Genomic DNA, 81,063 nt, shown 5'->3' on the forward strand with positions numbered 1-81,063 from the left:
AACTGCTTCATAGGTCTCGGTAATTCCATGTCCAACGGCAGATACAGCTGTTCCATGCTCTCCTGATGCCTCTCCCGCCACAAGATCAGAAGCAGCGGAGTCATCTCCCCGAGAACCATCTGCGTACGCTCCACAATCGCATGGCATCCCCTGCAGAGCGTAATCATCAAATCCAGCTTGGAAACACCTGGCACCCTGTGATGGACGCATAGTTTGCGCCTTTCCAGATTCGGACAGGCACGGCATCGGCGCCCATCCCGATCCAGAACCACTTCGCGCAGGCCGCCGTAATACTCCTCGTCCTGGCGTTTCATCGAGTAGCACGACGAGCACAGTCCGAGCGCGAGGATCTCCGAACGCCCGCATGGACAGAAGATTCCGCGCTGTTTCATCGGCCGCTTATCCTTCATGCTTTCCTGCCCCGACTCAAGTACATATAGACTGTGTTTCTTGACACTCCCAGCTCTTTCGCGAGCATCGCCTTCGACTCGCCCGCTGAGATTCGTTGGAGAAGCACGGCGGCCTGCGCTGCGGGACGAACCGATATGCGGCTAAACGGATAATTGATAAACCAATATACTCGAAGCCGTGTCCGTAAGACGATCCCTCAACGGACGTTCTGCGGAAGATCACCGGTTCGCTGAAACACAGTAAAGCTTGTCTCATTAACCTGGTACGGTGATATTCTCACACAAGGCCCGCCAAACGTTACACATTATGCCAAAAACTCTCATAGGTTACGCACGATGCTCCACGGACAAGCAGGACCTCACCGCCCAGCGGGAAGCACTCACCGATTTAGGAGTTGCGGCGGACCGAATTTATGTAGATCACGGGTTGACCGGAACGAACCGAGCGAGGCCAGGGTTGAACCAGGCGCTTGCCGCTGTTCGCAAGGGAGACACGTTGGTCGTGCCGAAGTTGGATCGACTCGCCCGTTCGGTGCCCGATGCGCGGTCCATTGCAGATGAGCTGGCAGACCGTGGTGTCACCTTGGCTCTTGGACAAAACCGCTATGACCCTTCTAATCCCATGGGCAAGATGTTCTTCAACATCCTGGCCACCTTCGCCGAGTTTGAGTCCGATCTAATTCGACTGCGAACCCGAGAAGGTATGAAGATTGCTCGCGCAAAAGGCAGACTCCGCGGCAAACAGCCGAAGCTCTCAGACAAACAGCAGAAGGAGTTGGGCCGTATGCATGGAACCGGCCAATACACGATCAGCGACTTGGCGGAGTTGTTTTCTATCTCTAGGCCGACGGTGTACCGGACGCTCCTTCGTTCTGCTCAACCGTAATGTGTTTCTCGATCAGTCGGAAGCACAGTGGCCTGTTCGCTTGAGTGCTCGGTGAGTGGTTTGGCGATAATGCGCAAGCTGAGACCTCCGCAACTTCACATGTTCGAGAGCTGGTCTAGGTTGTGACATACGATAGGAACATATCCACTATTAGTGGTGGCGTTGTCCCTACTCGTCTCGCAACGTCTTTGCGGGTTCAATGCGCGCAATGCGCAAAGTGGGCACAGTGGTGGCCAGCAGGGTGACGGCGGCGAGCGTGAGAACTACGGCCGCGATGGTCGGCGCGTCGTAGACGCCGACGCCGTAGAGCACGCTGCGCATGGCGCGTAGAGCGCCGGTACAGAGGATGAGTCCTACGACCAAGCCGGCGACTGAGGCGCGTACGCCCGGTGAGCTTACGTGAATCATGGCGCGGCGGACACTTGATCCGAGCGCAATGCGAATGCCAATCTCGCGAGTCTTCTGCACTACCATGTTGGAGACGAGAGCGAAGATGCCGACCGCACTGAGGAGCAACGCCAGGCCGGCCATGGCGCTGAGCAAGGCTACCTCAATGCGCTGCGTGGCGAGGGTCGCCGCCATCAGATCGCTCATGCTGTAGAAGCCCGAAAAAGGCAGGCTCGGATCGGCACTCGAAAGCGCGCGCTGCATCTGGCCGGTCAGGCCGTCAATGGGCGCAGCGGTGCGGACGATCCAACTTGGCTGGAACCAGGTGTGGACGAGGGGGAGAAGCCGCGCATTTATCTGTGTGGCGGGAATGTACACGGTGCGCTCGCTGGTGATAGGGCCGGAGTCGTCAATGCCGGGCGCAGTGGCTACGTCGGCCACCATTCCGACAATCGTGACGCCCTTGTTGAAGGAGCGGCCGACGGGATCGGCTCCGTTGAAGAAACGGCGCGCGAAGGCCTTGTTCACGATAGCTACCGGCTTGGTGTGGGTGCCGTCAGAGCCGGTGAATGCGCGGCCGCGCAGCAGGGAGATTTGTAGAGCGTCGAAGTAGCCCGGCGTAACGTAGACTACGTCGGTTTCGGCCTCGAGTCCAGCTTCAGGTCCGTCGCCGATCTTCACCGAGTCGTTCAGGGCGCGCTCGTAAGGAAGCGTCAGTCCAACCGCTGCGATCTGCACTCCGGGAATCTGCTGCATTGCCGCGATGGATGTGTCGAGCAGGTGGGCGAAAGCGGCCGGGTCACGATAGCGCGCGTCGTCGAGCGAGGCCTTGGCGGTCATCACGCCGTTTGGAATAAAACCCGGTGGCAGTGTTTCCAGGTGAATGAGCGTGCGGATGAGCAGGCCGGAAGCAGCAAGCAGCACGACGGTCAGAGCTACTTCACCGGCAATAAGAGCCTGCCTCAGGCGCAAGCGATCGCCACCGAATCCTACGCGCATGGCCATGGAGGAACGCAGATCAACCTTGCGCGAGGCGAGGGCGGGTAGCATTCCGAACAGCAGGCAGGTGAATACGGCGACAGCCAGCGTAAACGCAAGCACGCGACCATCGAGAGGCACGCTGGCGACGGGCAGAAAACCCTCAGGAAGCATTGAAAGCAGACCGCGCAGTGCCACAAATCCTGCTCCGATGCCGGCCAATCCGCCCATGAGGGCCAGCAGCAGATTTTCAACCCAAAGCTGCATTTGAATCTGGCCGTGGGACGCGCCAAGGGCCAGGCGGATTGCGATTTCCGGCGTGCGGCGCAGCATGCGTACCAGGGTGAGGCCGGCCAGGTTGGCGCAGGCGATGAGCAGGATGATGCCGGCGGCCAGCATGAGGGTGAGCGCCTTGGGGCGAAGATCTTCTGTCTTGCCTTTTTGCAGGGGCACGGAATACCAGGTGAGTTGCCCCCCGGCAACGTGTCCCGCGAAACGCGCGGCCTGCCCAGCCCAGGCGCGGTTGATCTCCGCGTCTGCCTGCTGCCAGGTGGCTCCGTCGCGCAGGCGTGTAATCACATCGAAGTTGGCTCCGCCGCCTTCCCCCTCGCGGCTTGGCTGGAGAGCGGTGTAAATGTCGGCGTGGGAAGGCGTGACAGCGCCCTGGGGCAGAACGCCGACTACGGTGTAGGGCTCGCCTTTCAGATGAATGGTCTGTCCAAGAAGATTGCGATCGCCGCCAAAGGTGGTGCGCCAGAGGTTGTAGCTCAGGATCGCGGATTTTGGGCCGTGCGGCTGATCTTCTGTGGCAGTGAAGTTGCGCCCGAGGAGCGGCTGAATATCGAGCACATCAAGGTAGTGCGCCGAGATGCGCGCTGCGTGAAGATACTGGACCTGTCCGCCAGCCTGTGAGTAGCGTGGCTGGACCGAGCCCGATTGGACCGGGTCGACCTGAAGATTAACTCCGCTGGCCATGCCGCTTGAAATCGCCGAGATTAACGAGGGGACATTGTCGCGCAGAGCTTCCCACTCCTCCCCGTCGAGGGCGATCATGTCCTGTGAGGGATGGGGGCCAGTGGCGTGTTCGTAGATCACGCCCAGGCGCTCGGGATGCGCGTAAGGCAGGCTCTTGAGCATCAGCGCATTCACGATGGAAAAGATTGCGGTGTTCGCGCCGATCGAGAGCGCAAGCGTAAGGACGACCGTGAGTGTGAAGCCGTGATTTCGACGAAGTTGGCGCAGGCCAAAGCGCGCATCCTGCCATAAAAGCTCCACATCCGTGCCGGCGCGCTGATCACGTACCGCCTGCTTTAGCTGTTCGATACCGCCGAACTCTGCCTGCGCGGTCCGTCGAGCTTCGGACGCAGGCATGCCCGCAGCGATCCTTTCGTCGGTAAGCATATTCACGTAGGCATGCACTTCATCGTCAAGTTGGTTCTCCACCCGGCTCTTTTGGAAGAGATTGCGCATCATGCTGGTAGTACGCGACCAGAGTTTCATCGTTCACTCCTTAACTTGCCCTCAAAGCGTTCGTCATGGCGACGGCAACCCGCGTCCATTGTTCTGTTTCTACTTCAAGCTGGCCCCTTCCGGCTTTAGTGAGGCGGTAAAACTTCGCACGACGATTATTCTCCGACTCGCCCCAGAAGGAACTCAGCCAGCCCGCTTCCTCCAGGCGGTGAAGGGCAGGAAATAACGAGCCAGGCTTGACGAGAAATGTCCCTTGCGTGATCTGCTCGATGCGGCGCGAAACACCCAGACCGTGGAGTTCTCCCGCCCCGAGCGCCTTCAGGATGAGGAGATCGAGAGTGCCTTGCAGAAGACTTGTCTTTTTAGAACTCATTTGCCCCGTCCTATCGAATAACTACATGAGCTTAACCTTCTTCGTACAGATTGTCAATAGGAGATGGAGTTTGGACGGCATCGTCAACTTAATGGGTGTGAGAAGCTGAGGTGGTGAGTAGCGCCGAGCGGTATTATCGTCATCGTTTTCCGATCGAAGTGGTGGAGCACTGCGTCTGGCTGTATTTTCGCTTCTGCCTAAGCTACCGCAATATCGAAGAGATGATGGCTGTGCGCGGTGTCCGAGTGACGTATGAAACGGTTCGGGAATGGTGCCGGAAGTTTGGCGCCCTCTATACGACACAGCTTCGAAAGAGTCGCCCTCGCATCGGTTCGAAGTGGCATCTGGATGAAGTCTTCCTTTAAATGAACGGCGTTCAACACTATCTATGGCGGGCTGTGGATCAGAATGGCGTCACTATCGACATCCTGGTCCAGCCGAAGCGGGATCGCTGGGCGGCACTGCGCTTCTTTCGCAAGCTACTCCACTCCGCAGGAGTTGCCCCTCGCGTCATCGTCACGGACAAACTCCGAAGCTATGCTGCAGCGAAAAGGCTAATCCTGCCTGAGATAGAACACCGGCAGAGCCGTTATCTGAACAATCGATGCGAGAACTCCCATCAGCCCACACGCACACGAGAAAGACAGATGAAACGCTTCCAGAACCCGGAACAGGCACAACGTTTTCTTTCCAGCCTCTAGTCGATCAACACCCTAACGCAATTGTGCCCGCCAAGTGAAGGCGATTTAAGAGCGACGCGTGGACGAAAACATAAAAGGGGGACGCAGGGCGCATCCCCAGATTCCTGCTATGTGAGGCGAGTCTCGGAAGATTGGGCTCGCACGTAAATATAAGTATACCCACCTGAGGGTCGGAGTTCCCTGCGGCGAACCCACCGCCTATCATGAAGCAGGAGTTCGCCCCCGAGGAGACTATGACTTTAGGACGACGATGGTGGGGCCTGATGCTCATTGGAGTTGGCCTGATGCTATTCGGAACAACCCGGCGGCTCTGGCAGGAGTGGTCGTGTTTTGCGATCATCGCTACTGGAATCGTCGTAGCGCTGCCTGCTCGCTTTACAGGCAGGCCTCCGCGATAGGTCTGCCCTACACGAAAGGTTGAAATGGCTGAATCTGATCTACAAGCAGAAATAGCACGGCTCCGAGCGGAAAACGATCGGCTCAAAGGAAGAAGCGAGCGAGGCGTGACCATGAAGGTCAGCGAGAAAGGAGCTCTCTCCGTCTATGGTCTTGGCCGATTTCCGATCACGCTCTACAAAGAACAATGGCGCAAAGTTCTCAGCATGGCGGCTGAGATCGAGGAGTACATCCAGGAGAACGACTCCAAGCTGAAGGCGAAAGAGTAGCGACAATCCGCCAGGCTCCCCTTATCAAGTAAGGCGTCCTCCTTACAATGTAAGGAGAGGGCGTAGGAATGTCTTTGGTTCTGTCGCAGTAGGGCGGTTTGCTAACCTTTGCATTGACTGTGAGGAGTTGGCGAACATGAAACAGGCATTGAATCCATTGCTGGCCAGGGTGTTGAACGCTTGCACTATCCGTTAGATGTGATTCTGCTTTGTGTCCGCTGGTACAGTGCATATCCGTTGAGCCTTAGGAACCTAGAAGAGATGATGGCCGAGCGTGGGATCTCGGTCGATCACTCGACGGTACACCGCTGGGCAATGAAAGTGTTGCCGGTGACTATCATTGTGCTCGAAAAGAAGAGCCGGACATTATCTGGATGTCCGGCTCTTGGAAGCCCAAATAAAGTTTCCTTAGAACTCCAGCCGGAATGTGACCTGACCCTGGCGATTGCAATTGCCAATATTCCCTTGGTTATTGCATCCCTGGTTAACGACCTGGCCAAATGTACTGTCATCCACGTTGGTGTCTGGACCGTTGAAGATCGTTCGATTCAACGCGTTGAAGTAGTCGACCTGGAGAATACCGGTAAAGCGTTCCCCAAAGAAAAACCGTTTCCTCGCATTAAAATTCTCATTGTAGAACGCTGGATCCTTGAGCGCGCCGAAATTGCGCGGGGTGTCGGCCAACGTATAGGGAGGGCTATCCGTGAATGCAGCTGGGTTGAAGATCGGTGTGACGGCTTTCGTGATGAACTGAGTGCGGGCACGATTGTAGCTACCAGTGTGGAGTGCGACCCCTGGCACACGGAGCGGGCGATAAAAGCCATTAGGAAACGGAGTGCCATTTTGCGTCACGCCGAGAGGAGTTCCCGAAACGTATGTAGTGACCCACGCGACCTGCCAACCGCCGAAAATCTGGCCGGTTACACCATGATTGGAGAAATACTTCTTTCCGGGACCTATAGGTAGCTCGTAGGTTCCGCTGATTTTGAGCGTTTCCAGGGGATTGTTGCTGGAGATGACCCATTCCGGCTTTTGGTTGAATTTGTTGATGCCGCCATTAGCGAAACTGGAGAATCCGCTGCTAGTATTGTCCATTTGGTGGGAAAGCGTATATCCAGAAAGGAACGCCAGACCGTTTGTAAAACGCTTGTCGACCTCGACTTGGATGCTTTGATAATAGGTAGTGCCTGAACCTTCAAAGTTATTGAAGATATTTGAGTACTGCGGGTAAGGCACCAGCGATTGCGCCACCGTAGCCGATCCGCCGAAATCATTGATAAAGTTGCTATACGGCAGGCTAAACCCGGCGGCTTGGGCGGCTCCGTTGTTGAAGGTCAATCCGAGCTGGCTACCCAGGGCTAGGTATTTCGGATCGAGCTGGTCGATTTTATTCAATTGGCTGGGCAGGTGGATGATCCGGTTGCCAAGCCAAGCTACGGTAAGAAACATGTTGTAGGGAAGCTCGCGCTGATAGTTTGCGTTCCACTGCTGGGCGTAGGGGGCGTAGCCGTCGTTCTTGCTGAAGGCGTTGATTTGAGTACCCGCACCGAGCGCGGTGTTGAAGGGGGTTCCCGGCGGGTCCGGCAGGATATTGGTATCCCAGCTTCCGTAGGCGGATTGCGCAGTACCCGTGCTGTTCCGCTTGAACGATCCCGCCAACAAGTTCCCGTAGTTCACGGCGACTTTGTTGGTCCCATATTCGTAAGCGCCTCCATTCAGGAACGCCACGGAGAAGCCAGCCTGGACGACTGATTTTTCATTCAACTTGTAGGCGAACCCAACGCGAGGACCGAAGTGTCCCCAGTGAATGTCGGCCTTGTTGTATCCGGCACAGCCGATGCAGGCGCCGAACTTGGTCGCAGCGCCCGGAATCGGGGTACCCGAAGCCGTGGCGTAGTGGGGATCTGTCCCGTTGGGATTAAAGAAGACAATATTGTTGTGGTTTTCGGTGAAGGGCGACATAATATCCCAACGCACGCCCACGTTAACGGTCAACTTCGGAGACAGTTTTATGTCGTCCTGTATGTATGGGGAGAAGACATAGTTGCGGAGCTGAAGCTCCTGTGAATTCGTTCGGTTCGCGTTGTCGGGGATCCCGAGTAGGAAGCTGGCGAAGGAACTTCCGGAGCTGTTAAAGTTTGGCTGCTGCACCCCGTTCACATATGGCACCGAAGTAGTACGCTGGCTGAAGTTAAACTGGCCGCCTGCGGTCTGTTCTTCATTATCGTCCTGGTACGAACGGCGGAATTCGCCGCCGATGTTAAAGGTTTGGCGTCCGGTTGTCCAGAGCCAATTATTCACCAAGGCAACGCCGAGTTTGCGGTTGATCGATCCAGAGTTCGACCCGCTCGTGCCCCAACTCGTAAGTGCGCTCTGCCCGTCGAAGGTGATGTTCGGCGGAATTACTCCGCCTTGCACCGCCGGGAATGAGTACCTGCTATGGTTGAGCTGGTCGTTAATTTCACCGATCCAACCGGCCCCCGCGGTCATCGATATGTTCGCTGAATACGCGTGGTTATAAGTGAGCAGGTAACCGCTGCCTTGGGCAGGGAAGTCCCTCAAACTATTCAACGGATTCGGCGGAATGACGAAGGGATTATTGTCAAAGCCGACATTGTGAAAGTGGTTGTGCCACATGCTGAAGTGGACGCTCTGCCGGGTGTCGATGACCTGGTCAACGGTAAAACCCCAAACATGTTGAATTGTCGGGTTTGGATAGGCAACGTAGCTCTTATTCTGCTGCTGACCTCCCGGTCCGCTGCCCTGTTGATCGGGATCGGGAATATAAGGAAGCAGGATGGCTGAAGTCGGACTGATGCGGGCGGGGCAGATTACATTCAGCGCTCCATTGCACTGAAACTGCGCCCCGGTCGTCGGATCGAAGATCGGAATTACGTTGCCATTACTATCGACATAGTGGCTAAAGTCACCGGATTTCATCGCGACACTCGGCACCGTCGCAGGGTTCTGATTTAGGTTATTGAGGCTGAACCACTCCTGGCTGTAATGGCCAAACGTCCGGTTGCGGCCGTCATATACTTTGGGGATGCTGATCGGACCGCCGACCGAAAATCCATAGTTGTGTTCGTGATCGGTTGGCGGTTTATTGTCCGGATTGTTCGAGTTCCAATCCTTACCGTTGAAGAAGCCGACCGAGTCGAACCAGCTATTACGCATAATCTCAAAAAGGTCGCCGTGGTAGGTGTTGCCGCCCGATGCCATCTGGTACGTGAGCGCACCCAATCCCAATCCGAACTGGGCGGCGAATGTTGAGCGCTCGACGCGAAACTCCTGCACTAACTCGAAGGGAGGATTGAAGTTGGTCGTGTAACCTTCCGTCTCCGGCTGGACTACGGGAATGCCGTTATAGACAATCTCTTGTTCGAAATCGACACCGCCGCCGATGCGGTGAGAAAATTGGCTTCCAGTGGTTCCCGGTACCAGGAATTGGAGAGCGGAAATATCGCGACCACGACCGGAAACCAGATTGGGTAGTGAAGCGACGACTTCGGGCTCGACGGTGCTACCCAACTGGGGTTGAGTTGTATTCAAGGCTATCTGTGGAGAGGTGACCTCGACCGTCTGGCTAGTGGCTCCGGCGCTAAGCACGATGTCGATGGTGACAACCAGGCTAACCTCGACGTTCACGTCGCGATGAATTTCCTTCTCGAACCCTGCAGCTTCGACCGTGATTGTGTAATGACCAGGGTTAAGTCCTTTCACCGCATAGGTTCCGGCGCTGCTCGATACGAGGATGCTCGAGACGGCAGTGGTCTGTTCGGTGACGGTGACCTTGGCGCCTGGAACGACAGCTCCGCTGCTGTCAGTAATGGTGCCGGTGATTCCGGCGTTCGCTTGTGCTAAAGCAGTTCGCGGCATCAAAAACTGGAAGCATCCGATCGCGACGGCCAACGCGATGGCCGGCCGGAGGGAGGGTTTCCAGTAATGGAGATGCAGATTCTTCTCGATTTTGGCTAAGTGTCTCACTGTGCTCCTCAAATTAACCATCAGTTATTGCGACTCATCCATCAATTGCCAGTTCTCCCTAAAGTTCCGATTTAGGGCGATACCGATCCGTTTGAAACATTTGACACCGTTGTCATCGCTCAACGGCCGGAACACTAAATCCATAGAAACAGCGTTGTCAAGGTAATACTTCCGTAGGGTAAATGTGTGCAACTTTAGGCGGAAGTGGATTCTTGATCTATCCTTCTGATCGGCAATTTCCATACAGCTAGTCTGAGACTATGCTGAAGCTCCGAGATTCTTACCGTTTGCCTCGCCTTAGACTGAGGGCGTGCGCGCCGCGATGGGTTTGCGCTAGACTCTATTGTTCAGAAGGACTCATTGGTGCACGTCAGACAGTTCGCGGCTCTCCTCCTGTTGGTCTCATTCGGCACAACAGCATGTCATTGGAGGCACAAACGGTCGCCGGGAATCAGTCGAAGCCGGCGCCAGCTGTGGCGTCAAAATCATCGTCATTGGCGCGCGGAGCGGAGAAGCTATCAATTACGATCGACGGCATGGTGGTTTCTGGACCCAACATCTTCTCTGACGGGACCAGGGCCGCTGGGCTCTCAGGCTGGAACCATGTGATGGGAGCCGCCGACAAGAGGCTCATTATCGACACCAACGGCTCTGGAGTGGGCTTGATCGACTACGATAATGATGGCTGGCTCGACATTTACCTGGTGAACGGCTCGACTTTCGCAGCTCTGGACGACAAGCAACCTCTCCTCACGCCGCGTTGTTCCACAGCAACCAGCGGCACATCGCTCAAGACGTGGAGTATCTGCCGGATTTTCGGCGTAGCGAGAACCCAATCTGAATTCATTGCGAGGAGTTGTAGAGACTCTTTGCTCGTGGACTCATATCGGTGTTTTGGAAGGCGGCACAGGTCCATCGATCGGAACGCCGAATCATCATCAACGTCTGCAGCTTCTCATAGCGGATCGTTGCATCTTTCCCAGCCCCACTGGCGGTCAAGACGATCGCGACATCCTCCGTCAGAGGTTTTATGGACAGCACCTTGACCTTCATTCGGGTGCCTCTTCTCAGCACGTCAATGTGTCCTCTTTCGATTTCAGATCGACCCGAAAGAGAGTCGCCTGACCAGAGCACGTAAGTCGCATCTTCAATAAACTGAGCGGCAAACGCGGCTGCGTCGCCGGCATCCCACGCAACCCGAATCCTTCAAGACAGTCTTCAATCGAATCGTTTTGATTTGCGGACACTTCAGCTCCGACCCTATTTTGGAAAGCTAAAACTGGCCGATATGTGACTGCAAGACCCAACCAGCCTGAATCACACGTAGAGGGCAAATTCGTCCTTCAGGCCAGGAAGGGCAATGCGGCGGTCATGCGAGCAGCTCCGGATGCAACTGAGCGGTTTTTCCGATCAGTTCTCCGAAAAGCGTATTCGCCCAGGCAAACCACGACCTGGTAAAAATAGCCGAGTTGTCCCGGTTATACGATTCATGGATGAACCCGGTAGCGGCGGCGGCCGCCTTCAACATTTGAATTGAGCGACCAATTTCGCGGGGAGAAATGCTAGTAAGCGCATAGATGATCTGTGACATAGGCCATATGCTGTAGCGGCCGATATGCGGACCGCCGATACCCTCACCCGCCTTGCCCCGGAAGAACCACGGATTCCGATCGCTCCAGACAAACTCCCGCGTTCGTGCATACAATGCCGCGTCCGGGGAGCTATCGAGATAGGGCAAACTCAGCAAGCTTGGAACGTTAGCATCGTCCATAAGAGCGGAACCGCCGAAGCCATCGACCTCGTAGCACCATATTGTGCCCGAATCAGTAGAGGCGATGGCGTGCTGCAGCAGCGCGGCGTGGACTTCGTCGGCCAGGGCCGAGGCCTGATTGGCCATGACCGTGTCGTTCAAAATGGAGTTGGCCATGGTTGCCAGCTGTCGGAGACAACTGATGGCGAAAAGGTTAGCCGGCGTCAGAAAGGGGAAGATGCAGGCATCGTCAGACGGCCGAAAGCAGGAGGCGATGAGGCCTATCGGATTTGCGGGGTTTCCGATGCCATTGACCAACGAGTCCGTTGGGTTGGGCGCGTCGCGCTGAAAAGTATACGGTCCCGGGCCGTGTTTTCGTTGTTGCACCTGCATGGTGCTGAGAGCATTTTGCATTGCACGCTTCCAGCTCGCGTCAAATGGGCGGACATCCCCGGTACTCCTCCAGTAACCATGGGAAAGCCGAATCGGGTAACAGAGGGAGTCCAACTCATACTTGCGCTCGCCCACGCCCTGCTTCATATCGGTCTTGTCGTGCCGGCTTCCCTCCAGAGGGGGCGCATTGAGGTCGGCCATGAAGCAATTCGCGTAAGTATCAATCAATAGGCAGCGGGTCTGCCTGCGGACCACCCCTTCGAGAAGCTCACGCAAAGCGGCATCTTTTGAAGCGAGTGGGAGGTAAGGCCACACCTGGGCTGAAGAATCCCTTAACCACATTGCGGGAATGTCTCCGGTGATCACGGCGGTATCCGGCTTACCTTCAAACCTACCTGGCTCGACCGTGGTATCCAGTGTGTTGGGGAAACAGTCTGTAAATAGGGCGCTCAGCGCAGGATCTTGAATCCTGGCAGCTATGTCAAGAATGTACGCTTCTAGCGCGCGACTGCGAAACTTACGGTCAGCGGGAAGCGGCCGCTTCGAGCTAGCAGATCCGGTTGTTTGCGGAAAGGCGGATTTCGGAACGACCGATAGCAGACTCGCGCCGGCTATGACTCTGCTCATCTTGGACGCAAATGCTCGCCTGGTCAGGATCGTGGCATGCGCCGTAGTTCTATCGTCATTGGGACCCTTACTGTTCAAACGTTCACACGCCAAAAGCTCTCCCCTGTAACTTAAACTTGCGGCGGATCGACGGCGTTAGCGCGTCTGAAACCCAGCTAAAGATCCCTGACCCTGCGTTAACTGAACGAAGCGCGATCGGCAAGCAAGCACAGGGCAAGACAAGTCCATGCTATATTTTATGCCATTTGACAACGCTGTCAAATCAGGAAACAATCTTCGTTTAGCACGCCGCACAATCCGGCCCGCGACGTATCCTCTTAGACCTTCGCATCAGATGCCCTAATGAACATCGCAGTCTAAAACACCCGAGGGACTTTGGACGAAAGGGAACCTGCAGCGCTTCGCCTAGTTTCGACTAACCTATGGAGATTTATGATGAGACGTCTGTGCACTGCCCTGGTCGTAACCCTGCTCCTCGATTTTGTAGCGCCGTCTGTCACAAGCGCCCAGTCTGCCGAACAGCCCGATTTGAGCACTCAACCGACCTTGTATGTGGTGGGCTACGCTCACCTGGATACGGAGTGGCGCTGGGAGTATCCGCAGGTCATCGACGAATATCTTCGTAAAACCATGGAAGACAACTTCGCATTATTGGAAAAGTATCCGCATTACACGTTCAATTTCAGCGGGGCCAATCGTTACCGCTTCATGAAGGAGTATTTTCCCGCCGACTTTGCGAAGGTGAAGACATATGTTAATGAAGGCCGATGGTTTCCGGCGGGGTCTTCGATGGAAGAGGGCGATGTGAACACGCCTAGCGCGGAAGCTATCATCCGGCAAATTCTTTATGGGAACGATTGGTTCCGCGGCGAGTTCGGCAAAGCTAGCGCGGAATACATGCTGCCGGACTGCTTTGGATTCCCAGCTTCGTTGCCGAGCATCCTGGCGCACTCGGGCGTCAGGGGCTTTTCGACGCAAAAGCTGACGTGGGGCTCATCAGTCGATATTGGTGGCCGGGACTCCCTGGAGAGAACGCCGGAGGGCACGCCGTTCAATGTGGGAGTGTGGGTGGGACCCGACGGGGAAAGTGTCCTCGCCGGCTTGAATCCAGGCGGCTATGGCGGCGACATCGACACCGACCTCAGCAAACCGCTTCCACCGACGCCGCCCAATCAAACTCTCGTGGACGCCGAAAAGAAGATTTCCGAATTGCAGCCTCGGCTCCAGGACGCCAGGAAGAATGGCCAGCCGGTGGATCGACACGACTACGAGGACCTCAATGCCGCCCGGCAAACGAGAGACGCTTTTTCCGAGTGGCAAGGGAACTATGAACTGCAGAGATTCCAGGACGATTGGGCCGCGCGCGTCGAACTCAATGGAAAGGTGACTGGACTTTTCACCGACTATCACTATTACGGCACCGGCGATATCGGCGGAGCGCCGCATGAAGCGCGGGTCAAGACGCTGGAGGCCATCGTCACGAAGGGCAAGGCATCGCTTCCGGGCCCAGGGCAGCGCGGCAGTGACGACGCCAAGACCTCGGTGCAGGTCGGCGATGGCCTGGTACACGTGATCTCGGCGACGGCGGAGCAGATGTTCCTCGACATTACGCCGAAAGAAGAGGCCGGCTTACCGCGCTACACCGGAGAGATGGAACTCACCAACCACTCAGCCGGCTCATTGACGTCGCAGGCTTATCACAAGCGTTGGATCCGGCACGAAGAACTGCTCGCGGATGCTGCGGAAAAGTCTTCCATCGCCGCTCAATTGCTGGGCGCGAAACCCTATCCGTTGGAGCGGCTCAATGGCGCCTGGACACTGGCGATGGGCGCCCACTTCCACGACCTGGCGGCCGGAACCGCTACGCCGCGCGCGTATGAGTTCGCTTGGAACGACGATGTGATCGCACTGAATCAATTTGCCGGCGTATTGAGCAGCGCTGTTGAAGGGGTCGCGGCAAGCTTGAAAACCACCGCCAAAGGAGTGCCGCTGGTGGTGTTCAATCCGCTCAATATTCCCCGGGAGGATATCGTCGAAGCGGCAGTCGCCTTTCCGAACGGAGTTCCTAAGGCCGTGGTCGTAACTGGTCCCGACGGTGCCAGTGTGCCGGCGCAAATCTCCAACGGCAAAGTAGTCTTCGTGGCCAAGATGCCATCGGTGGGTTATGCGGTCTACGATGTTCAAACCGCTGACGCGCCGGTCGCCTCGTCTTCTGCTCTCCGCGTCTTGCAGAACGAACTGGAGAACGCCTACTATCGCGTTCAGCTCAATGCGGATGGAGATGTCGCCAGCATTCTCGACAAGGGAACCGGCAAGGAGCTTCTCTCGGCGCCCGCCCGGCTGGCCATCTCCTATGACAATCCGGCGTACTGGCCGGCCTGGAACATGGATTGGGAACAGGAGCAGGCGAAGCCAAAAGAGTTTGTCTCCGGCCCGGCTCAGATTCGAATCGTTGAAGACGGGCCCGCCCGCGTTGCTGTCGAGGTCGCGCGGAATACCGCAGGATCGCACTTCGTTCAGACGATCAGCCTTGCGGCCGGCGACGGCGGAAGGCGGGTCGAGTTCGGCAACGTCATCGACTGGAAAACCAAGGAATCGAATCTCAAGGCGACCTTCCCGCTCACCGCGTCAAATGTAGTGTCTACCTACAACTGGGACATCGGCACGATCGAGCGGCCGACGGCCCAGATCAGGAAATTCGAGGTGCCGACTCACCAATGGATCGACCTTACCGATGCGAGCGGCAAGTACGGGGCGACAGTTCTGACCGACAGCAAAGTCGGATCGGACAAACCCGTAGACAACACGCTTCGCCTCACGCTCATTCGGACCCCAGGAGTCGCCGAAGGCTACCCCGATCAGGCCACGCAAGATATCGGACACCACGAGTTCGTCTACGGCATCGCGGGGCACTCAGACGACTGGCGCGTCTCGCAGACCGATTGGCAGGCGCAGCGACTCAACGCGCCGCTTCTTGTCTTCGGAACATCACAGCATGAAGGCTCGCTGGGCAAGGAGTTTTCGCTCTTGAAGATAAGCAATCCGCGCATACGGGTGCTGGCGGTTAAGAAAGCAGAACTGACCGACGAAGTCGTCGTCCGCATGGTCGAGCTCGATGGCAAGCCGCAGCTGGACGTCAAGGTCAGCTTTGCGGCGCCTATCACCGCCGCGCGCGAGGTGAATGGACAGGAGCAGCCGGTTGGATCGGCAACGATAAGCGACGGCGCGCTGGCGACCTCATTTGGCGCGTATCAGCCGCGAACCTTCGCGCTCCGTCTCGGCCCGCTCCCCTCCGGCGCGAAGGGCACGCAATCCACGCCGGTTGCCTTGCCCTACGACGTTGCCACGGCGAGCAATGATGACGATCCCTCCAGGAACGGCTTCGATGGCAAAGGCAATGCCTATCCGGCAGAGATGCTGCCGACGCAGATCCGCTTCAACGATGTCGGTTTCCAACTGGCCGCGGCCAGGACCAACACACCGAACGCGCTGGCGGCGAAGGGGCAAACCATCAAGCTCCCGGCGGGAAGCTATAACCGGATCTACCTGCTCGCGGCGTCCGCCGACGGCGATCAGAAGGCGGTTTTCAAAGTCGGAGCGCAAGAGACTGAACTGAACATCGAGGATTGGGTTGGCTTTATCGGCCAGTGGGACGACAGACGGTGGAATCCACCAGACGTATTACACGACCATTATGGCGAGATGGTGGGCCTGAAACCGGGCTTCATCAAGCGGGCGGACCTGGCCTGGTACAGCGACCATCACCACAACTTCGCTGGGAAGAACGTGGCCTATGCTTATTCCTATCTGTTCGCGTATGCCCTCGACCTTCCTGCCGGCGCAAAGACCATCAAGCTGCCCAACAATCCAAGCATTCGCATTTTGGCAATCTCACTGGCGGAAGAAAGCCCGGCGGTCACCCCGGCACGACCACTTTATGACGTTCTCCCTGCAATGGTTGCTGACGCCAATTCACATGATTGATAGTCGATGGAATTGTCGTAGTGCGCCCAGGCTGTGCTTCAACTTCGACGCCGCAGGTGCACTCAATGACTGCCTATTGCCGTTTATGAAGATGTAGCTGGAGCACAAAGCCAACTTGAAGATGAATCGATACCTGTTCAAGGGTACAGCGGTCGGCGCACTGGCGGTCTACTCTTCGGCTTCGATACGGCGGTGATTGCGGGGGCGACACACCAGTCAACCCGGGTCTACGCTTTGGTACCTTGGCAGCTGGGTTTGACGGTCGCGATCGCGCTCATCGGCACAGTGATCGGAGCCATGTCGGCGGGTGCAATCGGACAGAAGTTTGGCGGTCGTGACATGCTGCGCGCAATGGCCGTGCTTTATGTCATTTCCGCTCTAGGGTCGGTGCTGGCCTGGAGCTGGTATGCGTTGCTGGCCGCGCGCTTCATTGGCGGCCTTGGCATCGGAGGGTCCTCTGTCCTCGGGCCCGTGTATATCGCAGAACTCGCTCCCGCTCCGTGGCGCGGCCGCATGGTCGGCATGTTTTAGGTCAATATCGTGGTCGGTATTCTGTTCGCTTACTTTTCGAACTTCGCTATAGCTCAATTACACTTGGGCCCGACGGAATGGCGCTGGCAACTCGGAATTGCCTCCCTTCCGGCAATCATCTTCCTCATCATGCTCTTCGGAATCCCTCGCAGCTCCCGATGGCTTGTTACACAGGACCGAATTGACGAAGCTCGGGAAGTGCTGGAGCTGATGGGCTCGCCAAATTCCGGGGCGGAACTGAAAGAGATTGTCGATTCCATCCATACTAAGCGCGCGCATCGATCTGAGCAGCTCTTCTCCTGGAAGTATCGCAAGCCGATCTTTCTCGCCACCACGATCGGCATGTTCAATCAATTGTCGGGTATCAATGCGATTTTATACTACCTCAATGACATCTTCGCCGCGGAGGGTTTCAACAAAGTGTCCGGGAATTTGCAGGCGGTTGCCATCGGCCACGAACCTGGTCGCTACCCTTCTGGCCATGACGGTGATCGACAAGTTAGGGAGAACAAAACTGCTTCTCGTGGGGTCAGTAGGCATTGCGGTTTGTCTGGTTGGTGTGGCATAGGTGTTTTTTTTGAACTCCCATCAGGCATTACTGGTGTGGTTGTTAATGGCTTACATGGTTCTGTCGCAATAAGGCGACTTGTTATTCTTTGGACGGACGGGAGGTGTTGAAGAGCCATGAAGCAGACGATGAATCCAACGGTGGCAAAGGTATTGAAGCGGTTGCATTATCCACTGGATGTGATTCTGCTTTGTGTTCGCTGGTATAGCGCGTATCCGTTGAGCCTCCGGCATCTGGAGGAAATGATGGCCGAGCGTGGAACCTCTGTCGATCACTCGACCGTGCACCGTTGGGCGATCAAATTGTTGCCAGTCCTGGAGAAGGCGTTCCGGGGCGTCAAGCGCAAGGTGGGGAGGAGTTGGCGGATGGACGAGACCTACATCAAGGTGAAGGGCGAATGGCAGTATCTATACCGCGTCGCTGATAAGGCAGGCAAGACCGTCGATTTCTTGCTGCGGGCGCATCGCGGCAAGGCCGCGGCACGCAGGTTCTTTGAACAGGCGATCGAACGGAATGGCGCACCAGAAAAAGTAACCATCGATAAGAGTGGCTCGAATGTGGCGGCTTTGGAAACCATCAACGCCGAACGAGGGAAGCAGATCCTCGTGCGCTAGGCCAAGTATCTAAACAACATCGGTGAGCAAGACCATCGTGGGGTGAAACGTCGAACCAGACCGATGCTCGGCTTCAAGGATGTTCGCTGCGCTCGCATCCTTCTTTCCGGCATTGAACTCATGCGCATGATCAGCAAAGGACAAATGAAAACTGGCCGCAGCGGACAAACCCCTGCACAGCAGTTCTACTCCTTAGCAGCATAAGTAGCCCCACCCCATCGGCATTCCATCGTTCATATATCCTTATCGCGACAGAACCCCCTTGCTCGCCAAGTCGTCGGGTGCATATCCATTTGTGTTCTTTGCCTCGATGATGGTGTTGCAGATCGTTGTGGTGCTGTTTGCATAGCCCGAAACCAAGGGTGTGTCGCTCCAACAGTTGCAGCGGGAGTTGGGAATCGAGTGAGTCGCAAGGGCTGTTCTATTGGTAGTAATCTTTGAACTTGATCAAGACTTATTGAGAACGCTCAAGAGGTTCACGCATGTTGACTCGCATTCAAAAATCCAGAGGTCGGTCATTTGTTTGACTCGCCACCTCGCTTCTCCTTCTCTGCGTAGTGTCGAGCGGCGTCGCCTCGGCACAGGGCCCTTCTTATGGAGAACGGGCCTCTCTTGCGATAGGTACTCTTCAAACTTGGTACGACCTTGACTCGGGCTTGTACAAAACGACAGGCTGGTGGAATTCCGCAAACGCTCTCACCGTTCTTGCCGACTTTGCACGCATTGCCAAATCGCGCAAATACGATTTCGTCTTTTCAAGTACACTCTCAACCGCGCAGAAAACCTCGCCGGGATTCATCAACAAGTATTACGACGACGAAGGTTGGTGGGCACTCGCCTGGATTGATGTGTATGACCTCACCCATGATGAGCGCTACCTCGCTAGCGCCGCTTTGATCTTTGCGGACATGACGTACGGCTGGGATCAAACCTGCTCCGGTGGGATATGGTGGAGCAAAGATCGAAAGTACAAGAAGGCTATCGCAAACGAGTTGTTTCTCTCGGTCGCGGCACGGCTGGCCCTCCTGACCAGGGATCCTAGGCAGCGGACGACCTACTTGGCATGGGCCGATCGAGAGTGGCAATGGTTCGCCAATTCGGGCATGATCAATCCTCAACAGCTCGTAAACGACGGACTCACCGAATCATGTAAGAACAATCAGCGCACCGTGTGGACCTACAACCAAGGTTTGGGAGGGCTCGTCGCCTTGCACGCAGTCTCGGGTGATGCAGCTACTCTTTCTGAAGCCCACAGGATCGCCCGAGCCGCGTTGTCGTCCCTTACTGACCAGCAGGGTGTCCTTCACGACCCATGCGAACCGAAATGCGGCGGGGACGGCACGCAGTTCAAAGGTGTGTTCGCCCGAAATTTGCGAGCGCTCAATGAAGCCGACCCGAGGCCAGCTTATGACCGTTTCGTGAGGACGAATGCAGACAGCATTTGGAATCAGGTGCGTCCACCGGATTACCACCTCTGTGAAGGCTGGTCGTCAACGTCGGGGACGCCTGACGCAAGCAGTCAAAGCTCAGCTTTAGATGTCTTGGTGACCGCAGCGAAACTGTCAGCTACGACGCGTGCAATTCAGTGAAGAAGTGGGGCAAGGAAGAAGCCACTCTAGCTAATTGTTCAGGGTGGCAACGACATTCTCCTTCAGCTCGTCAGGGAGTTCGGGAGCTACGCTTGTTGAACTCGCTCTTTGATGACCGTTTTTAGGTGAACGGTAGGTGAGGCGTTGGTCTTCTAAACATCGACCGATACCTGTCGCGTAAAGCGTTACCACGCGGCCCAATCCCACTGGGCGGGTCATCTAGGATAGGCTTATACCTACAGAACACTTATGACCGCAACGCAAAATCGAAATGCCCCTACCCTCGTTGATGTTGCCCGAGAGGCAGGTGTGTCTCTAAAGACTGCTTCGCGCGTACTCAACGGAGCTTCCTCCGTCAAAGAAGACAAAACGAGCAAGGTTCGTGAGGCCATGGCTCGTCTTGGATACCGTCCGAATGAGTTGGCCCGGGGCTTGAAAGCACGCAAATCCGCAGCTATCGGAATGATTGTTGCAAATTTGTCCGATCCGTTTACCGCCAGCGCCGTTAAAGCTGTCCAGGAGGTCGCCCGGGCCAACGGACATGTGGTTATCCTGGCAAGCTCCGGAGGCTATCTTGATGTCGAGCGTTCCGAGATCGAGAGTCTTGTTGGCCGACAAATCGACGGTCTGATCATTGCTCCCGCTGACGGCCGGTCTGACAATTTTAGTGACGTGATTCCCCCTGAGCTGAAAGTTGTAACTTTCGACCAGCCCGTCAAAAACTCCCCTTTCGACGTCGTTAAGATTGCCAATCGCCGCAGCGCTAAAGAAGCGACTCAACATCTGTTGGGTCATGGTTTTCAACGAATCGTTGCGATTGGGGCCCGTCCGCATTTATACACTTGCTCCGAACGTCTGGCTGGTTATTGCGATGCTATCAGCAACGCTTCACTGGAACCACGAATGTGTTCAGTTGAACATGAAATGGCGTTGACCAGCGAATGGCTCTCGGATTCCGTCTTCAAGAAGCATAAAGCGGACGCAATCATCCCGATGAACTGGGTTTGCACAATGCTTACGCTACGCGGTCTGCGAGTTCTTGGAAAAGAACCTGGGCGCGATGTTCCCATACTTTCCTTCGATGATTTCGACTTGGCGGATATGCTCTCACCTAGCATATCCGCCGTCCGTCAACCTGCTGCGCAATTTGGCTATGAGGCGGCCAGACTGCTGTTTAACCGGCTCAATGGGCAAGCGTCGGAAAAGCGCGCATCGATTGTACTGTCGACCGAGCTCATCTTACGTGAGTCTTGCGGTTGCAACCTATCTGGCCGCCGTCATCCTGCCACGAGACCTCGACGATAACGTTCGTTTCTAATCATGGTCAGTTTCGTGTGCATCGCCGGGCGATTGGGCCTCAATGCGTACTGCGCGGAATTCCGAACAACATGATGAGGAACAGGCTCGCCGAACCGCCGCGATTGCCAGTTGCCGGGCCCCTCGCTCGTCTCCTAGTTGCAATTCGGCGATGACGAAGTTCGAGGAGTGAGCAGCAAAATGCCGATCACGATGTTCACCTGGAACATGCCCAGCCGCCGACCTCGCCAATAGCCGAGCTGTCTTCCTCAATGTACACGGGACCTAAACCGAGAATCCCGACTCCAAGCCGCCTTAAACGCGCGACCGGCAGAGTATACAAGTTTCATACAAATCCCAAAAGCGCATATAGAACGGCAATTACTCGATGTGCCGCCAAACTTCTCGCCAGTCGCCCCGGCCGAGAGCTGCGACGGAGTCGGCGAGTACGCCTGGGCCAGTTTGTGCTTTGCGCTCGTGATCGCCGCGGTATCGAAACTGAACCGCAGCCGCCCATCGCGTCAACCGCCTTACCGTTGGATAGTATCGATTGATCTTCAAGTCCGGTCCTTCATCCAGAACTGCCCTGCATCAAAGGCAACAAGCAGGCCCCGAGTAATCCTGCATCCGCGCCCAATTCGGCGCGCACCACATGTGTCTTTCGAGGAGATCGCAAACGCGAGTCGTCCTCAGTCGGCGCGTTCATGCGGTAGACGTAGCTGCGCATGCGCAACTCCACCGTCATCTGCGGAGCAAAAAGATCCCAGGCCGCCGACACTCCGCCGCCGATCACATAGAGCGGCAGGTTCAAAGTGTTCACCAATGCTCCAAGACCGATTCCCAAAGCCGTGCCGACACGCGCGAAGACGGCGAGTGCCGCAGCGTCTCCTGCGGTTGCACTTTCGGCGATGTGCCGCGCTGTCAGAATTGACGATTCGTCCGAGTCATTTGCGTCGGAGCCTCGCGATTCTTTGGCCATGCGCTTCAAACCCGTTGCTGACGCGTAGAGCTCCAGGCAGCCCCGGCTTCCGCATGGGCAAGGTTCCCCCTCAGGATCCACGCTATTGTGGCCTGCCTCTCCGCCCATCCCGTTGTGGCCGTTCCACACTTTGCCGTCGAGGATAATTCCATTGCCGACGCCCGTGCCCAACGTCAGCATGCAGAGCGATTGCGCCCCATAGGTCTTTCCGGAACCTAGACGAAATTCGGCCAGCGCCGCTAGGTTCGCATCGGACTCGATGATTGCCGGAACACCGACCCGAAGCTCGACTGCTCGGCGTAGATTGTATCCGTTGAAGCCAGGCAAGTTTGGAGGATTGCGCAAGATACCATCCGGCAGCTCCAGCGGTCCCGGAGTGCCGATGCCCAAACCGGCAAAGTTGCCTCCATGACCATGCTTGCTCAAGAGCTTCCGGATCGCCCCGCTCATGTCGTCGGCTACCGCATCCGGTCCGTCCTCCACACGAGTGGGCAGGACGATGCTGTCCGCAATCATTCCATTTGGTGTCGACTCCTCTTTATAAGTGGCGATGCGAAGGTTAGTACCGCCGAGATCCACTCCGATCGCGTAACGTTCCAAAGTCAAGTGAATACTCCTGGGAGTTGCATTTCTCATTACCAAATCGCAGACTTCTTTATATTCGACAGCTCGTGGCGGCATCCATTCCGTGCACGCGATGTGACTTGAATGAGAGCAAGCGCCTTTGATAACGAAAAGTCTCGGCAATTGCATCTCGCCATGCCGATTCAAGTCAAATGCATGAAAGATCAATATCACGTTCTGAAGCTAGGCCTTGTGCAGACCAGGAGACGTCCCGCGCGGACACCACTAGTCAATCGTAAAGGGCTCTCCATCAACGTAACCTGGGCGCTCCCGGAACTCGCACAAATATATCGATATAACTCGTTTTAGACCTACTCCGTCTGACACACAAAAGAAGAATTTCGGTTTCGAGACACCATCTTCCCTGGTCGCTTGCCACGACTGGCAGCACCTACCCGCTCCTCTCCCTATCTTGAACCGAAGCCACAGCACCTAAAACAGTATCCCGCGTTTCCGGATACCACAGCCATATCACCGCAATCTGAAGGGCCATCATCAACGCAAACAGGTAGAAGGTTCGCACCGATGAGGCATGTTGCATAATTGGGTAGACCAGAACGAGAAGAGCGTTAGCAATCCAATGCACCGAGGAGCCGTATCCTTGACCAGCACCGCGTATTCCTGGTGGAAACAATTCACTTAGATATACCCAAACCACAGTTCCCTGGGAAAACGCGAAGAAGGCGTTGTATACAGCAAAGATGGAGAGATACCACAACGCCGCCAGATGTCGCGGGATGGCAAGACCCAGGCCGATGAGGCATAAGGCCATCCCAGCTGCTCCTATGAACAAGAGCGGCTTGCGCCCCAATTTATCAACAAAGGCCATACCAAGCGTGGTTGTTACCAGGCTAAGGCAGGAAATCAGCACTGAATACGTATGCCCCGAGAACAAACCAATGCCCGCACTGGCGAGAATATCCAGCATGTACAGCAAGAGGATATTGACACCAGAGAGTTGATTAAAGATGGCGATGCTCGTTGCCAACAGGATCGAACGTGTGTTTCTCCGCTGAAACAACCTTTCTCGATTTGAGGGTCTGACGGCGTCTCCCAAATAAATGACATGAGAAGCTTCAGTTTGGACGTCCTGGACTGGAACATTGATTGGTTCTAGCGTCTTCAAACGCAGCAAGAAGAACAGAACGACGGCGGGGAACGATCCCATTCCGAGACACCACCTCCACGCTATATCAGCAGGAACTAAGTGTGCGACCGATGACCCGATGCAAAAGGCAACCAACACTCCCGCCCCAATCTCAAGCTGGAACATGCTGACGACTCGACCGCGCTGACCAATTGGAGCCGCTTCAGAAAGATAGAGTGGGCAACCAACTGTAAAACCCCCTATAGCCGTTCCGCAGAGGAATCTCATAACGAGAAGACAAATCCACTCCTCAGAGACCGGCAGACTGATTCCGAACGTCGCAACCGCGTAGAGGATAGCGCACCATGCAATCAAATTTCGTGCTCTTACCCTATCTGCAGCCCGCCCCCCGAGGAGCGACCCGAAGATGGTGCCCCATAAGGAAATCGAAATGGTCAATCCAAAAGCGGCAGAAGAAAGGCCAAAATGACCCCTGAGACTCTGGGTTGAAGAGGACAGTGCTCCGAGGTCATACCCGAAGACAAACCCACCCAGTGAACCAACGAAGGCAGCCGTCATTAGGCGCTTATTAATTTGAAGTCCCTCGATCGGACGGAATCCTTGTTACAAGGGGATATGCCTCACCGCCCGAGCTCACATGGGTATAATCCCCCGGAAACTGGATTGCCTCTGGGGATCGCCAACATGCAAGTAAGACAGTTCGCAAAGTGAGTATGATCCTTCCTGAGGATACAAAGAACTTCGAAGGATTGCCGGCGCAGAACCACCGGTAACGCACCGCGTGCCGCACTCTACGGCGACTTCGGACGGCAGCGCGTTGTACTTTTGATAGGTGATGCTCGGCCTCAATTCCGGCGGACCAGCTCGTTTGCATTATAGGGAGGAACGACGCTGGCGTTGTCGGAGTCATTAGAGAAAACGATGATCTTTCGGCACCGCGCGCGAACTCCCCTGCCGAAAGCATCTGTGAGGTCTGAGCTTCAAATTCCGCGATTCGCGACATGATTTGAAAAGAGAGGGAGCCTAAACTCCCTCTTTGGGAGGTAAAAACTGACTTCGAAAAGACAGCCAATGAAGTGATGGTAGTGTTTGATGACAACGCTGTCAATTGGTCAAATACTTATTCGATCAGCCTTTTTTTGACCTGTAACGCGCCCAAGGGCTCTGTTGATGATGAGATACGCCGCGTTCCTGTCCTGATAAGTTTCTCGGCTTCGAAGAGCCATTTGCAACATCAGGTTTCAGGTCCGCCGTTTGACTGTTCTTCATCCTGACTATTCCGGTGCAGACCTCGGTGGGTGAGCTTTAGATATCAAAAGCTACGGTGAAGTGGTGCGAACGCCTTTTGGTGCCTGATTATGAGGCCATCGGTGCGGGGAATGCTCGATACTCGTTACCGCTCGACAACACAGCCCACGCGATTCGGGCGAGTTTGTTCGCTACGGCCACAACCAGGACATTTCTTGGAGCCCTTGCCTCGAGCGCGCTCATCCATTGGCCCATCTGAACGCGGTCTCGCTTAGAATTCAGGACGACAGAGCGTGCTCCGTGGATCAGGATCTTCCGCAGGTACTGGTTGCCGCGCTTACTTATCCCAAGCAACATTGCCTTACCGCCGGTTGAGTGCTGTCTTGGCACCCGACCCATCCACGCTGCGAACTCGCGTCCTTTGTGAAAGGCCGCACCGTTGCCGATCGCTGCAACGATGGCGGTTGCAATCAGCGGACCGATGCCGGGTATCTCTCGTAGCCGCCGACATGCTTCGTCACTTGAAGCAATTTGCTCTACCTCAAGGTTCAGCAGATCGAGTTGCTGCTCCAGTTCCTTCCACTCCTCCCACAGAGAAGAGAGCAGATTACGCATGCGCGGGGTGATATTCTCGTCCGCATTCTCCAGCACATCGGGCATCCGCTCGCGTAGACGAATCGGACTCTTCGCGAAGACCACACCACGCTCCAGAAGAAAGGCCCGTATTTGGTTGATCACAGCGGTTTTTCGAGCTATGAGACGATCCCGCACACGGTGCAGTGCCTGAAGATCAAGCTGATCATCTGTTTTGATCGGAACGAAACGCATGTTCTTGCGATCGACCGCCTCAGCAATCGCTTCTGCATCGAGGAAGTCGTTCTTATTGGACTTGACGAATGGCTTTACAAACTGAGCTGGGATCAGCTTTACATCGTGGCCCTGCGCTCGCAATGCTCGGCTTAGGAAGTGCGCGCCGGAGCATGCTTCCATCCCAATTAGAGAGGTCTGTAGGTTGGCTGTGAAGGTAATCAGCTGCTTCTGCGTAAACTTCTTTTTGAGCAGCACCTTGCCGTCATCGCTCAGTGCCACCAGGTGAAAGGTCGTTTTGCCAAGATCGATGCCAATCGAACGAATCTGCATGTCGATGATCCTCCTTGAACCTGCCAACAAGATCACTCATCCTCAACGGAAGATCAAGCGGCGGACCATCTCATTAGTTTTTGATGTGTCGTGAGAATGAGCTGAACGCGAGCGGAGCTTAGACATGTCAGATTTTAAATGGCGTCAATTTGAAGGAGCGGTCCTTTGGGCGGTGCGCTGGTACTGTCGGTATGGCATCAGCTATCCGGACATCGAGCAGATGATGGGCGAACGTGGCGTGAGCGTCGATCATTCCACCATCTACCGCTGGGTTCAAAGGTATGCGCCTGAGATAGAGAAACGGCTGCGCTGGCAGTGGCGGCGCCCACAATCCACGAGCTGGCGAGTCGATGAGACGTACGTGAAAGTTCGCGGCCAGTGGACCTATCTCTACCGGGCGTTGGACAAGCAGGGGGAAACGATCGATTTCTATCTTTCGCCAACACGGAACGCCAAAGCGGCTAAACGCTTCCTCGGCAAGGCCCTGAACGGTTTGAAGGACTGAAGGACTGGGAGAAGCCAATGGTGATCAATACGGACAAAGCGACGGCCTATGGTGTTGCGATCTCAGAACTGAAGAACTGAAGGCCGAAGGCAAATGTCCTCAGACAACGATGCATCGACAGGTCAAGTACTTGAACAACGTCATCGAGGCCGATCATGGCAAGCTGAAGCAACTCATCCGTCCAGTACGAGGTTTTAAGACACTGAAGACTGCTTATGCGACGATCAGAGGGTTTGAGGTAATGCGTGCCTACGGAAGGGCCAGGCGGCAGTCTTCAATCTCACGCGTGACATCTGCGGCGAGGTGCGCATCGTCGAACGCGGTTTCGGCATTGGCGCTTGTGCTCCCGCGGAGGCCGTTGCGCTCATCGATGAAAAACCCACACTTCAGACTGCTTGACCCACGGCGGGGAAACGCCTCGAACGCTCTGCGTCTTGACTTTAATCTTGCAACAGAGCCCCCTATTTAACGGAGAGTTTCCCATAGAGTATGACTGCGATGAGCGTCGGAAGCAGAAATGCTAGCAAGAAGACTGGAAGCTCTTCATGAAACGAATATCCGGCTCTGCATACTCCGACATAAAAGTTCACGCCGGCCGCTACAAGCCAGATCGGAATGAAGATCAGAGACGCAATCACCATCCCTCTTGACGACGCAGCTAAGCGACCGACGAATAAGCAGACCGCTAGCAGGGCCAAGCCGGACAAGAGAACTTTCAGTGTATGCATGCAATTACCTTCCAGAAGGTGTTTAGCGTCGTTGCTGTCTTACCTGAGTCAGCGAAAGATTGGGCAGCGTCCATATGAACGTTAAAAGAGCAATAAAGCAAAGGATTAGTTTAGGAAAGAAGGGCGCCAACACGGCGCTACTGAAGTACAAACATATGCTGACAACGTGATTTCGTAGCCCTCTCCGGTCTTCGTCAGTGACCTCGTCCCGACCGCTCAATATCCCGTGCAATGCGAGACGAACCCACATGAAAGATAACGCGACGATGAGCAGTGAGGTAGCATAAAACGAGACAGCAAAACCGGACAGTTGCTTTTCCACGACGTAAGCGGTGCTGAGCGGTAGCAGCGATAAACAGAAAAGGAATCCAAGGTTGGCAATCTGCAGCGAGTGGTCAGCGCGCTCGGTACGTCGGATGATGTGCTGGTGATTCAACCAGTAAATACCGGTGAAGCCAAATGACATCAGGTACACAGACAGACCAGGTGTGAGAGTCCGTAGGCCTTCGAAACCCTCGGCATGGGGGACCTTGATCTCCAGCACCATGACGGTGATGATGACTGCAATCACACCATCCGAAAATGCTTCCAACCGCGCTGGTGTTGGTGTTTTCTCCGACATAGTGTTCCGCTTCAGGCCGGCATCCGGCAGAACGATGTTCGTCAGCTCCTGACCCTGCATGAACTCTTATTAGTAGAGCGGTTTCCGAATCGCTCTACTGAGCAGCGAAGTAGATCAACTCTTGCCTTGAGCCGTGCGAGAAGCGCGGTAGTAAACGCCACAGACGCCAAAGACGAGGCTGTTTTGGCCCGTAAGCATCACCGTCTCGCCCGGAACGGCAGCACAACATTCAGCCGATTTGTCATACACGGATGCATCAGGGTGCTGTATTTCGATTTGCTGTACAGTCGTTGAATTGATGCCCAGTTGGTGGAAGTCTACCGATCCGGCACTTCCGCTGTTGTCAGCAGCAAAATCTTTCCTTTGCACCGTGCTCGTCGTGCTTCCCGAATTGCTGATCGTCTTGCCATTCCACGCGAAAGAGTCTGCGCGGTATTTCAAGGTGGTGCCAACGAGAGCGTTGGCCTGCTTTTGATCCCAGCAACTCACATTCTGCGTCGGCAAGACTTTGCCGATTGTCCATTTCCCCCAGAGTTGACGTGGGATTGGTGAGCTCGTCTTTGGAGAGCCTGCGTTTGTTTGAGAACCGTTCTGGGCGATCTGTTGCTGAAGCTCATCGACCCGAGCTGTCGTCGCTTGCGCCAGGCAGCTCACATCCTTGTTGCATTTCGCGTCACGTTCCTTGATCCAACCCCGTTCTTGATCCCGCAACGCACTCACTGCTGAGGAGTCATTGCGTAGTTGAGCCACCCGCTCCTGATAGATTTGGTTAAGTCGGGCATCCGCCTGGCCCAATCGACTTGCGTCCTGAGCTGTGAGACCGACAGCAGTCCACAAAAGCATGACTGAGACGGCTTTGCAGTTTCTAAAAGCGAACATGATCTGCCTCCAGGTTCTTGGCCATGTGATTAGCCACCTATTGCGTCTTGCCACTGCCAATATCTCCTACTTGCAAAAACATTTCGCCTGCCATGCACATTGGGCAGGGCGGTCGCTCAACTTGGCGAAGTCCGATCCTTGTTTGCAGGTGGCCTGTTTCCCACCGTCGCAACTGACACTGCATCCAGAACAGCCATCGGTCGGGCCAACCCGGCAAGAGGTTGGGCCCGAAGATGCTGGCGGAGGCGCAGAGTTCTGACTCACATGACTGGTTCCCAGAATGACGCCGACGCCCTCCGCGAATCGCCGACCGGGATTTTGCCGGCACCATTCCTGCACATTCCGCGCACTATCGCTGAGTGCAGCTGCTGGCAGATCGACTCCAGCATTAGGGTTTGTCGCGCTGGCATAGCCAGCGATGTAGGCAAAAAAGACGTCTTGCTTCGCTGTGTCGCTCTTGGTTCCCGTATAGTCAGAGCAATTGGCTCCTGCGACCGGTGAGACTCCCGATTGTGCGTGGGCGCCGCTTTCGATCCCACTGAAAACAAGCAGGCAGTACGCAAGAAGTCCTGTCGTGTAACGAATCATCACATCCTCCTTTATGTCCAACAGAATTTTCACAAGCAACTTTCAAAACGAAACTCCAAAGCCAGCAGAAAAGCGCTGTTGTCGAAGTGGTCCCGCACTTTGGTATGTACCCGGTGCAACTGTAAGGACGCCAGGACCAAGAATAGTTTCGAGATCGGGCAGCGATTTCTTCCACCAGTTGGGCTGCGGCGAGAGCGTCTCCTTGAAGTCACTGCAGATAAACCATCGCGGCGTGACTTGATACTTGAAACCGGCTCCGTACTGAAGGCCGGACTGGAAGATTCCACCGCCCTCGAGCGGTGGCTTTGAACCGAAGTTGTAGGCGTCGACGATGATTCCTACATCCTTCACCGTAAACTTCAAGATGGCATTCTTAGAAGGCTTGGAATCCGAGAGGCGAATCAACTGAAAGTCCGGCCCGATAGACACGTATGGGCGGAAGCGCTTTCCGTTCGGAGTTGGATGAATTAGCACGTTGTAGGTGAACTGACGCACCTGGCCGTCAAAATAAACTACGCTAGCGCCGTTGAAGAGCGGATTGCCGGTAACCACTTCGGTGATGGTTAATGGAGCCTGGTTGTAGCTGTAGCCAAACTCGTTGGAGATGTATTTCCAGGAGTCCAGAGTCGAATTCACCGAGATGTTCCAGCCGGTGTGAAGCTGGTTGATATTCGCCGAGTTGAAAGGACCACCGTAGGGAGGCGGTTCGTCCAAGTTATACACAAGGTTCTGAGTCGAGAAAGCGGAGTTGCCGAACCGAGAGTAGCCACCGCTGACGCTGAAATTAAGCCGGGTCTTATAGGTTCGCTCAACACCGGGGAGGTGATAGGAGGGAGTCGAAAAGCCAGCGTCTTTGAGGCCGCCTTTTGACGAGCTTGCCCCAGGTCTCGATACGACCTCATATTCTTCCCCCGCTATATTAAGAACCTTAGGCTGCAGCGGGTCGGTCGGTCCCTCGGGTTTCTTACGCAAATTAATCAGCATCTTCGTTCCGGCGTAGCCCTGGTAAACGATGTTGCCGCGCAGGAAATCATCCCTCATATAGAGGATGAAATCCCGGCCAACGCGTTCGGTCAAGGGGGCCTTGGTTTGCACCATGGGTGCAGCTGCCGCTGGTGTGTCGGCGCGGACAGGGGAGCTGCAGCTGTTCATGCGCACAATCGCGATCCGGCCGTCGGTCGTGAGCTTATCCCCGGTTGCGTTCTTTGCGTCGAGTGGAACCCATGGTCGGTCCAGATAGCTGACCCCATCAACGCATCCGGTTAGCAGTAGGTCATCGATGACCTTACTTCTTTCCTGGTCGATGTTTTCGTCAATCAGATGAATCAGCCGCTTGTTTTTCTTGTCTATGCCTATACCGGAGTCGTGCGTCGCGGTGGAGGAGAAGAGGGGCTCACCGTCAAAGGTTCCTGTCTGCGCATAGATCCGCAGATGGTCGCGTTTAAAAAACGTGTCGAGAGACTTCGAAAAAGTCGCCGCGGGCTGTTTGCCGTCCAAAAGTAGCGTCGAGACAGGGCCCTCTTTGTAGCCTTGGTCTTCTATGACTGACCGCATGACGCCAAAACTGGACTGTGCATTGAGAGAGTCAGAGGCGCTCCATCCTGCGGCGGCGAATGCACGCTCGATTGCATCCTGCTGACCGATATAAAGCAGAGAGACAAGATCCGACTCGAAAACGGGCGAAACGGTCGTCGTACGAAAAGGCAGCGGACGAACTATGCCCGTAAGTTCGGTCACCTGCGATGGGTTTGACAGAGCGGGTGACGGATTGGGAAAAACCGTTGAAACGTTCAGCGGAGCATGCAAGGTGAGGTGGAGTTCCGTGCCGGCCGGGAGAATGATTTCGGACTCCGGAATGCGGAAGGCGCTGACGCTGGCGGATGCAGCAAAGAGCTGCGACATCGGGTCGAAGCTGGCGGCGGAGATAGCGAAGCCGCTAATGATCTTAGAGGCGGTCGCCGTCGCACGAATGCCATGAATTTTGCCTTGCAGATCGACGGTCTCTCGTGAATTGTTCAGCTCCGAGACGAGCGCATTGATTGTCTGCGGTTGGCCGCCCGGGACGGTGATGGTCTCCCACTTGAGATCGAGGGATGCAGTCTCCGATCCGAACCCGACTCCCACCCGACCCACTGCCGCCAACGTTCCATGTAGGTCGGATTCCAGAGGAAGGACAATCTTTCCGTCGATTTCGACTGGAGAAATCAGGATCGCCGAGACGGGAGTTCCGGGCTTACTGCCAAATGAGGAGATGTTCTGGGTGAGCCGAATCTGGAGCACAGTCCTTGGCGGTACTAAGTAGCCTCCAGCCGCGGCAGCGTCTACATTGGCGGGGGCGCTAACCGGACTCTGCGAGTGAGCGAAGCCCACCGTGCAAGCCCAGAGAATCAGGAAGGTAAAGGTATGTAGAAAGTGCTTCGAGGACAACATAGCCAAATCCTTGTCTCACATTGGGAACTAAGTCGATTCGTAGAGGTATTCGTGTCGTGCGGTGAGAAAGGATAGTGCACCGCTGATCTCGCGGAGATCAGCGGGAAAGTCGTGGTTCATCTGGTCGTATAGCCACCATTTGCAAAAATGGTCTGGCCTGTGATCCACCAGCCGTCCGTAGCTAGAAAAGTGACGACCGGCGCGATATCGGCAAGGTCTGTCAGGCCAGTCTTCGTGTATTTGCTCAACGCCGCGGCGTTTTGATTGTAGGCAGCTGACTCCTTCGTCTCTTGACCGTAGAAGAATGGAGTCTCCATGGGCCCAGGTCCAATCGAGTTTACAGAAATGCCTCGTACTCCAAATTCTTTCGAAGCGGCGCGGGTGAAGTGCTCGATCGGTGCCTTGCTACCTGGATAAATCGCGTAGGAGTCCGTGTACGCAGCGAGCAACGAGGTCACGATGGTGATGATCTTTCCTCGTTCATTCAATTTCTTGCCAGCAGCTTGCATAAAGAAAAACGCGATTTTTGAATTAATCGCAAAGATATTGTCATAGTCTTTTTCTGTGCAATCCTCAATCGGCTTCTTGATCACCATTCCAGTCGTGTTTACGGCGACGTCAATTCCACCGAAGCGATTTATCGTTTCATCAAAAACGCGGGCAATCTCGCCAGACTTGGTGAGATCGGCTCGAATCGAAAAAGCTTCACTACCAGAATCTTCGATATAGGCGATGGTCTCGTCAGCCGCTGTTTGAGTGGCTGCGCTGTTGTAGTGAACCGCTACCTTTGCCCCTAAATCCGCCAGCTCCCTGCTCACGAGACCGCCAAGATTTTTAGCTCCTCCGGCGACGAGGGCGACTTTGCCATTCAATTTCTGATTAGCCATTCGTCGAAGCTCCTTATATATGGTGATTACGTAAGTATCTGTCTCTGCAGTTTCCAAGCAGTGCACTATGAAATACGTCTGGCTGGGACGCTGAGCGATGCTCACCACTCACTTTCGCGCGTCAACAGATTTTCGGACAAATCAGGGCTCGCTGTCTTTCAGAATCTCCACGGCACCTTTCAAAATCTCCGCTAGAATTATGGGGATAAGAGATCACCCGAAAGGTGTCATTCACTCATGCTTTTCGATCCCCACTCTTCTACATGGACAGACGTGTCGGTCGGCGAGCGGAGACCTCTCTCGCAGTCTCACTGGCCTGGAGGCAAGTTCTCATGGACAGTCGAGAACATCTCTCAACAGACCATTTGGTCGATCAAAAGAGAAAAACACACGGTCATCGTGCATCTAGGTGGCCCGATTCGTAGGATCGAGACCGAGCTGAATGGGAAAGGCTTGTCACCTGGTTTGCCACTTGCTGGCGACATCTGGATCATTCCCGCCGGCCACAGCTATCAAAGTGAAGCATTGGGGGGGACCATCCGGTACGCGGAGCTTGAGTTCGACCAAACAATCTTGTCAGCGTTGACGGAACGAAACGTCGATGTTCGGCCGATAACATATCAGATTGGCCACAGTGACTCATTTCTTCATCGTTCAGCAGTGCGATTGGCACAGCTGACGCAGCATGTCGACGATCTGTCCGCCTTGACATCTGCGAGCCTTGGTCATACGCTGTTGCTTCACTTCTTCACTACATATCCGGGAAAATACAATATGGTTCGGCGGCTGACCCCCCGCAATCAATTCAATGCTCATCAAAGAAAACTTCTCAAAGAATTCATTGCGGATCACCTGCAGGGATCCATCATGCTCACCGAGCTGGCCAGCGTAGTACAAATGACATCGCACGAGCTGCTCGAAGCCTTCCGCCACGCATTTGGCACGACTCCAGCCCAATACATTATTGAGCAGCGTCTCCGACGTGCACGTGCGGCATTGTTAGCAGGCAACAAGACTATTGCGACTGTTGCGTCAGAATCAGGCTTTGCGAGTCATGCGCATCTCACCAGTACGTTTTCCGCAAGGTTCGGAATGACCCCTTCTCAATTCCGAGCGTCGAAATTTACGGGAAAGGTTCTTCGCACATCTCGTCTTCAATCGCAGACGTAGGCTCCAGAAGATGTATATTCTGGCGGTAGTGCAGAAAGTGTCGAATGTTCGTAGCTTCAGCAAGGAAGCGTTTCGCAGCCGGTTAGCGCTCTTAGAGTGAAAGGTAACCATTGGCGATGCTGGCTGGCCCATCGTAATTCCGCATCTTGTCATCAGGTGCAACGGAAATTGCACACATGGTGTGCTCAGCGCTTTTGGGGATCGGAATCGAGCCGCTTCGAAACCAAGAATACTTGGACCCCAGTCATTGAACACTCCTCCATGGAGGCATCATGCAACACGATTGCTTGAATAGTATCACCAGAGCGGCTCACAAATGTGACCAGGTAGACTTGGTGCCAGAGATCGGTATTCAACCTTTCAGATGCCAGTCTGGTGGTCCTAGTCTTTGACGAAACGATCACTTCCGGTTTCAAAATTCCATCGTTCTTCAACAAGGTTTGAGCCATACTCGTGGGCCAACCCCCACCACAATTTGGGCCGTGGCTTTTTCCAGACTGTGAAGCAGCATTGATGCTGGAAGCCAGAAGGAGTAAAGAAAGAAGCCTCGTCATATGGTGCCCTTCATGCTCGTTAACGGTCCGATCCCTCACCTAGTATCTAACGAACCGACATCAGACGTAATGATGCCGCTAGTATTGCATGCACACTGTAGAGATCCAGGCGCTTCTTTTCTATACTTACTGAAACGACCGTTTCAGCCGGTATTTCATTGTTCCGGTGATCCGAAGCTCAACATTGCTGATAACCATGGCGGGAATACGGGACGCGTCCGGAAGTCTCGTCAGCCAAAGAGATGCTCTTCTCGGAACGCCTTCAGTCCAGGAGAAGATGTTGCTTGCTGTCGTAGGATAAAGCGATAAAGCCGTGGGGAAGATAGAACCAGCGGTTTGGCAAAAACCCCATTGTGTGGTGCTTGACGGTCTGCGTGGTGTCGCCGCGCTCTGGGTTGTCATATTTCACTTTTCAGAGATGGTTATCTGAAAGTAACGTTGGCAGCTCCGGCCACCCTTTCGGACGCTACTTTCGAGATCGGCTGGCTAAGCTCGATCCTGCGTCACTTGGATTCAAATCTTCGCGCCGCAGGACGCCCGGCTTGCGACGTGAAGAGGTTGCCCAACGAGCCAACATCAGCTCGGCATGGTACATGTGCCTGGAGCAAGGACGGGGCGGAGCACCATCGGCTGAAGTACTCGACAATCTTGCGAAGGCGCTGCTGTTGAGCTGTTGACTGACGCGGAGCGCGAACATCTGTTTCTTATCGAGCTCGGCAGAGCGCCGGAAAGCCATTACAAGCAGCCCGACGGCATCGAACCAAGACTCCAACGTGTATTGGATAAACTCAGCCCCTCTCCGGCATTCATAAAGATCGCGACCTGGGATGTCGTCGCGTGGAACAAAGCAGCAATGGTCATCTGGCCAAATGGCCTGCCCCCGAAAGCACGTGTTCGCGAACGATTCCGACCCGGAACCTCACTCCAGAAAGGCATCTCAATGACTCTCTCTACTACGTTCGACGAGACCGCGATCAAGAAGACAATTGCCCGATACTTCGACGCGCTAAATCATAGCGATGTCGACGCAGCACTCACGCTTTATACAGACGATCCAGTGATGTTGCCGTTCCTTCAGCCCACCGTCGTCAGGAGGGAGGCCGTCCGACAAAATTATGAGGGCACCTTCCAGCACATCCAATTTGGATGGAAACGAGGATCCAGGAGTTGGTGGAGATGTCTCCAGAGTGGGCCTACGTACGGAGTCCGCTGGACTGTTCACACCGGCCACCACTCGAAAGGGCTCTTCGGCCACGTTTCACGGTTTCACGAACTTTCCTCCTTCCAAAACGAGCAAGGAGAATGGCGCATCGCGAGATATAGCTTTTCCCCCACTGCCGAGTTGCCCGCGTAATGAGTGCGTTGGTAGTAACGTTTTCCCGGGTAGACAGGCCCCTCGGCATACTCGTGCAGATCGGTGCGCAGATGCCGCACCAGGCCACATCGACCTGAAGCTGACCTGGAGGCGGATTGGGCATGTCCTGAATCCGACCATCAAGCCTGCCGTGCAACACTGCTGCTTTCAACGCTGACCTGCCGCGCTATTGACGCTTGATTCGCAGAGCTATGTCGATCTCGTAAGTTGGTGTCGTCAGTGTTCGAAGCCCGCCAGGATGCTTGAAGCTGGTGCTGGCCAGGATCGCATACGAGGCCGGGTCGATCCACTCCGCATTGTAATTGCCGGCTGGCAGGTTCGCGACCAGGTCTTCCTTGTAGCGACCGGGCTTGACGAGATAGACCGACCCTCTGCCTCCTTCGCCATGATGGATATAGAGGGCGTATTGCTTTCCGTATTCGCTCAATCCTCGGTACGAGGTATCAGGATCAATTCCGCTCACGATAAAGCCCCTGTCTGGAGCGGTCTTGACGAAGTCGAAACTCTCTAAAAACAGCTTAAGGTTACGCAGCGAGCCTAGCAGCCTTGCGTTGTCAGGCGTGTTCCCGGCAGGATCTTCAACTGTGTACAAACCGTTCAGCTGATTGAAGCCCGCTCCCCCGCCAACCATAAACTCCCAGGCTTCCACTCTTGATGCCGCGACTGCATCGCCGGAATACAGGGGGTAGTATTCGGTCTCATTTTGTTCGATCGGCTTGTTGCGCAGGTATTCGAAGGTGAGACCTTTCATGCCCCCCATCTCGTCATCACTGGTGTGCCATACGTACTGCGTAACGATGACTGAATTGGCAGGTTTGCTCGACAAATCGACCGGACCATTCACCGGCCCCTGTACCTCCTGCCCAATCAGATGCTTGTTAGGAAGTCCGGCTTCGGCTTTGTAGGTGGTCTCCAACATATGGGCCACCCATGGGCCGGCTTCCTCAAGTGGAGTGAAGAGCGCGGGCTCGTCGCACACTTCGAGAATTACGTTATCAAATCCATTCACTTCCGTGACGATCTTACGAATATAGGCGTCTTCTCGCGCGACCAACTCAGGATCTTTCAGCGTCTGCGCGTCTCTGAATCCACCGCGTCCGGCACCCTGAATATTGTTCTCATGGTATAGCGGGCTGAGTGGCCAGGTATCCGAATATTGCCCGTTGAAAAAACAAATTTCCACCACAATCCCACGCTTCGCCGCCTGTGCAATGAAGTCCTTCAAGCGTGCGAAGTACGCAGGGTTCCAATGATCGAGGTCGAACTTATTCCCGGACAGTAGGTAACCGGGCTGGTTGCTTCGCGACCAGGGAAGAATTAGCGCCGACGGCTTCGCACCCAGGGTATTGCCAGTCACGAACTTCCCCATTGGCTCGAAGAGATAGCCAGGGTAAATACGCGTATAGTTCAACCCATACTTTTGTAGCGCGTCAAAGTACTTTAGGTAATCGAAATCTGCATTGATAACCGCTCCATAATGCTCAGCAGAGGTAATCAGCAACGTCGGCTTGCCCTGAAAGTCATAGTAGTGTGGATTGACGGGATCCGCCTGGACGGTTTGCGCATTAAATCGAGCGACGGATAGCACAAGAGACAGTAACAACGCTTTCATTGAGAATTCACCGGCTTTCTAAGCATTTCGAACTATATTCTCTGCGTACTCAGAACCAACACCCAATCGCTATCGCGGTCGTGGTTTTTTGCTGGCGGAGTAAATTGTTGAATCCCCTGGTTCTCGAAAGGCTCGGGACGAATAGTGGTGTATCTGCCATTTGTTGGGTCGAACCATCGCGCATACGCGGCCCCCTTTAAGCTCGCCATATTCAAGGTGATCGACCTTGCGGTTGGCATGTAAACCACTACGATTGAACCGTCCGACGTTTTGGCGGCCGTAGAGTATTCAGCCTGACTGACGCGAGTGCGAAGATCTCCGTAGTTTCCCATCCCGGCTACCAGAACCGAATGATCCTGATCGGGAACAAGATCCTGCCACGGCAGTGTGGCAAAGAACTTCTTCCATATCGTGAGCTGCATCACGCCTGGGGTGTCAAGATGCGTTTCCCATCCGGATTTGAAAGACCAGGTATAGGCGTTGCCATAAAACTGCCCAGTACCACCGGTCAACATCGTCCAGTATTCTTCTCTCCTGAGCACAGGAGGATACCCGTAGTCCGGGGGCTTGCCGGCGTCCTCCAGGTCGTAATGTGCCTCAACCAGATAGGTCGGAGCAACTGGAGTCTGGTTGTAGCTGTGAAGCATCTGGATATAGGTAGGTGAATACGCATAGGTGCTATTGATCTCGGCGAGTGGCACCCAGGTGGGATCATCATAAGACGAGCTGTTGAAGACATTTAGCTCCACCGTTTGAATATGTTTCGGGTCGGTGGTCCGAATTCCGTTGGACACAGCCTGCACCAGCGAATCATCTTGGACATCTTTCCAGGTATTGAAGTCATTGCCGTTGAGCCAGGCGACATTAGGAAACCTCTTATAACGACTACCTAGATATTCTCCGTAGGCCCTCGCGGCTGCCGGTCCGTTATTGCGAAGGGTCGGAAGCCAACCAATCGTCTCGATCGGATCGATAAAGACCAGAATCCCGTGGTTGCCGGCAAGGACAACTATCTTATCGAGACGGGAAAAGTAAGCTTCATTCGGCTTGCTTAGATCGTAATGGGCGAAGTCCTTCCCACCCGGTAGATAGCCCGTGAAGGGGCGAATTCCGTTAGGAGTGCTGGCATCGAGATTAGTGGGAAAATCATGGCCCGCACAAGCTACGTCGATCCACCCCACCGTATTAAATTCATGTGCCTGGCGGTTGGCAAAGTATTCGTCCGCCTCTTTTTCGCTAAGCCGCGACATTAAGCCCTGCGGAGTATCCCCGACAATCAGGAAGGGGGTGCCGCGTTGGTCTACCAGATAGCGCTTATTATCACTGACCTTCACGGGATAAACTGCGGATATCCCGGAGGCCGCTACCTGGGCGGGGGCGGCTTGAACGCATATGCCGACACCTAACATAACCAGCAGCCCCAGGCAGGTCGCGCTTAGCGCTGCATGCTGGTGTCGACGGTTCGTTCGTTGATCGATCCTTTTTGCCATCCTAAGTTTCCTTCTGCATGGGCTGCGGTTCATGATCTGCGCACCCTTAAAACTCCAGGCGAAACGTGGCTTGTCCCTGACGGTTGCTGATCCGCGAACTCAGATTGGTAATCTGGCCAAATGTAGTATCGAGAGAATTCGTGTCCGGCCCCTGAAGCTGCGTCCGATTAAACGCGTTGAAGTAATCGACCCGTAGTGATGCGAGGAATCTATCTGTTATATGAAACGACTTGATAACGTTGAAATTCTCGATGCTCAAGGGTGGTGTTCGCAGCGCCGCATAAGCTCGTTTGGAGTCGCCGATTTGCCACGGGCCGGTGTTCGCAAAGGCGTTCGTCGTGAATTGAGTCGGCGCCAAGGGCAACTTTCCTGTAAAGAATTTCTTGGAACGGCCATAGCCATAGGTCTTTAAAGACACCAAAGGATCGATGTTTGGCCGGTCGAATCCGTTGACCAAAAGCGGATTGAAACCGTTTTGTGCGCCAAACGGATTGCCCCCGGCGTACTGCAGGATGACGCTAATCTGCCATCCGCCAAGAAGTTGGCCCGCCAAACCGCGCGAGTTCAAATATTTTTTCCCGGGACCGACTGGTAATTCATAGGTTCCCACCAACTTCACGTTATAAAGCTGATCGAGAGATGAGGGCACGTACTCGGGCTTGGGGTTATATGCATTCAGGCCGTTCGGCGACTGCGGGCTTGATCCAATCGACGTATTGGCGGTATTCCGCGCAAGCGTAAGGTTAGCCAAATAACTCAGACCGCCCGAAAACCGCTTTTCCCCCTGAACCTGCAATGCGTTATAAAACGCAGTTCTGTCCATCTCATAGACCGGGAAGAATCCACCGAATTGAGGAAAGGGTGTCAAAGCCTGCTCCAGCGTCGCGGAACCTCCGAACTGCTGGGAGAACTCCGGATACGGTTGCTGGAAGCCCGCCGCGATGACCGCGGGATCCAGAATATTGGCGCTTAGAAGGCTGCCGTACTGCAGCACGGACGGGTTGGGCTGGTTGGATAGCTCAAGAGTGGTTGGGAGATGAATCGCACGGTTCCCAACATAAGCCGCCGTCAAGAACATATTCCATGGAAGCTCTCTCTGCACCCGGAAGCTCCAGGCGGAATCGTAGGGAGCGGTGCCGACCGAAGGCGAGTTTGGCAAGCCCGGAGAAGGGTTGCGATGCCTGAAGGGAAAGTCGAAAATCACACCCGCGTTTCCGATAGATGGACTAAACGGAGTTGGCTGCGGGAATGGCAATGTTTGACTGTCCCAGTTTCCGTAGCCGGGAGTGCTGCTCCCTGTCGACGCCCGGAGAAAGGATCCGTTGAGCAGGTCGGTCATGAAGGAAGCGCTTTCGGCAGTGCCATACTCATAGGCGCCGCCATTCAGTATGGTAATGTAGAAGCCGGCCTGGAGGACGGTCTTCGAATTCAGCATGTAGGAAAGGCCCACTCTGGGCTGAAAGTATCTCCAGTGAATGTCCGCGCGGTCGATTCCTGCGCACCCTGGGCAATGGCCAAATTTGGTGGCCGCGCCGGGGATTCCGCCCGCCCCTGGATTCGGCGCTGTGCGGTCCACGAAGATGATGTTGTTCCCAATGGCTGTAAAGGGCACCAGGATGTCCCACCGGAGGCCGGTGTTCACCGTCAGTCGATTCGAGAGCTTGAAGTCGTCCTGGGCATAGATTGCGAATGCGTTGTTTCTCAGTTTCGATTCCGCAGAAAAAATTCGTTCACTGGCGTCGACATCTCCAAGCAGGAAGCTCGCAAAGGAACTGCCATAACTTCCAAAGTTTGGGTCGTTGGAATTAGGAGTGGAGGTCGTCCTCTGGCTGAAGTTGAATGTGCCGCCGCATTGGACGCAGGCTATGAGGTCTTGATAGGTGCGCCGGTACTGACCGCCTAAATTCAAGGTGTGGCGCCCCTTCGTCAAAAGCCAGTTATTGACGAGTACGACGCCCAGGGTGCGGTTATTACTAACGGTGAGTCCGCCGGAGCAGCACTGAAGAAAAGAGCCCGGAGTGGTCACTCCCCAACTTGTCGGCGCATTTTGTCCATCGAAATTGATGTAAGGCAGCGTGGTTCCACCGGCCACGCCGCCGAAGCTGACATGAGAGTTGGCGTTGTGCATGCCGGCGATATTTTCAACCCAGTCCGCCCCCGCGGTGACGACCAGGTTAGCGTTGAAGGTTTTTACATAGTTGAGCAGAAAGCCGGCGCCAACATTCGTGTTATCGATCACGCTTTGCAGCGGATTGCTGATCGGGACGATCCCTGCCTCAGTCAGAGTTGGCGAGCTGAAGGAAGCGCGCCATTGGCTCCAGTGGATGCTCTGGGTTGACGTCAGATTCTCGTCCATCGTGTAGTCCCATAGAGTCTGCTTGACTGGGACCGAAGAAATCGCCGGCGAAGCGTTGTTTTGCAGGCCGGAGTTGGTGCCAACCCTATTTGGATTGGGAATTGACGGCAACAGAGATACGGCCAACGGGCTAAAGCGGGAAGTCGGAATGATGTTCGCTGGAAACGGACTGCCGGTTTGAGGGTCATAAATCGGAATTAGATTTCCGTTAGCGTCGACGAAGCTGCTGAAGTCCCCGTTTTTCATTGCTGTCGTTGGCACTGTTCCTATAGCTGTTTCAGCGAGATTTTGGCGAAACCAGTCTGCGCTAACGTGGAAGAAAGTACGATCTCTCCCATCGTAGAGCCTGGGAATCCACACCGGCCCTCCTACGGTGAAGCCGTAGTCGTTCTGGTGATTTACCGGGGCGGTTGCGTGACCGTCGCGACTGAAATTGGTGGGGAAAAATCCAGCGGAATCGAAAAGCTGGTTCCGCAATATCTCAAAAGCGTCTCCATGCAGCTGGTTTGTGCCCGAGGCCATGTTAAATACGACCGCGCCCTGCCCCAGTCCAAATTGAGAGTCAAAAGTTGAGCTGTTAACGCGGAATTCGCTCACCGACTCATACGGCGGATTGATATAGGTCTGGTTGCCCTGGTACTGGACAAACGCGACCGGGACGCCGTTGAATTGTACTTCGTTTTCGAAGGTCACCCCGCCATTGATGTTATGCGAGGTGGCGCTGCCCTGTACGCCCGGAGCAAGATAGATAAACGCATCGATCTGCCTGGCCAGGCCGTTGATTTCAATCGGAGCAGACTTCACCAGCTCGGGCTCCAGTGTGGTGCCAACCTGGGGAGAGGTGGTGTTCAAGGAGATATCGGCTTCTTTTACGTTGACGGTTTCACTGGTTGCTCCAAGCTGCATCTGAAAACTCAGCGACTGCATCTGGGCGACTTCTACCACGGTGTCCGTCCGCTCAGTCTTGAATCCCGCAGCATCCACGACTACGGAATAACTTCCCGGGATAAGTCCAACTAACCTGAAGGTACCCGCGGAAGACGTAGCTGCGCGGGAGACGACGCCAGTAGACGTGTTCGTAGCCGTTACGTTAGCACTGGGGACAACGGCTCCACTCGAATCCGTCACCGTGCCATTGATCCCGTTTTCGACCTGGGCATTCAATCGGCCACCGGATAGGAGGACGAAAGCCGAGCAGATCATAGCGGCCAGCAAGGCGAAGTCGGGCCCACACCGAAAATACTTAGGGGAACGGCCAAGTGTACGTGTCACAGTATCTCGCTCCGAGTCGAAGATGGAACTAGAATTGCTACGTATCGTCTAGCTTCTTGTGACGCCGGTATAGTGAATTTCCACGATTGTTTCTTGCAAGGCTACGGGGATGATTCCACATTTCGGATAGGTAGACGTTAAGAGGATCTTTTAGCACCGCGGAAATATCGAAGATAAAACCTGCTCTCTGCGATAGGGAGTATCAGGCTATTCGCTCGCTTCACGATTGCCAAGTGGAAATCCTGAGGGTATACCAGATCGTGACGCTTCTCTGGAACATGTTTGTGCAACAGTTCATGCGCTCACGATCCCTCTTAACGAGAGCTGAAGTGAGAGGTCAGGAAGCCTGCGGCCTTTCAAAGATCTGCTGAATAGGGAGCGCCGCCGATTGCCGGTTGATTGCGTGGGTGCTGCCTCGCGACGCCCCCGACAAAGATACTTTGGTAGTTACTGGGAAGGGCGCATGGCCGACTCGTGCGTGATCGGATCCCCCACCTCCATTCCGAAAGCGCCGGCGATACGCGGCCGGGGTCATGCCCACTAACTTACGGAATACCGTCCCGAAATAGCTTTGATCGCAAAAGCCCATCTCCTGACTGATAACGGCCATAGACTCGTCGGTATTGACCAGCATTGCTTGGGCGCGTTCGACCCGGTAGTGGTTGAGATATTTCATAAATGAGAGTCCCGTCACCCGTTTGAAGAAACTCATAAAGTGTGACTCGCACATCCCGCTAATTCGTGACGCCTCCTTGACGTGGATCTGGCTGCCGCAATTCTCTCCGAGGAATTTAAACAGGGGCAGGAGCCGGTCTAAGTCGCGTTGCTGACGCTGAAACGTCTCTACTGTCCCGGTGTAAGAGACGTATCGATTCAAGAGAAGAATGAGAATCATTTTGAGGTAGGTCTTAATCGCAAGCCTTCCCCTCGTCGTCTGCGACGGAAGTTCCGAGCGGATGCGCAGCATCAGATCCAAAACCTGGTTTGGAATCCCAGTCTCTGCAGGCACAACATGCGGGAACTCGGAATCCTGGAGAAGGAACGGAGTGAGGTATTCAGCGCTGTCGCTGCCTCCATCGGAACGAATCAGGTCTGGTTCGAAGAAGAGCGCGGCAATCGTTAGAGGAGAAGACTGGCATTCGATGCGGTGATATAGAGTGCTGCCAACAATGGCGAGGTCGCCCTCCTTGAATGGAAGCAAACGGTCTTGAATATGGCAGTCGGCGGCACCGGAGCAAAGGTACAACACCTCGAAATATCCGTGGCGGTTCATCCGCACGTTTTGCCGCCCATCCTCAGTTAGAAACAAGACATCCACCGGACATGAAACATCGAAAGGCCAGACATGCACTCCTTCCGCATTGATCTGGGGCTCGACCAGGCTGAATTGATCCGTGCACGATGTTTTCGGAACGCGGACATGGCCAGTCCGGAGTTGTGGGCGCGTGCGTGGCGGCTCTGCGCAGTGCCTACTAGCACAGCTGTCAATGCTCAATTCGGAAGATCTCTTCGACTTCGCCATTGCGTACTCCGTAGAGGATTTGGTGTAAATTGACCGTCGCATCGCTGTACTGTACCCACAATTCAACTTTTTGTCCGATTGCCGGCGGAGTCCCTGCGGATGGATCGACCTCCAGCAAAGCATGCTCTGCGTTCAGGGCGACCAGCCTGCTCCCGGCGATGTTCTTTAGTTGAGACAATCCGCGTTCCGCGCTGAGGGCTTTGACTCCGCAGTCGAGCACCGCGCGGTGCGCGTTCGGCTGGCTTATAACCGTGGCCAAAAGGGTAAGCGCCCGTTGGAACCGTGAACCTCGGTCGAAGTAGAGAGTGTCCATCAAGAGATACGAGCCGGCCTGAATTTCGGTGATCCCGGGAAAGGCTCCCGCCGCATCGTAGGTTCCGGTCCCGCCGGTGGAAATGATAGGCACGGGGATCCCCGCCGATTGGATCAGCTTCGCTGAATCGACCAGCGACTGACTGCCCGTGCGCACTCTCTCGTCCCGTTCCTCGCTCTTGGACTGCGCCTGCAGGTGACCATCGTAGCCCATGATTGGACAACGACGGATCCAAATGATCCATATCCGGCACACTTCGCGAGTCTTCTCAATGGGCCTGACTTTGAGTCGGTAGAGTTTAGCAAATTTGATGCGATGCGCGAAGATTCAGCTCTTGCCGTTCCGGCTTCGAAAGAGGGCCGGTACCTCGGATCACGTTTCACAATCCGTGTGGTCGAGAACAATCCCGAGCAGGACCGCAGAACTCTGTACATGGTTGAGCCTGTTCATGGTGAGCTTCATATTTTTTCCGGAAAGGTCGTGGGTGCGGTAAAGGCAGCGAATATGGTTTTGAAAAGAGTCTCCGCGGATGGATGAAGTTCCGGCTTATCTTGTCGTTGGCCGAGGGCGATGGGCGTCCCTTATTCAGACGATCCTGCTTCAAGAATGTCGTCACGCTTCAATGCTCAATGAAACGCGAATGGAGACTGGAGAGTCTAGCGATGTTTATCAGCAGCGTCTAGAAAATGCCATGCTGGCAAGTGGCGCGGCCGTTGCTTGGCTGTGCGTGCCGTTTGGACACTGGACTCCTACGATTGTGACCGCTGCGATGCATTCCGGGCTCGACGTAATCGCGGAATGTCCATGGCTTTGCCCTCCTGAAATTACGGAATCACTCCAAGCTCTCGAGCAACGGGAACGACGTGTGTTGAGCGTTCATTATGAATACTGCTTGCTCGACGAAATGAAGCAGTGGCAGAGCCAGTTTACTTACGGGGCCGGGTGCACTTTCAATGGCGTTTTTGATATTAGCCGCCCGGCCCGATATCGATCGACTGCTGAGCTGCAGTTGGGATCTCATCTTCTGGCAATGAGACGCTTTGCGGTTCCCGATTCGGTCATTGGTCGGATCCAATGTTGCTATCAGTCCTTCGACCGAAGGGAGGTTTGGCTCGAAAGAGATGGAGCAAAAGTCGCTAGCGTTGACTTCTTAATCAATAAACAGCCCCTTATTCAGCGGTATATTCAGGCATTTGAATCGAGGCGGAGAGGAAGGCGGGCTCTCTTTGGGCTTGAGTTTGCAGGGCGAATCGCGGCTGACGTACATAAGCTTCTGTAGCGTGCAAGCGTACTTGGGCCAATAAACGCGTGCGCCTTTATCGGTTTAGCTGCTCTCTGTCGTTTGGGGCGAGGTACGCCCTACTATGAAAACACCCAAGCAGATAACGCCTATTCCTACCCATCGCAGCGGAGAGACCTGCTCGCCGAGCAGGAAGTATCCGAGCAACGCTACTACGCCATATGACAACGACGAGGCTGGTTGCACGAAACTGTAATCGGCCCACGAAAGCACAAGCATATAAGCCACAAAAAATATAATTAACAACGAGATTCCGATCCAGATGTGGCCCGATTCAAGAATGTTCTTGCCAGCCTTGAGGAGCTCCGCTGGAGGCCAGATCGCTATACGCCCAATCTGCCTCATACCCATTCCGAGATACACGTTTCCTAAAGGTGCCACGATCACTATTACTGCGATCATGAGATAGGTTTTTAGAAAAAGATGTTTTTTGCTAACCATTGAGCTTGCCCTCAGAACGCGTCTCTCATAAGCGTACTGGTTTTGGACTTTCGTCGAGTTGCGGTTGCGCCTTCGCGGTCAGGCTGCGAGGGCGATTGGTGAAGCGAGTGCTTGTTGCTCGAACTGTGCTGGGCTGAGGTAGCGCAACGTCGAGTGCATCCTCGATCGGTTGTACCAGAGCAGCCATTCGAGCATCGCGTCCTTGGCCTCCCTATTGTTGTTGAACTCCATGCCATGCAGCCGCTCAACCTTCCGCCAGACGCGCAGTCCGCAGCAGCCCCGGCCCAGGGAGCCATCAGATTCATCTCAAAATAGCCAGCAGTGTTCACAACTTTTGCCGCATTGTTGAAAGTCGATGCGTTACCCGCGCCGAAAACGGCCGCCGCCAGACTGCCGGGATCGAAGCCGCCGTTTATATTAGGCCCCTGAATCACTCCAATGCCGATGCCCTCACTGTCTGGGGGGCCAACAATAATTTAAGGAAACACGAAAAAGAGGGACGCAGGGCGCATCCCTAGATCCTGCAGTGTGGGGCGAGCCTCGAAGATGGACTCGCGCTACCTGACTGATTCAAAATTCAGTAATAAGGTTGTACAACACCTGTTCCAGGTCACTCCATTGTTGAGCGACTCATTGGTGACCAGGGTCCGAATGTCATTGTGGTTCCCATCAGAAACCGGAGCGAATTCCACCCGCAAAGTACAGCTCTTGCCTGCGGCCACTCCCGCTAAGCAGGTGCTCGACGCAATCGTATAGCTGGGCCCGTTGATCGAGGGCGCAAGCGTCAGCGTGCCACCGCTAATGTTGGTGATCGTCAACGGAAGCGTCGAGCTGGTGGAATAAGCGATGCTCCCGAACTGCAGCGTCCTCGCCGAAAGCTTGCGCTGAGCCCGCATTGCCCACCGGGGTTGAAGCCGAAAACGCAAGGCCGGCCCCAGTGCAATGCAAACTGACGCGGGGCAAAGCGAGGGGAGGAAAATCCTTCATGGGTATTCCTCGACGCCAGTAGGAGGCGAATTTGAGGGGGTCTACTCGAGCCCAGCGATAATACCCTTAAAAGCCCAACAACAACCAGTTGATTAAAGGGGCAAAGCGTTCCATGGACCATTCAAGCCAACATCCGGCACGTCGCATATTACCGCATTAGCACCGACCGCCAAGGCGAAAGCGGATTAGGACTGGAAGCGCAGCACCACGCCGTTGCACAGTTCACCGGCGGCGCTCCGCTGTTGGCCGAGTTCGAGGAAATCGAAAGCGGACGCCATCACCGGATCCAGCCCCAGCTCGCAGCCGCGATCGACGTTTGCCGAAAGCAACGTGCAACGCTCGTAATCGCAAAGCTCGATCGGCTGGTCCGCAACGTGCATTTCGTTCCGGCCTCATGGAAAGCAAGATTGATTTCGTGGCCGTGGACAATCCCCACGCTACGCGATTCACCGTCCATATTCTCACCGCTGTGGCCGAGAAGCAGACCGCGCAGATTTCGCAACGCACACGCGCAGCACTCCAACAGGTAAAGCGCGAGCTCGCGGAAAAAGGCCCAGCGCGTCAGCGTTCGCGGACGTGTATATACCCGATTGGGAACCCGCCCGGCTTCGACACCAGCAAAGCGCGAGCAAAACGGCAATCTTGTTCAACCAGCTCCACAAGTGATCGAGCTGATGCGCCAGTACCGGGCCGAAGGCAAGACCTACCGGGACATCGTCGCCCAGCTCGACGCCTTGCAGATACAGACGCCACGAGGTTGCAAGTGGCACCCGCAGACTATCCATGAAATTCTCAACCGATCACAGCAGGAGCAGACCTAATGAACAACTATCTCCGCGCCGCGACATAGTGCAGCTTTCCATATGGCCGGAGCCGGTGAGGGGTGGGCCGAACGCTCTCCTGCGGTCCGCATTGTTCGCCGGCATCGCCAGCAAGAAGCGCAAGGTGCTGGGAACACAGGTCAGCCCAGTAAAAGCGCCGGAAGGGGTCGAGATCATCGCGCAGGCCGGATCACGGATCAAATACGCCGGTGCAGCTAAACCAGTATGACGCCGCCGGGTCACATCCCCGAGGGCTTCGAGCTGGCGACCTTAGTAAGTGATCGCTAACGGTAAGTTAGTGCTGACGGTTGGGATTGATTACGAACCTGCCCATTTTAATCAGGCGTGACCTTTCTACCGCTACCCGGACGGCGGTCCTTTACGATCTGAAGCAAAGGATGGGGCATGTCTTTTCACTCCGGCAATCTCTTCCTTGCCGCACTTACTTCCAAATGTAGAGATCGGTTGCTCGCGTATTGCACTGCGCTACCGTTACCCATGAGACGAAGCAAATCAGACACCTGCCTACGCCTATTTCTTCACCTCGAGAATGGCTTCCGTGGTTGCTTCGACGGATAGCGGCGCCAGGCCGCAGAGATCCGCCGTCGACCTAGGTTTACTTAGAAAGCAACGGCAATTGTTTCAGTCATCAACATTCGCTTTGCTTTCGCACATACTGAGAAGAAAAAGGGCGAATTCGGCTTAGCTTACTCGAATTCGCCATCGTAGTCGGAAGGAGACCACATGTTAACTCACACACCACTTGAAATCATTAGCGTCGACCGACTGAATGACACAGAACTCGTAATAGATTTTTCGGATGGTACCACAGCTGTCATTACAGCGGAAGAATTGGCTTCTTGTGCCCCGAACCGATGCAGCACAGACGGCGAGACAGAATAGCCCAACGCTTTAGTCCATTAGTAAGCTCGAGAGGTACTCATCGGACGCTTACAACAGATCAGAGGAGAGCTGCAATGACAAAATTGGAAGTTTTGTGCTTTTGATGCAGCCAGACTGGTGCTCAACGTTGTCATTTGGGGGTACTCGGCGTCGCGGTGTGGATGTTCTACCGTCTTGAAATGGCCGTTTAGTCAAACCTTGTGGCCGCCTAGGATGGCTGACACGTCGAGGCACACGAAGGTGAAATTACCATAGACATCGTCAAGAGCCCTACCTTCGTAGGCCGAAGTTCGCGTCACAGTAGGCCTTGGATTCTGAGCAAGACAGCTCACGGGATTGAGAGGAAGCAACACGGAGGTAGCTGCCCAGGATGAGGTCGGAAATATCGCCCCAATCCAAGGCAAAGCGATCCAAGCGAGCGCCAACCCAGCCTTTCAGCTCAGGGCTGGGAGGAGTGAACCACCGCGAGATGGCGTTCTCTATAGGTTGATGTCTCTCTCCAGATCGAACCCTGCAGCACACACCAATAACTCCATTACTCCGGTAATCGGAAATATAGTAGGCAAACACTCGTCCGTCGACGAAAAAGGCGGCATGCTTCCCCGAGCTCTCCATCCGCACCCCCGGAAGTCTCAGGCAAATCTTCTGGAGTCTGGCTAGACGAAACGGTTGCAGGTCGGCATTTGTCAGACGGGTCTTTCTTTCCCCGCGCTCGTAGGTTCTTGTTCGTTCACATTCCTTAACATCATGTGTCGGGCCCCAGTCTTCAGAAGTCATACGTCTCCTTTCAGCTGATCCGCACGGTTAAATCGCAACATCTTTCCGAGTTACGGGACCTAGGGTCATTCAGATCTTCCAATTGCCGCACCCAATGTACATCGATTACTTCAAGAAGTGCATTCCCCTGAGTGACCTTTGTACGCTCAGATTCAGCTTGGGGATGGTCACTATTGGTCATACATTTCAGAAATTGCACATTTTGATAGATATACTTTCCCGGCTGAGCTTATGTATTTAGTCGGGAAAGTCACTGAATCCTTCAAAAACCTGCTTCAACAGCTCCAATGAATTGTTAAGGAGGTCGCTGGACTGTAGCACCGCAATTCAGATTCGCAACCCGATGACCTTTAACTCGCCTCAAATAGTTGAGGAGGACCTTTGACCTTGCGCCTTAGCTGCCGCCGCGATCGCTTAGGGTCGTTCCGGGTTGAAGGGCACCGGACTACGGGACCTTGGGCGAATGAGATAAGGGCCAGATTGTCCTATGATGGTCATGCCTCCTCACATTTCGGAACAAGCAACTCTCCCACCAGTTTTGATAATTGATGAGTTCTTTCAGCGCCTGCTTAACATATGCGAGCGCTTGGTCCCCCCTGCTCTGCCAGTAGACCATATTTGTCAGACTTTGCAATGGGTTGGGCTGGAGGGAGGGCATCGACAAACGTCATGAGCTTAAAGCAGTGTGATGTGAAGCTGAGGCGTTGGGTACTAAGCGTTACCTCCGTATAGTGCTGATCACCTTCGTAATCGTATGGCACAAGAAATAATGCTACCTTTTCACTGGATGTAAATCCTCTTCTCTAGCGTATTGCTGACGATTCAGCTAGCGGGCCGCGCCATCGGACCTCGCGCCTGAAACTGAACAGAGACATGCGGGAGATGATCCGATGGAGGTTGAAATCGCAACCGCGCGACCTGAACTGCCGCTTTCTGCCTTCCAGCCGAACGAGTGGGAGTCGGTACCCGCGTTCACCCCGATTCTGGCAGAGGACCCAAAGTTTCTTGCTCGCCTACCAGCCGCTCGCCTTACGAAAGCCGGCTCTCTGTTACTTGAACAAGGGTCTGCCATCAAGGCGATATACCTGTTGCAGTGTGGGCTCGTAAAACTCTCGCATCTTACCCCCAAAGGATGTGAGGGGACGATCGGGTTAAGGTCTGCAGGATGGTATGTTGGCGCTGTCGCGTCTCTCTTGAGCGCTCGACCCGTCTACACGGTGCGAACCGTAACGGATTGTATGGCGGTTAGGATCCCAACCGCCCTGTTCTCGCGGCTACTCAGGGAATCCCCGGAGATGGCTCAACATCTTTTGGAAATCCTTTGCATTGAAGTAGCTTCGCAAGCAAGCTTCCAGATCGAAATGGCGTGCTATTCAGCAGAAGAGCGTTTACACCACTTTATGAGCGAGCGGGAGAGGGTACTCCCCTTAGGAAAATCTCTTGCACCCCTCCCTATGCTTAAACAACTGGAGGTCGGTCAACTGCTTTCGATTACCCCCGAGTATCTCAATCGCTTGCTTCACAAGAGGAAATTGCTTAAAGCGCTTCGGCCGCAAAAGTCTTACGTCAAACTGGTTTAGTTAAGAAGCCAAAGGAAATCGTCCAAAGGGTCAACGTCTGTGCTGCTTTCCGGAGGGATGAAAGATCGCTATCTATGGACCTCTTGTGCAATAAATCAATAAATCGATCGGCCACACATTCGCTGGGTTGACTTCGTTTGCAACAGTCCCACCGGAAGGATGTATTCATCTATGAGTAGAATCGACGAGCTCAAGCAAGACGTGAGAATCCTGGAAGCCCAGTTCAAGTCTAAAATGGACCAACTCTACGCTGCAGAGTCTGCTCTCTTTCACATCAAGACAGGAGACCTGCTGCAACTAGAAGAAGGAACCTACGGCCATTCCAAACGGACGGTGTACATAGTGAGTAGGATCATTTTCTCCCTGCGCGGAGAATCGATTTTATTCGGCCATAAGCAATTGAAGGATAGAAGGTCATTCCATCACCGGGAGGTAAGAGTCTGTTTAGACTTCGAGGAGCCCACAGTGATTGGGCGTGTTGAGGACTGGCGCGGATTGTGTGCTAATACGGTTCTGAAGCGGCTCTAATTGTCGATTTCTGAAACAACAGCCGTACCAAGTGTGCCGGTTTGCAATATCTTCACTGATTCGTAAGGAAGGGGTCGAGCGGAGGACGCAGGGCAAGGAGCCACGAACGAAGAGTCGTGCTCAGAAATGACCTAACGGCGGATACCCCAATCTACTCTTCAAAGCACATCCAACGAGTTCGCAACCATATGCAGCGGAGCAAAAGACGGCGATAGAACCGCCTCGGAAAACGCTGCGCGTATCCCACTTTCCCTCCGCACGGCTGCGGCGGGGTTCTCTCTCAAAAGTAATCCGGCCACTTGTTGGAGGCCGTCGCTTGAGTTACATTAACTGCAAATCTGCCGGTAAATCCGGCACGAATCGAAACCCCGCAGGTCGAAATTTCCAACCTGCTGCGGCTCAGTTTCCCGGGGGGGGTAACATTTGCTGATATTTTTGCCGTTCACGAGCGGCTAGAGTTTGCTTACGTTTCTTAGGGCGAAAAGAATAGCACGTCATGTTCAGTATTGACCATACAAGCGTCCTAAGCCACGTGATAACTTCCCGGGTAGGTAGGTAGGTAGGTAGGCGGGCGACGCGTGACGATGTCGGAGTAGGCCACTCTGATATGCGAGATATCTCGTACGCCTCGCCGCGCCGGCCTGGCTACTCTTAGATCAAGGAGTCTTCCATGGGCAAAATTGACAACATGAGGCAGGAAGTAAGGCTCATAAAGGCGCAGCTCAAGTTGAAGATGGAGGAGCTCCACGCCGCACAATCTGCTGAATTTCGCCTAAAGGTCGGAGACCTCCTCATAAAAAGGAGGGCGAGTATGCAAATCCAACATGCAAGGTGTACATGATATCAAAGCTGGTTTTTCACACAAACCAAACACCCATAATGTACGGCAGACAGCGCTTGAAGGACGGGATCTCGTTTCACTCGACGGAGACAGTTCTGTGTTTCCGCGCCGACGAGCTGCCGATGGCAATTGGCCATGTGGATCACTGGCAGAAACTCCTCCAAGTAAAGTCTAAGACTTACCGAGGTAGCTGGACCAAGCCTTCGGTCGTACGCTCCCCCTATCCGACATGCAAGCCCTTTCAACAGATGAGTAATTCAGCTCAGCAATAACAATACGCCACTGGGCTCCTCTAAGAGCCGCGAAGTGAGTGCAAACGTCGGAGACACTCATCGATATCACTGCTATTCGCCTTATGCTCAACCGGCGGACCCACTGACATAACACTTTTCAAACACCCTCTAAGAACGCGAAATGGCACCAAGGGACTTTGCCCGATGTATTGCCGCCTCGGATTCATCCCGCCTTTGTCCAGTAGAGAGGCTCTCTAAAAGTTTGCTCCAGATATCTGGTCGTGCAGAACCACGTTGAGCCAAGCCTTGTGGACGTAAATGGCGCTCCTTGTATTCGATATACCCCAGCTTGCGGAAGCGATTCATAAAAAGACCCACACGCGACCGGGTTGTCCCGACCATTATGACCCGACGCACTCTCGTGGGTAGTCGATAGTCACCCATTCGCGAGCTTGCGCCCGATACTTGCCTACGCGACTTTGGGCGCGCTTTGAAGGTGCCAGCTTAGACGCGAAATGCAGCAAAGATTTGCAGCACTTAAATAGCATTTGCTAAGACGAGTGAACCAAGGAGTCTTCAAGCTTTGGGACGAAAGTTTCTGCGACCAAGTCTATACCGTGACCCTGGCATGTAAGGACTGACCATTTGTACGTCCTTACCTCGCTGAAAGATGGTCAATATTGACCAGTCGGTTCGGATTCAACGCTTGAGGTGGTCTGCTAAAAGTGCTGTTCCGGTGAACAACCTTTTGACGTTCCTTAGCAGTTACTTGGTACCACAATTGCCGAAGCAAAAGCGCAGGACCTTAGGCCTCATAAAATGAGGTATTCCACGGAGAGACGTATACACAAACTTAAGAAATTACAGAGGCACTTAACTTCGAGGGCGGGGTTCAAACGCTACCTTTGTGTAAGTTGTGTCAACCAATAAGTAGCACTCGCTGACAGGCCCCTAATCGGCAGGCGTTAAGAGCGCGAAATGGCACGTAAGGCTTTGCCCGGTGCCTTGCCGCCTCGGATTCGTCCCGGCCTTCGTCCAGAAGAGAGGCGTTCTGAAAGTTTGCTCCGGAAACCTGGTCGTGCAGAATCACGTTGAGCAAAGCCCCTGTGAACGTAAATGCGCTCCTCGTATTCGACATAGCCCAGCTTCCGGAAGCTATTCATGAAAAAACTCACGCGCGATCGGGTCGTCCCAATCATTTCGGCTAGATCTTGCTGCGTAATCCGGGGAATAAGTGTTTTCTCGTCGGCGACTTCTCCCGGCTGCCCGAACTCGGCCATCAACAACAGAACTCTTGCCAGACGCTTTTCACTGGAATTAAAAAGTTGGTCAACAAGGTCGGCTTGGGTTCGCATACTGCGGACCAGCAGAGACGCTATAAACAGATCGGAGAAGGTACGTTGCTCATGCAGAACGCGGATTATCTCCTTTCTTTCCATCTTGAGTGCGCTACACCCGGTGACAGCTGTCGCTGTCGCCAGATGCGGCCCGGCAGCCGCCGCAATGCATGCCTCTCCAATGAAGTCGCCGGCCGTGAAAACGGTGATCGTGGCTTCTTTTCCGGCTGCGGAAACAATCGTGAGCCTGGCCCGGCCCTTTTGAAGGTAAAAGACCGATTCGCAGCGACTTCCCTGCGAAAAGAAGACTTCGCCTTCCATCAAGCGCACAATCTTGTGGCCGAAAGCAGCGGTGGTGAGATAGGTTGCGGGGTCAAATGCAGTTTGGGTCGGATTCTTCACGAATGCTCTTCCACACCGTCTCTCACGGTGTACACCGCAAGCTCAGACTATGTCGGGTAGCAAACAAAACTCTTTACAGCAGGTTGATAGGGATAACACTTTCGTAGCTGTGTTTGCCCGGCAAAAGGTCTGTCGCCGGAGCCGTTTTCTTGTGCCTGTAGATTGAAACTGATTCATGAACAGATAGCACTGACCAACCGAACCACTAAGCTGCTTTAAAGTTAAAAAGTCTCGCTCAAGAGCCATAACCCTAGGTTTTGTACCCGGTCACTATGCCCCAAAGTCTCAGGTACGATGGCCTTCTGTTCCGGTCTGGTTTGGAACGTGGATTGGGCTGAGTGTCAACGCATCCCCGAGCAAGCGTCTTAGTGCTCCGATCAAATGATTCGGCTGGGAATCGATTATTTCCGATGGATAAACGTTATCCGTATCCATTCTGTTCTCGATCTTAAGGACCAGAAGATGTGGATACCTCTCCCGAAGCCTCTGGTCAAGGCCTTTTTGTTCGATGGTAGAATTCCGCCTATCAAGATGAGATCAAAGTGCTCCGTTTCAAGCAGTGCCAAGGCGGCGTTATCCGAATCAACGGCTGCCACCTCATAGCCGCTGGACGATGTCAAAATGCATGTAAAGCTCAAGCTCTGAGGTTTGTGGTGCCCCCTTATGTTTTGCTACATCTACGGAGACTTCTTCGAGCTTTATCAACCAGGAAAATTGCAGCAAATGCCTTCCGGCAGAACTGCATTAGGTGCGGCCGCCCAGGCTACGCTGCTAAGCATGGCGGCACTCATGGCGGTCCCAAGTCTCATGGTTGTTCTGTCATTCCTTTTGCCCGCGACACTAAGTCGCTGGCTGAATATCGTTCTCGGAGTCCTGTACTCGGCTATCATGGTTCTCGCCATACAGGGAAGCTGGCACTTCTATGTATTTTTCGGCTTGATCGAGATTGCTCTAACGGTCGAGATCGTTTGGCATGCCTGGACTTGGCCGAAACAACCAACTCCGTGAGCGTTGGCCGGCCAACCTCGTCGTGAGGCGGGGTCTGAAGGAAGCCTGGAGCAAAGGCGTGTGCGAGAACAGGAATCGGATACGAGGCCTGTGCTCGTGGGCGAGTTGGCAAAGAGCAGCAAAGCCCATATCCATCAAGACGAGCAGAGGTAAATCCGACGGTAGGTCGTCATCCCCGCGTCCAAAGTTCTGCCACCGATTGGTATACCCAACCCCGCACGCCCACGAATTCAATCCGATCCAGTTCAACTAGCGTGGACTCACGGCATTTTGGTTGGTAACAAGCCGCCCCTTCTGGCAGAGTGCCTAATGCGACTTTGGCTCTTAACTCTTGTAGCGTAGCGTCGGGTAGCAGATAGATCAAACCCAGTAAAATCGACGCTCCGCACGTCATGCAGAAAATTCCGAAGCCGCGCCGAATCTCCATATCGTTTGTTGCGGCAGGCTGGCTGGATGTCATGCTCATGGAAGATCCTCTCTTCAGTTTCCGTGTACTACTGGCGTTACCTCGAGAGGCGAGTTATCCTTCATTCTCTACCGCAATTCTTCACGATATACACCCTCAGTATCACTGATAGCAATACTATTCTTCCGATTGAAAGCCGCGTTGCAGCCTGAAGATCAAGGTCTAGATTAGGAACGACGCCAATGCCTCTATGCTGTGAAATGCGGTGTGGTACGCCAGTAGATCAATTTTAGTTATCTGAAGTGGCGAGCTGTGACCTATGGTTTTAGGGGCCAACCCGTTCCCTGAAGAGAGCTAAAGCGTCTTCTACCAGGCGAAGTTCTGCTTCGAACATCGCACGTCTTTCCGGGTTAGCAACTTCCGGAATAAAGAGCCGTACCGTCCGGCAGGCCCTTTCGAGAAATCGTACTTCGGATTGAGCCAAATCCGGATATCCGAGGTCAATTTGAAGCGCCCCAAAGTCGAGTGCTGTCGAGCAAACCCTTAGCTCGGCTTCAATGAAACCACAGCGGACCCTCTGAGTTTGCGCTTGGAGCTCAGCCCATTGTTCCGCGAAATTGTCGCTCATGCCAAACTCTGATGCGTTGTCACCTGTCAATGTTCGATAGCGTTTCGCTAGCTCCACGTGTCCTCCGTTGCGAATGTGCCCTGGATGGCAAGGGCCCCAGATGACAGCATGCTTCGTGACCATCAACTCGCCCCGAGTCAATGCCCTCGACGGACCATACGCATCACTTCAAAGCCCTTGATCGTAGCGGCCGCGGTCCTCATCGTCTGAAAGCCTCGGGTGGGTCGGATGACGCGCTTAAGGGCGCCATGGTCGGCTTCGATGATGTTGTTCAGGTATTTGCAGGTCCGATGTTTTGTGTCGGCAGACAGCTTGCCCTCGCGCTGTAGCCGGCGGATTGCTTTCGGGTAGGAACCGAGTTGGTCGGTGGTGATCGAGGACGGTGGCCAGTGGCGCATGGTCGTCAACGCTTTTCCCAAGAAACGATGGGCCGCCCGAGTATTGCGGCGATCTGCCAACATGAAATCAATCAAGCGGCCATGCTTGTCGACGGCCCGAAACAGGTACTTCCACCGACCGCCGACCATCACATACGTCTCGTCTACGCGCCAGGAGCTGGTTCGGTAGCCTTGGTACCAGCGAACCGCTTCTCCAATTCAGGCGCATAACGATGCACCCAGCGCATAATCGTAGACGGGTCTAGTTCCACGCCACGCTCCTGCATCATCTCCACGAGATCCCGATAGCACAGTTATCGAGCAGGAAGCCTCGTTTTGCATTCTGAATTACGTGATAGAGGGTCTTACCCGAAGAATGTTTAATTGTCTTGACATCGGTGTTTTCGCTTCTCTTGCAACGCCGATAGACCAGATAAGCTTTTTAGGCTCAGCGTTGGGAGATCGTAGGCGTACATAAATTCCCGTTTCTTGAGCTGAGGCCTGAAGCAAAGCATCGACCGCTGGACTGCGGCCGCTCACATTCAAGATGGGCCTCTGCTAAGGCCGGTCTCGAAGTCCGGCAAGCCGGGCAAAATGGCACTGGGGGATTAAATTTGCCGAACTTTTCCTCGTGTCACCAGGCGCAGCAACAACGTAAAAATGACCGCTCCAATGACAGCGACAAGAATTGAATAGATTAAGCCGCCCTGACCCGCAAATCCGAGCGAGCGCATAATGAACCCGCCTACTATAGCCCCAACGATGCCAATGACAATATCCATTACCGCACCGTAACCACCACCGCTCATCAACTTGCCGGTAAGCCATCCAGCGATGAGGCCGACGACAATCCACCAAAGAATGAACACGTTTTCCTCCAATAACGCCTAAGTTTGCTTTTCGGGCTTCACCCTGGAAGCCAGCACCCAATAGATGCTGGCTTAGTAGCAGGGTGAGAATTGCTTAGCGGATGACCTTTTCACGGTCAACCACCACGCCCCTGTCCAGCTTCGTGTCGACCTGGCCGGAATCCACTCCGTGACTGCTGACGGCCTTCTCGCCCGAAGAGGAGATATCCTCCGCTCCAGTAGCCTTTAAGATGTCCTTGGCTCTTGATACCTCTTCCGAACTATCGCAATGGATCGAGATCAGAATACCTCCATCCTTTACACGACCTTCATAGCGTTTGGCTTCGTATTCTGGAATGCCGAGACCCACCAGGGCGCCTACCAGGCCGCCGACCGCGCCCCCAATACCCAAGCCTGCCAGGGCTCCCATGATCGGCCCAGCTGCGATGAGCGGCCCCACTCCGGGAATGGCCAAGGCGCCGATACCCGCGAGCAGCCCGAGTGTTCCCCCAACTGTCCCACCCACACCTACACCAGTGGCTGCGCCCTCGGGAGCCTTGGTGTTCTTCTCCGCCGCGAAATCCCTCGAGCCCTGATTGTCGGACATTAATACCGAAACGTCTTGATTTGAAAAACCGCCGGCAACAAACTTGTCAACTGCCGCCTCTGCAGTTGCCCTGTTTGAATAAATGCCAAATGCTGCTGTGTTTTTCCCTGCCATGGTAAATCTCCTTCTGCGAGGCCTTCAGAGCGCCGCAATTATTGTTTGACGGTGATTTGGTTAGTGACCTTATCAGGGCTACCGACGACTTCTGCCGCTTTAGCAGCGATGCTCTGCTTCTCGTCCTCGGAATGGACTGGTCCCTTCAAGGTGACAGATCCATTGAGGGTGATGATCTTTATATTGTGGCCGTACATCGAAAGCGACTTGTCGGCAATAATTGCCTGTCTGATCTTCTTGGTGATCATTCGGTCCGATGTGGCTTCGGATTGCTGGTCGGCGGTTGTGGCCTGCGTTTTGTTTTTCGCGGAATTATCTGGAGTTTGAGCGGCTGGCTGATCCTGGCCGAAAGACGCACCCGTCATCAGGAGCGTGGCGCCTAGAGCCAGGGCCGCCATGAGGCGGAATGTTGGAGCTGAGAGACGAACGATTTTCACGATGTTCTACCTTTAGGGTTGAAGGTTTCAAGAGGTTCATTTGCCGTATGGATAATGCGTCATACACGAAGCCGTTCAGGTTCTGGACGCCCATCGATTTCGTTCAACGGCCCCGAGTGGGAAGCTCACAATCAAGGTTAGGTTGCTGTCCTATCGAAAATATGATCTTTTATTTCACTAGACTTGATGGCCCGTCCTTGGGGTTCTGTGCTCGCACCGAGCGTCACGGCACCGGATGTGTGCCCGGTCACTATGCCCAAATTCTCAGGTACGATGGCCTTCTGTTCCGGTCTGGTTTGGAACGTGGATTGGGCTGAGTGTCAACGCATCCCCGAGCAAGCGCCTTAGTGCTTCGATCAAATGATTTGGCTGGGAATCGATTATTTCCGACGGATAAACGTTATCCGTATCCATTCTGTTCTCGATCTTAAGGATCAGAAGATGTGGATACCTCTCCCGAAGCCTCTGGTCAAGGCCTTTTTGTTCGATGGTAGAATTCCGGCCTATCAAGATGAGATCAAAGTGCTCCGTTTCAAGCAGTTTCAAGGCGGCGTTATCCGAATCAACGGCTGCCACCTCATAGCCGGCGTTGTTAAGCAACGCCACTCGAGTGGTCTGGAGGGGTGGGTAATGAGCAACGACGAGAATGCGCTGGGACAAGGTTCGCCTTTGTGAGTAAAACTACCAGATCGATCTATGACGACCGCTGAGGTTCCCGAACGACGAATGATTTCACTCGAAGCGAGAAGCACCTCAATCAAAAAGATGAAGAACCTAACTGGTAGGCTGCTTCTAAACGCTCCAGCAGCAAAAATTATTTCGAGCAAAAAACGACCGAGTCATTGATCTCTCAAGTGCGAGCGTCTCGAAAACAGTTGCAAGCGCAACCACTCAAGAGCCTCGCTTCCCGCAAAGGAGGCTAGACAGGCGACAAGTACTTTTGCTGCATAAGACGGCACCGCGAGAGTGTTTCTTCGCCTTTGTTGAGGCCGACCTGAACACGGCTGCGATTTGCTGAAGCTTGTGGCATCGCTGCTGATTGTAGCGCATTGATCCTTGCAATTCGGACGGCGAGGCGGGCGGCCGATTACGACGCTCGTCTGAGCAACAAAGACCTGGAGAGGAAATCCACCACGCCATCAGCATGCCTTCAAATACAAATCCATCTTTTTCCTAGCGAAATCAGCCTTGGCATGGAGTCACGGATGAAAACGCGCCGTGCTGAGCCGGTTCTTTCGCCCGAGGGCAATCGCTCAGCTTTACGCATCCAACGGCTGAATAGGATTAGCGGGTGTGGTGATTCTGACCACTGCGCCTAAAGGGAACATTCTTGATAACCCCCGTCTCACTACTCTTCGGCTTTTTTATAGGGCTGCTGTCTTTGCTTTTCCCGATCTTGGGTGCCTACTTGATTTATCGCGCGATGCACCCTCCGGAGCGCCGCGTTATGACGACACGAGCCGATGAAAAGGATCGGGTTCCTACGCCTGAAGTGCTGGTTGAGACCCGCGTCTTACGTTGGCACGAACGTATCCGAGAACCATTGATTTGGGGCCCTTTGACCCTCGGCGTCTTCCTGCTCCTCTTGCCATTGATCGGCCTCCCTCTCATAGCATCAGCCTTTCCCGTCGGGAGCGACGAGCCCAAAGCGATGTATGGCGAGGTACACACGCTGAAGCGGGCAGACGGTACGACCATCCACGCTGAGATCTTCGGACCGCAGGATGCGCCGGTGCTCATCTTCACGCATGGCTGGAGCACTGACGAAGCAGAGTGGTACTACGCCAAGAGGGAGTTGGCCGGGCGCTTCCGCATCATTACCTGGGATCTCTCCGGACTTGGCCGCACCGCGCCCTGGGCAGACCAGAACGTCACCCTGGAGCGCATGGCGACCGATCTCCATCAGGTCTTGACGCTCAGCAACGGCAAGCCCGTAATCCTGATCGGCCACAGCATCGGCGGCATGATCAATCTCACCTTCTGCCATCTGTATCCCCAAGAGCTTGGTACGAGGGTCGCGGGAGTTGTCGAGGTCGATTCGAGCTACACCAATCCGGTGCGAACGACCCAGGGAAGCCAGTTGAATCTCGCCCTGCAGAAGCCGGTTGCAGAACCGATCCTGCACGCAATGATTCCGCTGTCCGAACTCGTTCGGTTGATAAATCGGCTCAGCTATCGCGAAGGCCTACTGTACCTAAGTAACGCGCGGAGCGCGTTCGACGGGACTGAGACCCTAGGTCAACTGGATATGACCTCGCGGTATCAGTTCCTATCTTCTCCCGGCGTAGTCGCGCGCGGTACCTTGGCGATGTTCCATTGGGACATGACGCCGGAGCTTCGACTTATTAAGGTTCCCGTACTGATGATTGTCGGTCCCCATGACACCACCACCCTGCCAGCTGCGAGCAAAACTATGGCAAACACAATAGCGGGGGCGCAATTAGAGGTTCTTTCGACTGGAAAACATTATGCACTGCTTGAAGACCATCAGAGCGTGGATTCGGCGATCTCGTCCTTTGCCACAGCCATTCTGCATTGATATGGCGGTTGGCAAATCCTCTATTCGCGACTGGACTTGACCACATGGGCCCAAATGCTGCTTCCGTAAGGTCGGTAATGAAGTAAGCGAAAATAGCGAGAGCGAGCGCCAGCCAGACACGTGGCGAGCGCAGGCTGCTCGTTTCCAAACCTTCCATTGTCCGCTCCGCAGTTCAGTTGATTATCGCCTGCTGCCCCTGCAGGAGCACGTTAGAACGAAGGTACCGATATCATGATCATCTCGCTCAGCGTCAATGAAGCGGACCGGGAAGCTCTTAGAGCCGCAGTTTCAGGAAATACACGCGTTGTTCAGCTTCCAAGCCTCTGTATGCTAAAGCCGCGTCGGTTTTGGCCGGCAACGCCGGCCCGGCCAAAGCTTTCTACGAGGAGAACCGAAATTATAGGTGAAGGAGTTGCGCCAATTGTCTCATAAATGTTGTTGTACGGTGGTCTTTGCCACTTAGCACACAGGGTAGAAGATAGGGACAATGTTTACCCCTAAGACAACAACATCCACTGAAGCCTTTGGAATTGAGCACATTGACAGTCTTTATCGATACGCAATGGTGCTGACGCGCAACCGTGCGAATGCCGAAGACTTGGTGCAGGAGACATACGTCCGGGCGATGGAGGCGTTTAGCCATCTACAGGAAGACAGCAATGTAAAGGGATGGCTTTTCACTATTTTGAGGAATCTCTGGCTAAACGAGCTTCGCAAACAGCGAACCGGACCACAGCTTGTTGAGGTTGACGCCGATGCCCATTTGTCCGATGGATTGGTGGGGAGCAGTCAAAGCGCTCAAGAGATACTGGAAAGTGAAGAGGACGCAAAGCGGGTAAGGGCGGCGATAGACAAGCTGCCGTCGGAGTTCCAAGAGATTCTGGTCTTGCGGGAATTCGAGGAGCTCTCCTATCGGGAAATTGCCGCAGTTCTTAGCTGTCCTGCGGGCACGGTGATGTCTCGCTTGGGCCGCGCACGTGCCAAGCTACGGATGTTGCTATGACCCGCGCCGCAAACTGAGCCGCAGAGGGTGGAAATGTCGGGCTGAGTGGCCCCATGTCAGGCTCCGCTGCAGAGAGACGAGCCTGGGGGCCGCAGCAAACTGCCATACTTTACGGGGGCCCTTCAGAATTCGGACTACACAGTGCACTTGTATGTTGAATCTGTGGCTGACCGTTCGTACGCAGATCTGAAAGATCGAGCTTAGCTATGGGTCGCCACTCCTGCTGTTAGTAGCTCGAATGTGGGACAGGATAGCTTGAGCAAGTTTCTATTGGCCTCCCTCAAAGCCCGGAGATTAGTGGAATTTTGAGTACTTTAGTGACGTTTGCACGAGCGGAGGGTAGGTAATCGTATTCCAAATCATCTATCTTCAATCCCATGAACATCGCGAAGTGAAAAGAAATCGTGGCGACGATGGCTATCTCAGAAGAGGAGAGGGAACTCGTAACCCAGGGTTGTCTCGCATTATTAAAAATGGGCTGGCCGCCCGCCTATATTGATAGGCAGATGTGCAACCGGGCAACCGCAGGGCTGGTGCGCCGCTATTGGGGTCTATCCAATTGGATCGCCTATTGTCGCGAATGGGGGATGGAGGCTCCAACAATCTCATCCATCATGCGTCCGTTCTGACTGGCGAACCTCGCAATTCCGTCAAGCATCACAGGAGCAATCGAATTTGGTCCCCGGAGCTGGCTGTTCACTCGTCCTACCAAGCCCGCATATAAGGCATTTGTCGCTTCTAGAGTCGGCAGGATGCTTGGTAGCTTATCCGCCCTCCTGCCCCTGTTGAGCAAGCTGGCGATTTTCTTCAGCAGTTTCCTTGGGCCCACAATGGCCGAAGCAAAGCGCCAGGCTCCATTTTCATCTGAAGACCTTGGGCCTGCTTACAGACCACTCAGTCACGACAGGCACTAAGAACGCGGAATGGTGCGAAAGGACTTTGCCGGTGCGTTGCCGCCTCGGATTCATCATCCCGGTCTTCGTCCAGAAGCGAGGCGTTCTGAAAGTTTGTTTTAGAAACCTGGTCTTGCAGAATTAGGTTGAGCAAAGCCTTGTGAACGTAAATGCGCTCCTTGTATTCGACATACCCTTGCTTGTCAGGTCTGTTCGCCAACGGAGGGAGTTGCCCGATAAAGGGTTAGACTAACTTGCTCAGGATTTGCGAGGCCATGCCACCAAATCCACTCTGGGGAGGTGCATTTTGTCCTCCTTGCGTGAAATGGGCGATCACCATGGGAAGCACGGTGGCCATGGCGGTCTGAGCCACTTGGGGCGAAACTCCAGACTTTTCAGCAACGCGCTCTATCAACCCTGTTCCTCCCAACCCTTGCTGAACCTGTTCCGGGGTTGCCGTAGGCTGCTCCCCGGTGGCCCAGCCCTGAACATGATCTTCCATGCCCTGCTGCTTAAAATTGTCCAGGAGTCCGGCCAAACCACCCGGATGTTCGTCGAGCGCCTGCATCAAGCCGCTCGCCACCTTGGACCGTGTTCCGCCAGCTTGCTCCCCGGCCATACCCTCAATCGAATCTAGAAGTCCCATCGTTATTCCTCCGGTTGTTCGATGCATCCAGTGGCAAAGCCGCCGGCAACTAGCTGTCCCGCTCATCCTGCTGCAGATCTTTGTTCTGTAACCCGGAACGTTCCACAATTACATCCTCGACATGGATCTTGACTACTTGAGGATTTCGGGTGGTGACGGTCTGTCTGGTTACCCGGACTTCTTCACGCAGCAGCAGTTTTTTGTGCACGACCACAACCTCTTCCACGACCGGATAGATAGTGGTCTCGCCCTCCTGACGGACTTGAGGCGCGGTTGCGATCTCTAGGCTCAAAGGCACGCGTTCAATGGCGTACGTGGTGGCGGCCAGAGGCTCATCGACAAGGACCTCGCGCTCCTCGACCACCTTCTGCAATCGAACTGTTCCGGTAACCACCTCTCGTTTCTGAATATCAAGTTCCTCTTCCATGACCGGAATAACCAGACCCTCCGCCTGCGAGGATGAAGTGGGCTGGGGAACAATGGCGGCGCTGAGATAAGAAAGGAGCACGCTGGTTGGAAGACGGATGACCTCGCCGCTCTCAAGCGTGAGCACGGTTTCAGGACTGGCTGGATCGAGTCTGCCGAAGACGGTGCCCAGACTCGTCGCAGCATGGGGTGGAAAAGAAGCACTCATTCACAACTCCGCATTTAAAGGTAAAAGGGCGGAGCGAAATCGCTCTGCCCTTCTAGGTTATCGATCGTACTTGGTTGTAGTTTCAGTTCCCGGAATGTGTTCGACGTCGACCTCGGTACGCCGGACCGTATCCCGAACCGCTTCCGTATGTTCCGTGCTCTCCTTGCCGACGAGCACTTCTTCGACGACACGGCTGGTCTTGCCCACTACAGCTTCTTCCGCCGTTTCAGTGAGCTCAATGACATCGCCGTTGACATTGCTGAAATCCGCAGCTGTTGCAGCTCTATTGACTGGCCGCCGCGACACAACGACATGTTCTTCACGGAGAGCCACTTCAGCCTCAACCGGCCGTTCGGTAACACGCGAGTACACCCGTACGCCGCCGCGCTCCACCTCCCGCTTGCCGACCACCAGCTGCTCTTCGACGATAGGGATCGCAGTGAGTTCCTCGCTATCAGCGACGCTTGAGGTTCTCGCAAGCCCACCGCCAGCAGCGCTTTCATCCACGTGGCGGGCGCCATGTTCTTCTAGAAGCTCAGCAACTTCGTCCGCTTCCTCGTCTTCTTCAACCGTCACGGCCACCAGGGCGCCGCCTTCAGTCACGCTCTTCTCGTAATAAGCCTGTTCCTTGTCATCCCCGCCGCCCAAAGAATGAAAGAAACTGCTGATCTTCTCGCCGATGTTCTTCCCGGCGGCTTGAATGCTGGACGACGAGGTTGTGGGACTGCCTTCATCATTCGCCATCACTTCGATGTTCTGCGCGCTCAACCCGGTCTCAATCAAGGCCTGCTTCACGCTTTCCGCTTTGCCGAAATTTGCAAACACTCCAACGACTGTCTTCGCCATAAGATCTCCTTTGAAAGATGAACTTCGTGATATGGTTTACTGCTGCTGAAAGAGCTCGACCCGGCGATTGTCAGCCTTGCCGCTTTCCGTAGAGTTCGGGGCGACGGGTTTCACTTGTCCAAATCCGGCTCCCGTCAACCGCGATTGCGGTATCCCCTGTCCAACGAGGAACTTTTCGACAGCCGCGGTTCGCTGCTGCGATAAAGCATCATTGTGCTCTGGGTTGCCCGTACTGTCGGTAAATCCCTCGACGCGGAGGTGGAGGTTTGGCTGCTGCTTCATCGCAGCCGCCGCCTGAGTGAGCGTTGCCTGCGCTGCCGGGGTCAAGGCTGCGCTATCCGTATCGAAGTGAATGGCATCGAGATTCGGTGGGGTGACGGGAGCTGTGACGACTGGTTCCTGGGTGGTGGCCACCGGCTCATCATGGTGACGGGTGAAGTAGTAAGCGAGGATTGCTAGCAAGAGAAGAAGAGGCAAAAGCCAGTACCAGAGTGGCATAGCTTTTTTCTTTTCTTCGTAAACTTTGACGCGTTCTGTCGGCATGTCGGATCTCCCTGAGACGATTTCCGTGAGCTTACATACTGCGTGGATCCGAGCTGCGATCTGTTCCGAGTCGCTCAACCTCGACCTCGGTCTTTCGGAGGGTGTCGCGAACGCGCTCGGTGCGCTCGGTCGTCTGTTTTCCTACCAGGACCTCTTCCACGACATGGGCCATTTTGCCAACAACAGGCACTTCCGCCATCCCGGTCAGTTCGATCGTTCCTTGGGTTTTGTAGTCCGCTTCCGTTGCCGGCCGATTGACGGTACGATGCTCGACCACGACATGCTCTTCGCGGAGGTCTACCGTGTGGGCGACTGGCGTCTCGACAGTATGTCGAAAGACGCGCACGCCCCCACGCTCGACTTCGCGTTTGCCGACGATCAAGTTTTCCTCAATCACGGGAACGACCGCAGCTCCAGTGCCGGGCAGAATAGCCGCAGTTGGCGCTACTACTTTCTCATCGATCTGAGAGGCGGCGTGCTTGCGAAAAACGGCTTCGATCTTGTCGGTCAAGGATTCTCCTGCCGCAACTCCGACAACGGTACCGCCGTCATTAAGGCCGGTGGTGAGCATTCGCATGTCGCTGTCCGGAACCTTTAGCTCAGCAAAGAAGATCTGGTTTGTTGCATCGCTGCCCTCGTTGCGCGCCGTTGCTCCGCCCATCACGGAGATGGCGCTTTGTGGCACACCGGCCTCTAAGAGATCGCGCACGGCTGCTCGCGCATTGTCATTGTTGTGAAACAGGCACACTAGAGTTGTCTTTTCGGGGATTTCTGCCATATCTGCTCCTGGATGCAATTGCACCTTTTCTGATGAATGGGGGACCTATCCTCAGGCTGCGAATGCGCAGGAAAGGATTATTACTAAGGAATTTGAGCGGAGATTACCTGTGGAAGATCAAAGAAGGTGGAATTATGGCGTTCGGTTCGATTCCTTCGGCTCATCTTCCCGTGTACACGGTAAGAAGCAGAACCCTGGATAAGGTTGCTAAAATCGTCACCTCGACGGCACTTGCGAGCTCTGACTTATATCTCTCCAAGAAAGAGTGACTTCGCGGCAGGGAGGGCGAAAAAGCCCCTCCCTGCCGACTTTTGCCTGTCTCTCTACGCCGATTTCCTCGCGACGACGCCGAATACATCCCTTTCTTTGGAAGTGTCCTCGTCAGGCAGAGTCGTTCGCAAGAGCCACTCTTTAACCTTGTCTGCCCAAGGCGGCTTTCTCCCGTAGTGCCGCTCGCACCACTTCACCATTCCCGGATCGAGCCATCGGCATATATCATATTTGCTGCTGTCAGGCTGGCGTTTAGGGTCATAACTCCCGCTTCGGCAAATTCTTGAACGGATATTTATTCCGCCCGCACGACCAAAACTTCTTGAACAAATGGCGAGTTTAGTCCCTCTAAATTGCGCACGGCGCACAATAGGTCAGCCGGATGGACAGGTTTGGTAAGGAGGGTGAAGTCATGTCCCTTCGCGCGAGCTTCAATGAGCAAATCAGCCGTAGCCGCTTGTCCAGAGAACAACAATATTTTGCACTTAGGCGCTGCCGCTCTTATCTGGATGGCCAGGTCGACACCTGTGATTTCGGGCATTATTACGTCGGAGATCAGCAGATCCGGCGGTTCACTTTTTGCCGCCTCCAGCGCTTTTATGGGATTGGTGAATGCATCTGCCGCAAATCCGCTTCGGGACAAGATGATCGCTAAAGTTGAGGAGATTGCGAACTCGTCATCCACGACGAAGACGCGAAACCTCTGCGATTCGGACATATAGACCTCGTTCAGCAAAACTGTTCGTTTCGCTTGGTTGGGTAGAAAGCGTTATCCGCCTCTCACAACTCAGGTTCGTGAGGTCTGATCGCAGGAACGCGGTCAAGGAAGATACGTTATTAGGCTCGATTCTCGGCACATTGTCCAGAAAAAGGTGCTACAGCCCATATATATCAACATATTCGCCGAATAGTGTTCACGAGCCCACCACACTTCAGGCAGGTGAGCCATTCAGTACAGACTTCGTCCTCGACTTGCATCAAGATGATGGAATGCTAAAGAAAAGGAAAGAACCTACGGCAAGGGAAAAGGCGACCCTTCTAAGCGTTATGAAGGAAATGGACGAGCCGCGATTAGCGGAGTCTGTCCGCAAAGAATTGATCGGAGCGGAGGAATTCCGAACTTTCGTTCCCGTCAAAACACCTGCGCTCAGTCATGCAAAACGACATTGAGTAAGCGCTCCGAACTCAGTGCAGCCCCTATCACTAAAACTGTCATTTCTAGCTTTTCAGTTCGTTTTGAGGTGGTGCTAAGTACGGCACGTGAGCAGTATTGCTCAGCCCCCGCCATCTTCTGGCCAATGATTGTTTAACACCTCGGCGAAGTGAATCTAAGAAAACAAGGCTCCTCCCGGAGCCGTTTTCTTGTGCCTGTAGATTGAAACTGATTCATGAACAGATAGCACTGACCAACCGAACCACTAAGCTGCTTTAAAGTTAAAAAGTCTCGCTCAAGAGCCATAACCCTAGGTTTTGTACCCGGTCACTATGCCCCAAAGTCTCAGGTACGATGGCCTTCTGTTCCGGTCTGGTTTGGAACGTGGATTGGGCTGAGTGTCAACGCATCCCCGAGCAAGCGTCTTAGTACTCCGATCAAATGATTCGGCTGGGAATCGATTATTTCCGATGGATAAACGTTATCCGTATCCATTCTGTTCTCGATCTTAAGGACCAGAAGATGTGGATACCTCTCCCGAAGCCTCTGGTCAAGGCCTTTTTGTTCGATGGTAGAATTCCGCCTATCAAGATGAGATCAAAGTGCTCCGTTTCAAGCAGTGCCAAGGCGGCGTTATCCGAATCAACGGCTGCCACCTCATAGCCGGCGTTGTTAAGCAACGCCACTCGAGTGGTCTGCAGGGGCCCGCCGAGAGCGAGAGTGGGCATGGTTCCGGAGACTCTTCCGCCTTTCGCCGCGCCCCAAGCACGAAGAGATTGCTTCCCCAGGCGTGATCGCTTCCCGTTGTTCCCATTGGGTTGAAAGGCGCGGTTGAAGTCCGACATGGTGAACGTCGTCACTTGGTTCGCCACTCCTAGCTCCTGGGTGGCCGCGTAGAAAGCTCCAATCGCCGGGCTGATCACGGGTTCCTTGGCCATCGCCAAGCGTTGTGGTGTCCACAGTGAGGAGTTCGACCTCGATGGCGGAACTGAATGTGAGATTCCCCGGCCTCGACACCGCGACCGCGGACGACGTGAAGAGAGCGATTGACAAAGTTGTCGCCGATCCATCGACCGTCTCCGCAGCTCAAAGCAAGACTGTGAAGCCAGGAATGCGCACCGACGAGGTGAAGAAGTCCCTCGGCGACCCTTGAGCATCCTCATCGTGGATGACGGACGGCAAAGAAACAAACACAAGCGATTTTAGGGAATGCCTGGTGAGAATGTGGTGCGAGATCACCGATCCTCCATACGAATGTCCCACGAGCACAAAGGGGCCGTTGAGGGTTGCAAGGATTGAAGACAGGTACTCCGCGCCAGCTTGGAGGCCGCGCAGTGGCAAAGCGGTGCAATCGTGGTGTAACCCTTGCGCTGTAATTGCCGGGCAACAAGACTCCACAGGGAAGCGTCAGTAATCGCACCATGAACAAGTACGATGATTGGTTGGGAGTTCATGAGTGGGCGGCTTAGGCCCATTGCGTCTTTCCAGCGATGCTCTTTGAACGAGCATCGAACAGATGGGACGATCTCCTTTACGCCTCCGGATTCCAGGATTGCTCCTGGAACTGTGGTTCCAGCGGTGGGTTGGCGACGGTCGCGGCGTAGTTCGTGATGGTTGAAGCAGCAATGATTGTCAAGATCTCCAGGATGTGTTCTTGCTTGAAGCCGGCATCCAGGAAGGTTTGCATCTCTGCAGCAGAGATGTGTCCACGCTTCTCGATGAACTGGCGTGCGAGGACGGAAAGAGCTGCGTGTCTTGGTTGACTTGGCAGTCGACGCTCCCGGATGGCCTTAACGTCTTCGTTCGACACGTGATTCCGGAGGGCCAAGGTGCTGTGAAAGGCAACAGCCCAGGCGGAGGCATTGGCAACCGCGTCCGTAAGCAGGACGACCTGTATCTCGTCTTCGGCGAAACTGCCACTGTGCACATTTGCAAAAACGGCAGCAAAGGCCTTCATCAAGACAGGAGAGTTCGCAATCGCGCCCGCGACGTTGGGGATAAAACCGAACCCGTCCTGCAACTGCTGCAGGGCAGGCTTCGACGCTGCAGGGGCAGAGCTGGGTGTATGAATGGGAAAGGTATGCATGGATACTCCTTGAGTTGACAAAATCCTGACCGGATCAACAGGTTATTCGGACTTTTCTGCGAGAGCAGTTACGGTGGGAATTAGGTCGATCCCGCCTTTGGCCTGTTCCGTCCCAGGAACACCGAAGTGGATCCAACCGCTGTTCAGACTGTCGACCATCTCTATATAGGCACCGGAGCGATCGCCAGGCATGCCGTTCTGGGCTAGTGTGTCGACCCACTGTTCCCGAGGCACGGCGACCGCAGTGACGGGCCGACCCGTCGCCGCTGCAAGCGCGGCAGCTGCGTCCTCGCTCGAGTAAGAAGCGGGGCCGGAGATTTCAATAAATCGATTACGATGCCAGGACTGCAGCAGTGTTTGCGCACCTATGACGCCGACATCCTTTGTGGCAACCATCGCGTAAGGACGCTTGAGCGGCTGATAGAAGGAGAAATAATTGCCAGAGGAACGAGCACCGGAGAGGCTGTACACAAGGTTCTCCATAAACCAGGCGGGGCGAAGAAACGCACCGGGAACCCCTGTGTCTGCCAGCTCCTGTTCGAGAATGCGATTTGGAGTGATCAAACCGAGACCTGAGGGCTGCTCAGCACCCCAGGAAGAAAGAAAGACAGCCCTGGGCGGCTTGGCTGCGATGATCGCCTTCTTGATGGCCGCGATGCGGGCCACGCTATCCGGAAAGCCGGGCTCAGGAACCATGTTTGGCGGGATCATGATGAAAACGCCTTCGACTCCGCGGAAGGCTTCGATTAGGAGATCGTCGTAGTTCGAGGGGACGACTTCGACGCCTCGACCCTGCCACGCCTGCGCTTTAGAAAGATCGCGGACGATACCACGAACCTGTTCTCCGTGCTGCAGAAGCGTATCTGCGACTGCTCCGCCTACATTACCGGTGATTCCCATCACTGCAAACATGTGTGCCTCCTTGGGGTTGATGTTGGATGACTTACAAGCCCTGGCGGTGATCGCATTCCGATGCACGACCTCGGCCGCTTACTTTGCGTAGATTTCGTTCGAATTTGAGTCCTGCCAACCTTTGCCCTGATACTCCAGCAGATATGCAGTCTTCTCGGCTGCTTCCCGCCCGTAGTAGCGCTCTATGACTCGAATCGCGAGATCGATGCCGGACGAGAGCCCGCCTGCGCTGGCGAGATTGCCGTCTTCCACGAACCTGGCTCCGCGCTTCAGGTGGATATCGGGGTACCGCGCCTCAAATCGTGCATATGCGTTATGGAAGGTGGTGGCGGATCTTCCGGCCAACAAGCCTGTATCGGCCAGAACGAAAGCACCGACGCAGACCGCCATGGTGACATCGGTTGCCCTGGTGACGGATCGAATCCACGCCAGCATGGCTTCGTTCGCTCCGCCCTGTGCGGGGATGACGACGACCTTGGGTGGCGGCGCGGTTTCGAAGGTGTAGTTGGGAATGATCTTCATCCCGCCGCTTGCAGTAATCGGCTCAAGAGTCTCAGCGACGGTATAGGTTTCGAATACCTTTCCTTGATGGCCGGGAAGATCGGCGGAGTTGAAGACCTCCCACGGTCCACAGAAATCAATGATCACTACACCCTGGGAGATAGGAAAGGCTACCGGTATAACCCGCACTGCGGTAGGGTTAGCGGATTTGATCTGTCTTTCAGTTGATGTTCGGGTGCGCCGCTGCCAGGGTCCGTGCTCGTCGCAGCTAACACTGTCTCCGTTGGGAGTGACGAGATAACCGGGCCATGACCGAAGGCCGCAGAGCGTGGGAGCAACGTTCGCCTATTCATAGGTATGAGTCTGCGCCCGTGCTAGGATGGCGTAAAGGACGTTGTTCCCTCTAATTGCGCCATGGCTAAAGAGATCGGCTTTCTACTTTATCCCGGTTACCTGCTGCTCGACTTGGCAGGTCCCATGAGTGCGTTCGCCCTGGCAGAGCGTTACAGCCAGCAAATGCCGTATCGCATGCGCATGGTGTCGGTGCCGGGCGGCCCAATCAGCAATAGCTTCGGACTGTCCGTTGAAACTTCTTCCCTGAATCGGAAGCGCTTTGACACTCTTATTGTGGTTGGAGGCGCGCGTTGGCTGCTCAAGCCGTCGGACAGCGCTGCAATTCGATCTGCATCGTCGAAGACAAGGCGTACGGCGAGCGTTTGCACAGGAGCTTTTGTTCTGGCGCAATGTGGGTTGTTAGATGGACTGCGTGTCACGACTCATTGGCGAAGAGCGGCCGAGTTACAGCGTGAGCATGGAGCAGTGCGCGTAGAAAGCGACGCAATCTTCATCAAAGATGGCCGCGTCTGGACTTCCGCAGGCGTGACCGCCGGTATCGATCTGGCGCTCGCCATGATTGAGGAGGACTACGGTGCCGCTATAGCTCTTGAGGTCTCTAGGGAGTTGGTGGTTTATTACCGCAGGCCCGGCGGCCAATCACAATTCTCCACAATGTCTGAAATTGCACCCGAAACAGACCGCATCAGGATTGCCCTGAGCTATGCGAGGGAACACCTGACGCAATCGCTCTCGTTGGAGCGGCTCGCGGAAGTTGCCCACTTGAGCCCTCGCCAGTTCGGCAGATTGTTCAAGGCTGAAACAGGTGAGACGCCGGCCAAGGCCGTGGAACGGCTAAGAGCGGAGGTTGCACGAAATCGGGTTGAGAATGACACGGAGCCAGTGGAAAGTATCGCTTCCGCTGTGGGATTTTACGATCCCGAACGCATGCGGCGCACCTTTGTGCGGCTTTATGGAGAGCCCCCACAGTCCCTCCGGCGAAAAGCGCGGCGTGGGTCCTAGTAGTCTATTTACGCATGGTTTTGCATAACGAAGGCACACTGGGATGAGTCCTCTCAAGGGACTGAGGCTCACCGCGTTCGCTCACGAGCTTACTCTTGCCTCTAAAAAGCGAGATTGTACGATCCAGGATACCGACGTGAGTGCCTTTGTGCGGGCGCCCTGTTGCAGTCCTGTGGCGGAACTAGAATCGGTCCAAAAGGATGCGAACCGCAACAGGACGGTCCTGAAAAGGAGGGGGCCTTCCGTATCCCCTCCGGCATGCGGTGCAGAGTTGCTTCTAGCCGGGACTGCATGTGGGTCGGGAAAACGGATACTGCGATCCGTCTCGTCGCCATTGAGGATGCGAATCCGATGCCACTCCTCTGGCGCACCTGACGCCCTAGATGGGGTGAAGTAACCCTCTTCGGCGCTGAGGATCTGCATTCGAATGCCGGGTAGATAACCGGGACGGTGGAAGAATACAGCTCCGCCAATGCCGGTTACCAGGTACTCATTGGGGTTCATCTGAGCAATCAGCATCCGACCCGACTTGTCGGATGAGCCAGGAGCTGCCTCACCGTCGCGCTGCGGAAATCCGAATCGGACTTCGGCAACCCAGGCTCCGCTTTGATCCGCTGTGCGGGTAGCAACATTGCCCGCCTCTCCGGGAGAAACCATCGCGTTGGCGAGAGTGGAAATGTCGATGAGCGCATCATCCGCTGGAGGCGAACTTGCCCCGAAAGAATTTCTAGCATTTAGAGGTGTACTGTTTGGATAGAAGATTACCTGTTGGTCAGCGCCTCCTGCAGCTTCGATCATCGTCTTGATCTTGCCCGCGAAGTTGAGTTTCGCCAGCGTACGATCCATGGAGCCCGCAAGGGCATAGTTTGCAGCATGTACCCTGGGCACAACTCCGTCCGGCAAGCGTCCTACCCAATCGATTCCAAAAGGGGAAAAGCCTATGGCTCCCCGACCCAGCGCCGCGAAGAAATAAGGCGCATATTCATTTCCCTGGCCGGTCTCTGGGATCCAGAGTGGATTGTCGGGCCGCGCATACGTGTCCAGAATCCCCAGATAAAAGGATGGATCACTTGAATACAGGTCGGGGCCAATCAAGCGGCGCGGCTCGCGACTACTCGACCGACTCAAATCGCGAGTTTGGAGAACAGGTGCCGGCTGAGCTTGTCAAAGCGCTCGGAAAGCGTCCGGGACGTGGAGCGAGGTATTTCCCGGTGTGGCGGATGAATCGTTTTAGGCCTGGGCATCAGGCTCGCTACGTAAACGCAGTAGCCGAAGCGGGTAAGCGCGAGTTCAACATTCCGTTCTACTGCAACGTGTGGCTCGCTTATCCTCCCGCAGCACTGCCGGAGCGTCATATCGCAGCACCCGGTATTGGTTATCCCTCAGGTGGCCCAAACCAGTTCATGCTGCCGATATGGAAGTGAAGCCGCACCGAAGGTCAGTCACCCCGGCCACGACACACACCCGCGTCCCCGTTCTAAGCTCAATCACCGAAGAAGATGCTCCAGGATGATGCGCGGCGGCTCCGCGTGCGGAGCTCCATCGACGGTCAACAATGCCTTACCGGGAAACTCCACGTGAATGGAACCTGAAGCCGACTTGCTTCAATCTTAGGAGAAGCTTCGTCCACAGCATCGTTCGCGATCTGCGCCGGCAACAGCTTCACTCCGCTGTTACCATTCCAGCCCCCCAGACGAGCCGCGTACATCCGGAGAACCATGGACAAGGCGAGAAGATGGATCGAGCGATAGGATCGAATTTCGTACTCGCCTTTGTCGTTCTTACCAGCAAGGGAGGGTATGATGACTCCCTTCAAGTTTTCTGGGCGGTTTTAGCTTCTGCGACTTGCGCCATGAGAGAAGTCTGTTGAACAGGAAAGCTCCCTTCCGGTTTGTCTCTCTGTCTGCGTTCAGCGTGCCGCGCTCAGTACACCCACGCCCTTCGGACGCACGCTCTCCTTCCAAGAATCCGCTGAAGCGCCTCTCACGAGGTGCGGACTCCTCCCCCATAGCAAGTCTGGGGCCCCTTCCGCAGATTCTTTCCACTCGCCGAGGGAGTGGGTCGCGACGGCACACCCTCCGGGCAAGCGTGTACCGCAGACAGCGGACACAACCAAAAGAAACGGAGCCTAAACACCATGTACAACAAAGTCATTCTCATCGGCCGACTCGGACAGAACGCAGAAGCCAAAACCGCCCAGAACAAGAACGAGTACGTCATCCTCTCAATCGCCACCCAGGAGAGCTGGAAGAACGACAAAGGCGAGTACGAAACCCGCACCGAATGGCATCGCGTCTATGCCTGGAAGAATCTCGCAAAGTTTGCCAGGAACCTCCAGAAAGGGCAGCTCCTCAGCGTAGAGGGGAAACTGAAATATCGCGAGGTCGAAAGCGACGTTCAAGGCACTCCCTTCAAGCACACGATCGCCGAGATCCAGGCCATCAGCATGAAGCGGCTTTCAAAAGTAGAGGCAGCCGATGACCCCACGGACGGGGCCGACGACGAGTAGTCGTCGGCTAGAGGTGGACGGGCAAGTAGCTCGTCCACCTTGTGGTTTGATCCACAGTGACATATTCTCCTTTTGTCCGCTATCATCGACTGTGTTCCAAGGCTCTACATCCCGCATTCACGACTTCGTCGTCCGCTGCAAAGTGGAGCGCTGTCGATATGGCACTAGAGATTTAGCGCCATCCCAGAGATGATTAGGAAGTGGAAGCAGTTCTCATTTCCGCTTTCCTAGATCTACGACCGAGAGCGGGGCGCGGTATACCCTTGTACCGGGACGGGCTCTATGTCACGCATCCAGGCGCTGGACGAAATCACGATCCAACTAGGAACTCCGTCCCTACTCCGTTGGTGGACGCTCCTTACGGAGGATCCGCAGCGGTGGTTCGCTTCCGACATCGTGGCGCTGTCATAAACCTCAGTGCATCCCGCACTTTCCGCCTTGTATTTCAACTTTCGTCAAGTCAGGTAAGCCGTGAGGGAGTAGAAGCGGACTCATCCGGCCATGTTGTGCGGGCAGGAACCGTCATTACGTCTTTCACAGAGCGGCCGGAGCGGATACGCGTTTTCGGGGTTGCGGATACTCTCCATCTGCTGTTCAGCCCTGAACTCGCAGCCACATGCGGGGCAAGACCTGCTGATGCTTCGCCGCTTACCTATCGTGAGCTGCAGGCCTCGGCTGCCCAAGCTTTGGTAGCCTCTTCCGTTCATGGGTCGGACGCCCAACTGAAGAAAGCTGTCGTTGCCCTCGCGAAAAGCGTTGCCCAAGGGCACAAGCAGACCCAGAGGTCGGCCGGGGGTCTTGCGCCTCAGGCAAGACGAGCCATGCTCGATCTGTTGAATAGACACTTCAGCGACGGCATCTCCGTTCCTGAGCTTGCAGATGCCGCTCGTCTCAGCCTCCATCACTTCATCAAAGTCTGCCGTCAGAGTGAGGGACTAACTCCCCACGCGCTGCTGATGCAAAAGCGGATCGAGTGGGCGATAGAGCTGCTACTTGATGGCAGGGCGTGCGTTGATGAAGTCGCGGTGCTGGTCGGCTTTGCTTCCTCATCGCATTTTGTCAGCACGTTCCACCGGGCGGTTGGGGTGACGCCTGCCACTCTGCGGAGTGCGGCGCGGGAGTAAACATCTCGCCCATCGTTTGGCCGCTATTTCTCGATATTTCTCTTAGGTTAGAGTTCATCTGAACTTGCGGGAGTCGGAATATGGCTATCGCGAAATGGATTGTGGCATTTGTAGCTGTTTACGGTTTTGGTGGAGTGTTTGCTGATTTCGTGGTTCCTGCCACTGCACGCATGCACATGAAGAATCCACACTGGCCGCCTCACGCCAAGTTCCATAACGGCCAGACAATGCTGATGGGTGTCTTTGCTGGCACCCTGTCGCTCTGCTGTGTCTTCGCAGTACGTCCCCTTACCTTGCCTTGGTTTTTCGCCGGAACAGCAGCCGCATCGCTCTATTGGGTGGGATTGGCTTTTGCTCAAGTTTTCCCGGGGACAGCATGGCACGACCCCGAATTCGACGCGGAGGTCTCCCACCCGGTGGGACTCGACCCGCAGCAACTGCTCGGCTACATCCTGTGCCTTCTCCTGATCGTTGCGTTGGGGTTGGCATTGTGGCTGCGATGAAGAACTCCAGACGACATCGATCAGAGAAGACCTTATGAACGTGAACGGAAGAATTGCCGACTATCCCATCGATCCTGTATTTCTTGAACGTTGGTCCCCTCGTGCTTTTACCGCGGAGCCCACCGCCGAAGAGATGCTTTTGACGATGCTGGAGGCAGCACGCCGGGCAGCCTCATCGTTCAACGCACAGCCTGGCGCTTTATCTACGCTCTGCGCGATACGCCGCACTGGAACTCATTACTGGGCCTTCTGATTCCGTTCAATCAGGCATGGGCGAAGCAAGCATCGGCTCTGGTATTCGCGGCATCGAAGACAACATCCGCTCCCCCAAGACGGGCGAAGAACATCCATCGCTGACACACTCGTTCGACACAGGAGCTACGTACGCATGCATGGTGCTGCAGGCTCAAAAACTAAACTGGTGAGCACACGGTATGGTCGGCTTCGATCACGAGCGCGCTCGTGTGGTGCTGTATGTTCCCGACGCGTTTGCATTGGAAGCGGTGTTTACCATAGGACGGGGAGATCCATCTCGTCTGGACGGAGCCTTACAGACGAGGGATAAACCAAGCGACCGTCTGCCTCTCACTCAACTGGTTTTTGAAGGACGGCAGCATCATCTTCGCCGGCGCATGACAAATAGAATTAGCAAGATCATAGAGACAACGCCCAAACCGCCGGGCCAGAGAAACCACCCTCCTCCGCTGCTGTATCCGCCCACTACCATGCAGCCAGTAAGCGTTACTGACAGAATGAGTTCCACGGCAAGAATGCATGCTGGAGCTGCCGACTGCAGAACCTTCAAATAAGGCTTTGAATCCATCATTCGTTCTCCTCGTTACTGAAGCTCTTCACATTTGAAACGACATGGACAGCTCGACCGTTTATTGGAGGCTGGGGGACCAGAGGTGCGTCCGTGCGTCTTACACCACGACTCATTCTTCGCCACAGGATCCGCAGAGTGGCGAGAACCGGAACGGAGATCAACGCTCCAACGACTCCTGCGATTTCCCCGCCAGCGAGCACTCCAAATATCTGAACGACCGGTGATATTTCGAGCGATTCGCCCATAATCTTCGGCCCGTTTACGTAATCCTGGACCACTCGCCAAATTCCCAAAAAAATAATCAGCCAGATTAGATGGGGATAGCTGGTGAGAACGGCAATGGCACAGATGGTGACGGCAGCCACAGCCGGCCCTACAACTGGGATAAATTCGCAGATCCCCGCCATGGGTCCGAGTATGAAGGCATACGGCACCCTCATGAAGCTCAAGAATACCGTGTAGGAGACCACAGTAAGTGAGGCGAGGATCAACTGCGCACGAATATAACTGCCAAGCATGACGTTTACGTCGCCTATTATCCCGCGAAGCGTACTGCGGTCTCCTGCATCACTTCCTAAATCGACGATCTCTCTGGCAAACATCTTTCCATCTTTCAGAAAGAAGAGACTGAGGATCGGAATGAGGATGAGCCACCACAGATGCTTTACCGGCTCGGCGAGCTTTGCTCCTACAGCACCTGCGTATCCCAATATTTCGGAACGATGCGCTAGGAAGAACCTTTGAATCTGAGCCTGGTGATCTTGGCTCCAGCCGTGCTTTCCGCTTACCTGCGTCACTAATTGACCCGAGCTGATTCGATCGAACAGTGAGGGCAGGCTGATCGCAAGGGATCTTCCTTCCTCCAGGATTCGTGGCCCGATGGCAAACCCTAGACAAGTCAAGATGGCAATCAACGAAAGGTACACTACGACAATTGCCTTAATCCGACCTTGAAGCCGCAGTTCTAGGCGTCCCACAAGCGGCTCTATAAAGTAGGCAAACAGAATTGCAAAGAGGAACAAGGTAAGAGTGTCGCGGGCACCGTATAGTAAGGCGAGCATAGCCGCGCAAAGGACAATTGTACAAAGAATTCGGGCTGTCGCTGGATCCCAAAGCTTACCGAGCATAAAGCCTTTCTGGAGGGAGGCGAAAATGTTCTCTCATCAAGGATTGTTGCACTCCAGCCTCAAGATCGGCAGCGGCGGCACTGGGAGCGGCGTGCAAGTTCTCTTTACCAGACCGACGCCCTCCCTTCGTGGAGAGGCCGGTCGACCCGGACCCGGTTTGGTTTCCGTCCCGCGGAATTCTCGAACTGCGAGCTAGTAGGTTCTGGTCGGAACGTCAACGCCGTGATTGTTCAGTTCCGCCGTGTTCTCGGTGTGCGTACTGACGGCTTTTTCGCCCGACGACACAATATCCTTCGCCGGCTTGTTTAAGGATTTCGTGGCCCGGCTTATTTTCTTCAGAATGTTCCCAATGAACAGAAACCACGCCCCTCATAACGCTTCGCTTCGTACTCAAGGATTCCCATTCCACCCCCTGTATATCGGCCTTGAGAACAGAGACGTAGTCGTGGGAAAAGCCCGCCGTGCGCAATTGATCTACAGCCGCTTCTGCTGCACTGTGTGGCGGTGATGAAGCTCTCTTTGCGAAAAAAAAGAATCAATCCGCGTTGAGAGCAGCGTACGATCGCGTTCGGGTCTATACCTGCAGCGTTTACGCAGTAAATATGTTGCGTGGGGTCAATGAAGAGTTGCACCGCTATGTTAACTATTTGACATAGCGTTAAGCGCCGGGCGAAGCCGTTACATGAAAGGTTGAATGCCTTTGGCTGTTTAGTACATCCAACAAAAACCTGACTCCGCGGAAACGCTTGATCGAAAGAATCACGCTCAGCAGGAGATCCGGCTCGCACTCCGTTGGATCAACCGCTCCCTCAACATGAGATCCTTCGAAATTGTTTTGCTTGGAATCAAAGGCCCAAACTGTCGTTCACCGCCACCGCGATCTCCTGCTCAGAACCCAGATGACGTTCCGTCGTCTGGATAGAGGAGTGTCCCAGCAAAAACTTGATCTGCTCGATGTCCCTTGCCGCCTTACGGCAGAGGGAGGTCCCACTTTGGGTGGGACTATCGCAGACTTTCCCTCATCGAAAGCAACGTTGAGTCTGCCTGTTCAGTCCTGTTCTTTGTCAGTATTTTTCGCTCGGCCGGTTATGAACATGCCAACGACTCCAAGGACAAAAGTCGTGAAACACGCGATCGCTACGGCAATCTGACCCAGATATAAAGCCCAAGGACCGATTGCACTCAAGAAAGCTATAAAGCCCAGAATTTGGCCTCTACCTTCGATGGAGCGACCGCTTCTTTTGTCGGCCGCTTCCGACTCAATGATGAGTCTGACTTTCTTCATGGCCTGAAGCACCCGGTGCGCGTCGTCTTCGAAGCAACGCTGCGCTCCACGATCTAGGTTAGGCCTATGATCTTGAACGCCCGTTGGCACGGCTTGACGATCTCTAACCGCCAGCGTGACTCGTCGCTATTCTTCCTGAATATTTGATTCGGCCGAGGGCTTGGAATTGGAAGCAGGCCGATGAAATGACGGAGCCGAAACGCTAACCTCTATGAGCAGTCCAACGTGCGCTGCAAAATTAATCAATGCGGAAATACTGAGCTGTGTCAGTCTACCAGCGAGTAAATGGCTTATTGAAGCTGGAGAAGTCTGGAGCAGTTTCGCTAGTTCGAATCCTTTAAGG

General features: G+C 54.7%; 65 protein-coding genes and 9 pseudogenes (1 of these 74 running past the window's edge). 29 read left to right on the forward strand and 45 right to left on the reverse strand.

Annotation, left to right across the window (positions count from 1 at the left end; all coding sequences use genetic code 11):
• Both ACPOL_RS31985 and ACPOL_RS35300 read right to left on the reverse strand, forming a co-directional pair.
• Nucleotides 1-392, reverse strand: partial view of an HNH endonuclease gene (locus ACPOL_RS31985; RefSeq protein ID WP_150133229.1) — the 5' portion only. The gene continues 259 nt to the left of window position 1, outside the view; only the first 392 of its 651 coding nucleotides appear in the window; it begins with the start codon at nucleotides 390-392; its stop codon lies off the left edge, out of view.
• Between the two features lie 14 nt (nucleotides 393-406).
• Complete coding sequence (locus ACPOL_RS35300) at nucleotides 407-517, reverse strand: helix-turn-helix domain-containing protein (RefSeq protein ID WP_338026814.1); 111 nt, start codon at nucleotides 515-517, stop codon at nucleotides 407-409.
• A 200-nt stretch (nucleotides 518-717) separates the two neighbouring features.
• On the opposite strand from ACPOL_RS35300, the gene ACPOL_RS31995 reads away from it, so the two are divergent.
• Complete coding sequence (locus tag ACPOL_RS31995; RefSeq protein WP_114211414.1) at nucleotides 718-1,296, forward strand: recombinase family protein; 579 nt, start codon at nucleotides 718-720, stop codon at nucleotides 1,294-1,296.
• A 168-nt stretch (nucleotides 1,297-1,464) separates the two neighbouring features.
• Here ACPOL_RS31995 and ACPOL_RS32000 read toward each other — a convergent pair whose 3' ends face one another.
• Nucleotides 1,465-4,161 carry an ABC transporter permease gene (locus tag ACPOL_RS32000; protein WP_236657621.1) on the reverse strand — a complete coding sequence of 899 codons (2,697 nt, stop codon included), beginning with the start codon at nucleotides 4,159-4,161 and terminating at the stop codon, nucleotides 1,465-1,467.
• Between the two features lie 10 nt (nucleotides 4,162-4,171).
• The gene (locus tag ACPOL_RS32005) at nucleotides 4,172-4,504 is read right to left on the reverse strand and encodes a PadR family transcriptional regulator (protein WP_114211415.1); all 333 of its coding nucleotides are present in this window, start codon (nucleotides 4,502-4,504) and stop codon (nucleotides 4,172-4,174) included.
• Between the two features lie 110 nt (nucleotides 4,505-4,614).
• On the opposite strand from ACPOL_RS32005, the pseudogene ACPOL_RS35305 reads away from it, so the two are divergent.
• The 3 genes and pseudogenes from ACPOL_RS35305 to ACPOL_RS36755 all read left to right on the forward strand — a co-directional run.
• Nucleotides 4,615-5,199, forward strand: a pseudogene (locus tag ACPOL_RS35305) (IS6 family transposase); the annotation flags it as partial.
• 428 nt (nucleotides 5,200-5,627) lie between these two features.
• Entirely contained in the window at nucleotides 5,628-5,870 is a 243-nt protein-coding gene (locus ACPOL_RS32025) for a hypothetical protein (protein WP_114211419.1), read from the forward strand.
• A 136-nt stretch (nucleotides 5,871-6,006) separates the two neighbouring features.
• Nucleotides 6,007-6,233, forward strand: a pseudogene (locus ACPOL_RS36755) (IS6 family transposase); the annotation flags it as partial.
• 45 nt (nucleotides 6,234-6,278) lie between these two features.
• Here ACPOL_RS36755 and ACPOL_RS32035 read toward each other — a convergent pair.
• The 4 genes from ACPOL_RS32035 to ACPOL_RS32055 form a co-directional block, all read right to left on the reverse strand.
• Nucleotides 6,279-9,857, reverse strand: coding sequence for a TonB-dependent receptor (locus tag ACPOL_RS32035; RefSeq protein WP_161557698.1), 3,579 nt, complete (start codon nucleotides 9,855-9,857; stop codon nucleotides 6,279-6,281).
• Nucleotides 9,858-10,308: 451 nt separating this feature from the next.
• Nucleotides 10,309-10,491 carry a hypothetical protein gene (locus ACPOL_RS32045; RefSeq protein ID WP_114211422.1) on the reverse strand — a complete coding sequence of 61 codons (183 nt, stop codon included), beginning with the start codon at nucleotides 10,489-10,491 and terminating at the stop codon, nucleotides 10,309-10,311.
• A gap of 209 nt (nucleotides 10,492-10,700) precedes the next feature.
• Complete coding sequence (locus ACPOL_RS32050; protein ID WP_114211423.1) at nucleotides 10,701-11,060, reverse strand: SgcJ/EcaC family oxidoreductase; 360 nt, start codon at nucleotides 11,058-11,060, stop codon at nucleotides 10,701-10,703.
• Nucleotides 11,061-11,226: 166 nt separating this feature from the next.
• Complete coding sequence (locus tag ACPOL_RS32055; protein ID WP_114211424.1) at nucleotides 11,227-12,627, reverse strand: glycoside hydrolase family 125 protein; 1,401 nt, start codon at nucleotides 12,625-12,627, stop codon at nucleotides 11,227-11,229.
• A 432-nt stretch (nucleotides 12,628-13,059) separates the two neighbouring features.
• Between ACPOL_RS32055 and ACPOL_RS32060 the strand changes: the two genes are divergently transcribed.
• The 6 genes and pseudogenes from ACPOL_RS32060 to ACPOL_RS32080 all read left to right on the forward strand — a co-directional run bounded on the left by ACPOL_RS32060 (nucleotide 13,060) and on the right by ACPOL_RS32080 (nucleotide 21,218).
• On the forward strand, nucleotides 13,060-16,611 hold the full coding sequence (locus ACPOL_RS32060) for an alpha-mannosidase (protein ID WP_338026815.1): 3,552 nt from the start codon (nucleotides 13,060-13,062) through the stop codon (nucleotides 16,609-16,611).
• Nucleotides 16,612-16,803: 192 nt separating this feature from the next.
• Nucleotides 16,804-17,820 (forward strand): annotated as a pseudogene (locus ACPOL_RS32065) (MFS transporter).
• 6 nt (nucleotides 17,821-17,826) lie between these two features.
• Nucleotides 17,827-18,528 (forward strand): annotated as a pseudogene (locus ACPOL_RS32070) (IS6 family transposase).
• A gap of 353 nt (nucleotides 18,529-18,881) precedes the next feature.
• Entirely contained in the window at nucleotides 18,882-19,913 is a 1,032-nt protein-coding gene (locus ACPOL_RS32075) for a glycoside hydrolase family 76 protein (RefSeq protein ID WP_114211426.1), read from the forward strand.
• 249 nt (nucleotides 19,914-20,162) lie between these two features.
• Nucleotides 20,163-20,318, forward strand: a pseudogene (locus ACPOL_RS36760) (LacI family DNA-binding transcriptional regulator); the annotation flags it as partial.
• Nucleotides 20,319-20,345: 27 nt separating this feature from the next.
• Nucleotides 20,346-21,218 carry a substrate-binding domain-containing protein gene (locus tag ACPOL_RS32080; RefSeq protein WP_236657622.1) on the forward strand — a complete coding sequence of 291 codons (873 nt, stop codon included), beginning with the start codon at nucleotides 20,346-20,348 and terminating at the stop codon, nucleotides 21,216-21,218.
• A gap of 372 nt (nucleotides 21,219-21,590) precedes the next feature.
• On the opposite strand, the gene ACPOL_RS32085 is transcribed toward ACPOL_RS32080, so the two are convergent.
• The 4 genes from ACPOL_RS32085 to ACPOL_RS32100 all read right to left on the reverse strand — a co-directional run bounded on the left by ACPOL_RS32085 (nucleotide 21,591) and on the right by ACPOL_RS32100 (nucleotide 26,308).
• A complete protein-coding gene (locus tag ACPOL_RS32085; protein WP_114211428.1) occupies nucleotides 21,591-21,770 on the reverse strand; it encodes a hypothetical protein in 180 nt (59 codons plus the stop codon).
• 10 nt (nucleotides 21,771-21,780) lie between these two features.
• Nucleotides 21,781-22,794: an ROK family protein gene (locus ACPOL_RS32090; protein WP_236657623.1), complete on the reverse strand. Its 1,014-nt coding sequence runs from the start codon at nucleotides 22,792-22,794 to the stop codon at nucleotides 21,781-21,783.
• Nucleotides 22,795-23,203: 409 nt separating this feature from the next.
• Nucleotides 23,204-24,478, reverse strand: coding sequence for an MFS transporter (locus ACPOL_RS32095; protein ID WP_114211429.1), 1,275 nt, complete (start codon nucleotides 24,476-24,478; stop codon nucleotides 23,204-23,206).
• 798 nt (nucleotides 24,479-25,276) lie between these two features.
• Nucleotides 25,277-26,308: an IS110 family RNA-guided transposase gene (locus ACPOL_RS32100; RefSeq protein WP_114211430.1), complete on the reverse strand. Its 1,032-nt coding sequence runs from the start codon at nucleotides 26,306-26,308 to the stop codon at nucleotides 25,277-25,279.
• Nucleotides 26,309-26,432: 124 nt separating this feature from the next.
• On the opposite strand from ACPOL_RS32100, the pseudogene ACPOL_RS32105 reads away from it, so the two are divergent.
• Nucleotides 26,433-27,212: pseudogene (locus ACPOL_RS32105) on the forward strand (IS6 family transposase).
• A 62-nt stretch (nucleotides 27,213-27,274) separates the two neighbouring features.
• On the opposite strand, the gene ACPOL_RS32110 reads toward ACPOL_RS32105, so the two are convergent.
• The 6 genes from ACPOL_RS32110 to ACPOL_RS32135 all read right to left on the reverse strand — a co-directional run bounded on the left by ACPOL_RS32110 (nucleotide 27,275) and on the right by ACPOL_RS32135 (nucleotide 32,947).
• Nucleotides 27,275-27,541, reverse strand: a complete 267-nt coding sequence (locus ACPOL_RS32110; protein ID WP_114211431.1) for a hypothetical protein — start codon at nucleotides 27,539-27,541, stop codon at nucleotides 27,275-27,277.
• 22 nt (nucleotides 27,542-27,563) lie between these two features.
• Nucleotides 27,564-28,223: a TMEM175 family protein gene (locus ACPOL_RS32115; protein ID WP_236657624.1), complete on the reverse strand. Its 660-nt coding sequence runs from the start codon at nucleotides 28,221-28,223 to the stop codon at nucleotides 27,564-27,566.
• A gap of 54 nt (nucleotides 28,224-28,277) precedes the next feature.
• Nucleotides 28,278-29,042, reverse strand: a complete 765-nt coding sequence (locus ACPOL_RS32120; RefSeq protein WP_114211432.1) for a lysozyme inhibitor LprI family protein — start codon at nucleotides 29,040-29,042, stop codon at nucleotides 28,278-28,280.
• 66 nt (nucleotides 29,043-29,108) lie between these two features.
• Entirely contained in the window at nucleotides 29,109-29,630 is a 522-nt protein-coding gene (locus tag ACPOL_RS32125; protein ID WP_114211433.1) for a hypothetical protein, read from the reverse strand.
• Between the two features lie 42 nt (nucleotides 29,631-29,672).
• Nucleotides 29,673-32,060, reverse strand: coding sequence for an LssY C-terminal domain-containing protein (locus ACPOL_RS32130; RefSeq protein ID WP_114211434.1), 2,388 nt, complete (start codon nucleotides 32,058-32,060; stop codon nucleotides 29,673-29,675).
• 116 nt (nucleotides 32,061-32,176) lie between these two features.
• Entirely contained in the window at nucleotides 32,177-32,947 is a 771-nt protein-coding gene (locus ACPOL_RS32135) for an SDR family oxidoreductase (RefSeq protein ID WP_114211435.1), read from the reverse strand.
• A gap of 666 nt (nucleotides 32,948-33,613) precedes the next feature.
• Between ACPOL_RS32135 and ACPOL_RS33865 the strand changes: the two genes are divergently transcribed.
• The 3 genes and pseudogenes from ACPOL_RS33865 to ACPOL_RS35830 all read left to right on the forward strand — a co-directional run bounded on the left by ACPOL_RS33865 (nucleotide 33,614) and on the right by ACPOL_RS35830 (nucleotide 36,025).
• Nucleotides 33,614-34,117, forward strand: coding sequence for a helix-turn-helix domain-containing protein (locus ACPOL_RS33865; RefSeq protein WP_161557701.1), 504 nt, complete (start codon nucleotides 33,614-33,616; stop codon nucleotides 34,115-34,117).
• 1,036 nt (nucleotides 34,118-35,153) lie between these two features.
• Nucleotides 35,154-35,563 (forward strand): annotated as a pseudogene (locus ACPOL_RS32150) (helix-turn-helix domain-containing protein); the annotation flags it as partial.
• A gap of 48 nt (nucleotides 35,564-35,611) precedes the next feature.
• Entirely contained in the window at nucleotides 35,612-36,025 is a 414-nt protein-coding gene (locus tag ACPOL_RS35830; RefSeq protein ID WP_338026822.1) for a YybH family protein, read from the forward strand.
• A gap of 187 nt (nucleotides 36,026-36,212) precedes the next feature.
• On the opposite strand, the gene ACPOL_RS32155 is transcribed toward ACPOL_RS35830, so the two are convergent.
• The 8 genes and pseudogenes from ACPOL_RS32155 to ACPOL_RS32200 form a co-directional block, all read right to left on the reverse strand.
• Nucleotides 36,213-37,658, reverse strand: coding sequence for a hypothetical protein (locus tag ACPOL_RS32155; protein WP_114211437.1), 1,446 nt, complete (start codon nucleotides 37,656-37,658; stop codon nucleotides 36,213-36,215).
• A gap of 32 nt (nucleotides 37,659-37,690) precedes the next feature.
• Nucleotides 37,691-39,148 (reverse strand): glycoside hydrolase family 140 protein, encoded by a 1,458-nt coding sequence (locus tag ACPOL_RS32160; RefSeq protein ID WP_161557702.1) that lies wholly within the window; start codon nucleotides 39,146-39,148, stop codon nucleotides 37,691-37,693.
• Nucleotides 39,149-39,194: 46 nt separating this feature from the next.
• Entirely contained in the window at nucleotides 39,195-42,776 is a 3,582-nt protein-coding gene (locus tag ACPOL_RS32165) for a carboxypeptidase-like regulatory domain-containing protein (RefSeq protein WP_114211439.1), read from the reverse strand.
• Nucleotides 42,777-43,113: 337 nt separating this feature from the next.
• A complete protein-coding gene (locus ACPOL_RS32170) occupies nucleotides 43,114-44,085 on the reverse strand; it encodes a helix-turn-helix transcriptional regulator (protein ID WP_161557703.1) in 972 nt (323 codons plus the stop codon).
• 175 nt (nucleotides 44,086-44,260) lie between these two features.
• Nucleotides 44,261-44,824: a type III PLP-dependent enzyme domain-containing protein gene (locus tag ACPOL_RS32175; protein ID WP_114211441.1), complete on the reverse strand. Its 564-nt coding sequence runs from the start codon at nucleotides 44,822-44,824 to the stop codon at nucleotides 44,261-44,263.
• Nucleotides 44,825-45,935: 1,111 nt separating this feature from the next.
• A complete protein-coding gene (locus ACPOL_RS35315) occupies nucleotides 45,936-46,352 on the reverse strand; it encodes a DMT family transporter (RefSeq protein ID WP_114211444.1) in 417 nt (138 codons plus the stop codon).
• Between the two features lie 78 nt (nucleotides 46,353-46,430).
• A pseudogene (locus tag ACPOL_RS32195) lies at nucleotides 46,431-46,604 on the reverse strand (IS3 family transposase); the annotation flags it as partial.
• Nucleotides 46,605-46,909: 305 nt separating this feature from the next.
• The gene (locus ACPOL_RS32200) at nucleotides 46,910-47,248 is read right to left on the reverse strand and encodes a hypothetical protein (protein ID WP_114211446.1); all 339 of its coding nucleotides are present in this window, start codon (nucleotides 47,246-47,248) and stop codon (nucleotides 46,910-46,912) included.
• Between the two features lie 282 nt (nucleotides 47,249-47,530).
• Between ACPOL_RS32200 and ACPOL_RS35320 the strand changes: the two genes are divergently transcribed.
• The 4 genes from ACPOL_RS35320 to ACPOL_RS36765 all read left to right on the forward strand — a co-directional run bounded on the left by ACPOL_RS35320 (nucleotide 47,531) and on the right by ACPOL_RS36765 (nucleotide 51,420).
• Nucleotides 47,531-47,869 carry a recombinase family protein gene (locus tag ACPOL_RS35320; RefSeq protein ID WP_236657649.1) on the forward strand — a complete coding sequence of 113 codons (339 nt, stop codon included), beginning with the start codon at nucleotides 47,531-47,533 and terminating at the stop codon, nucleotides 47,867-47,869.
• Nucleotides 47,870-47,929: 60 nt separating this feature from the next.
• Complete coding sequence (locus tag ACPOL_RS35325) at nucleotides 47,930-48,160, forward strand: recombinase family protein (RefSeq protein WP_236657625.1); 231 nt, start codon at nucleotides 47,930-47,932, stop codon at nucleotides 48,158-48,160.
• Nucleotides 48,123-48,389, forward strand: coding sequence for a hypothetical protein (locus tag ACPOL_RS32210; RefSeq protein WP_114211447.1), 267 nt, complete (start codon nucleotides 48,123-48,125; stop codon nucleotides 48,387-48,389). Before ACPOL_RS35325 ends, ACPOL_RS32210 begins: the two co-directional genes overlap by 38 nt.
• 2,341 nt (nucleotides 48,390-50,730) lie before the next feature.
• Nucleotides 50,731-51,420: a Crp/Fnr family transcriptional regulator gene (locus ACPOL_RS36765; protein ID WP_114211449.1), complete on the forward strand. Its 690-nt coding sequence runs from the start codon at nucleotides 50,731-50,733 to the stop codon at nucleotides 51,418-51,420.
• Nucleotides 51,421-53,987: 2,567 nt separating this feature from the next.
• On the opposite strand, the gene ACPOL_RS32240 is transcribed toward ACPOL_RS36765, so the two are convergent.
• Nucleotides 53,988-54,761, reverse strand: coding sequence for a Crp/Fnr family transcriptional regulator (locus tag ACPOL_RS32240; protein ID WP_338026816.1), 774 nt, complete (start codon nucleotides 54,759-54,761; stop codon nucleotides 53,988-53,990).
• A 648-nt stretch (nucleotides 54,762-55,409) separates the two neighbouring features.
• Between ACPOL_RS32240 and ACPOL_RS32250 the strand changes: the two genes are divergently transcribed.
• Nucleotides 55,410-55,769 (forward strand): DUF6326 family protein, encoded by a 360-nt coding sequence (locus tag ACPOL_RS32250; protein ID WP_275066529.1) that lies wholly within the window; start codon nucleotides 55,410-55,412, stop codon nucleotides 55,767-55,769.
• Nucleotides 55,770-56,940: 1,171 nt separating this feature from the next.
• Here ACPOL_RS32250 and ACPOL_RS32265 read toward each other — a convergent pair.
• The 4 genes from ACPOL_RS32265 to ACPOL_RS32280 all read right to left on the reverse strand — a co-directional run bounded on the left by ACPOL_RS32265 (nucleotide 56,941) and on the right by ACPOL_RS32280 (nucleotide 59,186).
• Entirely contained in the window at nucleotides 56,941-57,399 is a 459-nt protein-coding gene (locus ACPOL_RS32265; RefSeq protein ID WP_114211455.1) for an IS6 family transposase, read from the reverse strand.
• A 389-nt stretch (nucleotides 57,400-57,788) separates the two neighbouring features.
• Nucleotides 57,789-58,049 (reverse strand): GlsB/YeaQ/YmgE family stress response membrane protein, encoded by a 261-nt coding sequence (locus ACPOL_RS32270; protein WP_236657628.1) that lies wholly within the window; start codon nucleotides 58,047-58,049, stop codon nucleotides 57,789-57,791.
• Nucleotides 58,050-58,143: 94 nt separating this feature from the next.
• A complete protein-coding gene (locus tag ACPOL_RS32275; RefSeq protein ID WP_236657629.1) occupies nucleotides 58,144-58,749 on the reverse strand; it encodes a general stress protein in 606 nt (201 codons plus the stop codon).
• A 38-nt stretch (nucleotides 58,750-58,787) separates the two neighbouring features.
• Nucleotides 58,788-59,186, reverse strand: a complete 399-nt coding sequence (locus ACPOL_RS32280) for a BON domain-containing protein (RefSeq protein ID WP_236657630.1) — start codon at nucleotides 59,184-59,186, stop codon at nucleotides 58,788-58,790.
• Nucleotides 59,187-59,546: 360 nt separating this feature from the next.
• Between ACPOL_RS32280 and ACPOL_RS33335 the strand changes: the two genes are divergently transcribed.
• The 3 genes from ACPOL_RS33335 (at nucleotide 59,547) to ACPOL_RS32295 (ending at nucleotide 62,728) form a co-directional block, all read left to right on the forward strand.
• Nucleotides 59,547-59,861, forward strand: a complete 315-nt coding sequence (locus ACPOL_RS33335) for a hypothetical protein (RefSeq protein ID WP_161557704.1) — start codon at nucleotides 59,547-59,549, stop codon at nucleotides 59,859-59,861.
• A gap of 772 nt (nucleotides 59,862-60,633) precedes the next feature.
• Nucleotides 60,634-61,725, forward strand: a complete 1,092-nt coding sequence (locus tag ACPOL_RS32290) for an alpha/beta fold hydrolase (RefSeq protein ID WP_161557705.1) — start codon at nucleotides 60,634-60,636, stop codon at nucleotides 61,723-61,725.
• 487 nt (nucleotides 61,726-62,212) lie between these two features.
• Nucleotides 62,213-62,728 (forward strand): sigma-70 family RNA polymerase sigma factor, encoded by a 516-nt coding sequence (locus ACPOL_RS32295; RefSeq protein ID WP_114211459.1) that lies wholly within the window; start codon nucleotides 62,213-62,215, stop codon nucleotides 62,726-62,728.
• A gap of 1,137 nt (nucleotides 62,729-63,865) precedes the next feature.
• Here the strand turns inward: ACPOL_RS32295 and ACPOL_RS32310 are convergent.
• From ACPOL_RS32310 to ACPOL_RS32340, 7 genes are all read right to left on the reverse strand, one after another.
• Entirely contained in the window at nucleotides 63,866-64,333 is a 468-nt protein-coding gene (locus tag ACPOL_RS32310) for a YidB family protein (RefSeq protein ID WP_414633414.1), read from the reverse strand.
• Nucleotides 64,317-64,901, reverse strand: coding sequence for a YsnF/AvaK domain-containing protein (locus ACPOL_RS32315; protein ID WP_114211463.1), 585 nt, complete (start codon nucleotides 64,899-64,901; stop codon nucleotides 64,317-64,319). Before ACPOL_RS32315 ends, ACPOL_RS32310 begins: the two co-directional genes overlap by 17 nt.
• Nucleotides 64,902-64,958: 57 nt before the next feature.
• The gene (locus ACPOL_RS32320) at nucleotides 64,959-65,747 is read right to left on the reverse strand and encodes a YsnF/AvaK domain-containing protein (protein ID WP_114211464.1); all 789 of its coding nucleotides are present in this window, start codon (nucleotides 65,745-65,747) and stop codon (nucleotides 64,959-64,961) included.
• Between the two features lie 36 nt (nucleotides 65,748-65,783).
• The gene (locus ACPOL_RS32325; RefSeq protein WP_114211465.1) at nucleotides 65,784-66,290 is read right to left on the reverse strand and encodes an OmpA family protein; all 507 of its coding nucleotides are present in this window, start codon (nucleotides 66,288-66,290) and stop codon (nucleotides 65,784-65,786) included.
• Between the two features lie 31 nt (nucleotides 66,291-66,321).
• Nucleotides 66,322-67,068 carry a YsnF/AvaK domain-containing protein gene (locus ACPOL_RS32330; RefSeq protein ID WP_114211466.1) on the reverse strand — a complete coding sequence of 249 codons (747 nt, stop codon included), beginning with the start codon at nucleotides 67,066-67,068 and terminating at the stop codon, nucleotides 66,322-66,324.
• A 565-nt stretch (nucleotides 67,069-67,633) separates the two neighbouring features.
• Entirely contained in the window at nucleotides 67,634-68,056 is a 423-nt protein-coding gene (locus ACPOL_RS32335; RefSeq protein ID WP_114211467.1) for a response regulator, read from the reverse strand.
• Nucleotides 68,057-68,952: 896 nt separating this feature from the next.
• A complete protein-coding gene (locus ACPOL_RS32340) occupies nucleotides 68,953-69,429 on the reverse strand; it encodes a DUF1501 domain-containing protein (RefSeq protein ID WP_236657631.1) in 477 nt (158 codons plus the stop codon).
• Between the two features lie 41 nt (nucleotides 69,430-69,470).
• On the opposite strand from ACPOL_RS32340, the gene ACPOL_RS35330 reads away from it, so the two are divergent.
• A complete protein-coding gene (locus ACPOL_RS35330) occupies nucleotides 69,471-69,644 on the forward strand; it encodes a hypothetical protein (protein WP_236657632.1) in 174 nt (57 codons plus the stop codon).
• 378 nt (nucleotides 69,645-70,022) lie between these two features.
• Here ACPOL_RS35330 and ACPOL_RS32345 read toward each other — a convergent pair whose 3' ends face one another.
• The 3 genes from ACPOL_RS32345 to ACPOL_RS32355 all read right to left on the reverse strand — a co-directional run bounded on the left by ACPOL_RS32345 (nucleotide 70,023) and on the right by ACPOL_RS32355 (nucleotide 72,179).
• Complete coding sequence (locus ACPOL_RS32345) at nucleotides 70,023-70,577, reverse strand: carboxymuconolactone decarboxylase family protein (RefSeq protein WP_114211469.1); 555 nt, start codon at nucleotides 70,575-70,577, stop codon at nucleotides 70,023-70,025.
• A 42-nt stretch (nucleotides 70,578-70,619) separates the two neighbouring features.
• Complete coding sequence (locus ACPOL_RS32350; protein WP_114211470.1) at nucleotides 70,620-71,489, reverse strand: NmrA family NAD(P)-binding protein; 870 nt, start codon at nucleotides 71,487-71,489, stop codon at nucleotides 70,620-70,622.
• A gap of 78 nt (nucleotides 71,490-71,567) precedes the next feature.
• Nucleotides 71,568-72,179, reverse strand: a complete 612-nt coding sequence (locus tag ACPOL_RS32355) for a DJ-1/PfpI family protein (RefSeq protein WP_275066531.1) — start codon at nucleotides 72,177-72,179, stop codon at nucleotides 71,568-71,570.
• 225 nt (nucleotides 72,180-72,404) lie between these two features.
• Between ACPOL_RS32355 and ACPOL_RS32360 the strand changes: the two genes are divergently transcribed.
• Nucleotides 72,405-73,346, forward strand: coding sequence for a GlxA family transcriptional regulator (locus ACPOL_RS32360; protein ID WP_114211472.1), 942 nt, complete (start codon nucleotides 72,405-72,407; stop codon nucleotides 73,344-73,346).
• Nucleotides 73,347-73,427: 81 nt separating this feature from the next.
• Here the strand turns inward: ACPOL_RS32360 and ACPOL_RS32365 are convergent, their stop codons facing one another.
• The gene (locus ACPOL_RS32365; protein WP_114211497.1) at nucleotides 73,428-74,441 is read right to left on the reverse strand and encodes a DUF5597 domain-containing protein; all 1,014 of its coding nucleotides are present in this window, start codon (nucleotides 74,439-74,441) and stop codon (nucleotides 73,428-73,430) included.
• On the opposite strand from ACPOL_RS32365, the gene ACPOL_RS32370 reads away from it, so the two are divergent.
• The 5 genes and pseudogenes from ACPOL_RS32370 to ACPOL_RS32395 form a co-directional block, all read left to right on the forward strand.
• Nucleotides 74,417-74,770 carry a hypothetical protein gene (locus tag ACPOL_RS32370; RefSeq protein ID WP_236657633.1) on the forward strand — a complete coding sequence of 118 codons (354 nt, stop codon included), beginning with the start codon at nucleotides 74,417-74,419 and terminating at the stop codon, nucleotides 74,768-74,770. The two genes, ACPOL_RS32365 and ACPOL_RS32370, sit on opposite strands and share 25 nt — an antisense overlap.
• Nucleotides 74,771-75,483: 713 nt before the next feature.
• Complete coding sequence (locus ACPOL_RS32380) at nucleotides 75,484-75,855, forward strand: single-stranded DNA-binding protein (protein WP_114211475.1); 372 nt, start codon at nucleotides 75,484-75,486, stop codon at nucleotides 75,853-75,855.
• Nucleotides 75,856-76,232: 377 nt separating this feature from the next.
• Nucleotides 76,233-76,979 (forward strand): helix-turn-helix transcriptional regulator, encoded by a 747-nt coding sequence (locus ACPOL_RS32385; protein WP_161557708.1) that lies wholly within the window; start codon nucleotides 76,233-76,235, stop codon nucleotides 76,977-76,979.
• An 80-nt stretch (nucleotides 76,980-77,059) separates the two neighbouring features.
• Nucleotides 77,060-77,482, forward strand: coding sequence for a DUF6640 family protein (locus ACPOL_RS32390; RefSeq protein ID WP_114211477.1), 423 nt, complete (start codon nucleotides 77,060-77,062; stop codon nucleotides 77,480-77,482).
• A gap of 34 nt (nucleotides 77,483-77,516) precedes the next feature.
• Nucleotides 77,517-78,090, forward strand: a pseudogene (locus tag ACPOL_RS32395) (nitroreductase family protein); the annotation flags it as partial.
• 8 nt (nucleotides 78,091-78,098) lie between these two features.
• Here the strand turns inward: ACPOL_RS32395 and ACPOL_RS35335 are convergent.
• The 3 genes from ACPOL_RS35335 to ACPOL_RS36770 all read right to left on the reverse strand — a co-directional run bounded on the left by ACPOL_RS35335 (nucleotide 78,099) and on the right by ACPOL_RS36770 (nucleotide 81,038).
• Complete coding sequence (locus tag ACPOL_RS35335) at nucleotides 78,099-78,308, reverse strand: hypothetical protein (protein WP_236657650.1); 210 nt, start codon at nucleotides 78,306-78,308, stop codon at nucleotides 78,099-78,101.
• Nucleotides 78,305-79,435: an AI-2E family transporter gene (locus ACPOL_RS32400; protein WP_114211478.1), complete on the reverse strand. Its 1,131-nt coding sequence runs from the start codon at nucleotides 79,433-79,435 to the stop codon at nucleotides 78,305-78,307. The genes ACPOL_RS35335 and ACPOL_RS32400 overlap by 4 nt, the downstream gene beginning before the upstream one ends.
• Before the next feature lie 1,411 nt (nucleotides 79,436-80,846).
• On the reverse strand, nucleotides 80,847-81,038 hold the full coding sequence (locus ACPOL_RS36770; RefSeq protein ID WP_114211480.1) for an XRE family transcriptional regulator: 192 nt from the start codon (nucleotides 81,036-81,038) through the stop codon (nucleotides 80,847-80,849).
• Between the last annotated feature and the right edge of the window lie 25 nt (nucleotides 81,039-81,063).

The organism is Acidisarcina polymorpha, assembly GCF_003330725.1.
GTDB classification, from domain to species: domain Bacteria; phylum Acidobacteriota; class Terriglobia; order Terriglobales; family Acidobacteriaceae; genus Acidisarcina; species Acidisarcina polymorpha.

Excerpts from the sequence above, each read along its gene's own strand:
- ACPOL_RS32345 (WP_114211469.1), bottom strand. The coding sequence starts at position 70,577 with ATGCATACCTTTCCCATTCATACACCCAGCTCTGCCCCTGCAGCGTCG.
- ACPOL_RS32315 (WP_114211463.1), bottom strand. The coding sequence starts at position 64,901 with ATGAGTGCTTCTTTTCCACCCCATGCTGCGACGAGTCTGGGCACCGTC.
- ACPOL_RS32110 (WP_114211431.1), bottom strand. The coding sequence starts at position 27,541 with ATGCATACACTGAAAGTTCTCTTGTCCGGCTTGGCCCTGCTAGCGGTC.
- ACPOL_RS32005 (WP_114211415.1), bottom strand. The coding sequence starts at position 4,504 with ATGAGTTCTAAAAAGACAAGTCTTCTGCAAGGCACTCTCGATCTCCTC.
- ACPOL_RS32135 (WP_114211435.1), bottom strand. The coding sequence starts at position 32,947 with ATGGCTAATCAGAAATTGAATGGCAAAGTCGCCCTCGTCGCCGGAGGA.
- ACPOL_RS32320 (WP_114211464.1), bottom strand. The coding sequence starts at position 65,747 with ATGGCGAAGACAGTCGTTGGAGTGTTTGCAAATTTCGGCAAAGCGGAA.
- ACPOL_RS32115 (WP_236657624.1), bottom strand. The coding sequence starts at position 28,223 with ATGCAGGGTCAGGAGCTGACGAACATCGTTCTGCCGGATGCCGGCCTG.
- ACPOL_RS32390 (WP_114211477.1), top strand. The coding sequence starts at position 77,060 with ATGGCTATCGCGAAATGGATTGTGGCATTTGTAGCTGTTTACGGTTTT.
- ACPOL_RS32130 (WP_114211434.1), bottom strand. The coding sequence starts at position 32,060 with ATGTTGTCCTCGAAGCACTTTCTACATACCTTTACCTTCCTGATTCTC.
- ACPOL_RS32155 (WP_114211437.1), bottom strand. The coding sequence starts at position 37,658 with ATGAAAGCGTTGTTACTGTCTCTTGTGCTATCCGTCGCTCGATTTAAT.
- ACPOL_RS32055 (WP_114211424.1), bottom strand. The coding sequence starts at position 12,627 with ATGAGCAGAGTCATAGCCGGCGCGAGTCTGCTATCGGTCGTTCCGAAA.
- ACPOL_RS32335 (WP_114211467.1), bottom strand. The coding sequence starts at position 68,056 with ATGTCCGAATCGCAGAGGTTTCGCGTCTTCGTCGTGGATGACGAGTTC.
- ACPOL_RS32310 (WP_414633414.1), bottom strand. The coding sequence starts at position 64,333 with ATGAGCGGGACAGCTAGTTGCCGGCGGCTTTGCCACTGGATGCATCGA.
- ACPOL_RS32175 (WP_114211441.1), bottom strand. The coding sequence starts at position 44,824 with ATGGGCTACGATGGTCACCTGCAGGCGCAGTCCAAGAGCGAGGAACGG.
- ACPOL_RS31995 (WP_114211414.1), top strand. The coding sequence starts at position 718 with ATGCCAAAAACTCTCATAGGTTACGCACGATGCTCCACGGACAAGCAG.
- ACPOL_RS32360 (WP_114211472.1), top strand. The coding sequence starts at position 72,405 with ATGGCTAAAGAGATCGGCTTTCTACTTTATCCCGGTTACCTGCTGCTC.
- ACPOL_RS32340 (WP_236657631.1), bottom strand. The coding sequence starts at position 69,429 with ATGGCCAAGGAACCCGTGATCAGCCCGGCGATTGGAGCTTTCTACGCG.
- ACPOL_RS32325 (WP_114211465.1), bottom strand. The coding sequence starts at position 66,290 with ATGCCGACAGAACGCGTCAAAGTTTACGAAGAAAAGAAAAAAGCTATG.
- ACPOL_RS35830 (WP_338026822.1), top strand. The coding sequence starts at position 35,612 with ATGACTCTCTCTACTACGTTCGACGAGACCGCGATCAAGAAGACAATT.
- ACPOL_RS32025 (WP_114211419.1), top strand. The coding sequence starts at position 5,628 with ATGGCTGAATCTGATCTACAAGCAGAAATAGCACGGCTCCGAGCGGAA.
- ACPOL_RS33335 (WP_161557704.1), top strand. The coding sequence starts at position 59,547 with ATGATTTGGCTGGGAATCGATTATTTCCGACGGATAAACGTTATCCGT.
- ACPOL_RS32060 (WP_338026815.1), top strand. The coding sequence starts at position 13,060 with ATGATGAGACGTCTGTGCACTGCCCTGGTCGTAACCCTGCTCCTCGAT.
- ACPOL_RS32350 (WP_114211470.1), bottom strand. The coding sequence starts at position 71,489 with ATGTTTGCAGTGATGGGAATCACCGGTAATGTAGGCGGAGCAGTCGCA.
- ACPOL_RS32400 (WP_114211478.1), bottom strand. The coding sequence starts at position 79,435 with ATGCTCGGTAAGCTTTGGGATCCAGCGACAGCCCGAATTCTTTGTACA.
- ACPOL_RS32380 (WP_114211475.1), top strand. The coding sequence starts at position 75,484 with ATGTACAACAAAGTCATTCTCATCGGCCGACTCGGACAGAACGCAGAA.
- ACPOL_RS32290 (WP_161557705.1), top strand. The coding sequence starts at position 60,634 with ATGACGACACGAGCCGATGAAAAGGATCGGGTTCCTACGCCTGAAGTG.
- ACPOL_RS35335 (WP_236657650.1), bottom strand. The coding sequence starts at position 78,308 with ATGATGGATTCAAAGCCTTATTTGAAGGTTCTGCAGTCGGCAGCTCCA.
- ACPOL_RS32275 (WP_236657629.1), bottom strand. The coding sequence starts at position 58,749 with ATGGCAGGGAAAAACACAGCAGCATTTGGCATTTATTCAAACAGGGCA.
- ACPOL_RS32295 (WP_114211459.1), top strand. The coding sequence starts at position 62,213 with ATGTTTACCCCTAAGACAACAACATCCACTGAAGCCTTTGGAATTGAG.
- ACPOL_RS32330 (WP_114211466.1), bottom strand. The coding sequence starts at position 67,068 with ATGGCAGAAATCCCCGAAAAGACAACTCTAGTGTGCCTGTTTCACAAC.
- ACPOL_RS32200 (WP_114211446.1), bottom strand. The coding sequence starts at position 47,248 with ATGCGGGCTCAGCGCAAGCTTTCGGCGAGGACGCTGCAGTTCGGGAGC.
- ACPOL_RS32120 (WP_114211432.1), bottom strand. The coding sequence starts at position 29,042 with ATGTTCGCTTTTAGAAACTGCAAAGCCGTCTCAGTCATGCTTTTGTGG.
- ACPOL_RS35330 (WP_236657632.1), top strand. The coding sequence starts at position 69,471 with ATGGCGGAACTGAATGTGAGATTCCCCGGCCTCGACACCGCGACCGCG.
- ACPOL_RS32125 (WP_114211433.1), bottom strand. The coding sequence starts at position 29,630 with ATGATTCGTTACACGACAGGACTTCTTGCGTACTGCCTGCTTGTTTTC.
- ACPOL_RS32160 (WP_161557702.1), bottom strand. The coding sequence starts at position 39,148 with ATGGCAAAAAGGATCGATCAACGAACGAACCGTCGACACCAGCATGCA.
- ACPOL_RS32210 (WP_114211447.1), top strand. The coding sequence starts at position 48,123 with ATGAAATTCTCAACCGATCACAGCAGGAGCAGACCTAATGAACAACTA.
- ACPOL_RS32095 (WP_114211429.1), bottom strand. The coding sequence starts at position 24,478 with ATGACGGCTGCCTTCGTTGGTTCACTGGGTGGGTTTGTCTTCGGGTAT.
- ACPOL_RS35315 (WP_114211444.1), bottom strand. The coding sequence starts at position 46,352 with ATGGTTAGCAAAAAACATCTTTTTCTAAAAACCTATCTCATGATCGCA.
- ACPOL_RS36765 (WP_114211449.1), top strand. The coding sequence starts at position 50,731 with ATGGAGGTTGAAATCGCAACCGCGCGACCTGAACTGCCGCTTTCTGCC.
- ACPOL_RS32100 (WP_114211430.1), bottom strand. The coding sequence starts at position 26,308 with ATGCAGATTCGTTCGATTGGCATCGATCTTGGCAAAACGACCTTTCAC.
- ACPOL_RS32045 (WP_114211422.1), bottom strand. The coding sequence starts at position 10,491 with ATGAGCCTCTTGTCGGCGGCTCCCATCACATGGTTCCAGCCTGAGAGC.
- ACPOL_RS32000 (WP_236657621.1), bottom strand. The coding sequence starts at position 4,161 with ATGAAACTCTGGTCGCGTACTACCAGCATGATGCGCAATCTCTTCCAA.